The organism is Prosthecobacter sp. (assembly GCF_044226605.1).
Taxonomy (GTDB): domain Bacteria; phylum Verrucomicrobiota; class Verrucomicrobiia; order Verrucomicrobiales; family Verrucomicrobiaceae; genus Prosthecobacter.
On sequence record NZ_JBGAGS010000028.1, the window covers coordinates 1 to 100,621 of the forward strand.

Below are 100,621 nucleotides of genomic sequence, written 5' to 3' on the forward strand. Positions count from 1 at the left end.
AAGTGCACACGAGGAAATAACGCGCCAACTAGAGCATTGATTTAACTCATTCATAATGAGTGGCGCACCCGTCAGGATTCGAACCTGAAACCTTCTGATCCGTAGTCAGATGCTCTAATCCGTTGAGCTACGGGTGCGTTAAAGTTTGTTAAAACCGCCGTGTTGGAAACAGCGGGCAGAGAGAGTAGACCAGTGCATGCCTTTGTCAATCACTCCGACACATTTTATTCATTTCTTGCCGCAAACTTCAGCGTGACTGCTCATATGCATGCGCAACGCGAAGCACCGTGGCTTCATCCAATGCTTTGCCCACGATCTGCAGACCCACGGGAAGAGCCTTGCCCTCCACGTCCACATTGCCACAAGGCAGGCTGATTCCAGGGAGGCCGGCAAGATTGACAGGAATGGTGAAGACATCTTCCAAGTAAGCGGCGAGCGGGTTGTCTTTGAGCTCGCCCAGTTTGTGCGCAGGTGTCGGGCTGGTGGGAGAGATGATGACATCCACCTGCTTGAAGGCCTCGGTAAAGTCATTGCGGATCAGCGTGCGCGCCTTTTGCGCGCGGATGTAATAGGCGTCGTAATACCCGGAACTGAGCATGTAGGTGCCCAGCAGGATGCGCCGTTTCACCTCGGGCCCAAAACCTTCGGAGCGGGAGAAGGTGTACTGATCCATCAAATTCCCGGCAGCACTGCTGCGGTGCCCGTAGCGCACGCCATCAAAACGAGCGAGATTGGCCGAGGCCTCTGCGGGAGCGAGAACATAATAGGTGGCCACTCCCAGCTCGGTGTGCGGAAGGCTGATTTCTTCAATGATGGCGCCCAGGGACTCCAACTGGCGGATGGCCGCCTGCACGCTGGCAGAAACACCGGCGTGGATGCCGTCGATGTAATACTCCTTCGGCAGGCCAATGCGCAGCCCCTTGATGTCTCGACCGAGGGACGCGGTGAAGTCCGGAACGTCCACGTTCAGTGAAGTGGAGTCGAGGGCATCATGACCGCAGAGATGGTTCAGCAGGAGGGCTGAATCTTCCACTGTCTTGGTGACAGGACCGATCTGATCGAGCGACGACGCGAAAGCAACCAAGCCAAAGCGTGAGACGCGGCCATAGGTGGGCTTGATGCCGACGCAGCCGCACAGGGCAGCGGGCTGGCGGATCGAACCACCTGTATCGGAACCAAGAGCGGCGACCGCGAGATCCCCTGCCACTGCGGCTGCACTGCCCCCACTGGAGCCGCCGGGAACGCGGGAGAGATCGCGCGGATTGCGGGTGACGCCAAGTGCGGAGTTCTCGGTGCTGGAACCCATGGCAAACTCATCCATGTTGAGCCTGCCAAACGGGATGGCGCCGGCGGCGCGCAACTGACGGATGGCTCCTGCGTCATAGGGGGAGGAGTAGTTCTCCGCGAGGATGCGAGACCCGCAGGTGCAGGGCTGGCCCGTCACGTTCATGTTGTCCTTCACCGCGATTGGAATGCCACCGAGGGGCTTGGTGATATCGGCGCGGTCTGCTTCGGCAAGCGCGGTCTCCACATCCCAGGACAGATAGGCGCCAATCTCAGTGTTGCGGGACTCGATAGACTTTGCGACATCCAAAACGATGTCGCGTGGCGTGATTTCACCTGCAGTGATGCCTTGGCGCAAGGCTGCAATGGTGGAGGAGGCAAGCATAGGAGGGAAAGGCGGAAAAAGAAAAAGGGGGAAGGCGGGCTGTTACTCGATGACCTGCGGAATTTGAATCTGGTCCGCGACGCGTTTGGGAGCATTGGAAAGCGCCTGGTCCTGGGTGAAGCCCGGGCGGGGCACATCCGCGCGCAGCACGTCATACACGGGAATGGCATGGGCGGTGGGCTCCACTCCGTCCAGGTCGTAGCGGGTCAGGGTGTCAATGTAAGTCAGGATGCCGTCAAGCTGGGAGGCATACCGCGTGGCTTCCTCCTCGTTCAGCGAGAGACGGGCCAGCTTGGCCACATGGTTGATATCGATCTGATGAGCGTCAGGCATGGTAAACCGCCCTTTTGGCAGCAGGTGCCATGGAATGCAAACAAAAGGCACAGACTGTTAGCAGTCTGTGCCTCAGAAAAAATGACCTTATGATGTTACCAGCCTTGGGCGGAGGAATAAGGAATTTCGGAACGGAATCCCACTTCTGGCGGGAACTGGGTGTATCCCCACCAGGAGTCCACGTTCTCCTTGTGATGATACGGAGGGCGGTAGGTGCGCTTCCAGCTGGGCACCGGGAAAGTGGCGATCTCATAGAGGCCGTAGCCAGCTCTCACCAAAGTGCGCTTCGTGCCTTCAACGAGCATGTCAGAAGCAGCTGCGATGGAACCGTCGGACTCATTGGTCTTGCGCCACACGGCAGGATATTCGAACCAGCCAAAAAGCACATTGCCCACACCACGGCTAAGCTTACGGCTCCAAGTGAAATGATGCCCTGGAGGGGACTGGATGTCTCCATAGGCAATGCTGGAAACGGCACAGAGAGTGAAAGCGAGGAGTAGAAAACGGTTTTTCATGCGACTTAATGATGATTAACAAAATTTGGCGGTGTTTGGCAACCATTAATTGTGTTTTTTGCCACCCACCGTTCATCGCTGCCGGGGCGGAAACTGGCGGTACAGAAGCTGCCGTGCCTGCTCCAGGGCCGCAGGCGTCACGGGATGGTCCACAGTATTGGTCATTTCTGCCTCGTCGCGGCTGTGGTCATAGAGCTCGCTTGCCACCACGCTGCCACTGTCAAAGTCGCGCCATTCAGTGTAGCGAAGCGTGGGGGTGCGGACGCTCACTCCCATGACTTCCGGCCTGGCACGTGGGGCGCGGTCCGGGTAGGGCGGGCGCGGGTGCTGGGTATAGGCCGCTTCTTTGACTGTGGCATGGGGGTCATCCAAGACTGGAACGAGACTGGCGCCCTCCATCCCGGGGGCACTGGGCACCCCGCACACGGCGGTGACTGTGGGGAACAGGTCCACCATTTCCACCAGGGTGTCCGTGCTGGCTCCGGCGTGTTTTGCCTTGGGCGGCACGATGATAAGCGGCACGCGGGCGTCGAGTTCGAAATTCGAAGTTTTGGCCCAGAGGCCATGCTCCCCGATGTGGTATCCGTGGTCTCCGGAGAAAACGATGAGCGTGGAGTCGAGAAGGCCCTGCTGTTCCAGCGCAGCAATCACCTTCCCCACCTGCGCGTCCATGTAGCTGATGCCGGCAAAATAGCCGTGCCGCATCTCTGCCGCCTGTTCTGCGGTGGGCTGCTTCTGGTTTTCCGCCGGGCCCAGAATTTCAGTGCTCTGGTGAAACGCTATCTCAGGAGCGGCGACCGGTCGCGCAGGATCATACGCAGGGAGTTTTTCCCTCTGGTAGAGGTCCCAGTATTTTTTCGGGGCATTGAACGGAGCATGTGGTTTCCAAAAGCCTACCGCCAGGAAAAAGGACTCGTCCTTAATCTCGCCAAGGACGCGCACAGCTTCAGCCGCCACACGGCCATCATAGTAGGCTTCATCCGGCACCTCCCGGCACTCACACAGCGGCACTTTGCCATATTGGCGCAAATTGCTGGAAAGAGTGGCGAAGTTCGGTGGCATCTCCCCTGAAACCTCAGGGATATCATCCCCATGATTAGCATAGTGCAAGAATTCCGGAGCGCTCCAAGATCGGGGATCTCCATGTTCTTTGGTGTGCCAGTTGTGGAAAATCTTGCCCACGCAACGGGTGGTAAAACCGTGCTGTTTCATCCATTGAGGCAGGGTGAGAACACCCGGCTTCAACTCGCGGAAATGCGTGCCATTCACATATAGCCCCAGGGTGCCGGGACGCAAACCAGTAAGCATGGAGGACCGGGAGGGATTGCAAACCGCCTGCTGACAATAGGCGCGGCGGAAAAGCGTGCCTCGCCTGGCCAAAGCATCCAGATGGGGCGTGATGGCGACGGACCCATAGCAGCCCAGTTCGGGGCGCAGGTCATCCGCCATAATAAAGAGGACTCGGGAGCGCTCCGCTCCGTGAATGCACACAGAAGTCAGCAGAAAAAGCGCACCTAGGGCAGCGGATCGGATGGTCATGGCCGGGGATAAACGCGAGATTCGGCCCGATAATTACCCTCAACGCCGCCAAAAACTCAGGCGGCTGGGCGCTTGAGCTTGTTCCGCATCCTGCGCCATTCAGCACGATGATTCCGTGCCCATTCATTGAGGGCGAACTCAAAGCCGATGTCATGGCCCTCCTGCTCGCTGACAAGCCATTTAAGCCGCTGGATCTCCTCCTGCTCGGCCAGAAATTCTCCATAAGGGGTTCCGGGCTGGGCAGGAAGGTGAGAACTGGTCATGGCCGATGAATGAACGAATTCGAGGCGTGTTTCAAGCCAGAGCTGCCGGGAGGGGGGGAGGTAAAGGCGGGCCAGCGAGGGGACGGAGGGGGGGCGGATTTTTTCGGACTGCAAAAGAAAGCAAATGACAAGGTCTTTCGACCCTTTATATAATCAGCGACTTAAAGTCACACGTCCATGCCGGAGTAGCTCAGTGGTAGAGCATCGCATTCGTAATGCGAGGGTCGCGGGTTCAAATCCCGCCTTCGGCTCCATCCACGCGTGTTTGCCATGACCAACCCGAGCATTGCTGACAATGACCCGCCACGCCGCAGCCGAGCACGGCGCCGAGAGGCCATGATCAATGCGATAGCCACCGTGCTGGGTTGCATGGCGTTGGTCGTGATGATTGCCACGGTGGTTCGAGTCGTTATGGTAAAGCTTTGGGAATCAGCCAAGGTGAATCCTGATTACGTGCAGTCCGTGTATGACAAGGACTTGGAGAGGCGATGGTCTGGGAAAACCAAGGAAAATCCCGCCCTCCTTAACGGGGCTTCAGACGTCCATGTGCCAGAGACCCGTATCCAGGCAGAGACAGTCAGACCTGGTGAAATTACCACAACCCACAAAGGCACCGATCGACTTCCCCTGGGTAATGGTTCGATTGCCGAAACACCTTCGCTGATTCAGGATATCGACAGCAAAAGGCCAAAGATCGAGCATGCCGTCCGAGGCTTTTTTGAAGCCGCGAGCCTTGACCAAAAGCTGCTTTACTCCCGTGATCCCTCCCGGGTGCGGCCGCTGATGGAGAATTATTACGAGAGCCATGCCCAGCAACCGCTCGAATGGAAGAGCCTGGGGTGGGTGCTGCCCGTGGAGGAAGAAGGATACCGGCTTGGCTACGCCCAGGCGATCTTTGCCAATGCGGAACCCGTGAGCCTGATCATCGAGGAGAAAGATGACGGAAGTTTCCGAGTGGACTGGGAAAGCTCCGTCCGCTACAGCGAGGCCAACTGGGAGGAGTTCATCAAGACCCAGCCGACAGCGCCGAAGCTGTTCCGAGTGATCGCCTCCAAGCCCCAAAACAGCCCTCCCGACTCGCCTCCAATGGGCAGCGAAGTCCTCGAAATCAAGCATCCTGACGATAATGACGTCATTTATGCCTACTTTGATCGTAAAGATCCTAAGTTTCAGCCACTTCTCCAGCAACTCCAGACCGGAAACTGGAAAGACGTCCCGTTAACTCTTCGACTCTGTTATCCTGGCCCAACCGGCAATGGCAAAAATGCACGGATTGCAGCAGTCGAAGGCAAAGGATGGCTGATATTGCACGGAACCAGGAGCTAGACTGTGAGCAAACCTAAACGAAATACGAAAAAGGCGGCCCGGGGTAAGGCCATGCCTGCCCCCAAGAAAACCGTGGCCTCCAAGAAAAAGGCCCCTTCCAAGCCAGCCAAGAAAGCGCTGCCGCAAAAGAAAACGGTTTCTACCAAGAAGGCTGCTCCGCAAAAGACCGCTCCAAAGAAGCCAGCCGTCAAAAAGGCCATTGTCAAAAAATCTGCTGCGCCGAAGCCTTCGGTGAAAAAGAAGGCTGTGACGAAGGTTCCGGCTCCAAAAGCCAAGGTCCCAACGCCCAAACCTGCCCCGGCCCCCGCCAAGCCCGCTGCAACCAAACCTGCTGGCAAGGCACAGCCTCCAGCTAAATCAGCGGTCCCTGCCAAGCCGGCAGCAGCTCCTGCAAAGCCAGCCGCCGCTCCTGCAAAACCGGTGGCTGCCGCTGCAAAACCAGCGATTTCAAAGGCGGCTGTTCCTGCCGAGAAACCTGCTGCTACAGCCGCAGCGATTCCCGCCGCCACTCCAAAAACAACTGCGGCACCTGCTGCGGCCACAGCTAAAAAGCCTGCTCCTGCAGCGCCCGTGGAAGTTGTGGTGGAGGCTCCCCCTGCCCCGCCCCCTCCAGTTAAGAGGGTACCCACCCAGCCGCTGCCGCCACCCGGGCCTACGAAGTCGGGCGCTCTCTTTTACGACTCCCACATGCACACACCGCTTTGCAAGCACGCGTGGGGAGAGCCCGAGGAGTATGCCGAACAGGCGGTCAAAGCAGGTTTGAAGGGCATTATCTTCACCTGCCACTGCCCCATGCCGAATGGCTTCTGGCCCTCCGTTCGTATGGCCGAAAGCGAATTCGACACCTACGTGGAGCTCGTTCAGCGCGCCGCCGATGCCTTCAAGGGGAGGCTCGACATCCGCCTTGGAATCGAAAGCGAATTTTTCCCCGGCTGCGAAGAGTACATTTCCAACCTGCACCAGCGCGCCGACTTCCACTACGTGCTGGGCGCCGTGCACTGGCAGGCCAAGGAATACCTCAACAAGTTTGAAACCGGCACCATCGAGAACTTCCGCCGCACCTACTTTGAGCACCTCGCCAAGTCGGCCGAGTCCGGTCTTTACGATGCCCTCGCGCATCCTGACCTGGTGAAGAACTACCACCCGGATTCCTGGTGCTTTGCCATCGTGAAAAACACCGTCGCAGGCGCGCTGGACCGCATTGCCGCCACCGGCGTGGCGATGGAATTGAACACCTCCGGGCTCAACAAGAGCTACTCTGAGATGAACCCGGGGCTCGAAATGCTGCGCATGATGGCGGAACGCAAGATTCCCGTCGTCGTTGGTTCCGACTCGCACCGCTCCGTGCGTGTGGGCGAGCATTTCGTGACCGCCTTGAACAACCTGGCCGAAGCAGGCTACGAGAACGTCAGCTACTTCCTCAACCGCCAGCGCATCGACCTGCCCATTTCCGACGTGCTTGCCAGCTTGAAGAAGGCCGCCGACCACAACGCCTGATCTCCTCATGGTTCGCACCGGCATTGGTTACGACGTCCACCCCTTTGAAGAAGGCCGCCCGCTCGTGCTTGGCGGGGTCACCATTCCGCATTCGCGCGGCCTGAAAGGGCACTCGGACGCAGATGTGCTCAGCCACGCCATCGCGGACGCCGTCCTCGGTGCCCTCGGAGAGCCCGACATCGGCCACTGGTTTCCGCCCAGCGATCCGAGCATCGAGGGCATCTGCAGCCTCAAAATTCTCGAAAAATGCGCCGAGATTGCCGCAGGCAAAGGCATGCGGATTGAAAACGTGGACGCCTCCCTCATTGCCGAAGCGCCGCGGGTGAAACCGCATGCTGCGGCCATGAAAGCGAACATCGCTTCTGCGCTTGGCATTCAGCCGGACCAGGTCGGGGTGAAGGCCACAACGAACGAGCGCCTGGGCTTTGTGGGTCGGGAAGAAGGAATCGCCGCAATGGCGGTGGCCTGTGTCAGCAGGATCTGATTCCGGTTTAATCACAAATCTGTTTTTGTCTTCTTGCCAGCATGCGCGCAAGAGTGGAAAGAATTCATGCTCCGTCCTCGTGTTCACTGCGCATGCGTTGAAGGCTCCCTACGCCCTCATCTGCCACGCTTCATTCTGATTTCGTCACTCCCTTCTCATGTCCGACTCCGCCGCTGCCGCCGCTCTCGTCTCAGGTTATAACAAGCTCAAAGCTGCCCTCGGCAAGCGCATCGTCGGACAGGAGGCCGTCATTGAGCAGGTGTTCATCGCGATCGCCGCGGGTGGACACAGCCTGCTCGAAGGTGTGCCTGGCCTGGCCAAGACCCTCCTGGTCAAGTCCCTGGCGGACGCCATGCACCTGAGCTTCCGTCGTATTCAGTTCACTCCCGACCTCATGCCTGCGGACATCACCGGCACGGAGATCATCCAGGAAGATGCTGAGACAGGACGCCGCAAGCTCGTCTTCCAGTCCGGCCCCATTTTCTCCCAGATCATTCTGGCGGATGAAATCAACCGTACCCCGCCGAAAACCCAGGCCGCACTGCTGGAAGCCATGCAGGAAAAGCACGTCACCGTAGGCCAGGTCACGCATGAACTGCCCAAGCCCTTCTTCGTGCTGGCCACGATGAACCCCATTGAACAGGAAGGAACCTACCCGCTGCCTGAAGCGCAGAAGGACCGCTTCCTCTTCCTTATCAAAGTGGACTACCCCACCCGCAACGACGAGCGCGAAATCATCGCCCGCACCACGGGCGGAGAGACGCAGAATATCGACGCCGTCATCACGGCGGAAGAATTGCACGCCGCCCAGCAGCTTGCGCGGAAAGTTCCCGTTCCGGATCACGTCATCGACTTTGTGCTGGATCTCGTCCGCGCCACCCGGCCTACCGAGCCAGACGCATCTGAATACGTGAAGAGCATGCTGAGCTGGGGCGCGGGCCCGCGTGCCAGCCAGATGCTCGTGCTTGCCGGCAAAGTCCGGGCCCTGCTTCAGGGCCGCACGCATGTGACGACTGATGATATTGAAGCGCTGGCCGCCCCTGCCCTGCGCCACCGCCTTGTCCCCACCTTCCACGCTGAAGCGGAAGGCATCACGGTGGACCAGATTATTGCCGAGCTGGTGAAGAAGACCAAGAAGGGTGAAACGCGGGTGCTGTAAGGCTGAATTCCCGCCAGATCACACGTTCCCAAATCTCCCTCCTCTTCAGTGGCCACGCTTTCTGACATCCTGCAAGCCGAAGACATCACCAGTCTTCAGACGCTGCAGCTGTTTGCGCGCACGGTCGTGGAGGGATTCACCACCGGTCAGCACGCCTCCCCGCACAAAGGTTTCAGCGTCGAGTTCCGCCAGCACCGCCCGTATGTGCAGGGAGACGAAATCCGCCGCCTGGACTGGAAGATCTTTGGCCGCACAGACCGCTTCTACATTCGTGAGTTTGATGAAGAAACCAATCTGCGCGCAACCATCGTGCTGGATGCCAGCGGAAGCATGGGGTATCGCGGCCAGAAGGGCGTCTTAAAATTTGATTACGCACGCAAGCTCGCTGCATCTCTGGCCTACCTGCTCATGAGCCAGCAGGATGCCGTGGGCCTCATTACTTTTGACTCCAAAGTGCGGGACATCATTCCCTGCCGCACCAAGATTTCCCATCTGCACCTGATGCTGGAAACCATGGTCAAGACCACCCCGGGAAAGGACACCAGCCTCGCGCCGGTGCTGGAGTCTCTCGCCCAGCGGCTCAAGCGCCGGGGCCTCGTCATCCTCATCAGCGATTTTTTTGACGATCCCACGGCGCTTCTCCAGTCCATTGGCGTGCTGCGCAAAAAGGGCCACGAGATCATCGCCCTTCAGCTATGGGACCGTGACGAGCTTGACTTCTCGTTTGGAAACTGGGCCCGGTTTGAGAATCTCGAGGACAATGACGACTTCCTGCTTCTGGATCCCGCCACCATCCGCCAGCGCTACATGGAAGTACAGCAGCAGTTTGCCAGCCAGCTCAAGGAAGGCTTCCGCAAGCATCAGGTCGACTACCTGAGCCTGCCGACGGATGAACCGCACACTGCGGCGCTGCGCAGCTACCTTTCCCTGCGCATGCGTTAAAACAATGGGTTTCCTCCACGGCATACTTCTTTTTGGCGCAGCGGCCTTCCTCATCCCGCTGATCATCCATCTGCTCAACAAGCGGAAGGTGGTCACCGTGCGCTGGGGGGCCATGCACCTGCTTCACGAAGTGATCCGCCAGCGGAAGCGCAAGATGAAGATTGAGCAGCTTCTGCTGCTGATGATCCGCATCGCCATTCCCATCGTGCTGGCGCTGTGCCTTGCGCGTCCCGTGCTCACGGCACTGCGGTCCCTGGGCCTTGGCAGTTCCTCCCTCGTCGTGATGCTGGACGACTCCTTCTCCATGCGCGCGCCAGCAGCGCAGACAACGCTGCCAGGCGGGACGGTTTTGGAGCAGGCGCGGCAGGACGTACAAAACATTCTGACCGATCTGCCAAGCGGCTCCAGCGCCCAGGTAATTCTATCCGGTGGCTCGCCACGCAAGCTGATGGACAAGGCCACCACCTCGCTCGATCTGGTGCCGAAACAGCTCAGTGACGTGCCCTCCATGTCTGGCCCTCTCGCCGCGAATGATGCGTTTCAGGCCGCCACCTCCGCCTTGAAAGATGCGCCCAATGCCGCGCGTGAGGTCGTCATCATTTCTGACTTCCAGGAAGCCGACTGGAAGGCCATCGCCGACGGGGCCGCGCTGCCCGCGCTCGAAAATCTTTCCAAGCAGGAACCCAAGCCTCAGATCACCTTTTACCGTGTGGGCAGCGATCTCGCGGAAAACCTGAGCATTGCCAGCGCGGATGTATCCGCCCTCGTTGCCGCAGAATCCCAGCCGATCGGCATGCGGGTGCGCATCAAAAACCATGGCAAACGGCCCTGGCAGGACATCCCGGTGCAACTGGAGGCTGACGGAGCGCGCCTGCGCACTGCGCGAGTCTCCCTGGCGCCGGAAGGCGAGGCCATGCTGTCCTTCACCCATGCCTTTAACAAGGTGGGCGACCACTCCCTCTCCGTCCGCATCGAAGGCGACAGCTTTGCCGATGACAACGCCTTCCACTCCATCGTGCAGGTGCGCAATCAGCTTAATGTTCTGCTGATTGACGGCAAACCGGGCAACGAACCGCTCAGCGGTGCGACCGACTTCCTCGACATCGCCCTTGAGCCGCACACCGTCGCCGCAGCATCGCTCAAGGACCTTATCCGCACCAAGAAAATCGACGTTCGCAAAATTCGCAATGAAGACCTCCGCCAGCAGGAGGTCATCATCATGGCCGATGTGCAGCGCCTTCAAGGGCACACGCAGAACGACATCGACAAATTCGTCAAGGAGGGAGGCGGACTGCTCATATTTGCCGGACCTGAGTGCGATCTCGACTGGTACAACCGTGAGTTCTTCCGCAAGGGAGAGGGGCTGTACCCTGCCGCCATCAAAGGCCAGGCACGCGCCGATGCGGACGAGCCCGCAGCACGAATTTTGATGCAGCGGTTCACTCATCCATCAGCGCTCTATTTCAATGACGCACGCGCAGGCCGCCTGCAGGATGCTGAATTCCGCCACTGGTTTGAATTTGTGCCGCAGGGGGATCAAACCCAGCGAATCTTCAATCTGGACCGCAATGTGCCGCTGATGATCGAGAAGAAATATGGCCGAGGCCGCGTCATCGCATCCGCCACCACGGCCAATGCCGAATGGAGCAACCTGCCGCTGCAGCCCTTCTTTGTGCCCCTGATGCAACGGCTGACCACCTACCTCGCGACAGTGGGGAGCGCACCTGCATGGCAGCTCGTGGGCTCCACGATCCGGCTGCCTCTGGACAAAGCAGAACTCGGCTCCGAATTTACCCTTCGTGATCCCACTGGGCAGACGCAGACGCTGAAGTCGGTCAAAGAGGGAGATTCCGTCTTTGTGCAAAGTCCCGCCATCTCGCAGCCCGGCATCTATCAGCTGCAAAAAACGGGCACGGAAAAGGTCTCCCTGCTGGCATTCAACATCGATGGCACAGAGTCCAATCTCAAGGCTCTGCCCGTGGCAGACATTCAAAAGATCGCCCAACGCCATGACGCCGCGTATGCCGACACCCTGCCCTCCTATCAGGCGCTGGACCGCACCCGCCGCCACGGCAGCGAACTCTGGCAGCCGCTCCTCATCGCGCTGCTGATGCTGCTTTTCGCCGAAGTTCTGCTGCAACAACACATCGCCAGAGGCTGAGCTGTAACGCATGACACCGCAAACTGAAACCACCCTGCGCTTCACAGGCGGCTACCCGCCGCTGCCAGTGGTCGTGCTCGCGCTTGGCCTTTCGGCATTGATGTGGTTTCTCTACAGGCGTGAGCTGAAGTTTGTGGGCAGTCCGGCGGCAAAGGTGCCTGCGGCGCTGCGCTCACTGGCGGTGTTCATTCTCGTGCTCGCGCTTGCGGGCCCGATCCTGCGGCACGTCACCACCATTCGACAGCTGGGCCGCGTGGTCGTCGCCGTGGACAGTTCGGCCAGCATGCAGCTGACGGATGACGCTGCAGACAAATCTGCCGGCGCTTCCAAAGCACGATTTCAACGCGCGGAAGATCTCCTGCTCAAAGGCACAACGCCGCTGCTGAAAAAACTCGCCGAGACTCAGGACGTGGAACTGGTGGCCCTGCGTGGCATGAATACGCAGCGTCTCTGGTGGTACCGTCAGAATGGCAAAGACACCTCCGGCGACATGCCCGCCAGTTTTGAACTTCCCGCCACAGCACCGATCACCAATCTGGATCAAACGCTGCGCGCCGCGCTCGGGCCCGCCGCGGCTGGAACCGCTCTGGTCGTGCTCACAGATGGCCAGCACAACTCCAATGGCTCGCCCGAAGAGTTCAGTTCCGCTCTCAAGAGCAGCGGCACCGCCATCTTCACCGTCGGGTTCGGCACCGAGATTCCGCCGGCGGACCTCGCGCTGCTTGCCGTGACTGCTCCTGAGTCCGTATTCTCCAAGGAAAACTTTCAAGGCCGGCTCGTCATCAATGACAGCATGCCTGGCGGCATTCCCGCCAGCGTGCGCATTGAAAGCCTGGGCAAGGTGCTGTGGAAAAAAGATTTCATCACCGACGGCAAAGGGGAAAAGAACTTCGATTTCATCTTTCCCGTTTCGGAGCTTCCTCCTCCCTCCCCAACCCAGCGGGACAAAACTCTGCGCAATGTGAACATCCAGATCGCCGCCACCGGTGACCGCGCCGCGCTGGAAAAAACACGCTCCAACAATGCACGCGAACTCTCCATCCATCTGCTGGAGAAGAAGCGCAAGGTGCTGATTTTGGACGGACGCCCGCGCTGGGAGTCACGCTATGTCCACAACCACTTCGACCGCGATGAACGCTGGCAGGCCAGGGTGATCTTCGATGACATGTCCGACAATGCTGCAAACAGCAACCTGCAGAAAAACTTTCCCAAAACGCGTGACGAACTGCTGAGCTTTGACCTCATCATCCTCGGCGACATCGCTCTGAATCGTTTCAAAAGCGAGCAACTCGACTGGATCGTCGAATTCGTCGAAAAACGTGGGGGTGGTTTGATCATGGTCGACGGACAGCGCGGCAAACTGCATGAATGGAGCCAGGGAAAAACCGCCCCGCTTATTCCGGTCCGGTTCGCCGCTTCCGGCAGCAAGACTCCACCGTCCAGCATTGAGCTGACCGCCGATGGCCAGCGCTTTGACGCCCTGCGTCTCAGCGACAGCCCCAGCGCCAACGCGACTCTCTGGCCAACTCTGCCAAAGATGAACTGGCACTCGAACGTCGAGCCGCTTGCCGCTGCCATCACGCTGGCAAAAGCGCAGCAGCCGACCATCGTCTTCCGGCAGGTGGGCGCCGGTGCAGTGCTCTACCTCGGCACCGATGAACTGTGGCGCTGGCGTTTCCAGGTGGCGGATTTGTACCATCAGCGTCTCTGGATGCAGCTTGGCTCATGGATCGCAGCGCCACCGTTTCAGATCGATCAGAAAAAGCTCTCTCTCGGCACCGACCATCTGCGGTATTCACCGGGTGAGTCTTCGGAGATCCGTGTGCGAGTTCGAAACGACAACGGGGACATCATCGCGGATGCACAGCCCCGTGCCTACCTTCTCCATGAAGGCGTCGAGGTGGCCACTTTGCAGCTCGAGGCCGACCCCACGCACATCGGCATTTACCGTGCCCTGACGCCGCCGTTGAGGGCCGGCACGTATGAGATCGCAGTGGCCGAGAGCCCCAGTGCGCAACGCAGCGAGGCCCGCCTCTCCCTCCACGTTTCTGACACCGGCAATCCCGAGTGGGCCACGCTTACCATGAATCGCATGCTGCTCGAAACCATGGCCACCAACAGTGGAGGACGCTTCTTGCGCGAAGAACAGGCTGCCAGCCTTTTGCCGAGCCTCCTGCAAAGCATGGACCGCAAACAGGTCATCACGGACGAGACCATCCTGTGGAGCAGCTGGTGGTGGTTTGGCGCTGCCATCCTGCTGCTCACTGCCGAGTGGCTCATGCGCAAGCGACTGAAGCTCGTCTGATTTCATGGCCTCCTCCAAGGATCTCTCCCAGCTGGCAGTACGCGTAACTCCGAACGCGAAGAAGTCCGAATTCGCCGGATGGACGGCTGATGAAAAAGGCCGTCCCGTGTTGCTGGTAAAACTAAAGGCCCCGCCCGTGGATGGCAAGGCCAACACAGAGCTGATCCGTTTTCTTGCCGATGAACTGGGCTGTGCCAAGGGGCTGATCACCTTGCTGCGCGGCACTTCAAGCCGGCAGAAAACCTTGGAGATGCCTGCGGGTGTGTTGGAGAGGCTGCCGAGGTAATGCGGCTCAACCCCGCGCACGCTCCAGCAGGTTCATCATCAAAAACGACAGCAGAAGCGCCAGTTGTTCCCCATCATCCGCCGGCCCTTCCTGCGTCAGACCGAAGCGTCCCTCGAAAAACGCAGACTGCTTCGTCAGCCTCACCACAGGCGCCCCTTGCTCTCCACGGCTCGCGATGTAGACTGGGTGCAGCATGAACCCGGTGAACAATCCCACGACCGGAATCTGGCCCACCAGTCCATCCAGCATCTTCGTCCACGGATTTGCCTCCTGAATCGCGAATGCCGGCGACTGCGCCCCCGGGGCAAACACATCGTAATGCGCCCGCCACAGCGATTTCATCCCCCTCCTGCCCACCGCGCCCAGCACCTGCCCGGTCGGCGATTTGAAAGTATACCGCGCTGACCAGTCAATGATGCGGTCCGCCTCGATCGTCGCCAGCGGCGTCCGCATCGTGTCATCTGTGAACACCTCCACCTTTTCGCGAAAGCGAAACAGCTTCTGTTTCACATAGCAAACCGTGCTGCCATGTGCATCCGTCACGTAGATCTGCGGAGCCAGAGCGAAGAATTTGAAGGTGAAGGTGAGCGGGTAGTTCATGGTACCGCCAGTGTGGACAGACCGCCCTGGGGTGCAATGAGAGAACACGGACTGGTTTGGAATCAACCCTCAGCCCCAAAGATTGTCCGGAAAGGCCAGTCGTTCATGCCGCAAATCCACCACTCATTTGACGAAACATCACGAAAGGCTTTGCAGCAGTGCCTCCGCACACGCCGCCGCAAACTCTGGCGCGTTGATTTCACAATCCATCTCGATGAGCGGAATGCCCGGGCGCAAGTGCTGCTTGATCGCACCAAACAGCGCCGCATCCGCCGCTGCATCATGAAACGGCTTCCCTTCAGCACTGATGATGCTGATGGCCTTCAGCGGCAGCAGCACCGTCACCGGACCACGATACGTATTCGCTTTCTCCGCCAGGATGCGCCCGAGTTCCGCACATTCAGCCGCATTCGTCCGCATCAGGGTTACCTGCGGATTGTGAATGTAGAAAGTGCGGCCTTCGAACTTTGCGGGCACGCTGGCTCGCTCGCCAAAGTTCACCATGTCGAGACAGCCCGGCGTGATGATGGCGGGGATGCCCGCCTTCGCAGCGGCATCCAGGCGGGTGGGCCCGGCACCGAGGATGCCGCCCGCCAGTTCATCAGCCCACTCCGTGGTCGTGATGTCCAGCACACCGGCAAACATGCCGCTTTCAATGAGCGACTCCATGATCTTGCCGCCGGTCCCGGTGGCGTGAAATACCAGCACCTCATACCCGGCCTCTTCCAGCCGCTTCTTCGCCATGTTCACGCACTCCGTCGTGTTGCCAAACATCGAGGCGGCGATCAACGGCTTGTCCTCTCCCTCGGGCACCACTGTCTCCACCATTCCGCATATCGCGCCCGCCGCACGTGCCAGCAGCACCCGTGAAATGCGGTTGACGCCGCTCACATCGACAATGCTGGGAAACATCACGATGTCTTTTGTCCCCACGTAAGGCGCCACATTGCCCGCAGCCAGTGTGGACACCATCAACTTCGGAAAACCAACAGGAAGCGTGCGCATGGCAGCGGTGCCGATGGCCGTGCCGCCACCACCCCCGAGCGAGATCACACCCTGCACCTTCCCACTCGCGACCAGCGCCGTTAAAAACGCTCCCGCCGCACCCGCCATCGCTGTCACAGCCTCCCCCCGATCCTTCCGCTCCATGATGCTGGCGAGATCCACCTTTCCTGCCGCCGCCACCTGCTCCCGCGTCACGTCCGGCTGCACTTGAGGCGCATCCCCGCTGCCCGTGTCAATCAGCAGCGTCTGATGCCCGCGCGCGCGGATGACTTCCGCCACGTAGGCGTGTTCATGACCTTTGGTATCAAGCGTGCCGAGGACTGCGATGGTTGCCATAGTGGCATCATAAAAGCGGGCGCGGGAAGAACAGCAACCGTTTCACACCTGATCCTATCCGGGCTGCACCAAGATTGATTGAGCCCCCCCGAAAATCCCCCGTGCCTTTGCACCTGCTCATGACATAGTGACGCCTATGCTGGCGGCATCTCCAGTTTCATCAGCACCAGTGAGACCAAAAGTGGCTCGTTTCTCGATAACTTGAGGAAGAATTGGCAGCCGACGATTTGACCGAAACTGCCGAGGGAAAAGCAGCAGTCATCGAGATCCTTGATCAACGCTGGCAAAACTATCAGGCAGCCCCCGCCTCGGCCACAACGTGGAGCACCGTTCGTGAACGCATGCATGCCTGCCGTGCGGAGCAGGCATGAGCCACGAGGTCGACGTCCTCGCCGGTACTGATTGGCCACAATCCGTTCATTGGCTCGGCTCACTCACATCCCCCCTTTTCGAAAGTGGCTGTTGCTGGCTTGGGACATGGCCGTTTTCTATCGCCCAGTTGGCAACCAGTGCTTCGTGCATGGTGTTCTCAGCCTCCGGCAGGACCCTAAAATGGTGCTGACGCTGCTCGGGGCTAGAAATCAGCCCTGACACATCGCTCCATTTTCCCTCCTCCGGCATTGAACCCGGCGGATTTCTCGCCAAGTCAGGGGGTCCCACCCATGTCCCAAGCCGTTTTCCGCTCCATCCCCCTCCGCGAACTCAACGCCGACCAGCTTCTCGACCTCTCCAAGCGCATGAAGCTCTCGCTCTCACGCGCCGACATGCTGGCCGTGCAGAAGATCTATCAGGATGAAGGCCGCGAGCCCACGGATGTGGAGATGGAAGTCATCGCCCAGACTTGGAGCGAGCACTGCAAGCACCGCATCTTCGGCGCGAAGATCACCCACGTGCTGGACGGCAAGGAGGAGATCGTGGACGGCCTGTTCAAGACCTACATCCGCAAAGTCACCGAGGAGATCTGCAAGGATAAGCCCGACTTCGTGCTCGGCGCCTTTGAGGACAACGCAGGCTTCGTCCGCCTCGATGCCGACAAGGCCGTCTGCCTCAAAGTGGAAACGCACAATCACCCCAGCGCCATCGAGCCCTACGCCGGTGCGAATACCGGCCTCGGCGGTGTGATCCGCGACATTCTCGGCGCAGGCAAAGGTGCCAAACCAGTGGCCTCCATCGACGTCTTCTGCTTCGGCCCGCCCGACATCGAGCAGGAGGACATCAAGGCCAAGGACGTCATCCACCCCCTCGGCGTCATGCGCGGCGTCGTCCGCGGCGTGCGCGACTACGGCAACCGCATGGGCATCCCCACGGTGAACGGCGCGATCCAGTTCGACGACACCTTCATCTACAATCCCCTCGTCTTCTGCGGTACCGCCGGCATCATCCCCATCAAGGACATCGCCAAGGAAGTGAAGCCCGGCCACCTGCTCATCGCTGCGGGCGGCCGCACCGGCAAGGACGGCCTCAAGGGCGCCACCTTCTCCTCCGCCTCCCTCACCACGGATTCCCACGAAGAAGACCAGACCGCCGTGCAGATCGGCAATCCCATCGAGGAAAAGAAGGCCGCTGACTTCGTGCTCGCCGCCCGTGAGAAGGGCCTCATCCAGTTCGTCACCGACTGCGGTGCTGGCGGCTTCAGCTCCGCCGCAGGCGAAATGCTGCGCGAGACCGGCGGCGAAGTCTGGCTGGAAAACGCCCCGCTCAAGGCCCCCGACCTCGAAAGCTGGCAGGTCTTCATCAGCGAATCCCAGGAGCGCATGGTCATCGCCATTGAGGAAAAAGACCTCGCCGCCATGCACGAGCTCGCCGCCATTTATCAGACGGAACTCTGCGTGCTCGCCAAGGCCGATGGCTCCCAGCGACTCAAGGTCTTCCACCACGGCACCATCGTCTGCGATCTCCACGTCTCTGCCCTGCACGAGGCGCCGCGCCGCGAGATGAAGGCCAAATGGCGCACTCCGCCTGCGGTGAAGCCCGCCGTCCCCGTCCGTCCCGAGTCCTGGACCCACACCCTCAAGACCCTTCTTGCCGACTTCGCCATCGTTTCCCGCGAGCCCATCATCCGCGAATACGACCACGAAGTGCAGGGCAACACCGTCCTCAAGCCTCTCGCAGGTGCCAGTGGCGACGCCCCGCAGGATGGCAGCGTCATCCGTGTGGATGGCAGCAATCAGCTCGTCTCCCTCGCCTGCGCCTTGCTTCCCGAGTGGGGCAAGACCGACCCCCACCTCATGGGCCGAGCCGTGGTGGATGAATGCGTGCGCCAGCTCGTCGCCATGGGTTCCAACCCCGACCGCATCGCCATCCTCGACAACTTCTGCATGGGCAATCCCGACAGCGAGCGCGAGCTCGGCGCCCTCGTGGAATGCACCAAAGGCATGGCCAAGACCGCCATCGCCTACGCGGCTCCCTTCGTCTCCGGCAAGGACAGCTTCTACAACTACTTCGTTACCGATGAAGGTCCCGTCTCCATCCCCGTCACGCTCCTGCTAAGCGGCTTCGGCATCGTGGAAGACGCCAAGCATGTCGTCGGCGCCTCGCTGCGTCGAATCGGCAGCAAAATCGCCATCCTTGGCAAGGCCAGCGCCGGTCTGCGTGGCAGCATTGTCGCCAAATACACCAAAGGCATCGGCATGGACGCCGCGCCTGATTTCTGCGAAGTCGAAAGCCTCGCCGCCTATCGCCGCTACTATGAGCTTGTGAAGCAAGGTGCCATTCTCAGCGCCCACGACATCGGCGAAGGCGGCCTCGCCGTCGCCCTGGCCGAAATGACCTTCAGTGGCAAAGCCGGCCTCCGCATCGCCACTGACAAGATGCCCGCGAACCCCGGCCTCACCACCGCCGAGCTTCTGTTCGGCGAAACTCCCGGCCGCCTCCTCATCGAGATCGCCCCCGAGCACGCTGCCGCCGCCGAAGCCGCCGGACTCACGATCATTGGCGACTCCACCCGCGACCCCTACCTCTACATCGCGCACAACGGTACGACCCTCATCGACTCTCCCGTCGATCAGCTCAAGCCTCTGTGGCGCGATGGACTGGTGAAGTATTATTGACCACCACGAGGTTCCTCCGCAGGCTGCCTATTCGCCACCCGACTGGTCTCCGGCTACTCGCCCTTAAGCCTGCACCACACACACGTCCCGCCCTCAATGCGTGGCTTGATTTCAAAGCCAGCCCCCACGCTCTGCGCGCGGTAACGCATCGTGCGCAGTCCCATCCCCACCCCTTGGGCGGCTTTGTCAGCATTCAGGCCGATGCCGTTGTCTTCCACCCTCATTTCCAGCGCTTCGTCGCGCTGGTTCAATGAGATGACGATTTCACTCGCCTTCCCATGCCGCACCGCATTTGCCACCGCCTCCTGCGCGATCCGGTAAAGGTGCATCGCCACCTTGGGAGTGTCGATCTGGATCTCCCCGTTTTCCTCGATCTTTATCGACACACCCGTCAGCCTGCTCGTCTTCCCCGCAAAGTCCTTCAGGGCCACGGAAAAGCCTGAGTCATCCACATGCACCGGAAAAATCCCCCTCGCCAGATCACGCGCATCTGCGACCGCTTGTCGCACTGACTCCACCACCAGCGCAGCATCCTGCGCCGTCGGCTGTTGCTGCGCCTGCAGATCCTCGGCCAGCGCATGCACCGCACAGCCGATCGCCGCCAGCTGCTGGCACAGGCCGTCGTGCAGATCCTGGCCGATGCGCTGCTGCTCATGCTCGCTCACCCGGATGATGTCCAGCTCAAGCTGCCGCCGCTCCTCCAGCATCCGGATGTGGGCCGCGTCAGCATCCTGCTTGTTGCGCACGGCATTCACGGCAAAAACCAGCACACAGAAGTAGAACTGGCGGTTGAGCATCGCCCAGGAATATCCCATCAGCGTATGATAGGGGCTGGAGTATCTGTTGGCCACCCACCAAACCCCGCCCGAGACAACGGCAGCTGCCATGCCGCCACGCGCGCCAGCCCACCAGACTGCCAGGATGATGGGCAGCGCGTAAAAGATGAACCAGCTGACTTCAAAGCTCGTGATATAGTCCAGCCACCCGATCAACACCGTCAGGACCATGGGTGTGATCAGCGAGATCCACAGTGGACGCGCACGCATTCTGGCAGTGAGAATGGCCGTCCGCGATTTCATGGACCGAGGCATCGGCCAGATTTCCGGGCTGTTGATGGCGATCTCGCTCATGCGTGCTGTTGTGGCGTTTTTAGCATACTTTTACGCAGGTGCTGTCTTAAAAAATTACCAAGAATCATACCCCTCAGTGAACAACCTGAAAGTCTGAATTTCAAAGGACTGGAGGCGAAATCCGGCCCGCATCGATCTCCCGGCCCCGCTGACCATGCCCAAAATGGCGATGACCAAACTAAGGGTTGCCACCCACCTCACCCCGGTTTGCATGGACGTATGCCTCCTGCGCTCGCACTCCAGAAATCGTTCGTTCTTCTGCTCGCACTGCTGATTGTGCCAATGGCTGTTTTCGGACTTTGTTGCACCGTTACCTGGCAGGGCCGGTTGCTTTGCGCTTCCGGTGGTATGGTTGGACTGGGACCCTTGCTGTGGAGTTTAGGGCATGAGCGTGAATCGCAGTGGCAGAATTCGCTCGGAAAGTCGCTGCTGCTGGCTGGCATGGCCGGCTTCGGGCTGGTGGCCTGGCGCTCTCCGGACGGGCGGACGGAGGAAAGCGCCAGGATTCACGCACGCTATTCCGCCCCAGGCGGAAAACACATCTCTCTGTCCGTTGGCAGCCTTTTACCGGAGATTGATCAAATCCATCTGGGCTATGCCGTGGCGGTGGCGTTTGACCCGCTGTTTACGCGGCAGCAGGCGAAGGAACTGTCGGCCATGACAGACCGCATTTACGCGGAAATAAGCTCCGATGCGGATTTCACCGCAGTCGGCTCCGCACTTCCGGCAATCTATCGCGAGATGTGTTTTGAAGAGTTCCGGGATGGCCACTACTTCCATTACATCCCTTCCAAGGTGGACCGCAGCAAACCCACCCCTGCCCTTGTCTTTCTCCACGGCAGCGGCGGGAACTTCAAGGCTTACGTCTGGCTTTTTACCAGGATGGCGGATGAACTGGGAATCACCGTCATTGCGCCGACTTTCGGCTTCGGAAACTGGGAGAAAAAGGGCGGCTACGAGACCATCACACGCGCCATTGAGGACGCGGGCAAACATGCAGCAATCGATCCGGAGCAAATCCATCTGATGGGTCTCTCCAATGGCGGCAAAGGCTTGTGCCTGGCGGAATCAACCGCCGGACCGAAGTATCGTTCGCTGATTTTCCTTTCTGCGGTGCTGCATGACCGTATCCGGCCGAAGGAGCTGGCCGCACGCCTTCAGCAGCGCCGCATCCTCGTCCTTTCTGGTGGCAGCGATGACCGTGTGCCCTGGGACTATGTTTCAGGTTATGCGGACAAGCTGAAAGCCGGCGGGCTGGACGTCACGCAGCGCCGCTTTGACGAAGAAGACCACTTTCTGTTTTTCCGGCAACGCGGGGAGGTCATTGCCGTGGTGACGAACTGGCTGAAATCCTTCCTTCACACAACAGCTCCGCCTTGAAACAAGCGCGGCTCCACGCCGTACTTGATGGCATGCATCGTACGTTGGTTTTATGCGCAGCCAGCATGCTCCTGCTGACAGCCTCCCCGGCTGGCGCGGAGCCCTCATCGGCACAAACCATCGACTCCTTGGTCCTTGCAAAAAACCCGGGCCAGAAAGTGACCCCTGCCGAAGACGCAGAATTCCTGCGACGCGTGTGGCTGGATTTTGAGGGCGGCATTCCCACTCCGGACGAGGCGCGTGCCTTCCTCGCTGACACAACCCCTGACAAGCGCAGCCGTCTCATCGACAAGCTGATCTCATCACCACGCTTCTCCGAGCGAATGGCGGAGGCGTTCAACGTCATGCTGATGGAGAGGCGCGGAGAGAACGACGCGTGGAAGGCCTGGCTGGTGAATGCATTTCAAACCAACCTGCCGTGGGATGCCATGGTGCGCGAAATGCTGGCTCCCGATTTTCTCAGCGAGAAGCAACGAGGCGCAGGTTACTTCATCACCCGTAGACTGGAAAAGGTGGGGCAGCAGGACACGGACTACCCCGGTCTCACTCGTGACGTGGGCCGCATGTTCATGGGCATCGATCTGCAATGCTGCCAGTGCCACCGCCATCTCAGCGTCGGTGACTACAAGCAGATCGACTTCAACGGCCTCTTTGCTGTTTATCAAAATCTCAAGCTGCAAGCCATCGATGACAAGCACAAGACGCCCTGGGTCAGCGAGGGCCTCGTCATGGCCAAATACGAGTTTGCCTCCGTGCTCACCAGCAAGAAGGCGCAGACTGCGCCCCGCGTCCCTTTTGGTGAGGAGGTGATGATTCCAGCGCTGACCGCCGATGAAGCCTGGCTGATCAAACCCGACCGCAAGACCAAGGAGGTCGGTCAGCCAAAATTCAGCCCCCTGCATGAAATAGCGCAACGCCTGCCAGCGCCTGAAAACCCACTGTTCGCCAAAAACATTGCCAACCGAGTTTGGTTCCTGCTCATGGGGAAAGGCATTGTCGAACCGTTGGATCTTCATCACACGGACAACCCTCCGGCGAATCCTGAACTGCTCGACTTCCTCGCGAAAGAGCTGACGGCTCATCAGTATGACTTGCGCTGGCTGATCCGTGAAATCGCACGCACGCAGGCCTACCAGCGCAGCAGCACCGATAATGGCGCGCAACAGCGCCACCTCACCACCGAACAGCAGCTGCGGGCCTTCCTTGTCGCCACGGGCGAACGTGAGCGTGTGGAGAAGAACAAAAAGCCGGACGTGAAGTCGGACGCCGCCAAATACAGCCTGGCCGATTTCCAGAAGGCGTTCGCCGGCGCACTCGCCAATCCTGCCAAGGAACCCGAGCTCGCTGCGAATCCTTCCCTTCGCAGCGCGCTCTTCTTCCGCAACAGTGATCACGTGCTGTGGGCGCTGAAACCTCGCGCAGGCAATCTCATTGATCGGCTTGCCTCACAATCCTCCCCCGCCGAAGACCTCTATCTGAGCATCCTGACTCGCCTGCCGGACGCAGAGGAAAAGGCGCAGCTGCAATCCTGGTTGAACGCGCATGCCTCTGACAAAGCCAGGGCGCTCGGCGATTTTGCCTGGGCCCTGCTCAGCTCAACCGAGTTCTTCGTGAACCACTGAAATGCTCTGCTTATCATGAATCCGCTCTGCACTCCCGGCGACCACCTGCTATCCCGCCGCGCCTTTCTTGGCGGCGGCCTGGGCGCGCTGGGCGGCTTGATCTCACCTGCGGTTGCGGAAGTCATGAAGCAAAAGGACAAACAGGTGCTCTTTGTATGGATGGATGGCGGCATGTCTCAGCTCGAGTCCTGGGATCCGAAACCCAACACTGAGTTTGGCGGCCCCTTCCGCAGCATACCCACCAGCGTGCCGGGCGTGCACTTCTGCGAGCTGATGCCAAAGCTCGCAAAGCAGATGCACAAGCTCTGCGTGGTCCGCAGCATGTGTACGAAGGACAATGCACACTCCTCCGGTGTGGACCGCATTCAGCGCGGAGACCCGAAGAACCGCGGCGTTCCGTATCCGCATTTTGGCGCTGGTGTGGCAAAGCTGCTCGGGCCGGGGGCAAGCGGTCTGCCGCCCTATGTCTGGATCAAACCCGGAAGCGGAGGTTTTCGTGCGGAAGATGCGGGTTTTCTGGGTCCCAAATTCGGCTCGCTGGCTTTCGGGGATGGCAAGCCTCCGGAGAATCTGCTGCGCCATCCGGACGTCGCTGCAGAGCAGGACAGCGCACGCAATGAATTGCGCTCAATGCTGGACCGTCGCTTTGCCGCCAAACACGAAAAGCGTGTGGTTGAGGCAAACGCTTCTGTTTTCGACATGGCGGAAAAGCTCATGTCCCGCGCGGACATTTTCGACACCTCGCGGCTCCCAGAGCGCGACCGCGTGCGCTATGGGCGAAACGATTTCGGCCAGCACATGCTCGTGGCAAGGCAGATGCTGGAAGCCGGAGTTCGCTTCGTCAAAGTCACCAGCTATGGCTGGGACACGCATGGGGACAACTTCAACGCGCATGCGACGATGGTGCCCAAGTTTGACCAGGCCTTCAGCGCGATGCTTGAAGATCTCGAGGCCAGCGGCCTGCTGAAAACCACGCTCGTCATCTGCCTGAGCGAATTTGGCCGCACGCCGCGCATCAACGGCCATGTGGGCCGCGATCACTGGCCCGAAGCCTGGAGCATCGCCATGGCAGGTCATGGTGTGCGGCATGGGACGGTTGTGGGCGAGACGAATGACAAGGGAACCTGGGTGAAATCGCAGCCCTATGACATCGGCTCGATGTTTCACACTTGGTACCGTGCGCTGGGAATCGACCCGCTGAGAACGGAGTTCGACAACGCCGGACAGCCCCTTCCCATCGCGCATGATGAAATGATCCCCATCAAGGAGGCGCTCGCCTGATGAACGCAGCTGCGCCAGTTCTCTTCAGCCTCCTTCTGGCTTCCAGTCTCTTCAGCCACGCCGGCGAGGCCTGCTTCTCCAAAGATGGCAGCCGCGTCTATTTGACGACATCCGAATCCGGCACCGCCAAAATCGAAGAGATCAATGTCGATGACGGCACCCACCGCTTCCACACCTTCGGCCAGCAGCCCGGTCTCGGTGAGATCCGTCAACTCGACTCCCTCGGCGACGGCTCGCTGCTCTTCCTCTGCGATGAATCCATCTGGAAATGGTCCGCTGATCATCAGCACCTCACCAAAATCCACACCGCTGCGCAGGGCATGTCCTTCGACCAGCTCGCTGTATCACACTCGGATGGCGGCCTGGCCGTGTGGGGCTGGGCCAAGGAAGACGACGATGAAGAAGGAGGCGGCGTGCTCTTGTTTGCCAAAACCAAAGACGCCAAACTCGATAGCGTCCGCATGCGCCGTGTCGATCACGTCAATGGCATGTGCTTCCATGCAAAAGGCGAGATGCTCTTTGGCACCGAGGGCGATCTCTGGAAAGGCACCATCGAGCAGGAAGACGAGGACACTCTGAGCCTCACCGCCGAGCGCTTCGCTCCGCTCTCAGATCGCGAGACCTACATTGGCACCCCATCACAAATAGGCGTCAGTCGCGTCGCCGCATCGTCAGGCAGGATCTACTTACACCTCAGCCGCATGGGCGGCAGTGGCTGGGGCAGCGTCATCCGCCTCTCACTGCCCGCCGATTGCAAACCAGCGGCCGATTTGAAGGACATCCGCATGCAGCTCCAGATTTACAGCAAAGCCCTGAACTCGGTCGAAGTGCTCGAAGACAACGGCTCCCTCTCCTTCCTCTGCGCCTCGCACGATGGACGCCGCGTCTTCTTCACCAACCGCGCCGGGCCCGAAGACCGCACCTGCTTCCTCGTGGAAAAAGACGGCGCTGCAGCCCCCATCAAAGTCCTCCCTGCCCAGCCATGAGCCGCGAACCCAGACAGATCGCCGAAGTCAAAAGCGAGCACCAGATCAGTGCCGCGCGTTTCAGCCGCGATGGCAGCGTCCTCGTGACGGTGGGTTATGAGCCGGTCGTGCGGCGCTGGCAGTATGACGGAAAAACCCTGACGCCCCTGCCCTCTCTCGAGGGATTTCACGGTTACTGCACCGCCATCTCCTTTCATCCCCAGCTGCCCCATTTGTATTGTGCCGACTCGTGGGGCCAGCTGCGGTGCTGCGAGGGCGAAAACACTGTCTGGCAGACCGATTCCGCGCATGATGGATGGCTCCGGCAGATCGCCGTGGCTCCGGAGGGCGGCCGCATCGCATCGTGCGGAAAAGACCGGTTTGTGCGAATCTGGGATGCGGCAACGGGCAGGAAGCTGGCGGAGCATCAGGCGGTCGAAGACGTTTACGCACTGACCTTTGATCCTTCCGGCCAAAACATCGTTTTTGGCGACATGCGCGGCCATCTTCAGGCATGGGACCACGATCTGAAAAAGCAGCAGCGCACGTTTGATGCCTCCGCCTTGTACAAATACGATCGCATCCAGGACCTTTGCGGGCTGCGTGTTCTGCTGTTCATTGATGGTGGCAGGACTTTGCTCGCAGCCGGCACCACTCCGCAAAACGGAGCCACACCGCAGAGCATCCCGACGATCCTGCATTTCGAGTTCGCGAGCGGCAAACTTGCCAGGACCTTCTCCCACGGGGCAAACAAGGAGGGATTCATTCATGATTTGGTGCAGCACCCTGAAGGCCATCTCATGGCAGTCACCTCAGGCACGCCTGGAAACGGCATGCTTTTCATGACCGATCCTGCGGATAAAGAGCCTTTCCATGTGAACACAAAGATGGCCAACTGCCACGCACTGGCCCTGCACCCGGACGGCGCTCATTTTGTCGTTACCTCCACCAACCGGGACAGCAATGGCAACGGTCGCAGCCTGGGAAAGAACGGAGAGTACAAGACGAACAGCTCCCCCTTGCATTTGTTTGAGATGTAAGCCCCACGCAGGCAGCCCTGGCATCATCTTCCCACTTTGTTTCGATCGGAAAGTGCGACTTCGGTGACCTCAATAAGTTTCTTGATGTTGGGGTCTTCCGGATGAACACGCGCGACGTGCTGAAAATGGTTAAGAGCCCGGTGCGGCACTCCGGTTTGGTAGTACACCAGCCCCAGAGCCTTGTGGGTCTGGGCGTCATCGGGCAGGGCGCTCAGGATGTTTTTAAAGACATTGATCGCTTCATCGTAGCGGCCCACGCCTGCAAAGCTGAGCCCCAGCGTAAAGGCCACTGGCAGCCTGGAGGTGGCATTTTTGTCCAGATTGATCAGCTGCATCGTCGTGTCGAGAGCCTCTTTGGGACGGTTGAGCTTCAGCAACGAATTGGAAAGATTCAGCAGCCCGTTTTGGAAGCGGGGCTCCACCTTGAGGGCTTCACGGAAACATTGCACCGCCTGCTCGTTTTTCCCCGCATCTGAATACGCGGCGCCCAGATTTCCCCAGGTGCGGTATTTGCCCGGACTTTTGGCCACAGTGTCTTCCCAGAGAGATTCACGCGTCCGCCAGACGTTGTTGCGAATGCAAGTCTTCCAGGAAAGCGCACCCGCACTAAGCACAACGAGGGCCGGAACCCAGGCACGCTGCGCTCCGAGGCGGATGTCACTGGTCCGGAGCCAGTCCAGCATGCACGCCACAAGCACAAAAATGCCAATGGAAGGCAGGTAGGAGCGATGTTCCGCAACGAGGTCCGGCAACGGCACCAAGGCTGATGACACCGCCACGGTAAGCAGGAACCAAAGCACGCACGCGAAACCCAGCACAAAGCGCACATCTCCGCGGAAACGACGGTAAAGCATCCACGTGGAAGCAACCAATCCTCCAAGCACCGCCAGGGACAGCAGCACAGGCCCCTGCCAGAGCGATTCATACTTCGGCCAGTCGGGATCAAGATTCATTCCTTTGGGCCAGAACAACTGCCGCAGGTAGTGCACGATGACGGTCCATTCCGTGACGATATAGTGCCAGTGATTCATCGGCGTATCCCTGGAGTTCACGATGTTCAGTGCCGCGTTAAAATCATACCCTCCGGCCTGGGCCGATGCCGTGAAGAAAACGAGCAGAGGAATGATCGGAAGGCACAGCAGCAGAGGCAGCGCCCTTAGCAAAGCCGAGCGCAACCGCGTACCGATCACCATCCAGTCCAGCAGCAGCGCAAGCAAGGGCACCATGACCGCGTCCTCCTTTGTCTGCATGGCCACCACCACTGCGACGACCGCACCAACCATCAACAACCTCCGCCGCCATTTTGAAACGGTGAAGCACGAGGCAAAAAACAAAACCAGGCTGAGGAGCGAAAACAACACCACGAGAGAGGTGAACCGCTGGATGATATAGGTCACGGATTCCGTGGCCAGCGGGTGCACCACAAACAGCAGGGCCGCAGAGGCAGAGATAAAGAGGACGGAGCCACGCCGCAGCACGCCAGAAACTTTAGAACGACTGAGCAAAATGCTTAGCAGCGCGTATAGCAGAACCGCGTTGAAAGCGTGGATCATCACATTTCCCATGCGAAACCAGCGCGGATTGAAAGCATCCAGAAGGTAGTTCAGGCGGAAGCTCGAATAGGCAACCGGGCGCAGGATGGAATTGACCGCATAGTCGGGATCGGAGCCGATCTTGGCAGGACGATTCGCGAATTCATCGAAGTTTTTGAGGTAGTCGAGATTGCTGCCATTTCGAAAGAAGGGATTGTCCATCAAATACGTGTGGTCATCAAACGCCATGGGAAAATCCGCTGTCCACACGTACAGGCTTGCGCAGACGCCCAGCAGCAAGGCTGCCACCGCTGCATGGATCCATGCCCCCGACGAGATGGCAGCCTGAGATTGCACAGGCTGTGAATCAACGCTCACCCCGGATGCTGCAGGCAGATTCGTGACAGCGCGTGTCACGTTTTTGTTTTTCGTGTGTTTGCTGCGGTGACGCTTGGACATGGCTTCAGAAGATTATTTATGAAGCCATTTTGCCCCGAAACGCCTTGGGCAGGCAAAAGACATGCCCTGTCGCGTCGAACACCACCTCCACTAAAGGGGAACCTCAGACACAGCTCAGGCGCCGTGATCACGCACCCACTGACCGGCACGCAGATACAGCTCTGCTGCACTGCGGAGCTGCAGCTTTTCTTTAATGCGGGCACGATAGGTTTCCACGGTCGACTCGCCGAGATTAAGGGTCTGCGCAATCTCGCGCGTGCTCTTGCCACGTCCCAGCATTTGGAAAACTTCGAGCTCACGGTCAGCCAGCGTCTCCATGCCGGCGAGTTCGGTGTTGTTGCGCTTTTGCGTCATGCGCTCCAGCAGCTTGGCAGTCATCTGCCTGCTGGCGTAGACATCCCCTTTCATGACACAACGAATGGCCTCGATCACCTCCGTTGAAGCCTCGTTTTTCGTGATGTAGCCCTTGGCTCCGGCACGCAGGGCGCGCTCCGCATAAAGCTCCTCGTCGTGCATGGAGAGCACCAGCACATTGATGTCCAGCCCCTGGGCCTTGATGTCCTTCAGCAGCTCCAGTCCGCTGGAGCCGTGGAGGGTGATGTCCACAATGGCAATGTCAGGCTTGGTTTCGAGTATCAGCCGCATGGCATCCCGAATGTTGTCTGCTTCCCCGCAGATGGACATGCCAAGATCACGGTCGATCAGTTGTCCCAGATGCTCGCGAAACATGGGATGGTCTTCCACAAGGAGAACCTTGTAGCTGTTCGCTGTTTTCGTTTCATTTTTTTTCATGGTCGTTGGGTTGGGAGTTTTCATGATTGTTTGAGTTGCAGACGGCAGTTTACCAAAGTGCCGCCCTGTGGCCGCTGCCTCACGGAGAGGCTGGCTTTGAGCGCCTGTGCCCGGTAGTGCATCGTGCGCAGGCCCATGCCTTCATCGTTGGTGCCCTGGATGGCCCGAATGCCCCTGCCGTTGTCTTCCACGCTCAGCTCCAGGTTTTCGCTGGCAAACTTCAAGGTGATGACGATCTCCGTGGCGGCGCTGTGCTTCACGGCGTTGGCCACGGCCTCCTGGGCGATGCGGTAGAGGTGCATGGACACCTCAGGGGAGTCCAGCGGAATGTCCATGCAGTCGTCCACCACAATCGGGATGCCGGTGAGTCGGCTCATCATTTTACCCAGATCGACCAGAGCTGCGGCCAGCCCGCTGCGGTCCACATGCACGGGAAAAATGCCCCGCGCGAGATTGCGCGCCTCCACCACCACCTGCTGGATGGAGCCTTCGATGAGACTGGCGTCATGCGCCGATGAAACACCCTGCGCCTGCAAATCCTCCGCCAGCACCCGCGCCGCACAACCGATGGCGGCCAGCTGCTGGCAGATGCCGTCATGAAGGTCCTGGCCGATGCGCTGCTGCTCATGCTCGCTGACGCTGACGATGTCCCTTTCGAGCTGGCGGCGCTCTTCGAGCATCTTGATCTGGGCCTCGTCTGACTCCTGTTTGTTGCGCAGGGCCGTGACGGCGAAGACCACCACATTGAGATAGACGAGGCGGTTCAGCAGCGCCCAGGCGTATCCCAGGTGCGTCTCATACGGCGTGGTGCTCATGTTTGCCAGCCACCACACCACGCCCGAGAGCACCGCGATGAAAAGGCCCGATTTGTTTCCAGCCCACCAGACGGCAAGAAAAATCGGAATGCCGTAGAATACGAACCAGGTCACCTCAAATCCTGTGATGTGATCCAGCCAGCCGATGACAAGGGTGAAGACCGTCATGATCGCAATGATGATCCACACCGACTGTCGGCGCATGGCGTTGGTCAGTGCCGTCCAGAGGCTCTGCCGCTTTTTGGGGGCATGTGAAGAAAAAGGCGTGCTGATGGTGCTTGCGTTCATGGCATCAGTTGGTTCTTCTTTTTCACTGCGGCTTTGAATGCCGGGTAGTCACGGATGTAGTCATCCGTTTCATAGGGGCGGGAGGCCAGAACCATCAGCACCGAATCTGGGGAATGCAGGTGCTCCAGCGCCCAGACCATGGGTGGCACCAGCACCCCGAACGTGGGCCGGTTTAAGCAGAACTCTTCCTGATTCTCGCCATCGTCCACCATGAGGTGGCACTCGCCATGCACACAAACCAGGAATTGCTCGCAAGAGCGGTGGGCGTGCTCGCCACGCGTGCTCTCGGAAGGAATGGAGTAGGTGAGAAAGATGCGCTGCGGCACAAACGGCAGCTCACGGGTGAACTCCAGCGCAGTGAGATTGCCGCGCAGCGGGTCCAGAACGTGCCGCATTTCGAAGAGGCGCACGCCGCGCACCGAGCATTCTTTAATGGTGGTCTCGTGAATCATTCGGATGTTTTTCTTTCAAAGCGGTCCAGCGAGCGAACGAGGGACTGCGGCTTGCCGGACACGGTCAGAAACGCGCGTCCGAGGTATTCACCGATAAGCCCAAGCATCAGCAGTTGAGCGCCGCTGAACACGGTCAGAGTGCCCATCAGGGAACCCCAGCCAATCTGCCGCTGGCCCACGAAGATGGTTTCCAGCACCACCTCTGCCAGGATCACCACGCCCAGGGCGCAAAGCAGCATGCCCAGCACGCTGGCCAGACGTAGCGGCATGACGCTAAAATCAAACAACAGGCTCATGGCCAGACGGATCAGCTTGCGCGGGGTATACCCACTCCTGCCCCCGCTGCGCTCAGCATGCAGCACCTCCAGCGTGGCAATGCGGTTGGTGGCGCCAAGAATCAGACCATCGACATAGGGATAGGGTCCGCGATAAACCACGATCCGCTCGATCAGCCCGCGACGCATGGCGCGGAAGCTGGACAGGTAAAGGTCCGCTGGCTTGCCGAGCAGAAAAGTGGCGCACACGTTTGCCAGCCAGCTGCCAGCGTTTCGTGCCCAGTGGTGCTTCTTGTCCGCGTAGCGCGAATAAACCACCTCGGCATCGGATTCTCGCAGGTGCCGGAAAAGTTTGAGTGCCTCGCTGAGTGGGTTCTGCAGGTCGTCGTCGAGGTTCACCACGATGGCGCCGCGCGCGTGGCGGCAGCCCTCCAAAACGGCGGCGTGTTCGCCAAAATTCCGCGCAAGCTCCACCAGAGTCACCGGTGCGGGAAAGTCTTGGAGCAGCCGTCGGGCCGCCGCTGCCGTGCCATCTTTGCTGCCATCGTCCACCAGCACAAGTTCCCAGCTTTCCATTACGGGGAGAGCGCGAAAGGCATCCAGCAGCGGACGCAGGCCTTCGCCAGTATTGTAAAGGGGCACGACGAAGCTCAGCTCCGGCGGCGCATCAGTTGCAGGCATGGGCCGTTCCTCCCTTCAGGGTCAGGGTTTTCCGCGCGATGGCAAATACCGACGAGCCGAAAGGAATGTGAAACTCCTGGCAAAGTCCGGCATCCATCCTGCCCATGCCGGCCAGCACGGAGTTCATCCAGGCAGGCGTGAGTTTCAGGTCCGAAACGTTTCCGCGCGCAGGCCCCGCGGCCAGACGGCTCATCTGCCGCCAGAGCAGTAGGGGCAGGAACAGCCAGGCATTCCAGTAATGAACTTTTTCCACGGCGAAACACGAACGCTCGAGCAATGAACGCACCTGGCCTGCGGCATAACGTCTGGCGCCATGCACGGCCACATCATGGGAGCCGCGCAATCCCTCAAAGGCAGGCAGATTCATCACCAGCAGGCCATCCGGACGCAGGACTCGGCGCATCTCCGCGAGGGCCTGTTTTTCATCCACACCTGTGTGATACAGCACATCCAGGCTGAGGACGGCATCGAAGGTGCCTTCCTCAAACGGGAGCGCCTCCACGGCCCCCACTTTGACGGCGGAGAGACCTCGCTGACGGCAGCAGTTCACCGCCTGTTCCGAGAGATCGATGCCTGCCAAAGCGAGCTCCCCGTTCCTGGTCTGCAGATACTCCAGCGTGCCGCCCGTGCCGCAGCCGGCATCCAGCAGCCGGCTTCGAGGAGCCAGCCGCCCGGCCAGCGCATGCTCCACCAGACCGCGCAGCACGACATACCACCAATGGCGGTCTTCAACGGAACGCATCAGATCGTACTCAGGAGCCTGCATGAGCAAACCTTTCTATGGCTTCGCAGACTGCTCCCACTGCATCTTCAGTCAGATAGGGGTGCAGTGGGAGTGAGATGACTTCGGCAGCGGCTCGTTCAGATTCTGGCTGCGCCTCCCGGTTTCCACCGGAAGCAAACGCAGGCTGAAGATGCAGCGGCACGGGATAATGTATGGCAGCCGGTATCTCCTCCCCGTGCAAATGCTGCAACAAGGCGTCCCGCTGTGCGGAACGAACGACATACTGGTGGTACACGTGCTCGCACCCGCCGAGCACCGGGGGGCGGGTCACCACCCCGCTGCTTCCCAGCAGGGCATCATATTCCGCCGCCAGTCTGATCCTTTGCAGATTGCCCTCCCGCAAAGCCCCAAGTTTCACTCGCAGCACTGCGGCCTGCATTTCATCCAGCCGGGAGTTCATGCCGGCACATTCGCTGATGTATCGCTGTCTCCATCCGTATTGACGGATCATTCGGATCCGTTCCGCGAGTTCGGCATCGTTTGTGGCCACCGCTCCGGCATCTCCCAGTGCGGCAAGATTTTTCGTGGGGTAAAAGCTGAAGGCGGCGGCCCGGCCAAGTGTGCCGGTCATCTCTTCATAATACCTCGCGCCGTGCGCCTGCGCGCAGTCCTCCAGCAGTTCAATCCCGTGCTCTTCCGCCACCAGCTGCAGGCTTTCCCAGTCTGCGGGGTGGCCAAACATGTGCACGACCAGCGCAGCCTTGACGCCATGGCCTTCCGGAGATTGAAGCAGTGAGGCCAGGGCATCTGGACACAGGGTGAAGGTGTCCGGCTCCATGTCTGCAAACACCAGCCCCGCTCCGCTGCGCGCCACACCTGCGGCCACCGCGGACGGGGCGAAGGAGGGCACGACCACCTTGCTGCCAGGACCAATGCCAAGCGCCCAGAGAATCACTTCGATGGCATCCGTGCCATTGGCCACGCCGACGACATGTTTCACTCCGAGAAATGCGGCAAGCTCAGATTCAAATGCCTCCACTTCCCTTCCCAGAATGTAGGAGCCGCTGGCACAGACACGCTGCAGCGCCTCAGCCACAGCTTCCTGATGTCTGAGCAGGTCCGCCTTCGGATAAAGCAGAGACCATGGCTGGCGGGGATTTGGCATGCGCGATCCTAGACCACGACAAGCTTGTCGCAAGTAACGCTACACGTGGCGAAAAATGCTACTTGGGTTAAATGTTCGCCTCAGTCGCCGCTGGCAAATGCTTTGGAGCGTTCTGGCACCCACCTCCCCTTGCGAGAGCGCACCGGACGTCCGCAGCCTCCGAATGCCTTCGTGCCGATCGCCTTCGTAACGTTTTTCGCCTCGAAAAACCGGGGCGCATGCTCTCGCAGGCCCGCCTAAAGCAGCCCGCCTGCCTTCACATCGAGATATTTGTTGGCCAGCGCCACCGGCAGCATTTGCGCTGATTCATCCACCGTCAGCACCCGGCGGGCACGCAGGGATTCCATGAGCTGGCGGCGCTCTCCGAAATAATGGGTGAGGGCACCGTATTGCAGGGCGTCCTGCAAATGATCGATGGACGCGGCGGCGCGCTGCTCCAGTTCCTGCTCACGCAGAGTCGCCGTGAGCACCAGATGCCGGCGCTGCATGGCTGCCACCGCAGAAGCCAGCGTGGCACCATCTTCGCTGCGCAGATTCGTCAAAAGAATGACCAGTGCGCGCCGCCGCTGCAGCGTCATCACGCGCTCAGCCGCCTCGATGAAATCGCTCGGCTCATTGCTCGCTTCGTAGTTGTAAAGGTGGTTCAGCAGCTTGGGCATGCTGTGGGCTCCCTTCACGGGAGGCAGCCAGCGCTGGACTCCGCCAAAGCCCACCACACCCACCTCATCTCCCTGCCGCAGGGCGATGAATGCGATGAGCAGCATGGCATTGAGGCAATGGTCAAACTGGCTGAGCCCTCCATCCAGTGCGCGCATGCGGCGGCCGCAGTCCGGCACCAGCAGAATCGTCTGGTTGCGCGTCTCTTCATAGTCACGGCTCACGAGCGTCGAGCGCCGCGAAGTGGCCTTCCAGTCGATGCGGGACAAGACATCGCCATCCTGGTAGTCGCGCAACTGGTGGAAATCGAGGGAAGCCCCCATGCGGCGGCGTTTGACGATGCCCATTTGCTCCACGCGATTGGCCATGGCCAGCATGGCAAAGCGCACCACCGGCTCGTAGTTCGGGTAGGCGCGGGTCTCGCTCTCTCCAGCCACGAAGTGCCGGTTTTTCCACAGCCCAAAGGCGGAGGTGGCAAGCACGTGCGCAGGAGTGAAAACATGCTGCCCGCGGCGCAAAAAGCGGGCCTGGTAGGACAAGGCTGCATACTCGCCCGGAGGAATCGTCACCCGGCAGGGCAGGTCCACGGCCTCTGCCGCGGTGGGGATGCCGTCAAACAGCTCCAGATTCAGCGTGCGGCTGGCGGCATGGGTCACCGTCAGCGTCACGGGTGATTCCACGCCGAGAGCAAAACGCCCCGGCAAAGACCGCTTTCCGGTGATGCGGCCGCGACGCGGCAGAGTGAATGCATCCACAAGCATGGCGAAAAGCAGCGCGCCTCCACCGATCTGCCAGAGCAGAACGAGATTTTCCCAGATACATGCCACCACAGCCAGGACGAGCCAGGCGATGAACAGTCTCAGCAGCAGCAGAGTGGGACGCATGAAACTAAACGCGGGGTGCCTCGATGGTCTTGAGCAGGGAGTTGAGCATGTCGTCCACGCTTTGACCGCTGATCGCAATTTCCGGAGCCAGCTGCACGCGGTGGCGCAGGACGGGCAGCACGGCGCGCTTCACATCCGCGGGGGTGATGTAGCTGCGCCCTTCCAGCAGCGCGTAGGATTTGGCGATGCGCACGAGACTAATGGCTCCGCGCGTGCCGGCACCAAGGGAGATGGCGCTGTGCTGGCGGGTGGCGCGCACGATCTTCACGGCGTAGTCCACCACCTGCTCCACGGCCTGCACCGCAGCGGCTTCCTCCTGCGCGGCTAGAATGTCCTCAGGAGTGCAGACTTGCTGCACCACCGATGCCGAGAGACCGCCGCCTGAGGCACGCGATGACACCGCCTTCACCACCCAGGTCTCGCTGGTCACATCCGGATAGTCGATGAGCACCTTGCACAAGAAACGGTCGAGCTGGGCCTCTGGAAGCGGGTAGGTGCCCTCCTGCTCAATGGGATTCTGCGTGGCAAAGGTCATGAAGGGAGGAGGCAGCGCGTGGCTCTCGCCATCGATCGTCACCTGCGTTTCTTGCATGACTTCCAGCAAAGAAGACTGGGTCTTGGCCGGGGCGCGGTTGATTTCATCCGCCAGCAGCAAATTGGCAAACACGGGCCCGCGGCGCACGCGGAAGGTACCGCTGGCCATGTCAAAGAGCGTGTGGCCGCAGACATCGGAAGGCATGAGGTCTGGCGTGAACTGGATGCGGCGGAAGCTGCCGCCAAAAGTGCGGGAGAGGGCCAGCACGAGGTGCGTCTTTCCCAGTCCCGGCTTGCCTTCCAGCAGCACGTGGCCGCCTGCCAGCAGGGCCGCAAGCACTTGGTTCATCACCTCTTCCTGCCCTACGAACACCTGTCCCACCGCTGCACGAATCTGCTGAAACACCGAAGTGCTTTTGGGCACGGTTGGCGGCGTGTAATAACTGGGCTGCTGAGGATAACCGGCCGGCGGCGGCGGCGTGTAAAGGCTCGAGACGTCGGGTTCGGGAAGGATCGGATTCATGGATGGAAGGGTGGAGATTAGAGGGCGCGCCGGATCGCCTGGAGATCACGCATGAGGTTGACGAAATTGTGGGCGCTTTCTGGAGGGGCCACATCGAATGCGGCAGCCACTCGCTGCACTGGCAGGCCTGTGCGGCGGGAGATCTCTTCTGCGAGCTGGTCGTTCATCTGGCGGCTGCCGTCATCCAGTGAGCGGTGGCGCTCACGCACGCGCTCCCACACAGCATCACGCGCCGAATGCACCAGCACCGGACTGCGGCGCATGCGCCAGAAAAACTCTCCCAGCGCACCGACGTGGCTGGCAAAATGACGGGTGGAGTCCAGCTCCACTTCTGCCATCGGGCCAAAGCGCGGCATCTGCATCCACAGCCAGAAGACCAGGCACAAGACCAGCGCCACCACCGCCTTCCAGCCATGCATCCAGAGCAGACCAAAGAACGTCTCCGAGGAGTGGGAGAGAAACAGCACTTCCTTGGTGCCATATTCTCCCACCAAAGCAGCCAGCCACCGCGCGTGGTCATGCTCTCCGATCCAGTGATTCCGAAACGGCCGCGCGTGCACCAGCAGGGTCACGGCGCCCATGCCATGCTTCAGGTGCAGCGCCAGCGACTCGTTCTTGGACCCGGCTGAGAATTCACCCGGCCTGAGCTTGCGTTTGAGGATCAAGTTTTGGTAGCCGCCCAGACTGAGGTGATACGTCTTGCCATTCCAGGCAACGTCCCGTTCAGAGACCAGCCAGTCTTCGTCGCCTTTGATCCTTTTTTTCCGCTTCTTCTTTGTCTTGAAATCCTTGTCGTCTTCTTCGGAGCCGGCAGCCTTGTCTTTCTCCGTCTTGGAATCCTTGTCGTTCTCGGCTTTGGGATGCTTTTCGTCCGCTTCGTCCTCATCGCTCTTGGCCCGGTCATCCTTGGTATCGTCGTCGGAGAATCGCTTTTGCACTCCCACGCCCAGCTTCTCGAGAAAGGGATCCTTCTCCTCCTCCAGCAGCACGCCGGAAAAGTAGGAGCCAAAAGGAGAGTCAAAGTCATTGTACGGGCGCGTGCCGCTGAGGATGTAAATGATATGCCCGCCACCGTAGGCCCACTGCAGCAGCTGCTTCGCACGGCCTTCCGGCAGATCCCCTTCATTGGAGAGCATGACGACCGCATTCTGCGGCGGCAGTTTCGCCAAAGACTTGGTGGTATGAGCATCGTGGCCCAGAGCATCGAGCAGCCGCTCAGCCGCAAGGAAGGGATTCACACGAGCCTTGCCTTTGTATCCCGTGATTTTATCAACATCCTCCCAATGCCCCTTGCAGCCACACAGCAGCACCGCACCGCAAAGCATCAGCAGGCCGCGCAGAAAGTATTGTTTCATGCCGCGCCTCCTTTCCTCTCCACAAACGGCCATTGGTCGCAGAGCGCTCCCATTTCCTCATTCGACACCGGCATGACCGCGTAGGCCACCTGCACCCAGGCTCCCGTCAGCTGGCGGAAGTAGTCCGCCTCGGTTTTTTCACCCGCCTGCAGCACCTGCAGCAGGCAGTCCTCCTCCGTGTCGCTGTCTGAGATCGGCACCCGGCGGCGGTTCACCAGCCACGACAAGGAGCCACGGTACAGCAGGCTCAGCGCCTCTTTAAAATCTCCCGCAGCCCACGCCGCGCGTGCAGAGGCGACCAGATCGACCGGCAGGCTTTCAGGCGTGATGTTCATTCCCATCAGAACCTTGGGCGCACGCACGGGAGCATTGCTGACTCCACGCGAAATGAAGAGATGGCGGTTATTGACCAGATAAACGATCAGCCACGCCACCAGGCCGGCAATGATGACCCAGAAAATAAAGCCAAAGCCTCCGAAGAAGCCAAAATGAGAGAGAAGCGACCCCAGGGTTCCATCCGTCTCAGTGTCACGCGAGCGTTCCTTTTCCTTCTCTTTCTCTTTTTCCTTTTCGACTTCGTCCGGGTCTAGATCGGGCACCCAGACACGGGAGGGCATCTTGTGAATCTCAAAGTCAGGGTGTTTGAGCACCTTCTCCACGGCCCCGGGAGCATCCGCCTCCTCTGCTGCTTGAGCGTGTGAAGGCATGCAGCCCAGCGCCAGCACAGCGATGATCACTGCCGCAGCGGCGGAGGACAGTCGAGTGGCCATGCGCCGGAACGCCAGCTCCACATCCCAGCCTTCAATGCGCGTACGGCAGTTCAGGTACAGCGCGAAGCCTGCCCCCACGTAAAAAGGCTCCACCAGGCTGACAATGACCATGTGGCAGGCAGCCCCCCACCATAGGAAGCCAGAGGGAATGGTGTTATGAAAATCCAGTGACTCGAAAAGTCCGCCCCAGTCTGGCTGCGCATACTCCGGCAGCAGCCCATAGGTGCCCCACATCAGCCCCAGCCAGGCGACGAGTTCGATTTTGGAAAACGCATACGAGAGCGAGAAACCAGAGCCGCCGCCGTCCATGGCCAGTGTCCTGATGCGCTGATTGACCGCCGAGCCGCGCAGCCCTTCCAGCATCTGCGCTGGCAGCGCAAAGCTGCGGATGAAGGACAGCCGTCTCCAGAAAAGCGCCGGAAGGCAGTTCGAGATCCACAGGCGCGGCCACTGCTTCCACGTTTCCAGAAAGGTGGGCCGCACACCAAACGCCGCGCGGCTGAGGAAAAACAATGGCACCCGGTCATACAGGGGCTTGAGCCACCAGACGGCCAGCGGAATCCACTCAGGAGTTGAACGCAGCAGCACGCAAACCAGCGCCCAGAGCGGCAGCACGGTGCAGGCCCACAGTGCGATGATGCCGCCATAGTCCCGCCGCACCATGGCGCAGCCAAGGTCCACCGCCTCCCACGGCTGGCGCGGGCGCAGCACCACTGTGATGTCCTCAAGCCGCATCCGTCTGCCTCCTTCCGCTGAACATGAGAAACGCCGCCACGGCAATCCAGCACAAGGTGCCAACTCCAAATTTGATCGGAAGCGGGTAGTCCATCGGCGACCAGAACCCCTCCAGCACAGCCGCCAGGCTCGTCAGCACGGCGGCTCCAATCAGCAGGGGCATGGCTTTGCGCCCGGCGAGCACCAGCGCAGCGCGGCGCTCCAGCCTGCCCGGACGCAGCACCGACCACCCCACCCGCATGCCTGCCATGGCGGAGATGACGCATCCGGTCAGCTCCGGCGCTCCATGCGCGATCACCCAGGAGTAAAGCGTCATCGGATTGCCTGAATAATGCACATAGCCAAAGACAGCCCCAAGGTGCAGCGAGTTGTACATCAAAACAAACAGCGCCCCCACACCACCCATGATCCCGCCGGCAAACGTGCGGAAGTCGATGCTGACATTGTTCATGATGTAAAAGCAAAACGCCGCAAATCCCGAGCCAAAGCTCTCCCGCACATAATCCGACGGCTTGCTGGCCTCTCCATACATGCTCTCGATCTGCGCCATGCCGTTGGATCCCAGCATGGCCATGGACCACTCGGGATACGCGGGTGTGATGGCCGCCAGCAGCACCGCCGGCAGATAAAACAGGGCCGTGCACCACCAGAACAGTTTCCATTCCGCCCTCACCGCCTGCGGAAACTCCACAAAAAACAGGCGCATAAACGATTCCCAGCCACCTGCGCTGCGGCGCTCCAGCATGCGGTAGCCGCGGATGGCCAGCGCATTGAGCTGCTGCGTGAGGCGCTGCGGACTCATGCGATGCTGCGCCACGCTCAGATCATGGCACACCTGCCGGAAGGTCGCGGGCAGCTCGTCCAACTCGGGTGTCTGCACGGACTTCTCGGCATCCGTCAGCAGTTTCTCCAGCTTTTTCCAGCGTGGCTCGATGTGTTTTTCAAACTGTGCTGGAGTCATGAGCGATACGTGACTGCTCCTTTCATCGGTGGCGGCGTCCCGCGTTTCTCCTCCGGATCTCGCAGCCACATGGCCATGCCGCACAGCCGGCGCAGGCCCTCCATGCCGACGGCATGCGTCAGCGGCTGCGCCAGCGATGAGAGCTCGATCCGGCGCTCGTCGGCCCACAGCGGTGCGCGTTCAAGAAATTGCAGCAGCGCCGCCTGCTCCTCCCGCGTAAGTACCTGCGAGGGCGCCCGCCGCTCGGCGCGGATCTCCACATTCGGCACCGCGGGCTGTGGCACCTCGGCGTACGTCACCACGGTGTTGGCCACCAGATCGCCCAGCCGCTGAAACCGTTTGGTGAAGAGCATGCACACAATGCCGGTGAGGTAGAAAAACGGCATGAAGTCCACCACCCGCAGAAAATTGCGCATCACCGCCTGTGCCAGCGACACGGGTCCGCCGGTCACGCTCATCACGCGCAGTTTCATCGAGCGCTGGCCGGGCGTCGCGCCTTTGGCTCCGGCTTCAAAAATCACGTTGTAGAACCACTCCATGAAAAAGGCGAACAGCAGGGAGAACCCGCGCGCCATTTCCAGACCGATCACGCTCTGGAGAAACACGAAGATGAGAATGGCCGCCGCAATGTCGATGCCAATTCGGATGAGAATGTCGATCAGGAAAGCCATGCTGCGCACCGCCACCCCCGCCACACGGAGTTGAATCTCCACGCCATCTGCGAGTTCGACTGTTTGCAAGGTATCCGCGCGTGCCGCTGCCATTGACGAACAATCAAGCTGTTCCGTTTGGTTTTGACAACCACCGAATTATTTTCGTAAGTTTTATGAATGCCGGATATTCTGCCGGCCCTGAATCCCCCTTCCTTTCCCACCTACCTACCATGGAAACTCCCGCCAACCCCTACTCCGCCCCTGGCGCCAACCTGTATGGCTCGCCTGGCGGCACATCAGATGCCGTAGCCACAAGCACAATCGCCGCCCTGGCAGGCACCAAGCCCTGGGTGCGGTTCCTTTCAGTGCTGATGTGGATCGGCGTTGTCTTCATGCTGCTGGGCGCTCTGGCCCTGGGGGCGATGTCCATGATGGGACTGGCCAAACAGTCAAGTTCCGCGGCCAATCCCTTGGGCGGCGCACAGTTCATGGTGCTGGCGGTCCTTTATGGAGTGATGTCTTTTGTCTACATCTATCCTGCGCTCAAGCTTTGGAAATACGCCAACCGCATTGGTTCTCTCGTGTCCACACGCACAGTCGCCGACCTTGACTCCGCGTTGAACGAACAGCGCAGCTTTTGGAAGTTTATCGGCATTATGACGATCCTCCTGCTGTCGTTGTACCTCATCATCATCATTGGCGCCGTGGCACTCGGGGCTACTGCAGCCATGAAGGCCAACGGCATCCACTAGTGATCTACCCCATCAGCGCCACGGCAACGGGATCCACCAATGGCTTGCCTGCCCGCGTGAGCCGCACGTGGTGCTCGTCGTAGTTCAGCAGTCCTTGGTCACGCAGTACGTCCAGCATCTTGCGTGACTCGGGGAGGATCAAGTTCAGCGGCAGGCCGCGTGCGGTGCGCAGTTCCAGTCCGAAGCGCTCGGTGCGGCGTTTGTCGGGCGTTATCTCCTCGATCTCTGTGGCCGTGTCTTCACCGGCCAGCGTCATCGCCATGTAGCGCGGCGTGTCTTTCACATTGTGCCAGCGCCTGCCATTCACCGTGGAGAAAGCGCCGGGGCCGATGCCGAGGTAGTCCGCGCCGAGCCAGTAGGCCTCATTGTGAACAGAGCGGTGGCCGGGCCGGGCGTAGTTGGAGATTTCGTAATGCTCGAAGCCGCCGGCTTCCAGCAAGTCGATGGCAAGGCTGAAGAAGTCGGCATCCTGGTTTTCGTCCTGGCGGTACTCCCCAGCCTGTAGCCTGCGAAAAAAATCCGTGTCCTCCTCGTAGTTGAGATTGTAGGCGGAGATGTGGTCGGGCTGCAGCGAGAGCGAGTGCTCCAGGGTGTGCCGCCATGTCTCCACGCTCTGACCGGGAATGGAAAACATCAGGTCCAGGCTGAGGCTGGGAAAGCCGATGGACTTCAGCACCCGCCAGGTTTCTTCGGCCTCTGCGCGCAGGTGGTCGCGCCCCAGCGTTTTCAGCGTGGCATCATCCCAGGCCTGGATGCCGAGGCTCACGCGCGTGACTCCCATCTCGCGCATCATCGCAGCCTTGGAGGCGATGATGTTGCGCGGATTGGCCTCCATGGTGAATTCAGCAACCTGGGACATGTCCACGCGCTGCCGCAGTCCGCTTAGCAGGCGCTCCAGGTGGGTGTCGCTGAGCATCGTCGGAGTGCCGCCACCGAAAAAGATCGTCTGCGGTTTCAGCGGCTGCTTTGCCACCTCTTTAAGGAGCGCATCCACAAACGCCACCATGTCCGTGCCGCCCGGAGTGTGCTTGTGAAAGCTGCAGTAAGGGCAGATGCGGTGGCAGAAGGGAATATGGACGTAGAGGTGATTCACGGGCTGGAGGCTAAATACTTGATGCTAGTTGCTGGATGTTAGCAGAGAAAGCTTGCTCCGGCATCTAGCATCCAGCATCTAGCACCCAGAACCATGTCCGATGAAACCCACCACGAACGCGAACTCGGCGGCCAGTTGCTGGCGTCGGTCTCACGCTCTTTCTATCTTACGCTGAAGGCGCTGCCAAAGGAGCTGCGCGAACCGATTTCCCTGGCTTACCTCCTCGCCCGCACCGCGGACACCATCGCCGATACCGCCAGCGTGAGCGCCGAGGTGCGCCTCGACTGCCTGGAACGCTACCGCGCCCTCGTGCGTGGCACTGGAGACGTGCAGAGCCTGGCCAGCACGTTCATCACCCAGTTCTGCCCGCAGCAGGGCGATGATGCCGAGCGCCGGCTGATGGAAAAATTCGCCGAGGGCATCGCCTGGCTGCGCAGCATGCCGCCTGCACCGCTGGCGGCCATTCAGAGCGTGCTGGAGCACATCATTGACGGCCAGATGCTCGACATCCGCCGCTTTCCTGCGGACGGCAGGCTGCGCCGCCTCGCCAATGCGGAGGAGCTTGACGAATACACCTGGCTCGTCGCCGGGTGTGTGGGCGAATTCTGGACGCAACTCTGCGCCAGCGAGCTGCCTGCGTCTCTCGACCCTGCGGTGACGACCGCGCAAATGATGGAGTGGGGCGCTCGCCTGGGCAAAGGCCTGCAACTCATCAACATCCTTCGCGACATCGGCGAAGACACCCGCGACGGCCGCTGCTACCTCCCCTGCCAGCCCGAGGACATTCAAACGGAATGGAGCCTCTGGCTGCAAACCTGCACCGAGCACCTCGAGTGCGGCCTGAAGTACGTGCAGCACGTCACCCATGGCAAGCTGCGCTACGCCACCGCCCTGCCACTCCTGCTCGGCATTCAAACCGTGGCCAAGATGCGCGCCACGCCCTGGGAAAAAATTCAGCAGGGCGTCAAGATCTCCCGCCTCGATGTGGCCAGCATCCTCGCCCAGGCCGCTATCGCCTGCCGCAGCTCAGCCGCCATGGAAAAGCTGTACCGGAAGCTCGCTGAAAGCTAAGCCGCTGAGCTGCAACGAGTCAGAGCAGGTTCAAGCGGCCGCAAACGGCTCAGCTCTGCCCGCGCTCATATTCGTCTGGCAAACGACCTTTCGTGCCACCAAATTCGAAGTTCCAAGGATCGCACGCATACAACTATGTCAAACGTTCCGTCCCCTCAGAACGGCCACACCGAGGCTGAGACGCTGGCTTTTTTAAACCGGCTGACGCAGTCAGTGCTCGAGCTTTCTTCTCCGGAGGAGATCATCGCGACAGTGCAGCAGATGCTGGGCGAGTACATGCGCGTCTCCCGTGTTCTGGTGGCCGAGGCTTCCGCGGATGGAGAGACCGTCCTGGTACCGCAGACCTGGGAAACAGCGGGCATGCCCCGGCTGCAGGCGACGACCCACCGGCTGGCAGACTATGGCGACCGCCTCCTGGTGGACTACCGCGCCGGGCGCACGCACGTGCGGCGCAATGCCAGCCTGGAATACCCTGCGGGACCAGAGCAGAGCAAGCTCATGGAAATCGGCGCCACGGCCTCTATCGACGTGCCCGTGCTGACCGATGGCCGCTTTGCCATGCTCTTTGTGGTACACCAGTCCACTCCGCGCGAATGGACCGACGGCGAGATTTCACTGGTGCGCCAGGTGGCGGATCGCACCGCCGCGGAGGTGCGGCGCGCGCGCGCTCTGCGCGAGGCACAGAACAGCGAGCTGAGATTTCGCCAGATGGCCGACTCCATGCCGCAGATCGTGTGGGCGGCGCGTGCCGATGGAAAGATCGATTACTACAACCGCAAGTGGTATGAGTACACCGGCTTTTCCGAAGCTCCGGAGACCGCGCAGGAAAGCGATGGTGTTTTCCATGGCGATGACGCGAGGCGCTCTCGCGGAGCCTGGGAGCATGCGGTCGCTTCCGGTGGTGTTTACGAGCAGCAGGTGCGTCTGCGGCGCGGAGCGGACGGCGCTTACCGCTGGTTCATCAACCGCGGCCTGCCGGTACGGAATGACGAGGGTGTGGTGGCCGGATGGTACGGCACGCTCACGGACATCCACGATCAGCGCATGGCGGCGGAGGCAGGCATCCGCAACGAAGAGAGGCTGGGCGCAGCCCTGGCCGTGGCGGACATGGGGACCTTTGACTGGGATGTGCGGACAAATGTGGTGACCATGGATGCCCGTAGCCGCGACTTGTTTGGGTTTGGCGCAGAGCAGTCCGTCACCGACGAAGATCTGTTTCGGCTCATTGTTCCCGCGATGCAGGATGACGTTCGCAGCGCCTTCATCAACTCCCTGCGGAAACGCGAGCGGCTGGAGATCGAATACGACATCCGGCATCCCGGCGGCGAAATACGCACCATCCTGAGCATCAGCAACGTGGCTGAAAGTGCGGATGGAGAACCCGAACGTTTGTACGGCGTCTTTGGCAATGTGACCAATCGCAAGCGGGCCGAGGTGGAACGCGCAGGCTTCATCCGCGCCATCGAGGCCGAGAAGGCCAATCTGGCCGCCGTGGTGGAAAGAGCGCCGGCATTCATCTGTGTGCTGCGCGGTCCCGAGCACGTGTTTGAACTGGCCAATGATGGCTACTACCGCCTGGTGGGCTGGCGAAAGCTCATCGGCCTGACCGTGCGCGAGGCGCTGCCTGAAATCGAAGGCCAGGGTTTCTTTGAAATGCTCGATGGCGTGTACACCACGGGAGAAACTGTGTCCGGAACCGAGGTGCCGGTGATGGTGGTCCAGGCGGGAGGGGAGCAGCTACGCTTCCTCAACTTTGTGTATCAGGCCCTGCGAGATCCTGACGGCAATGTCAGCAGCATTTTCGTGCATGGCGTGGATGTAACCGATGAGGTGAAAGCCCGCGAGGCCATCGTGACCAGCGAGAGGCGGCGCAAGGCGGCGCTGGATGCCGCCGGACTGGGCGCCTTCAACATGGACCTGAGCACCCGCGTGCTGGAGACGGACGCGCGCTTCCGCGCCATCTTCGGCGTCTCTGCCGACACGCTGACCTATGACGAAGCCTTTGCCATCGTGCATCCGGACGATCGTGAAATGGTCAGGGCCAAAGTGAATGCCACCATCAATCCGCTGGATCCGCAGCCCTACTTTTCCGAGCACCGCGTGGTGCATCCGGACGGCTCCATCCATTGGGTCTCCGCGCGCGGCAGGTCCGCCTTCGAAGGCAGTGATACCGACCGGCAGCTCACCAGTTTTGACGGCACGGTGCTGGACATCACGGCAAAAAAGAACGCTGAGGATGAGCTGGCGTTTCAGCGGCATCTGCTGGAGCTCATTTTCCGCGAGTCCCCCGCCGCCATGGCGCTTTGGCGTGGTGAAGACCTCGTTTTCGAACGGGTCAATCCCGTCTATCAAACCTTGTTCGGCAAAAGAACGCTGGTGGGCAAAGCTCTGATGGATGCGGTGCCCGAACTGGAAGGCCAGGGATTTGAAGACCTGCTGAGAAAAGTGCTGAACACGGGCGAGCCCTTCACGGGGACGGAGACGCTGGCGCGGTTTGCGCCTGAAGCGGGTGCGCCGTCGTTGGACCGTTATTTTGACTTCAGTTATCTCCAGGTGTGCACTCCTGACGGACGCCCCTACGGTGTGTATGACCATGCGGTGGATGTCACCAGCCGGGTGCTGGCGCGCCAGGCCCTGGAGGAAAGCCAGAAGCTGCTGGAGCAGGCGCTTTCGGAACGGCAGTCCCTGCTGGATGCGGAACGCGCGGCGCGCGTGGAGGTGGAGCAGGCCAGCCGCATGAAGGATGAGTTTCTCGCCACGCTGTCCCATGAGCTGCGCACGCCGCTCAATGCCATCGTGGGCTGGACGCAGCTGCTGGAGACGACCCCAAATCTCACACAGGAACTGACCGAAGGGCTGGAAATCATCTCCCGCAATGCCAGGGCGCAGACGCAAATCATTGAGGACATTCTGGACATGAGCCGCATCATCAGCGGCAAGCTACGCCTGAACATTCAGCCCATCGACCTCACTGCGATCATTCGTGCCGCCATCGAAACCCTGCAGCCCGCCGCCAAGGGCAAAGGCGTGCAGCTCGAAGTGCTGGCAGCGCCTCTGACAGAGCGCCTGCATGGAGATCCAAACCGTCTGCAGCAGGTGCTGTGGAATCTGATCTCCAATGCGGTGAAATTCAGCCCGAAGGGCGGCAAGGTGCAGGTGGGCATTCAGCGTGCCGCAGGCCAGGTGGAGGTTCACGTGACGGACACCGGCGTGGGCATCGCGCCGGAATTTCTGCCCTATGTGTTTGACCGCTTCCGCCAGGCGGACTCCAGCACCACACGGATTCACGGCGGCCTGGGCCTGGGGCTTTCTATCGTGAAACAAATCACAGAAATGCACGGCGGCACCGTGCGTGTGCTCAGCCCGGGCAAGGACCTTGGAGCCACGTTCATTGTGAGCCTGCCGCTGGCTCAACTCTCTCCTGATGAGGATGTTTTCACGACCTCTCCACGTCCGACCTCCCGCATCAAGGACGCAGCAGCGGGCCACGCAGCGAAGGATCATCCGCTGGACGGCATCTCTGTCGTGGCGGTGGATGACGAACCGGACGCCGTGGCCTTCGTGCAGCGGCTTCTCACCGCCAACGGCGCCACCGTCCGCACCGCCAGCTCTGCGGCTGAAGCCCTGGCACTCATCAAGGCCGAGCCGCCGGACGTGCTGGTGAGCGACATCGGCATGCCGCTTGAAGATGGTCACTTCTTGATCCGCAAAGTGCGTGCCTTGCCCCCCACCGAAGGCGGACGCACCGCCGCCGTGGCACTCACCGCCTATGCCCGCACCGTGGACCGTGTGAAGGCACTGGAAGCCGGCTTTCAAATGCACATCTCCAAGCCTGTGGAACCCGCGGAGCTGATTGCGTCCGTGGCGGCGCTGGCGAGGACGTGAATGGGACGAGAGGGTTCGAAGAGAGCCAGTTGCGGCGCAACTGGACTAGGACTTCACTCGAAGCAGTTGCCTTACTTTGCAATCCAGCAAAAACATCACCAAAGAAACCAGGTGGATCCATGCCAGAAGCAGACTCTCGGTATCATGCCATAGGGCCAAAGTGATGACATAGTGAACGACCGCACCGGGAAAAGCCCAGATGGCCAATTCATCAGCCCACGTCTGCATACGGTTCATCACTCCACTGAGCAGAAACCATGAATCCCACGACTCCGTTACCCTTGAAAACACCAAACGCACCAAGATAGACGCCACGGTGAACACCACCAAGAAGACCATGATCCCGATCAGCCACCACAGAACGGAATTCCATGAGATGTCCTTGAACAATCTCATGTCAATCCACCTGACGTCCACGATCAGCCCAAACAGCAGCCCGAAGTCTTTCATCGGGGTGATGCTGCTAAATCTTTGAGCCATGGATGGAGAATAGTCCGCTCCATTAAAAAAGGGCAAGAAAAGGTTCAGCCCATTCTGCGGCCCAACTGCAAATAAAAGGACTCCTGTTGCGGCGGAAGTGGACTACTTGGCTTCGCGGCTGAACCATCCCTTCACCTTCGTGAAGAAGCCTTTCTTCTCCGTCGTGACGCTGCGCGCTTCCGGATCAGGCACACTCGCTGGCACGGTCACCGGCAGGCTCTGATCCCAGCCACCACCAAGTGCCTTGATCAAACTCACGCTCGCGATCAAACGCTGCCCTGCCAGCGTGGCGCAGGCGCGCTCCGTCAGCAGCAACGAGCGATTGGCTTCGATCACATTCAGATACGGACTGGTGCCCGCTTCATAGCGCGCGTGGGCGATCTTCGCAGCCTCCTGAGCGCTGGCGCGGGCGCGGTGCTGGGCCTCGGTCTGCGTGGTGAGATTGCGCATCGCCGCCAGCGCGTTTTCCACATCGTTGAATGAGGCGAGAATGGCCTGGCGGTAGTTGGCCAAAGCTTCGTCGTGCGCGGCGCGGGCGCGCTCCATGTAGGCGCGGTTTTTGCCGCCGGCAAAGAGCGGCACGCTGATGCTTGGGCCGATGTTCCAGTTCATGCTGCCCATTTCAAAAAGCTTCTCCACATCGCCGCTCAAATAACCAGCGCGGCCTGTGAGACGGATGCTGGGAAAGAAGTTCGCCTTCGTCACACCGATCTGGGCGGTGGTGGAGGCCAGCGTGCGCTCAGCGGCGGCAACGTCCGGTCGGCGTTCCAGCAGGTCTGTCGGCACGCCGGTGGGAATGGCAGGCGGGCTGGAAAGCATGCCGGCATTGCTGCCGAGTTTAAACGCGGCGGGATTGGCTCCCGTAAGAAGGGCGATGGCGTTTTCAAGCTGGTCGCGCTGATTTTGCAGCGCGCTCACCTCTGCCTCGGCACTGGCCACTTCGGTCTCCGCCTGGGCCTGCTCCAACTCGCTGCCGGCACCGGCCTTCACACGGGCACGCGCGATGTCCAGCGCCTGCCTGCGCCAGCCCACGGCGGCGCGCACGGTGGCCAGTTCGCCATCGAGGGCACGGATGCGGAAGTAGCTGGTGGCCACGTCCCCATGCACGCCGAGGAGCACGTTTTGCATGAGGTTCGCAGCGGCGGCGGCATCGGCACGGGCGCTTTCGTTCTGGCGGCGGATCTTGCCCCAAAGGTCCAGCTCCCAGCTAAAGTCCAACGGCACCGTGTAGCTCGGCCCCACATAATGCAGGCCGTTCAGCGGAAAGGCGCTGGGCATGTTCGGAGACGTGCGCTGCGTGGTGAAGGCAGAATTGATGTCCGCCGTGGGAAAGAAGGCCGCACGCGCCAGCCCGGTGCCTGCGCGGGCTTGGTCAAACCGCGCGATGGAGGCCTTCAGCGTCTGATTGTTCGCCGTGGCCAGCTCCATGAGGGCGTTCAGCCTGGCATCGCCAAACACACGCCACCAAGCCCCTTTGGGCAGGGTGTCCAGCGGGCGCGCCTCACGCCAGTTCACAGCGCCTTTGTAATCCGCAGGCGCGACCGTTTCCGGCCGTTCGTAGTTCGGCCCGATCTGAGCGATGGCGCTGGTAGCAAGAAGGAAGGGTAGGAGGAATCGCATGGCAGGAATCAATGAGGGACAGGAAGGGCGCCGGCGGGAATCTCGGCGCATGTGGCAGATGCAGCCTTCTTTTTGTGGCCGAGCATCACGAGCACATAAAACACCGGCGTGAAGAACAGGCCGAGAAAGGTCACGCCGATCATGCCGGCAAACACGGCGGTGCCCATGGCGCGTCGCATTTCAGCCCCGGCACCGGTGGAAACCACCAGCGGATACACCCCGGCGATGAAGGCGATGGAAGTCATCAAAATGGGGCGGAGGCGCAGGCGGCAGGACTCGATGGCAGCCTCGAAGGGCGTCAGGCCATGGTCGTATTTTTCCTTGGCAAACTCCACGATGAGGATGGCATTTTTACAGGCCAGGCCGATGAGCACGATGAAGCCGATCTGCGTGAAGATGTTGTTGTCACCATGGGTGATCATCACCCCCGCAAGTGCGAACAGCAGGCACAGCGGCACGATGAGGATGATGGCCAGCGGCAGGCGCAGGCTCTCATACTGCGCGGCCAGCACCATGAAGACGAGCAGGATGCAGAGCGGGTAGATGAAGATGGCGGTGTTTCCCGCGATGATTTTCTGATAGGTAAGATCCGTCCACTCAAACTCAAATCCGGCTGGCAGGCCGTCCTTGGCCAGCTTGGAAATCAGCTCCTCGGCCTGCCCCGAACTCAGCGGCGGCAGCGGCGCACCATTGAGGTCGGCGGCCAGGTAGCCGTTGTAATGTGTGACGCGGTCCGGACCGAAGCCCTCCTTCACCTTCACGAGAGATCCCACCGGCACCATTTCTCCGGCAGCGTTGCGTGTTTTCAGCCGCGTGATGTCGCTGGCCTCATCACGGAACTGCTCCTCCGCCTGGGCGACGACTTGGTAGGTGCGGCCAAAGCGGTTGAAGTCATTCACATACAGGCTGCCGAGATTGACCTGCAAAGTCTCGAAAAGATTCGCCAGCGGCACGCCCTGGATCTTGGCCTTCTCACGGTCCACGTCCGCCTCGAGCTGCGGCACATTGACCGTGTAGCCCGTGTACACCTGCGTGAGCTTCTGGCTGCCCCACCCGGCACCCTCCAGTTTTTTCACCGCCTGATACAGCGCCTCATAGCCCTGGTTGCCACGGTCCTCCACCATGAGCTTGAATCCACCTGTAGTCCCGATGCCATTGACGGGCGGCGGCGGGAACATCATCACCATCGCGTCCTGGATCGCCATGAACTTTCCATTGAGCGCATTGGCGATGGCTCCGCCGCTGAGCTCAGGCGTTGTGCGGTCCTCGAAATTGTCGAGCCCCACGAACACGATGCCCGCATTGGGACTGATGGTGAAGCCCTGAATCGAAAGGCCGGGGAACGCGATGGCATCCTTCACTCCAGGATGATCCCTGGCGATCTGCGACATGCGGCGCATGACATCATCGGTGCGGTCCAGCGAGGCACCATCCGGAAGCTGCGCAAAGCCGACGAGGTATTGCTTGTCCTGGCTGGGTACAAAGCCCTCAGGCACGGTTTCAAAGCCTTTCCAAGTAGCCCAGACAAGGCCGCCGTAAATGATGACGGCGATGAAGCTGAAGCGGATGATGCGCTTCACCAGGCCCACATACACGTTGGACGACCATTCAAAGAAGCGGTTGAAGGGGCGGAAGAACCAGCCAAACAGGCCGTCGATCAGACGGGTGAGGATGTCTCGCTTGTCGCCATGGCCTTTCAGCAGCACCGCGGAAAGCGCCGGGGAGAGCGTGAGAGAATTGATGGCGGAAATGACCGTGGATATGGCGATGGTGACGGCGAACTGCTTGTAAAACTGGCCGCTGAGCCCGCTGATGAACGCGGTGGGAATGAACACCGCGCAGAGCACCAGCGCCGTGGCGACGATGGGGCCGGTCACTTCCGTCATGGCCTGCTGGGTGGCAGCGAGAGGCTTGAGACCATTCTGAATGTTACGCTCCACATTTTCGACGACCACGATGGCGTCATCCACCACGATGCCGATGGCCAGCACGAGGCCGAAGAGGGAGAGGTTGTTGATCGAGAATCCGAGCGCGTGCATCACCGCAAAGGTGCCGACCAGCGACACCGGCACGGCTGCCAGCGGGATGATGGAAGCACGCCAGGTCTGCAGGAAAAGCACCACCACCAGCACCACCAGCACCAGGGCCTCCAGCAAGGTGTGGATGACCGCGTCGATGGATTTTTCCACGAACACGGTGGGGTCGTAGGCAATGGCGTAGTCCACTCCCTCCGGCATTTTCTTCTTCAGTTCCGTCATGCGATGGCGCACGGACTCGGAGACGGCCAGAGCATTGGCGCCGGGGAGCTGAAACACGCCCATGCCAACGGCGCGCTTGTTGTTCAGCAGCGCACGCAGCGAGTAGTCTCCCGAACCCATTTCAGCACGGGCCACATCGCGCAGGCGCAGCTTTTCACCATGCGGCCCGGTCTTGACGATGATCTGGTCAAATTCTTCCTCGCTGATGAGACGGCCTTTCGCATTCACCGTCAGCTCAAAGGCGGAATCTTTCGTCGGCTGCTGGCCGATGGTGCCTGCGGCCACCTGGATGTTCTGCTCGCGGATGGCGTTCACGATGTCTCCGGAGGTGAGGCCGCGGGCGGCGGCCTTGTCGGGATCAATCCAAATGCGCATGGCGTAGTCGCCCCCGCCAAAGATGTTCACCTGTCCCACGCCAGGAAGCCGCGTCAGTTCATCCTTCACATTCAATGTGGCATAGTTGCGCAGGTAGATCTCATCGTAGCGCTCGTTGGGAGAAAGCAGATGCACCACCAGCGTCATGTTTGGCGAAGACTTCACCGTGGTCACTCCGAAGCGCCGCACTTCCTCCGGAAGCTTTGGCAGGACCTGGGCCACACGGTTCTGCACCTGCATCTGCGCCAGATCGAGCTCCGTGCCGATCTTGAACGTGACGGTGAGCGTCATCACCCCATTCGCCGTGCTCATTGAAGACATGTAGAGCATGTTTTCGATGCCGTTGATCGTCTGCTCCAGCGGCGAGGCCACCGTTTCCGCAATGGTCTTCGGGTTCGCGCCGGGATAGGTGGCTGTGACGATGACAGTGGGCGGCACGACTTCCGGGTACTCGGAGATCGGCAGCTGGAAGAGCGAGATCGTGCCGAGAATAAAAATCAGCAGCGACAGCACGCCCGCAAAAATGGGGCGGGTGATGAAAAATCGGGAAATGTTCATGTCAGCAAGAGGCGGTTTTTTTGACGCGGTGGGGTTACTTGGCCGCAGTCTCCTTGGCCGCAGGCGCTTTCTCAGCCGGAGCCTCCGCCGCCTGCACTGGCATGCCGGGCATGGGCAGACGCGCCTGCCCGTTCACGATGATCTTGTCTCCGGCCACGAGCCCGCTGCGGATGATGCGCCGTCCATCGATGCTGGGTCCGATCACGATGGGTTTGTAAACGGAGAGGGCAGGCTGCTTCGTCTCATCCACTCCGAGCACATACTTGTTGGCCTGATCGGTGAGGATGCTTTTTTCATCCACGAGCAGGGCCTGGTACTTGCCGGTCATCGGGATGCGGATGCGGGCAAACAGGCCGGGAGTGAGGATATTGTCAGCGTTTGAAAATTCAGCGCGCAGCACCATGCTGCCCGTGCTGGCGTCGAGGCGGTTGTCAAAGGACTCGATGTGGCCGTGGTGCGGGAAGCCTTTCTCGTTTGAGAGCTGCAGCTCCACCGGCACGCGGCCGTCCCCATTGGTGAAGGACTTCTTGTCCCGCTGCAGCGCCTGCAGTTTCAGCAGGCTGTTTTCGTCGATGTCCGCGTACACATACACGGGATCCACGGTGACAATGGTGGTTAGCAGCGTGGTGCCCGCGGTGACGTAATTTCCCGTGGTGGTGATGGCGCGGCTGATGCGACCGCTGATGGGCGCCTTCACCGTGCTGTGCTCAAACTCGATCTCCGCGCTGTGCTGCGCCGCGCGTGCCGCCTCCAGACCCGCGATGGCCTGCAGGTTCATGGACTCACGTGCCTCCGCCTGCTCTGGCGCGATGGCCTTGGCGGCGAGCAGGGTCTGCACGCGGTCAAACTCCCGTTTCATCGCCATGGCGTTCGCCTCGGCACGTGCCACCTCGGCGCCAGTGGCGCGGAGCCGGGTCTGAAAGGGGCGCTGATCGATGGTGAAAAGAACATCCCCCTTTTTCACCAGCGCACCGGCCTGAAAATGCACCTCCGTGATGTACCCGGAGACGCGGGGCTTCAGCTCCACCGTTTCTTCCGCTTCGACCCGCCCCGTGAACTCCTCCCATTCGACGAGTTCTTTCTGCTCCACCGCAGCAATCGTCACAGGAGCCGGGGGCATGCCTCCACCCCCGGCTCCGTGGCCACCCTCGGGCGGTTTGCCACAGGCGGCGAGGAAGAGGGCAAGGGGGAGGAGAGTGGGGAGTTTCATGGGAGCGCGCGTGGTTTTGGGGAGGGAAAGTTGACCAGTTGGTTAATTTGAAATCAGAAAAAGGCGGCAAAGTGCAGCCGTCGGCACAGGCTCAGGTGTCAGTCCCTGACGCCGAGAATGATCTTGGCCCCGGACTCAAACTCGTCCAGACGGCCCAGATCATTCCACATGCGGGCGTGGAGCAGCAGCCCCTCGCTGTACGCAAACACGATCCGTGCCAGGGCCATGGCATCATGGGTGACAATGCTGCCCTGCGCCTGCGCATCGCGGATGGCGCTTTCATAGTAGCGGATGAACTGGCTCAAAATCTCCTGCAGCTTGTCCCGCAGGCGCTCGTCCACCGTGCTGACCTCCGCCCCCAGGGAGTGGATGGGGCAGCCCAGCACCCGGCCATGCTTTTCAAACAGCTCCTGCTGCTCCTGACGGAAGGAGCGGAAGCAGTTCATGATGCGGTCCACCGGCGCCACCACGGGAGAAAAAAGCTGGTCCAGTTCCTTGCGGTGCTCCGCCCACCCGTGATCAATGGCCGCGAGCGCCAGATCCGTCTTGGACTCAAAGAAGTGGTAGAAGCTCCCCTTCTTGACCCCCGCCTTCTCACAGATGTGATCCACCGAAGTGCTGCCATAATTACCCGCCCAGATCAGTTCGATCATGGCGTCAATGAGGCGGTCTTTCGCTGTGGAGGTGCGGCCCATGTGAGTTCGGGTAAAGTGAGTGAGGCTTAAAACCGACTAGACGGTCAGTCAAGAATAATTGTGCAAGGGGTAGGCTCATAACTACCCCATTCCCTCGCGCTTTAAGCCCATTGACGTAATAACATTCGTAACTACACTGGATCATGACCCTCGAACTTAAACTGCGCAAGGTGGGCAATTCCGTTGGCCTCGTTCTCCCCAAGGAAGCACTGGCGCATCTCAAAGTAGAAGAGGGCGACACCGTGACCCTGACAGAAGCACAGGACGGACTGCGGCTGACAGCAAGCAATCCAGAATTTACCAAGACGATGGAGGTGTTTGAAAGTCTGAACCGGCGGTATCGCAACACCCTGCGCGAACTGGCGAAATGAAAGCACCCTACTGGCTGACGCGGGATGAATGCCTGGCGCTGCACGACATGATGCTTTCCTATTATGGAGGCATCGCTGGCGTTCGTGATGAGCACCTGCTGGAGTCCGCTTTGGCGCGTCCTCAGCAGCTCTTTCATTATGGACAACCTTCGATGGCTGAGATGGCTGCAGCGTATGCGGCAGGCATCGTGAAAAACCATCCTTTCCTGGATGGCAACAAGCGCACGGGGTTCATGCTCGCCGCCGGTTTTCTGGAGCGCAACGGCTGTGAGTTCTATGCTACGGAACCCGATGCCGTTGTCAGCACCCTAGCCCTGGCTGCCGGAGCCATAACGGAGGCAGCTTACGCAGAATGGCTGCAGGCGAACTCGCGGCGCCCGTAATCGGACCATTCCTGGCCCGTCTGCCCGCGCGCGCCCTCGCCTTCCTCTGGCGATTGACTTAGTGTCCACACAGAATTCGTCATTCTGCATTCGACATTCGTCATTCCTCCTTATTTGTGCCATTCTTTCACAGATGACCGACCAAGCCACAGTCCTGATCGTCGATGACGAAAAGCACACGCGCGATGGGCTGCGCCTGTCGCTGGAGGATGATTTTGACTGCTATGTGGCCTCCAACGCCGCCGAGGCGATGGAATATCTCAACAACGACCGCATCGATGTGATGCTCACGGACCTGCGCTTGGGCGAGGACGATGGCATGAAGCTGCTGGATGCCGCGCTGGCGCTGCCCAATCCGCCGGTTTGCATCATGATGACGGCCTACGGCAGCGTGGACACCGCCGTGGAGGCCATGCGCCGGGGCGCGTACCACTTCGTGACCAAGCCTCTCAACCTCGATGAGGTGGAGCTGCTCATCAAACGCGCGCTGCGCAGCCGCACGCTGGAGCATGAAAACGTGGCGCTGAAGCAGCAGGTGGAGCGCAAGTTCTCCATCGAAGGCATTCTCGGTCAGGCGGAGGTGATGAAGCCCATCCTCGACACCATCCAGCAGGTGGCCCCTTCCCGCGCCACGGTGCTGATCGAAGGCGAAAGCGGCACCGGCAAGGAACTGGTGGCCCGCGCCATTCACAATCTCAGCGGCCGGCCCAAGGCCGGCATCGTCTCCGTGCACTGCGCGGCACTCTCGCCGCAGATTCTGGAAAGCGAACTCTTCGGCCACGAGAAGGGCGCCTTCACCGGCGCGCAGGAGCGCCGCATCGGCCGCTTTGAGCAGGCCAATGGCGGCACGCTGTTCCTCGATGAAATCGGCGAAATCGACGCCAGCACGCAGGTGAAGCTGCTGCGCGCCCTGGGCGAGCAGACGATCGAGCGCGTGGGCAGCAGCAAGCCGATTTCCATCAATGTCCGCGTCATCGCCGCGACAAACCGCGATCTGGCCAAGATGGTGGAGGAAGGCAAATTCCGCGAAGACTTGTACTGGCGCCTGCGCGTGGTGACCCTCAAGCTGCCGCCGCTGCGCTCCCGCAAGAGCGACATCTCCATCCTGGCCGACCACTTCCTGCGCGAGCTGGCCAAGGCCAACGGCAAGAGCTACAAGCCCCTGGGAGAGGACGCCCTGCCCGCGATGATGAACTACGACTGGCCCGGCAACATCCGCGAACTGCGAGCCGCCATCGAACACGGCGTGGTGATGAGCAACAGCAACCGCGTGATGCTGAAGCACCTGCCCTCGTATTTGCTGAATCCCCACGGCCTGGGGATCGGCCTCCGGGCCCCTTCCCTGCTCGCCGCCAAGGACGGAACGACCGCCGCTACTGCGCCCGGAGCTGGCACCGCCTCAGGCGTGGAAAGTGGCGCGAAGCCGAAGAGCGATCTCGACATCACCGAGGCCGAGCACCAGCTCATCCTCACCGCCCTGCAGCGCAGTGGCAACAACCGCACCGTGGCCGCCGAGATGCTCGGCATGAGCCGCCGCACGCTCCAGCGCAAGCTCAAGGACCTGAATATGGTGCGCACCCACCGCAGGCGGGTGGGGACGGCGGATCAGCCCTCCGACTCATAAACCGTGGGGTCCGGCAGACCGGCCAGCACAAAGGCCTCGATGCGCTCCACGCAGGTGCCGCATTTGCCGCAGTGAAGATCTCCGCCTTTGTAGCAGGACCAGGTCCTGCCGTAGTCCACGCCAAGGGTGCCGCCAAGTTTGGCGATGCCCGCTTTGTCCAGATGAATAAAAGGGCGCAGCAGCTCGATGCGGGCATAGGTGCCCTCGCGCATGGCGGCCGCCATTCCCTGCATGAAGGGCTCCCGGCAGTCCGGGTAGATGATGTGGTCCCCCGCGTGCGCGGCGATGACCAGCGCCTCAGCACCACAGCTCTCCGCCAGACCGCAGGCGATGGCGAGCATGATGCCATTGCGAAACGGCACCACGGTCTTCTTCATGTTTTCATCGGCGTAATGCCCCTCAGGAATCGTGCCGCCTGATTTAAGCAAATCGGAGGCGAAGTGCTGGTTCATGAAGCCGAGGTCGATGATGTCGTGCTTCAGACCCGTGTGCAGACAGTGCCAGGCAGCCAGCGGGATCTCCCGGTGGTTGTGCTTGGCACCGTAGTCAAAGCTGACCGCTCCCACGACTTCATTCTCCCGCTGCGCCCAGTAGAGAGCCGTCACGGAGTCCATCCCGCCGGAGAGCAGCACGAGCGTTTTCATTCGCTGTCCGGCAGGCGCAGGGTTTCTTCAAGATCTGGGAAGCGGGCCTCGCACGTGAGCTGGATGCCGCCCCGTGCGCCGAATTTCCCACGCACGACGACCTGCTTGGGCGCGCAGGCTTTCACGATGTCGTCCAGCACGCGGTTCACGATGGCTTCATTGAAGGAGGCGTGATTGCGATAGGATGCCAGATAGAACTTCAGCGACTTCGTCTCCACGCACTTTTCATCCGGGATGTAATAAATCTCCAGGTGCGCCGAATCCGGCTGACCAGTCACGGGGCAGATGGAGCTGAACTCCGGCGCGCTGAGGTGAATGCGGTAGTTCCTCCCAGGCGTGCGATTGGGAAAGGTCTCCAGCACCGCCACGTCCGGCGAGGCGGGGAGGCGGTTTTCAGAGCGTCCGAGCAATGTAAGGTCTTTTTCCTGACTCATGTCCGCGCAGAATGCGGGAGCGGGCCGAGAATGCAAATGCCTATCACAGCACCACCCTGAGATTCCCGATAGTTTTCCAAATGTGGGAGCGTTTCTAAATCCAGAATGCTCCAAGAAGCCGCCATCCCCCTCGCCGAAGACACGCTCGCCCCAGGCACCGAGCGCACTCTTGCCATCCTCGAACTCCTCGGCCGCCACCGCGCTGGCCTCAGCCTCACCGAGATCGCACGCGAGCTGGACCTGCCGGTGAACTCCGTCTTTCGCATCACCGGAACGCTGCACAGCCGCGGCTACCTGCAGCGTCGTGAGGATGACAAGCGCTTCGTGCTCACCAACAAGCTTTTCGATCTCTCCCGCCCGCAGGTGCGCGAGAAAAGCCTCGTCGTCTGCGCGCTGGAATCCCTCAAATGGCTGCGCGATGAAACCGGCGAGACCACGCAGATTCTCGCCAGCGTGAATCACAAGATGACCGTGCTGGAGCAGTGCATCTCCTCCCAGCCCATCAAGGTGAGCAGCACCGTGGGCCTTCAGGTGCCAATGTATTCCTGCGCGCCGGGCAAGGCGGTGCTGGCGCACCTGCCGCCGCAGGAGCTGGATCAGTTCTTTGCGGCCGTGCAGCTCAAGCAGTATACGCCCACCACGCTGGCCACCCCTGCCCTCCTGGGCGCGGATCTGGCGAAAACGCGCAAGAGAGGGTTTGCCTCTGACATCGCCGAGGGTCTGGAAGGCATCCATTGTGTAGCTGCCGCTATTTTGGATGAATACCGCTACCCCGTGGCCGCCATCACCGTCATGTCCCCCTCCTTCCGCCTGAAGCGCGACCAGTTTGATAAAGCCGGCAAACTTTGCCTCGAAGCCGCAGAAGCCATCACCCGCAGACTCCTGGCATGAAAAAATATTTCCTCATCTCTGCCTTCCTTGCCTCTCTGCCCCTCTGCGGCAAAGCCGCACCACCCCCGGCTCCGGCGCAGATCGAATTCTTCGAGTCAAAGATCCGCCCCATCCTCGCGCAGGAATGCTACGAGTGCCACAGCACCGGCACCAAAAAGAAAGGCGGCCTCGTCCTCGACTCCCGTCCCGGCTGGCAGGCCGGCGGTGAATCCGGCGATGTCATCAAGCCGGGCGACCCGGAGGGCTCACTGCTGCTGCAGACCATCAAGCACGAGCACGACGACATCAAGATGCCGAAGGCCGGAGCGAAACTGGATGACAAGGTGGTGGCCGATTTTGAGCAGTGGATCCGCGATGGCGCCGCCGACCCGCGTGATACACCCCCGTCCAAGGCAGAGATCGCCAAAGAAACGGACTGGAGAAGCATCCTGGACCGACGCAAGCAGTGGTGGGCCTTTCAAGCCATCTCCGCGCAGCCAGCGAACAAAAGCATTGATGATTACATCGATGCCGAACTCACCAAACAAGGCATCCCCGCCGCGCCACCAGCGGATACGCAGACGCTGCGCCGCCGCATGAGCTACATCCTCACCGGCCTGCCGCCGGCTGGTTACAAGAGCATTGATGAACTCCTCGGAAGCCCGGCGTACGGCGAGAAGTGGGCGCGCCATTTCATGGACTGGGTGCGCTACGCTGAAACCTACGGCTCCGAAGGCGACCCCGCCATCCCCTACGCACATCAGTACCGCGACTACCTCATCCGTGCCTTCAATGATGACGTGCCGTATCCGCAGCTCGTGAAGGAAGCCATCGCCGGAGATCTGCTGCCGAAGCCCCGCCTCAAGAACGGCATCAATGAAAGCGCCATCGGCATCGCGCAGCTTCGCATGGTGCTGCATGGTTTCTCCCCCGTGGATTCGCTGGATGAAATGGTGACCTTCACGGACAACCAGATCGACACAGTAACAAAAGCATTCCAGGCGCTGACCGTGAGTTGCGCGCGCTGCCACAATCACAAGTTTGACGCCATCTCCCAGGCGGACTTCTATTCCCTGTACGGCATCTTTACCAGCACCCACCCTGCGGTCATTGACGTGAATGCGCCCGGCACTGGCAAGGAGGAGCGCGAAGAACTGGCAAAGATCAAAGCGCAGATCAAAGACGCTGTGGCCGCGCACTGGCTGAAGGTGGCACCAAAGAGCGTCTCTTATGACAACTCCGACTCCGCACATCCCGGCCTCGACAAATACCAGTGGTTCACCAATGGCGTCAGCCTGACCAAAGCAGGCGAATTTGCCCTGGCTCTGGAGGGCGACAACGTCGTGTCGCAGATTTATCCCGGCGGCTACTTCAGCAATCTCCTCACCACCAAGGATCGCGCCGTGCTGTTTTCCAACCGCTTCAAATGCGAAGGCGGCACGCTCTGGTTCCGCGTCGCGGGCAATGGCGGCGTGAAGGCCAAGTATGTGGTGCAGAATTATCCGCGCACCGGCACGATTCACAAAGCGGTGCTGCTCAGTGAACCCCGCGATGAAAAACTCGGCTGGCGCTCGCTCGATCTCGACTTCTGGAAGGGCGACGAGATCTTCCTTCAGATTGTCACCGCCGCGGACATGCCCGCTGAGTTTAACAAGGATGCCCGCTCCTGGTTTGGCCTCACGGATGTGGTGATCACCAAGGACAAAACTCCGCCTGCTGCGGAAGTGCGCATGCCGTTCTCCGCACCGGAGGTCATCCAGGCCTGGCAGAAGGGCACTCTGACCAACAGCCAGGCCGAGGCGCTGAACCGCATGGTGCAGGCCGGGCTGCTGCCGAACCAGCTGAAGGACATCCCGGAAGCCGCGAAGCTGGTGAAGCAGTACCGCGAGGTGGAGGCCCGGCTGCCCGCCCCCACTCGCGTGCCCGGTGTCATCGAGGCGGATGCCAAGGATGCGCCGCTGTTCGTGCGGGGAGATCACAAGCAACCCACCGATGTGGTGCCGCGTCATTTCCTGGATGCACTCGCCCCCCTGCCCTTCAACGCCACCGGCAGCGGCCGCCTGCAGCTGGCCGAACACATGGCGGACATGAAAAAGAACCCGCTCACCGCGCGTGTCATCGTCAACCGCCTGTGGCACCATGTGTTTGGTCGTGGTATCGTGGCCAGCGTGGACAACTTCGGCAAACTCGGGGACCTGCCCACGCATCCCGAGCTGCTGGACTTCCTGGCGCAGCGCTTCATCGACAGTGGCGGCGACATCAAGGCCATGCTCAAGCTCATGATCAGCTCCAAAGCCTTCCAGCGCAGCGCGCAGGCTTCCGAAGTGGCGATGCAGAAGGACCCGGAAAACAAATGGCTCAGTCATTGGAGCATCCACCGGCTGGAGGCCGAGGCCATCCGCGACTCCATACTCACGCTGACCGGCAAGCTGGAGCCGGAGCTCTATGGCGAGCCCGCAGGCAGCGGCCAGCCGCGCCGCAGCATCTATGTGCGTGTCGTGCGCAATGCGCTCGATCCCTTCCTCACCACCTTTGATTCGCCCGTGCCCTTTGCCACCCGTGGCAAGCGCGACACCACCAACGTGCCCGCGCAGTCTCTGACCCTGCTCAATGACAACAACGTCATCCGCTGGTCCCGCGAATGGGCGCTGCGCTCCAGCAAAGTCCCGGATGAGGAACGTGTGAAGCTGATGTTCCGCGAGGCCTTTGCACGTGAAACCACGGCGGACGAACTGAAGCAGAGCCTGGCCTACCTCGCATCCTTGCAGCAGGAGAACAATGAGCACGTCAAGGAACTGGCTTTTCAGGAGCAGCAGGCGGCCGAGGTGAACAAGCAGATGGCCGCCATCCTCGACCCCGCGCGCCAGAAACTGCAGGCCGAGCGCAAGCTGCCTGCCGCGCCGGTCAATACTCCCGAGCCTCTCGCCGAGTGGACCTTCGACAAAGATGGCAAGGACACCAAGGGCCGCATGAACCTCGAACTCACCGGCACGGCCCGCATCGAAAAAGGCGCGCTTATTCTCGATGGCAAGTCGATGGCAAAGACCGGGTCCCTGCCGAAACCCGTGAAGACGAAAACCCTCGAAGCCTGGGTCATGCTGGACAATCTCGCCCAGCGCGGTGGCGGTGTGATCACGCTGCAGCACAAGGACGGCGGCCAGTTTGACTCCATCGTCTTCGCGGAGAAAACGCCGCAGCACTGGGTGGCGGGCAGCAACTTCTTTGACCGCAGCGAACTCTTTGAAGGCAGCGCCGAAACCGAGGCCACCACCCGCCCCGTGCATGTGGCCGTGGTGTACCAGCCCGATGGCACCATCTCCGGCTACCGCGATGGCAAGCCCTACGGCCGCACTTACCGCAAAGCGCCCGCCGCCATCTTTGAAGCCGACGCTTCTCAAATCCTCCTCGGCTGCCGCCACGGCTCCCCTGCTGGCAACAAAGGCCTCACCGGCCGCATCTTCCGCGCCCGCCTCTACGACCGCGCCCTGACGCCGGAAGAGATCTCACAAACTGCCCGCATCGAGGGCAGCAACATCACCGAGGCCGACATCATCGCCACCCTCACCGCCGAGCAGCGCGTGCAGCTCTCCAAGCTCAACCTCAAACGCAAGGATCTCACCCCCAAGATCGAATCCCTCCGCGCGAGCACCGGAGATGATGTGAACCTTCAAGCCTGGACCAGCTTCGCACAATCTCTCATCAACCTGAAAGAGTTTATTTATCTGCAGTAACGCATGGGCTTCCTCACGGACATTCTTTCGCGAACATTGTTTCGCTCAACTTTCAGGGGCATTGATTGCCTGCTGGAAGATGTCCGTGCTGGAAACCCGATTCCAAAGACCGAGCCTGATCCAAAATCAGGTGCTTTAAGCATCAATGGCTCAACCCTGGTCTATGCCTCACCAGACTACGGCAGTTGGCAGATTCTCATCAGCGAGATCGCGGCATTTGGTGAATACACCACAGAAAATGGCCCGATGATTGATGACTGGTTCATGGTGTTTGTGACCAATGACTTCAATTGGGTCGAAGCATCCAACTACTGCTCAGGGTGTGACGGAGTGAGGGATCAGTTGGCCAAGCACTGGGGTGCAGAAGGCCTGTGTGGATCTCTGGCATTGAGCACCAATTTCAGCAGCCGCGCCATCTGGCCTGTCACCATCGCCGGGAAGCCACTCTTTACGTTCATCGAACGACATCAATCCACCTGGGATAAAGTAGGATCTTTCGGAGTCGGTTTAATCGACAAAGACCTCACCCCCGAAGTCCGCCAAAGCCTTCAGCCAATCGAAGCCAAATGAACATGCCATTTTCCCGCCGCGCACTTCTCTCCCGCGCCTCCACCGGCTTCGGCATGGCGGCACTTGCCGGACTCATGCAAGAAGAGGCGCTTGCAGCAGAGCCCCTCGTCCACCGCGCCAAGCGCTTCGCTCCCAAAGCCCGCAGCGTCATCTTCCTCTACATGAGCGGCGGAGCCTCGCACGTGGACTCGTTTGATCACAAGCCGCTGCTGACGAAGTACGCAGGCCAGCCGATGCCGGGGGCGGTGAAAAAAACGCAGTTCAACAACAACGGCACCGTGCAGCCTTCGCACTGGGAGTTCAAACCACGCGGACAATCAGGCTTGGAAATCAGCGAGCTGTTTCCGCAAATCGGCAGCGTGGCAGATGAGCTGTGCATGATCCGTGGCATGACGGCGAAGTTCAGCGAGCACGCGCAGGGAAATTTCTTCATGCACACCGGCTTCCCATTTCTCGGCTATCCGAGCGCAGGCGCGTGGACGAGCTACGGCCTCGGCACGGAGTCGCGGGATCTTCCCGGCTACATCGTGCTGCAGAGCGGCGGCGCCGCCACGCCGCATGGCGGTGTGGGCCTCTTCAGCAACGGCTTCCTGCCCGCGCAGCATCAGGCCAGCATCGTGAAAGCGGATGAAGCTGAGTCGGTGGCGAACATCCGACCGCGCCAGCCACAGGGCATGCAGCGCAAGCAGCTCGATTTCATCGGAGCGATGGACCGCCGCTTCGTCAGCACCACGCAGCACGACATGCACATCGAGGCCGCCATTTCAAACTACGAGATGGCCTGGCGCATGCAGTCCGCCGTGCCGGATCTCTGCGACATCAGCGGCGAGACCGAAGTGACCAAAAAGCTCTACGGCCTCGACGATCCCGAGCCGAAGAAAGCCGCGTATGCACGCCAGTGCCTCCTCGCGCGGCGTCTGGTGGAGCGCGGCGTGCGCTTCATCGAGCTCAGCACGCTGGCCTACAACGTCGGCGGCGGGAACGGGGCCAACCCCTGGGACCACCACAGCGCCATCGTGGAAGGCCACGGCAAGATGGGGAACCAGATTGACCAGCCCATCGCCGCCCTGCTCAAGGACCTGCGCGCACGCGGCCTGCTGGACAGCACGCTCGTCGTGTGGGCCGGAGAATTTGGCCGCACGCCCTTCGCGCAGGGCAGCAATGGCCGCGACCACAACCCCTACGGCTTCACCGTCTGGATGGCCGGCGGCGGCGTCAAAGGCGGCCACGTCCACGGTGCCACGGACGACTTCGGCTACAACGCCGTCGAAGGCATCTCGACCGTGTATGACCTCTGGGCCACTGTGCTGCACCTCATGGGCATCGATCACGAGCAGCTTACTTATCGTTTCAGCGGTCGCGATCTGCGCCTCACAGACGTACATGGTAATGTATTGAAAGACATTTTTGCCTGATGAACCTCCCTCTTTCACGCCGCCAGCTTCTCGCCAATGCCTCCACGGGTTTTGGCATGGCCGCGCTTGCGTCGCTGTTGCAGGCGGAGTCTCCGGTGCACCGGGCGAAGCGGTTTGCGCCGAAGGCGCGCAGCGTGATCTTTTGCTACATGAGCGGCGGGGTTTCGCACCTGGACTCGTTTGATCCGAAGCCACTGCTGGAGAAATACGCCGGACAGGCCATGCCCGTGGCGGTGCAGAAGACGCAGTTTAACAACAACGGCACAGTGCAGCCGGCGCACTGGGAATTCAAACAGCGTGGAGAGAGCGGCATGCCGGTGAGCGAGCTTTTCCCGCACATGGCCACCGTGGCGGATGAGATCTGCGTGATCCGCAGCATGACGGCGAAATTCAGCGAGCATGCGCAGGGGAACTTTTTCATGCATAGCGGATTCCCTTTCCTCGGTTATCCGAGCGCGGGGGCGTGGGCCAGCTACGGCCTGGGCACGGAGTCGCGGGATCTGCCGGGCTACATCGTGCTGCAAAGCGGCGGCGCCACGGTGCCGCATGGCGGCGTGGGCGTCTTCAGCAATGGTTTCCTGCCCGCACAGCATCAGGCCAGCATTGTGCAGGCGGATGCAGAGGAAGCGGTGCGAAACATCCGCGCACATCAGCCAAAAAACATGCAGCGCCGGCAGCTCGATTTCATCGGCTCCATGGACCACCGCTTTGCCAGCATGGCGCAGCACGATGTGCATGTGGATGCCGCCATTGCGAACTATGAGATGGCCTGGCGCATGCAGGCCGCCGTGCCCGAGCTGTGCGACATCCGCGGCGAGACCGAGGCGACCAAGAAACTCTACGGCATGGACGGTCCGGACGACACGCGCACCGCGTATGCGCGCCAGTGCCTGCTGGCGCGGCGGCTGGTGGAGCGCGGTGTGCGCTTTGTGGAGCTGAGCTGCCTGCCGCAAAAACTTGGCGGCAATCAGGCGGCGAATCCATGGGATCAGCATGGGCAGATCAAGAAAGGCCACGGGAACATGGCGTATCAGGTGGATCAGCCGATTGCCGCACTGGTGAAGGACCTAAAATCACGCGGCCTGCTGGACAGCACCCTGGTGATCTGGGCCGGTGAGTTTGGCCGCACGCCCTTTGCGCAGGGCACGGACGGGCGGGACCACAACCCCTATGGTTTCAGCCTGTGGATGGCGGGCGGTGGGATCAAGCCGGGGCACATCTATGGTGCGACGGATGATTTCGGCTACCATGCCACCGAGAATGCCTGCACCGTGTATGACCTGTGGGCCACGGTGCTGCATCAGATGGGGATCGACCATGAGCAGCTCACGTACCGCTTCAGCGGAAGAGATCTGCGCCTGACCGACGTCCACGGCAACGTACTCCGCGATGTGATCGCGTAGGCGCTGCTCCAATAGGAATTCAGGAGACGTTCGGCGGAGGCTGGAGGATCAGCCTCCCTACCAGTACTCGGTACGCGAGAGCCCAGCGCAAGGTAGGGCGGGCTGTCCAGGCTGTGTGAAAACTATTTCACCGGTTTGACCGGGGGCGTTCATGCGCAACAAGATGGGCATGAGCCACCTTCGAGGAACTGATCGCAGCGAACTGCAGATGCTGCCGCCATGCCTGGATGATTACGTCGCAGCGGAAGCCGCCGTGCGTTTCATCGATGCGTATGCCGAGTCGCTCGACTTCAAGGCCCTGGGCTTTGAGCGCTGCACAGCCAAGGGCACCGGGCGTCCGCCTTACCATCCGGCCGACCTGCTCAAGCTCTACCTCTACGGCTACCTCAACCGCATCCGCTCCAGCCGCCGCCTGGAGGCGGAGGCTGCGCGCAACCTCGAAGTCATCTGGATGCTGCGCACCCTGCGCCCGGACTTCAAGACCATCGCCGACTTCCGCCGTGACAACCGCAAGGCGTTCAAAGGCGTGCTGCGCGAGTTCAACCTGCTGTGCCGCAAACTCGAGCTCTTTGGCGCGGAGCTCGTGGCCATCGACGGCAGCAAGTTCAAGGCCAGCAACGGCAGGCGCCGCCACTTCAACGCCGAGCAGCTGCGCGAGGTGATCAAACACATCGACCAGCGCATTGATGACTACCTGCGCGAGCTCGACACGCATGATGCAGAGCAGGGGCCGCCACCGCCGCCTTCCTCTTCGCCACCCGCCGGCGGCAGGAAGCCTGAGACCATGGCCGAAAAGATCGCCGGACTGCGCGCCAGCCGCCAGGAGCATGCCGCGCTGCTTGCAGAGATGCAGAAGAGCGCCCGGACCGAAGTCTCGCTCACCGACGCCGATGCACGCAAGATGTGCGACACGCAGCGCGGCGGGTTCTTCATCGGCTACAACGTGCAGGTCGCCGTGGATGCAAAGCATGACCTCATCGTCGCCGAAGAGGTGGTGCAGTCGGCCTGTGATCGAGGCCAGCTCGGCGCCATCGCCCAGGCCGCGAAGACTGAACTCAAGGTGCCGAGCCTCGAAGTGGTCGCCGACAAAGGCTACCATTCGGCCGACGAGCTCGAAGCCTGTGAAGCCGCAGACATCATCACCTATGTGCCTGCGCAGGGCAGCACCAGCGGACGCAGCAGCAGGGACGGCAGCAGAGTGTTTGGCAAGGAGCGCTTCACCTACGACGCGGTGGCAGACGAGTATCAATGCCCCGGAGACAAGCGTCTCAGGCTGCGGGGCAAATGCCGCAGCCACGGCAAGACCGTCCTGCACTATGCCAATGCAGCGGCCTGCCGCAGCTGCCCTCTTAAGGCCCGGTGCACCGGCGGCAGCTACAGGAAGATCCACCGTCTGCGCAATGAAGCCGTGCTGGAGCGGGCAGCGGCACGCATGGCCGGAAAATCAGCGATCAGCGCCCGCAGGCGCGAAGTGGTCGAGCATGTGTTTGGCACGCTCAAGCAATGGGGGCACGGCGACTTTTTGACCCGCGGACTGGAGCGTGTGAAAGCTGAGTTCAGCCTCAGCGCGCTGGCCTACAACCTCAGGCGCGTGCTCAATCTCAAACCGATGAGCGAACTGCTCAGAGCGCTGCCCAAGGCGGCATGACGGGAGTCAACGGGCCTCAAATGCCCTGCACCCTCCCTCTGATAAGCGCATTACAAGCGCTCAGGAAAGCAGCACAGCACTGAAGGCAAAATCGCTTGGCAGAATGCCAGAATTTAACCGGCATTCCGGGCAGGCCTCTCTAAAAAGAGTGTTTTCACACAGCCTGTGTCCTCAGCCCGCCGTCGTCGGAGTCCAGCATGCTCGCTTCTCAAAGAGCTGCGAGATGTGATCGCGCAAGAGGACGTAGGATGGGTGTGGCGACAGCCCGCCCGTCCATCAGCGCACCGCAAACGCCATAGCGTGCGAAATTCCTCGCAGTCGGGCGGTGCGTCGAAAGCACCGCAATGCCTTCGACGCCAAACACACCCAACCTTCAGCCGGAGCGCAACTATACCTCCAGCTTCCAAGGCCCGCGATACTCACGGCTGAGCAGCTTCGCCGCATCCGCATCGCCCAAGATCTCCTCCTTCACGGGGTCCCACTTGATGGCGCGATTGGTGAGGAAGGAGATGAGGGCGAGATGGCCGGGGCTGGCGCTGCGATGCGCGGTTTCCACCGGGGTGACGGTGGGCTGGCGGCTCTTGACGCAGTCCAGGAAATTGCGGTGGTGGCCCTTCGTCTCGTAGAGGCGCGTCTTGATGACGTCGTCGCCGAGTTTCGGAGCCTTGGCCACTTCGATGATCTCGCTCTTCGGGTCCTTCTCGTCCTTGCGCTTCTTCACGATCTGCTTGAACGCCGGATTGGAGCAGTCATACGCGCCGCCGCGGTTCACATATACCCAGCCGTCGGTGCCGATCCACTTGGTGCCCATCTTGATGTCGTCGTGGCCGCCGGCGATGGTCATCAAAATATCACCCGCATATTTGGCCTCGGCGCGGTACTTGGTGGCGGTGTTCCAGATGTCGGTGCGCGGTGGCATGTCCACCTGGATGGGGCTCACTTCGTTCGGGCCGCTGCTGTCCATGTTCATGCCCCAGTGGGCGATGTCGCAGTGGTGGCCGATCCAGTCGAGAAGCTGGCCGCCGCCAATGTTGTAGTCCCAGCGCCAGTTTTTGTGAATGCGGCACTCGATGTAGTCCTGCATCGCCGCCGGGCCGATCCACATTTCGTAATCGAGCTCGGCCGGGGGAGGCGTGACGCTGCGCTTGTCCTTGGTACCGGCAAAGTCATTGTGCCCGCTCGGCAGGCCCACGTGCACTTCCTTGAGCTTTCCAATCAGGCCGTTCCGCACAATCTCCGCGCCGATGCGGAAGTTGTCCTCGCTGCGCTGCCAGGAGCCCGTCTGCCAGATGCGCCCATGCTTCTGCACCGCCTTCACAATCGCCTGCTGTTCGGCGATGGTGCGCGCCAGCGGCTTCTCGCCGTAGATGTCCTTGCCGTTCTTCGCGGCCTCCACGGCCGTCAGCGCATGCCAGTTATCCGGCAGCGCCAGCATCACCGTGTCGATGTCCTTGCGCGCCATCACCTCGCGGTAGTCATGGTAGGGCTTGCAGTCCTTGTTCTTGTAGGAGCCGTTGATCGTGTCCAGGGCCTTCTGCAGATTGCGTTTGTCGATGTCGCAGGCGGCGACGATCTGGCAGTCCTGCTCCTGGAGAAATTTGGCCGTGTTGCCCGGCCCCATCATGCCCCAGCCAAACACGGCCATGGTGATCTTGTTGGAGGGAGCATTCTGTCCCAGCACGCTGGCAGGGATGATGGTGGGGAAGCCAATGGCTGCGGCAGACTTGGCAAGGAACTGACGGCGGGAGGAAACAGGAATGCGTTTCATGGGAGTGATTGGGGCTGACAGGAGAGTTTTAAACGAGAGTGCCGTGGCAAGTCCAGCCGCAAAATGCGACTCGTTACGAGTGCGCTTTGCGTTCTGGAACCGGAGCGCAGCAGGCAGAAGACCGCCGGAGGCAAATAGACAGCCGCAGGCTGCCCGGAGGGCGAGGAAAGCGAGTCAATGCCCCAGCGCTCTGGAGCCTTGCGAATACCCCTTGGACGTTCGGAAAGCGCCGGAGGTCCGGCGCACTCCAAAACGCGAGGCGCACGCGTTAGCCTCAACAGCTCGTGGGCACGCGCTGGGCCAGCTTCACGGTATGGGGGATGGCTCCGATGACGAAGCCGAGGCAGTCCACGGCACCCTGCGGTTTTCCTGGCAGTGCGATGACGAGACTTCGATCAACCACTGCGGCGAGGCAGCGGGAGAGAATGGCGTTCGGGGTCAGTTCAAGCGACCGCATGCGCATGAGCTCGCCGAAGCCGGGAATCTCCACACGCATGATGCCGCGAATCGCCTCAGGGGTGACGTCACGCTCGGCTATGCCAGTGCCGCCGGTGGTGAGAATGAGAGCACACCCCTGGGCAGAGAACGAGCGGATGGCCTCCTGAAGACGGGGGAGGTCATCCGGGACGATCGCCTCGGCAGCGACATTCCAGCCGTACCCGGCTGCTGCATTTTTCAGGGCGGGACCGCCTAGATCCTCGTACACACCTTCACTGGCCCGGTCGGAAACGGTGATGATTCCGACCTGCATGGGAAGTGCAGCGCCCGTTTGATGTGAATGAGGATCAGGCAAGCGAGGCAAAGAATTTACTGTGCCTGCGGCTTGGTGGTGTCCTGAGCCTTATCTCCGGACTTGGCCGCCGTGGTAGGCTTGTGGTCAAGTTCCAGGAGGTCACGCAGGATGTGGATGGTTTCCAGTTTCACCGGCTCGATGCCGTAGGGGAACTTGGCGCCGTCATTGCTGCTGTCGTCATCTTTGGAGGCGGTGCGCATGCCAGAGTTCATTTCCTTGGTGAAGGCGGACTCAGGCACCAGTTCAGACTTGTCCACATTGTCGAGGGTGAGGTGGTAAACCTTGAAGCCAGCGTCTTTGATGCGCTCGGCCACTTCCTTGGCACGCTGTGCACGCTCCTCGTTCTGCTTGTCGCGACGGGCTTCGGTGTCGAGGCGCTCTTTCTCGCGCTCCTGCAGGTTCAGGGTGACGGTGTTGCGGTCGATTTTTTCCTTCAGGCGCTTGGATTCTTCCACCACGTTTTGGAACTCAGGATTGGTGGCAAGGCGGCTCTTCACACGGGCATTGATCTCATCGATCGGGAATGGATCCTTGCGGAAAAGAGGATACTTGCGCGGCGGGATGGTGTCATAAGGCAGCGGGTTTTCAGCAGAGGACTCGCCGATGTCGAGCACGTCGCGGATAGAAGGCAGCGGCACGTCGGCCTCCACGCCTTTGAGCTGGGTGGAACCACCGGCGATGCGGTAGAACTTCTGGATCGTCACCTTGAGGTCGCCAGCACCTTTCTTGTCGCTGAAGAAGGGCATGTAGCGCTCCACGGGGAGGATGGTCTGCACGGTGCCTTTGCCGAAGGAGGACTTGTCACCCACGATCAGAGCACGGCGGTAGTCCTGCAGGGCGGCGGCAAGAATTTCCGAAGCGGAAGCGGAGGCCTTGTTGGTGAGGACGATCATTGGGCCGTCATAAACGGGCTTCTCGTTTTCGCAGTCGCGCCAGGTGATGCTGCCGCGCCAGTCCTTGGCCTGCACCACGGGGCCGGCAGGAATGAAGAGACCAGTGAGCTTGATGGCTTCATCGAGGGAGCCACCGCCGTTGTCACGGAGGTCGAGCACGAGGCCGTCGATCTTTTCCTTCATCAGGCGGCGGAGGAGGCGCTCCACGTCAGCACTGGTGCTCACGGTGCCGTTGTCCATGTCGGCGTAGAAGTTGGAGAGGTTGATCCAGCCGACCTTGAGGGTCTTGCCAAGATCTGGAGGTGTGACGAGCAGTTCGGCGTTGGCGAGCTTCTCTTTGAGCGGGACCTTGTCGCGCACGATGGAGATGATCTTGTTGCCGGAGGGGTCGTCGGCAGGGACGATCTTGATGCGCACGGTGGATTTCTCCTCGCCGCGGATCATGTCCACGATCTTCTGCAGCTTGAGATACTTAACATCGACGAACTCGTCATCGCCCTGCGCGACGGCGATGATGCGGTCGTTGAGCTTGAGTTCGCCCTGCTTGTCTGCGGGGCCGCCCACGACGATGCCCTGGATTTCAGCGCCGTCGTCCTTCTGGCCAAGCAGCGCACCGATGCCCACGAGCTGATGCTGCATGTGGATCTTGAAATTGTCTGCCTCATCGGTGCTCATGTACTCCGTGTGGGGGTCATAAGCGGTGGCGAGGCTGGAAAGGAAGAAGTTCACGACGTCCTTGGTGTCGTTTTCCTCGATGCTCTCCAAGAGGCGGGTGTAGTCCTTGAGGACACGCTCCTTCGGCGTCAGGTCTTTGTCGTCCTTGCCTTTCTTCGAGTCGGTCTTGGCGGCGACTTTGGGCGCGTCAGCCGCAGGCTTTTGTGGAGGCTCCACCTTTCCACTCTCAGGAGTAGCGGGGGCATCCGTCTTGGCATCCGCAGAGGCGGCTTTCTTGGCGGCGGCTTTTTCAGCCTTCTTCTTCTCTTCACGCGCACGAGTTTCATCGGCGATGCGTTCCGCGAGCAGATTGTCCTCAATGATGTCCAGCCAGAGCTTGTCCTGGGCGGCTTTGTCTTTGGGCCAGGGGGCCTTGTCGCGCTTGATCTCGATGGTGCGTTTCGAGTCAAAGGTAAACTTGTTGGAATCGAGGGCCTTCTTGAGGAACTCCACGCGCTCCTTCACGCGTTCCTTGTAAATGTCGTAGATCTCGATGGCGGGGCTGATGTTGCGCATGAGCACATGGTCATCCAGCGTGGTCTCATACTTGTCCTTAAAGCCGGCCACATCCTGCTCAGTGAAGAAGATGTGCTTGAAGTCCAGCATGTTCAGATAGTTGTGCAGCATCTCGCCGGACACCTTGTCGTCAAAATCCTGTTTCGAGTAGTGATGATTCTGCAGCATGTAGGCCACATGCATGGCCACCTGGCCAAAGTTGGTCTCCGCTTGCGCCGAGGGAATGAGGAGCGCGAGGGCGGTGGCCGCTGCCGCGACGGGGGTGAGTAAAAAGCGAGTCATGGTGGGGGTCGTCCAAATCTATAACGAACCTCGCGGTGCGTTTTGCGTTCAGATTTTGCCTTTTCTGGGTTGAAATGTCCAACTCTTTCCCGTCTTTCGCCCATCCCCATGCCTGAAATCTCCACTTATACCGGCGGCATCGCCGCCACCAATGGTCACCTGATCTCCCTACCAGGGGGCAACCTGCTGGTAGACGCACCCGATGGAATAGGCGCATGGCTTAAGCAGCAGAAAATCAAAGTGGACGCCCTCTTCCTCACGCACCAGCACTTTGACCACGTGCTGGACGCTGCGGCAGTGAGGGCCGACCACGGCTGCCAGGTTTACTCCTTTGCGCCTTACTCCCGCGAGCTGACTCTGGAGATCCTCTATGGCGCCGTGACGGGCAGCCCCTTCTCCGTGCCGCCCTTTGAAGTCGATGAAGTGCTGGAGGGAAAGAGCGAACTCGAACTCCTCGGAGAATCATGCAAGCTCTACCACGTTCCAGGCCACTCCCCTGACAGCCTCTGCCTCCATCTCCCTTCGCAAAACCTGCTCTTCGGCGGTGACGTGCTCTTCCTGGACAGCGTCGGGCGCACCGACTTCCCAGGTGGCTCCGGAGCACTGCTGCTCAGCGGCATCATCAAAAAACTCTTTGTGCTGCCGGACGACACCCGCGTCTTTCCTGGCCATGGCGACGACACCACGATCGGCCGGGAAAAGCGCGAGAACCCCTACCTCACTTGATGCCACGATCCTTCCATGACCTGACCTTCGATCAGCTCCGCGAGCAGATCGTGGCCGCAGGTTTGCGCCCCGCCCATGCGGGCACGCTTTGGAACACCCTGCACTTCAGGGCCATGGCCGACCCGCTGGCCCGGGAGGACCTGCCGCCGCCCCTGCGCAAATGGCTCACGCAGGTGCTCAGCGACGGCTCCTGGATGCTCGATGTCCCGCCGGTTTCCGTGGATACTCCCAGCAGCGACGGCCTCACGCACAAGTTCCTCCTGCGCATGGCCGATGCCCAGGAGATCGAGACCGTGATCATGGGCTACACGGGACGCCACACCGCCTGCATCAGCACCCAGGCCGGCTGCGCCATGGGCTGCGTCTTCTGCGCCACGGGGCAGATGGGCTTTGTGCGCCACCTGCGCCCGGGAGAAATCGTGGCCCAGGTGCTGCACGCGCAGCGCTGCGTGCGTGCCAAGGGGGAAAAGGGCCTGCGCAATCTGGTTTTCATGGGCATGGGCGAGCCGCTGCACAACTACGACTCCGTGATGACCGCGCTGGACATCATCTGCGACACACGCGGGCTGAACATCGGCCCCAGCAAAATCAGCGTCTCCACTGTGGGCGTGGTGCCCGGCATCCTGCGCATGGCGGCGGAAAACCGGCCCTACAACCTTGCCGTGAGCCTGCACGCCGCCACCGAGGAGGAACGGGCGAAACTGATCCCCGCCAACCAGCGCTGGCCGCTGGCCGAGCTGATGGCCGCCTGCCGCAGCTACAACGATCAAACCGGCCGCCGCATCTTTTTTGCGTGGACCTTGATCGATGGCGTGAATGACACGCCGGAGCATGCCAGACGCATCGCTGAACTGCTTCAGGGACTGGACGCGCACATCAATCTGATTCCGCTCAATCGAACGGACGGGTATGCAGGAGAGGAAAGCAGCGGGACGGCAGCAGATGAGTTTCATCGGATCCTGCAGGACGCAGGATTTCCGTGCACGATCCGGCAGCGGCGGGGCATCGATGTCGCGGCGGGGTGTGGTCAGCTCAAGGCGGCGAAGCGGGAGCGGCGGAAGGTAGGGGTGTGAGGTGGGGAGGAGGCGAGGGTGTTTTGAAACCGAAGCGGCGAATCAATGCGCAGTCCTATGGAGCTTTGCGCGGGCTGATGGACGTTCGAAAGCGGCGGTAAACCGCACGCACTCCGGGGACGCTGTCGCGCACGCCATACGCTGGGAGTGAACTCCCCGTGAACCCGGCGTGAAATCATCTCCATAAATGGAGCCGCACTTGCTGTTGTCAGGGAAGGAGTATCCTTGGGTCCGTCATGTCCGCTCGCATTTTCCTTCTGAATCTGTTCGCCTGCCTGTGGTGCAGCATCATGCTCGGCCTGCGCTTTCACCTCGCGGGGCATCACGGCTACTCCTTCATGATGTGGAATCTTTTTCTGGCGGCCATCCCGCTGGGGCTGAGCCTGGGCCTGCGGCGAATTAAGAGCCTCACGCTTGCGCTGCCGCTGCTGGCGGTCTGGCTGCTGTTCTTTCCCAATGCACCTTACGTGCTCACGGATCTGCTGCATTTGAACGAGACGAAGACTCCGGTGCCCAAGTGGCTGGATCTGCTGATGCTGCTGTCTTTTGCCGCCGTGTCGCTGTGGTTTGGTTTTCAGTCCCTGCACATCGTGCAGCATTGGTTTGCGCGGAAGTTTTCTCACGCGACGGCCTGGTGCGTCACGATCGGCACTTTGGGACTGAGCGGCTTTGGTGTTTACCTCGGCCGCTTTGACCGCTGGAACAGCTGGGACCTCGTGCACCGCCCCTTTTCACTGCTGGGCCGCATTGCCGGCTACATCATGCATCCGCTGGCAAACACCCGCACCTGGGGTTTTACGCTGGGCTTTGGCACCTTGCTCGTTTTCGCGTACTTGTTTTGGTTTTCGGCCACGCATGATCACCGCCGGGAGGATTGAGCGACGCTATCTGCCGGATGGGTTTAGGAGGCCGCAATGCTCCAGATCCCCTTCCGCTTCTTCTTTGCTGACCTGGCTGAGCTTGCGGCCATCGAAGAGGACATAGCAGGTTTGATTGGGAGGGACTTGGAGGGTCAGCCCTTTTCTCTTATGCCCCATCAGGTGATCCATTCCCACACCGATCAGACCGCTTGTCAGCGCGATGCCGGCTGTTTCTGCCGGGCTTGAATAATGATCGTGCCAGGCAAACTCGACGAGAAGCGGGCCGGGCATGGCATCATAGGAATAGAAACCGCCGCGGGCGAGGCGCTGGGCAAATTTGACATCGTTCACCCAGACAAAGGGCTTGGACGCCTTGCCCGCGAGGCCTGAGGTGCGGTAAACAATCACCCTCCCCTTGCCTGTGCTGGGAGAAAGAGTCCCGGAGCTTTTAAGCTCGGCATAGGGCGCGCCGCCGCCCGCACAGCTGGCAAATGAGACAGCACAAAGGAGCGTGAGAATGAAAGAGGTGACGGGAGCGTTCATCGGACGGAACCTGAGACGAACGAAAAAAAGAAGCGAGCTAAAAATCAGCCGGCGCTGGCGTCTCACTGCCTATCTTTTTCGTTTCTTTGACAGAGTCTCCGCCCTACTTCCCCGCATGCCCCACTACGATCCCAGCCACGATCACCTGCTGCTCTTTGATGGCGTCTGCCATCTCTGCGACAACAGCGTGAAGTTCATTCTGCGGCGCGATCCGGCGGGTAAGATCAAATTCGCCCCCATTCAAAGCCCGCTGGGCAGCAAGCTCTACACGCAACATGGACTCGATCCCGCCGCACCGAATGCGATGCTGTTTCTCACCCCCCGGGGCGCATTCAAAGCCAGCGATGCCCCCCTCGAAATCGCCCGCACACTCGGCGGAATGTGGAAGCTCGCGCTCATCTTCAAACTGCTGCCGCGCGTCCTACGGGATGCCGCGTACTACGTCATCGCCCGCAATCGCTACCGGTGGTTTGGCAGGGATGATGCGTGCATGATGCCGACGAAAGAGCTCAAGGCACGCATGCTGGAGTAGCACGACAGACACTCCTGTCTGTCGATCAGCGCTCCCTCGGACACACACCAGCTTCAGCACGCCGCATGGCGAACGAACGCATGAACATCGACTCGACGAAACGGCACCGAGTGGCCGCTCGTACACCGGGGGTGGTCTTCCCACGCTGATCGAAGGGCAGAAGTGCCCATCGTACTTCTCCCTCGCAAACCCTGCACACCCCGTGCTAGGATTGCCAATGCCGCAAGCATCCCCTACCCCGACCGCCACCCGTGAACGACTTGGCTTTGTGCGTGTTGCCGCCGTGTCCTCCGAACTGGTGCTGGGAGATGTGTCGAAGAATGTGGCGATCATTGATCGGGAAGCGCGTACACTGGCGCAGCGGGGCTGCCGGCTGGCGGTGTTCCCGGAACTGTGCCTCACGGGTTACTCCTGCGCGGACCTGTTTCATACCACGGCGCTGCTGGACGCCGCAGTGAAGGGACTGGCAGATCTGGTGCAAGCCACCAAGGACCTGCCCTGCGTGCTGGTGGTGGGTCTGCCGCTGAGAGTGCAGGACCGGCTTTACAACGTGGCCGCGGTGCTGGCCAAAGGCCGCCTGCTCGGACTGGTGCCGAAGACTTACCTGCCGAACTCAGCCGAGTTTTATGAGCGGCGCTGGTTCTCGCCTGCGCACACGCTGAACCTTTCCACCCTGCGCCTGAACGAGCAGGATGTCGCCATCGGCACAGACCTGGTTTTTGAAGTGCTGGATGTGCCGGGCTTTGTGCTCGGTGTGGAGATTTGCGAGGATCTGTGGACGGTGATCCCACCCTCAAGCCATCTCGCTCTCGCGGGAGCCATGCTGCTGGCCAATCCATCTGCCAGCACGGAAGTGCTGGGCAAGGCCCCGTATCGCCGCCACCTCGTGGCGCAGCAGGCCGCGCGCTGCCTGGCGGCTTATATTTATGCGGGAGCTGGCGCCGGTGAATCGACCACGGACGTGGTCTATTCCGGCCACGGACTGGTGGCAGAGAACGGCAATCTCCTCGGTGAAACGGAGCGCTTTTCTTTCGAGACTCGCAGCGTCGTCGCGGACGTGGATCTGCAGCTGCTGGCGCATGAGCGGCTGAAGAGCACCTCCTTCCGCGATGAGGCAGGCAGCATCGGCTTCCGCCGTGTGGCCTTCAGCCTTGGAGCAGCGCTCGGAGGAGATGACCGGCTGCAGCGCCCGCTCTCGGCACATCCGTTTGTGCCTTCGGCCAAAGCGGACCGTGCCGCGGTGTGCGAGGAGATTTTTGCCATTCAGGCCACGGGCCTCGCGCGCCGCTTAAAGCAGGCACGCGCCAGGACGGCGGTGCTGGGACTCTCCGGCGGTCTGGACTCCACGCTGGCGCTGCTGGTGATGCTAGAGGCCATCAAGCGCGCAGGCATGCCGGCGAGCGCGGCGCTGACGATCACGATGCCGGGCTTTGGCACCACCTCGCGCACGAAGGGGAATGCCGAGAACCTCGCCGAAGCGCTGAATGTGGAGCTGCGCACCATCTCGATCCATGACGCGGTGCGGCAGCACTTTGCGGACATCGGTCATTCAGAGCACCAGCACGACACCACCTATGAGAACTCGCAGGCACGTGAGCGCACGCAGATCCTCATGGACGTGGCCAACAAGACCGGCGGCATCCTCGTGGGCACCGGAGACCTCTCCGAGTCGGCGCTGGGCTGGTGCACCTTCAATGGCGACCACATGTCCATGTATCACGTGAACGTGGGTGTGCCGAAGACGCTGGTGCGCTATCTCATTGAATGGTGCGCGGAAGGTCCGTTTGCGGACAAGGCGGGGGCCATCCTGCGCGACATCGCCGACACGCCGATCTCTCCGGAACTGCTGCCGCTGGCGGCAGATGAGTCACTGCAGCAGAAAACCGAGGACGCCGTGGGGCCGTATGAGCTGCATGACTTCTTCCTGTTCCACTTTGTGCGCCATGGCAGCAGCGCTGAAAAAATCCGCTGGCTGGCCGCACAGGCCTTTGCCGGCAGGTACGACGATGACACGATTGCGAAGTGGCTTGCCCTGTTCTTCAGGCGCTTCGCGCAAAACCAGTTCAAGCGCTCCAGCGTGCCGGACGGCCCCAAAGTCGGCTCCGTTGCCCTGTCTCCGCGTGGCGACTGGCGCATGCCGAGCGATTATGCCGGCGATTTAAACTCCTGAAAAACCATGCTTCGCCATCTCGCACTCACACTGCTCCTCACGCTTTGCGGCTGCTCCCGCAGCAACAAGCTCATCATCGGCACGGACGCCACGTATCCGCCCTTCGAATTCGTTGATGCCAAGGGGGAGATCCAGGGCGTGGACATCGAGGTCGGGCGTGAAATCGCCAAAGCGCTGGGGCGGGAAGTGGAGTTTCGAAACATCAACTTCGACGGTCTCATCACCGCGCTGCGCACCGGATCCATCGACCTGGTGCTTTCGTCCATGACGGCGACGCCGGAGCGGCGCAAATCCATCGACTTCTCAGAGCCGTATGTGAAGACCGGGCTGGCGGTGCTCACTCCCAAAAACTCGCCGATCCAGAAAGCCGAGGATATGAAAGCGCCCGGCCGCAAGATCGTCGTACGCCTCGGCACCACGGGCGAAAGCTGGGCACGGGAAAACCTCAAGGATGCCAAAATCATCGCCCTGGACGCGGATGTTTCCTGCGTGATGGAAGTGGTGAACGGGAGCGTGGATGCGTGGATCTACGATCAGCTCTCGATCATGAATTATCATCTCAAGTATGAAGCGAAGACGCGCGCGCTGCTCGCCCCGTTGCGCGAGGAGGTCTGGGCCGTCGCCTTGAAGCAGGGCAATGAGGAGCTGAAGTCAAAGGTCAACGAAGTGCTGGCCCGCATGCGCGGAGACGGCAGCTTTGGCAGGCTGGCCGACAAGTTCATGGCGACCGAGAAGAAGATGATGGCAGACCAGAGGCTGCCGTTTGTGTTTGAACTGAAGTGACGGGGAGCTTCAACCCGCTGCGGAAAACCGCGAGGTTTTCAGAGCGGGCCAAAGCTCTCCACAGCCTTACTTCGCCAGTTCAAAGCCCTCGGGCCTGAGGCCTTTTTGGAAGCCACCGAAGCCGTACATGGTGGGCTTGTATTCGCCGACGATGCGCACATCTGCCTTCTCCGGCACTTCCATGCCGAGGCCCCAGAAGACGCCGTTCACCACCAGGCGGCGCAGGCCTTCGTTTTCGAGATCGGTGGCGGCGCCCATGGTGGAGGCGAGGACTTTGTTTGTGGTGCCTGCGTCGTTCTTCACCACGCGCAGCCAGGCCACGGGCATCATCGGAGTGTTCACTTCCTGCTCCACCTTGCCGGCGGTGGCCTTTTTGTAGCTGGCCGGCGGGGTGTCTGCGGTCATGCCCTGCAGGATCTGCCCGCGCACGAGGATGGTGGCGTCCGCAGGCGGCGCGGCTTCATACACGTCGGTGTTGGCAAAGAGATCGCTCACACCGCGCAGCACAGGGAGGCTGGCATTCGCGGCCTCGATGATGCCCTTGGTGGCCTCCACCTTGTGCCTGCCCCAATGACTGACCCACGTCTCACCGAGAACTTTACGGCCCCAGCCTCCGTCGTTGTTGAAGTTCCATTTCGCAAACGGGCTGTCCTTGGCGTAGCCGCTGAAGGCATGGGTGCTGGTGCGCAGGGCGACAATGGGCACTCCGCGGTTCACCGCAGCCTCAAACTTTTTGCTCGTGGCTTCATCCCAGTGGCGGAAGCGCAGCAGCATGACGATGGCATCGGCGGAATCCAGCGCCTCCGGATGGCTGAGGCTGCCACCGGCGGTGGGATCGATGACGCCATCGGCACCCACGCTGAAAAGCACGGTGCATTTGAAGCCGTGGCGCTGGCTGAGCAGCTTGCCGAGCATGGGCATGGCCTCCTCGCTGCGGTACTCTTCATCGCCGGAGAGCAGCACGATGTGCTTTCCCTTGGGGGCGCCCGCGGGTTCATAGACGACGTGGTCGGCGGCGCAGAGGCTGGTGGCTGCGAGCAGAGAAAGTACAAATTGTTTCATGATGGTGGGTAGGGTCTGGCGGAGAATGAGACATACGCAAAATATCGCCCGCCATTTCCTTTGCCGTGTGGCAGGCGTAATTTGAGCCCGAAATCCCCATCACGCTGCCTCATGATCCCTAAATTCCCTGTTATCCTCACGCTGCTTTGCGGCGGCCTGTTTGCCTGGCTTTGGGCCACAGATCACGTGTTCCGCGCGGCGAGTGTCATGTTCCTCATCCCGCTCTGGCTCCTGATCCTCGGCCTGTGGTGGGCACTGCACAAAGGCGGGGTGCGCCTGAAGCGCCTGGGCTTGTTCGTGCTGGGAGTCGCCGCCATCGCGGGGGCATTCCGGATGCTGGTGCGCTACGAAGGCTCTGCCGACGGTTCTGCCATGCCCAGCCTGGCCTGGCGCTGGCAGAAGCAGGCCGTGCTGCCCTCCCTCAAAGACACCGCTGCAGCCGCCAACGCTCCGTCTGCCACGCCAGCCGGAGTGGCGGACATGCCGCGCTTTCTCGGCGCCAAAGGAGACGGCATACTGCCAGAGCCCGACTGGCAGACGGACTGGAAAGCCCACCCGCCGCGTGAAGTGTGGCGCATCAAAGTGGGAGACGGCTGGGCTGGTTTTGCGGTCGCCGGCAGCCGTGCCATCACCCAGGAGCAGCGGGGCACGGAGGAATACGTGACCTGCTACGACATCGCCACCGGCAAGCTTCTATGGTCCCACGCAGACGTGACGCGCTTTGACGAGGCGATGGGCGGCATCGGTCCCCGCTCCACTCCGACGGTGGATGCAGCCGAGAATGCACTCTACACCCTCGGGGCCAATGGTTTGCTCAACTGTCTGGAACTGGGCACGGGAAAAGTCCGCTGGAGCCATGAGGTGCTGAAGGACAGCGGCACCACGAAAAATCCGGAGTGGGGCAAGAGCGCCGCGCCCTTGATCGTGGGGGACCATGTGATCTGCAGCGGGGGAGACAACGGGCCTTCCCTCATCGCCTACCGGCGCAAAGACGGGCAGCTGGCGTGGAAGGCGGGAGAGGATGGCGGCAGCTACAGCTCCCCGGTGCTTCTCACGCTGGCAGGGCGCGAGCAGATCGTGAATTTAAACAGCAACTCCGTCACCGGCCATGCCCCTGCCAGCGGCGAAGTGCTGTGGAACTTTGCGTGGCCGGGCATGTTTCCCAAAGTCGGGCAGCCCGTGCAGGTGACGCCGGAGCGCATCTTCATCACCAGCAGCTACGGACTTAAAAGCCATCTGCTCGAGATCAAGGCGGATGGCGCAGGCAAGCTGAGCGCGGCTTCCGTATGGGAAAGCAAGGCACCGCGCACGAAATTCAGCAGCGCCAGTGTTTTCGGCACGCACGCCTATGCCCTGGATGAAGGCACCTTCTGCTGCGTGGATCTGGCCACCGGTGAGCGCGGCTGGCGCGAAGGGCGCTATGGCTTTGGCCAGCAGGTCCGGGTGGGAGACCAGTGGATGATCGTGCAGGCGGAGAAAGGATTCGCAGCCCTGGTCAAAGCCAATCCCGAACGCCTGGAAGAAGTGTCCCGCCTGGAAGCCCTGAACTCCAAGACATGGAACCCGCCAACGCTGGCAGGCCGCTGGCTGCTGCTGCGGAATGACCGCGAGGCCGTGTGCTATGAACTGCCGGCGAAGTGATACCACGCTCACTTGAAAACAGGTCTGCAGGGATGGCGTCGTGAGCACCGGCGCAGCCGCGAGCGCGGAGCGTTTTGATGTGCGCCGGGCCTCCGGCGCTTTCGGAAGTCTCGTGGTCCGCGCAAAGCTCAAGAGGAAGCCCTTCCATCCATCACCGTCAGACTATGACCTCAAGCCTGCGAGCGTTCTGGTGGCCTTCAGCACAAGACGAGCGCTCGCGCATTCCGAACCTAGGGGCTCCTACCAAATGTGGTGGAACCAGCGGCTCACAAAGCCGCGCGCAGCATCAGGCTTGATGTAGCGGACACCGTCTCCATTCGCCATGCTTGGCAGCTGCATCGGGCCCTTTTGATTGATCACTTTCATGGACTTGATCTCAATGCGTGCCACGGGGCAGTCATTGGCGTCCACCGGCATGATGGAAATGCGTTTCAGGGTTTCCAGGCCGGACACCACCTGGCCGAAGACGGAGTATTTGCCGTCCAGGGCGCCGTAGTTGCCCAGGCAGACGTAGAACTGCGAGCCATTGGAGCGGCGCTCCGGATTGACCTTGTCCGAGCGGCGGGCCATGGCCACAGACCCCACGCGGTGCCGCAGCTTGAGCTCGGCAGGAATCGTTTTCTCCTCGCCACCGGTGCCCCACTTGGTGCGTGCGGATTCATCCGAAGTCAGCGGATCTCCGGTCTGCACCAGAAATCCTTCGATGGCGCGGTGAAAGGCCAGGCCGTTGTAAAAGCCGCTGTCGCAATGGTCGATGAAATTGTTCACCGTCTGCGGAGCGTCATTGGGAAACAGCTCGATCATGACCGTTTCACGTGCGCCGCCAAAGGCCACCTCCATGATGGCGATCTTGTGCACCGAGTCTTTCGCCCAGAGGGAGGGGTCCTCCGCACGTTGCGCGGGCAGGCGCAGGGGCGTGTTGGGATTGTGGTTCGCCCCCTTCGTGGACCCGCCGGATGACTTGTCCACCGACTGGAACAAGGCCTTCTGCGCTTCCTCAGCCAGCTTGTCGATCTCCGCCGTGGAGGGAGGAGGAGTGGTGGTGGTCGACGGAGCCAGGCCGGGCCGGAGGGTGTCCGGCGCCTTCAGCTGCTGAGCGTTTGATGCGACGTGGAAGCCAAGGGCCAGCAGGCAGGTCAGAAGAGGGGTCTTCACTAGGCGAGCGTGTGGTTTGTATGCGGGAAAAGAAGAGCCGGGACTCTGCTAGCGCAGGTTCGGCGGAATGGTGGCGCTGCCGGCAGGCGCGGGCCTGGAAGCCGGGGCCGGGGCTGGAGACGCCGCAGGTGCGGGAGGGTTCAGGCTCATGGGAGCGGCCTGCTCCGCCTGCTCGGCACGGGCGTTGTATTTGTAGTGCATCCTCGGATTGCCACGAGCTTTACGGGGAGGCAGCCCCCAGGCAACATCATAGGCATCCTGCTGCGCGACGGTGGGCATTTTAGAGTCATAGTGCTCAAAAGAGCCGCATGAAGTCAGGCATGCCGAGGCGAGCAGGGCAGCAAAGAGATAGCGCAGTGGAGTCATTTGTTTGGCAGAATAGAATGCTTGTCTGGCCATGATAGTAGCGGGGTGCCTCTAGCTGGCAAGATAGAACTCTTGGACCTCTGCCTATGGTTTTTGTTCACTCTCCCGCACCAGACTCACGGCCACATGCTGCGTGTCTGGCAGGATGTGCTTGCGGAGTTCTATGGAAACTCCGGCGGCTTTGAACTCCCCCAGCACGCACGCGGCCATCTCCGCCGCCAGCGTTTCGATCAGCCTTCGGGGCCGCTCCGCCGCCAGTGCCTGCAGGCGGGCGGCCACCGCAGCGTAATCAATCGTGGCGGCAATGTCATCGTTCATCGCTTCAAACCGGCTGGCGACGCGCAGCACCACATCCGCCACGAGCACCTGGCTGCCGGCCCGCTCATCGTCCGGCACACCAATGTGGGTGGTCAGGCGCAGCGCGGTAAGGTGGATTTCATCGAGGGGAGTCATCGGCAGATCAGGACACAAGGTTTCTCCGCAGGCATTCGTCCAGCAGAATACGCGTGGGGATGTTCAGGTCGGCACGCAGCGCCGCCTCCAGCGGCAGCCACTGAAAGGCCTGCGCCTCTTCATTCAGCACCACCTGCGGCTGCGCATCCGCACAGCGGGCAATGTAGTTGAGCAGCAGAAAATGCGCCGAGCGCTGAAACTCGACCGGCTCGATGCAGTCCTGCACCATCACCCATTCGATGTCCTGCAGCGTAAGCGCGGTTTCCTCCATGATCTCACGCACGAGCGCCTCCTGACAGGTCTCGCCGCGCTTGATCTTGCCGCCCGGGATGCCCCAGCGATGGCTCCATTTATGCGTGCGGATGAGCAGCATCTCGCCCTTCGAATTCAAAATGAGAGCGCCGACTGTCGGCACCGGATACGCGCTGTCTTTTCCGCTCAGTCCTCCCAGCAGCACGGGCAGGCGGGAGAGATCCCGCACCATCAGATCAGGCTCCGCCGTGAGCAGGGTCTCGGCGGTTTCATACCCGGTGCAGGTGGCGATGCTCAGCACGCCGGCCGCCTTGCCCGCGTCAATATCATGCCGCATGTCGCCAATGAAGGCGGTCTCCTCGGCAGCCATGTCCAGCTCCGCCAGCAGGGTGTGAATCTCCGAGCGTTTGTCGATGACCCCGCAGCGCAGGATTTCAAAGGCATCCCGCAGCCCGAGCGCCTTCGCCTGGGCCTCCACGTGTGGCAGCGGCGCACTGCTCAGCACCACCATGCGCCGGCCCGTGGCGGCGGCGTATTGGATGAACTCCGCCGCATGCGGCAGCAGCGTCACGCCTTCATGCACATGGGGAAAATGCTCCAGGTAGAGCTGCTGCAGGCGCTCCAGCGACACACCGGGCAGCACTTCTGCAAAAAACTCCGTGTAGGGCAGGCGAAAGCGCGCCCTGAACTCCTCACGCGTCAGCGCCGCAGCTCCGGCGGAGCGCAGCATGCCGTTCACGGCCTTCAGCACATTGGGCAGATCGTCCGCCAGCGTGCCGGACCAGTCGAACAGGAGATTCCGAATCATGTGCGGACCGCATTAGACGCTCGCACGCCCCTTTGCAAACCTTCTCCCCTTCCCTTCTTTTCCATCTGATGGTCTGCCGTCACTCCATCACCCAATGACACCCTCTGATTGTCTCCCCATCTGATTGTCTCCCCATCTGCCCGTCTGATTGTCTCTCCGTCTCCATTTCCCACTTCACCATCGAGACGGTGCCACTACGCCCGCCGCCGACGCAGCAGCAGCAGGCCCGCCAGTCCCAGCAGCAGGGCGCTTCCGGGTTCGGGCACTGGGACGGGAGAGGTCACGAAATCGATGGTGTAGTTCACCTGATCGCTTCCCTCCTGAATCCAGAATGTGTAATTTCCGGAAGGCAGCGGGCCATCGAAACCGATGCCGCCAAACTCCGGCCCCGCATCCAGGAGAGCGAGGAGGTCTGTGTAGGTATTGCCAAAGCCGTCCGTGCCATAGCCCCACAGCGCGTTGCTCAGGTGCAGGGAAGGATCGGAGGTCTCGATGGAACTGCCAGTGGCGATGGCCATGAACGAGTCATTGCTGAGGCTGCCGCTGGTGGTGGAGTAGCCGGTGAGATTGATCCCCGTGAGCGACATGCCTGCATCGATGGTGAAATTCCAGATGTCCGCATCCAGCGGCCCGGTGCCGCCGAGCGAGCCCATGGTGCCGGTGAAGATGTTGTGGCCCAGCGTCAGAGTGCCCACCAGCGTGGGTGCGGCCCCGTCATCCGAAAGATCGCCATTGAAGGTTTCATTCCAGTCCAAAGCCTGCGCCGCCCCACAAAGAAGGGCCGAGGCTGCAAGGACAGAGAGGAAACGCGGAAAGGGCATTCTATTGTAATTATATTAAATATGGCTAATATTGTCAACAAGTGTGACCCATTTCCTTCTGCGAAGTTTTCGGCCCCCACCATTTCCCACTCGCATCGCCCGGCCCCGCTCGGCATTCTCGCAGGCATGCGCTCCGTGACCGCCCTTCTGGCCCTGCTGTTTCTCCCCTCCTGCGTGCACGTTTTTACCACCCGTGTGGAGTACCAGGCCACGGCCCCGGCCCCGAAGGTGGGAGAGGCGGCCTTCCGCGCCGAGTTCATCCCCAAAGGCACGGAATCCGGCATCGCCCTCAGCGCCATGGTGGTGGGCGGGGCCCTGGTGGCGGAGGTGGGCCCCTACCAGATGCGGCTGCATGCCTTTGGCCAGCCCGGGGACCAGCAGTGGTTTGAGATCAAGAGCCTGCGCCTGACCGGTGGCGAAAAACTGGACGCGCCGATGGAACCCCGTGGCTTTGCGGGCCGCGCCGAATTCAAACCCACAAAAACCGCCGCGCAAACACGCGCCAGCCTCCTGCTTGGCCCCTACATCAAGGTGGATGCCCGAACGCAGCGCGACATCACGCTGACCGCCGAAGTGCTGGTGATGCGCCGCAGCGGACCCGCACGCGGCACCCTCAGCATCCCGATGAAGCTCAGCAAAACCCGCCGCCGCGAAAGCACCAACGTCGTCACGGAAATAGCGCGCGACATCCGCGACCGCGACAAGCCCCTCATCCCCGACGCACTTCCACCGCCGCCGGAGCAGCCGTAGAGGAGAGGGATTCCCCTTCTCCCACACGCGCCCAGCCCCACACGCCGCTCCGCTTCAGCCAATCTTCCTCCTCTTCCTCCTCTTCCTCCTACTCCTCCTCCCGGGAGCGTTACCCAGCTCGTCCCAATCCCAGAACCGGGAGGAAGAGTAGGAGTAGGAGCAGGAGGAAGAGAAAGCTGCCTCACCTGCGCACACTTTGCCGCTGGACAGCCCGCGCCCGCTCGTCTCCAATGCCGCGCCTCCGGCTTTTCTACAGAGCCCGGGGTGATTTCTTCAAAACGCAAACGTTCAACCACACTCAATCCAATGGGCAAAATCCAATTCGGCTCCGAGGTCTACACCTGGTTCATGCAGGGGACCGGCAAAGGCTACGACAACAAGCTCGACCACATGATCAAGGTCGCCGCAGAAGCAGGCTTCACCGGCATCGAGCCGATGGTGCTGGAGATCTCCCAGAGCGCTCTCGGCTGCTCCAAGTACTGGCTCGGCCCCCAGATCGATCCCATCAAGATGAAGGACACCCTTCAGCAGTACAACATGAAGCTCTGCGGCCTGGCCCTCGTCTGCGCCTGGGACGGCGACACCGAAGCCCCCAATGAAAAGGAAGCCGCCGACTTCACCATCGACTACTTGAAGCACTTCCCCGGCGCCATGCTCGGCACCGTCACCCTGCCCTCCGGCCGCACCAAGGACCTGCAGAAGCGCCGCCTCAACGTCGCCAAAAACGTCAACGCCGTCTCCCAGCGCGCGCACGATGCCGGCCTCGTCTGCTCCTACCACCCGAACTCCCCGCCCGCATCCCTCGTCCGCACTCAGGAAGACTATGACGTCGTCCTCAGCAGCCTCGACCCCAAGGTCACCGGCTGGACCCCGGACGTCGGCCACATCATCCGTGGCGGCATGGACGTCATCGCCACGCTCAGCAAGTGGCAGCATCTCATCAACCACATCCATTACAAGGACTACTCCGGCAACGGCGCCGAGCCCTGGGCCCAGATGGGCACCGGCAAGCTCGACTTCCACAAGATCACCGAGTTCCTCGTCGCCCGCAACTACTCCGGCTGGATCATCTGCGAAGACGAAGCCCACTGCGCCGTTGACGATCCCGATGGCGTCACCAAGCAAAACGGCCAGTGGTGCAAAGACAACCTGCACCCGATCGCCGGGCTGTAAGATGATGTGATGCGCGAAAGCGCATCACGCTCAACGCACTCGCAAACACCTGGATTCAACGAAACGCCTTCTCCGCGATGGGGAAGGCGTTTTTGTTTATTCCCCAGCAGAGGTAAATGTATGAAGCTCTCTCATAGCCAACTTGAAGACCTTATGTCATACACACGCCCTAATTTAGAACGGATTCGCAAGCTGCCTTCACTGGACGACATTTTTCAAATCAGTGATCCAAAGCTCCGTTTTTGGGGCTTTAGAGATTTCTTCTGGTGCAAAAACTTCGAACTGGAAATCCCTCTTACGTCAGCCGAAAAAAAGTTGGACGATACCTTTGCGATGTTCAGCACCATTCCGGCTGAGGGGTGGTCATCAGCATACGAAGACCAACTGAATTACCCATCTGCACTCGGTGTGATAGACCTGTTTCGTTTCTGTGGATGCAACGAAGTAGGGGACGCTGCGGCTGAAGCGTTGGAACTCTTTTACAACGGGCGCACGGACCTTTATAGCAACGAACAACGACGAGATGCAGGCATACGTGGCTTCAGACACCCCACCGAACGCCGTAAATTTTATGCTCTTGGCGACATCGTGGAGAAATTCGGACAGAGCGAGACATTCTATGAACTTTTGAAATGGCCGGAGGCCCATCGGGCAGAGTTTGAAGACTTCCCGAGGCCGTGAAGTTCTTTTGGCAAAAAAACTGCCAGCTTTTTATACCATGCGAATGCTCATCCTTATACCATGCATTGTAGGGGCAATCACATCTGCAACATGGCTTTCTGTTCACGTGGCAACCTCATTGGATTCCCATCCTGTGCCTCTTGCGTATCTCTGGGTATTCCTATTCATCGCCACACTTACATCCTTGTTCGTGCTCTTGAGCGAGTCGTGGATCGAGGACATGGTAAAGTCAGGGATAATGATCATTCTCTCCTTTCTTCTGTTCCGCTTGCGCCTGCCTGCATTGATTCCGTGTGCCACGATTGCTGCCTCAATCGTGGCGACCGCCTTCAATCAGTTCTTAAAAAGATAAAAAACTGAAAGCATTTCGTCGCTCTCTCATTCACACGTGTCCATGAATACGACTCCGTCATTTCGCTCCGCGATGCCCTGCTCTATGCTGCAAAGTGAAGGATGCCAAACGCGAAAAAAGACGCCGAAAATTTCACTTCAAGAAGCAATGAACATACGACACGCCCGCAATGCATCACTCGTCTCTTTCCTCGTATTCTTCAGCGGTGCGGTGACCGACGGGTGGAGAACCTTTCCCGATCCGGTCCCACTGTGGGGCAGGATTTTGCTCGTCTTGATCTTTATCACTGACATGATTTGCCTGCCTATCGGCGTCGTCGCAGTCCACAAGGAGCAGCGGTTCGGAAAGCGTGTTATAGCGCTTTCTATTATTCCGCTTCTCGCAATCACTTTCATCTACTGGGTCGGAATAGCCTAAACAAAGCGGGCCCGCTAAACTTCCGGGGCGCCCTTTTTCAAATAGGCATTGATTGCATCATGCACGGCTTCCTCCAGCGCGATGCAATTTCTCGGACTGTATTCCGACCACCAGTACGCGACTCTCGCAGCCAGATATTCGATGTAAACGGCCCCAAGGGCATGATACTCCCTGTACTCGTCTTGATTCAGCTGGATGATAACACTGAACCCCACAGCCGACATATTGCAGTTCACGTCCAGATAGTATGCCCCTTCGTCCTCAAGGAAGAACCATGTGTGGGGTGCGTGTGAGACAACATGCATAAGGCGGAGAGGCAAACTCAGCACGCTCCATGAGCGTGATCAAGCACGCAAAAAGCAGCGGTTAAAAAGGGGAAACAAAATCCACCATCGACGGCAAATCCTTAACTCCAATCGCGCACCAGCCCTTTGGAGTGCGGTCGCGCAGATGCAAGGCGCAGGCCTGCATCGGAGCTACCGCTTTCGCGGGGTATCAGACGATCTTCGGCCACAGCCTCCCCGTCCGGCATGCGGGAAGACGCTTTCGGGCAGCCTCTTGATTCACGCACGCCGTCCAGCCCGCGAAAATCGGTAGCTGCGCTCGTTCCCCGCTCCGCGACCGCATTGATTCGCTGTTACCGGTTCCAAATCGCTCCCCGCGCCCTCAAAAACATCAGAACCCCTTGACTCTGCCGAAAACGACCCAAGGCATGTAGCCATCCCCGGACGATTCGCCGTGCAGAACGCGTCCCGTCCGGGAGGGACAGCGGAGAAGGCAGTGAAGAACTCTGACCTCGCAACCAGCAGGAGACCCCGGAAGCCACGCCCGGCGGTCTTGTTCAACCACAGATCAAACGAACCACCACCGCCGCCGCGACGCCTCCCGCCGGCAGCTCCTGCGCCCGCATGCGGCCCGCCGCCGCGCCTCACCGCGCCCCTGCGCACTCGCATGCCGTCAGATTCATCCAAATACCACTTATTACCACGCAATACCATGAACACGACTGACACGACTCCATGCGACGCCGAAAACGACGAACTCTTCTCCACGAACGAACCCTACGCCAGCAAGGCCGGCAGCCCCGGCAGCACGCCACCGGCCAGGACCCGGAACGGCAGGGCTGCCATGACCTACCCTCCGAGCCCGGTGCCGGGCATCTCCCTCGCAGCAGGCCCCGATCTCCTTCTCAGCCCATCCTTGACGGTAAGCCGTCGTCGCTGTCATTGCCTGCGCCATGCCTCACGCCTCCATGAAAACCATCGCCCATCGCGGAGGCATGGACCGCAGCATGCAGAATGCGCCTGCTGGCGTTCGACTGGCGGTGCAGCAGCAGATGGACGGCGTGGAGCTGGATGTGGTGCGCAGTGTGGGCGGCGGATTCCACTGCGCGCATTTTGGGTGGAGTCCGAAGTCCGACCTGAACGACTGCCTGGCAGCGCTGGCGCCGGGCATGGGCCTGGTGGCGCATTTGAAGGGAGACTACACCGAGGCGGATCTCTCCCGCGTCATGGAGGCGATCGCGCAGCAGGTGCCCCTGGCGCAGGTCATCTTCGCCTCCCACCGCACCGCTGTTTTACGCAGACTTCGACAACTCATGCCCGACGCAAGGCTGGCGCGCTTTGGCCTCATTCCTGCCCTTTCGGCGCTGTGGCGGAGACAGCCCTGGGACTGCTGCATGATCAATCATCTCGTGCTGCCCCGTCGGCTGGTGCAGGCGCTGCAACGTCGCGGCTACGAGGTGGTGGCCAGCTGCGTTTGGGAGCTGAGATCGAGGCAGAGCGTGCGGGCACTCGGCGTGGATGGAGCGTTTGTGAATTTGTGAGCGGAACTGCTGGCGCGCATGCGTCCCAGTGCCCACCGTTTGTCAGCCCCGACCATGAAAACACGCACCTTCACCTTCCTCCTGCTCTTCCTCTCGCTCGGCGCACTGGCCCTGCCCCGCGCCATGGCTGCCGAGCCCACCTCGGTCTCTCTCATTCAGCTCATCGCCAATCCCAAGGCCTATGATGGAGCCCGTGTGCGGGTGATCGGCTTTCTCAACGTGCAGTTCGAGGGCAACGCCATTTACCTTCATGAGGACGACTTCAAGCACGGCATCCACAAAAACGGCCTCTGGGTGGACGCCAGCAGCATCCACCCGGGACTCAAACAAAAGTATGTGCTCATCGAGGGAACGTTTGACGCAAAGATGACCGGACACATGGGCCTGTGGAGCGGGAGCATTCAGCAGATCACCCGATCTGAGGCTTGGAGATGAAAAAGGGCCTGCGCGCCCGGAGACCATCATGCACTTGCGCGAGCCTCAGCCGTGAACGACGTACCTACATGAGCGAAGTGCTGATGGGCGGAAACGAGAAGCGGAAAATCGTCATCGTGGATTATGATCCGGACTGGCCTGCCAAATTTGAGCGTCATGCCGCCATCCTCGCGCAGGCGCTGGGGCCGAAGGCGCTCATCATCGAGCACGTGGGCTCCACCTCCGTTCCGGGACTGGCGGCGAAACCCATCATCGACATCGATGTCATCGTCGCAGACTCCGCGGATGAACCGGCCTACCTCGAGGCCTTTGTCGCGGCCGGTTACGTCCTCCGTGTGCGTGAGCCGGACTGGCATGAGCACCGGATGTTTCGCACGCAGGAGCTGGACGTGCACATCCACGTCTTCTCTCCGGGCTGCGAGGAACACACCCGGCATGTGACGTTCCGAAACTGGCTGCGCACTCATCCCGAAGACCGTCTGCTCTACGAGTCCGTGAAACGCCGCCTGGCCCAGCAGGACTGGCCTGACATGAACGCCTACGCCAACGCGAAGACCGGGGTGGTGGAGGAAATATTGGCCAGGGCGTGTCGCGACGCCGGTGTGCCCTAGCCTCGCGCATGGGTTTCAGGATGTTCTAAAGTGGACGCGGCAAAGTGGCGGCTCCCCATTTTTTTTAGATTCAGCGGGCAGCATGCCGGGCTTTATTTCCTGAGAGGCTGGTGTATGCATCCGCAGCCAGCAGGCCCAAGGATAAATCCACACGAAGTGCCATGATCTATCTTTTCTGCGTTATCCTGCTGCTGTTCGCGCTCTCTCTTTTTCGCGGGAGGAAACCTCCGAAGTCTCAAGTCTCGAGCCTGGGAGCAGAACTGGCCGAGCCTTTTCACGCCGAGGTGCTGCTGGATGGGCAGCCGGTGGCCACGCTCTCCAAGCGGGTGATGACCGACATGTTCTGGCGCAGCTACACGATAACGCCGCTCAGTCCGAAACAGGAGGACGTCTTGAAGAACGACGACCTGTGGGACGCCTGCCGCTTCACCTTTCGCGATCCCGCCAGCGGGCAGGTGTGCCTCACGGGCTTTTGCGGTGGAAACCGCCCGTATGTGCGCGATGGGATCGTCAGTCTGCGCGGTCTGTATTTCTCCACGGCACCTGAATCCCATGAATCACTACCAGCCACCGCTCTCCACTGACCCGTGCGACTCAGAGCCGCTGTATTTCAACCCAAGCAGCCCGCGAAGCTTTGCCTTTTTCAGAGCCTTGGTGCTTCTGCTCACCGCCTATTCCCTGGTCTTCTGGTATCTGACCGAAGACGTGTTTGACTGGGGCGCACGCATAGCCTCATGGCGTCGTGAATACTTTGACGATAACGGCATTCCCAGAGGCAGCATGAAGTTCAGGGGGCCGGACGCAAGGCTGATCTACGGCCTTACCATTCCCTGGTCGTTGCTGGTTTATCCTGCGGCACTGCTCGCGGGCATGCTGCAGCTCAGGCTCAGCATCAAGGAGCCGAAGCCCGCGCAAAAAATCTTCTCCCTCCTGTGCGCGATCGCGATGGCAGCCATTCTGGCAAGATTCGTTTACCTGGGCGTGTTTGAGTGCGTCACAAGCGGCTTCTGAACAAGCCGAGGACCTTGCAGCAGCCCTTCTCCAGGCTTGCGCAGAGCATCGGCCACAGAGAAGATGGAGCATGCCACGCCTGCGTTTCACCGGCTTTGAATACGGCATCCTCATTCTTGGGCTTTGCCTGGTGCTCACCGGCACGGCGATGATTCTCCGTCCCACCGAGGTGGATGTCGGGCGTCCCGGCTCCAGCAGGGGCGGCCTGCCTCCCACCTTTGAGCATGTTTCCCAAAAGGGTGTGGTGGTGGCCGGTGGTTTTACCGCGCTGTGCGGCCTCGGCTTTCTCGCGGCGATGTTTCACGGGCGGAGGAACGAAAGCAGGCTGCCCAAAACTGGAAAAACCACGTCGGGTCCATGCTAAAATACACTCCACTCCCACCGCAGAGAACAGCCAGCTTCATCATCCCATGATCATCCCATTCACGCTCTTTGCGGCATCGACCAAACCGCCTCCGCCCGTGTGGTTTGCCCTGGGCTTTCCCTGTTTCTTCGTTGGCATGTGGCTGCTGGTCACATTCATCATCTCGCGCTCGGGCTGGGCCCGCTTTGGCGAGGCCTATCCCTGCCCTGAACGCCCCTCCGGCACCTCCTACGCAGCGCCATTTGCCCGTTTTGGGACTGCCGGCGCACGTTACAACAATGTCGTCCGCGCCGTGGCCACGGAAGGCGGGCTGTATCTCCGTCCGGTCATCTTCTTCAGAGCCTTTCATACGCCTTTTCTTCTGCCCTGGAGCAGCATCAAGCAAATCGACCACATCGACCGCTGGTTCGTCAAAGGCTACCATCTGCAGATCCAGGATCCGGTGGGAAGTTTTCAGATTCGCTTCAAGTCGTCGATTGAAGGCGAGCTCCGTCGCTATGTGCCCAAGCTTTTGAATACGCCTGCGCCATCCACGTTTCCTTTCATCAAGTAGGGAACGCATGAGCGCTGACTCTGCGATAACCATGACCATCACCTATCAGCCTCGATGGAAAGAAATGTTCGACGGGTTTGTCGGGAGCAATCGCTTTACCGTGGAGATGACGATGGGCAGCCTGCACGTCTATTTCCCCACCGAAAGCACCTGGCAGCGCTGCGCCGCCGTCTGGGCTGAAGGCCTGTGGCAGCAGGCGAGAGATGGCGCTGAAGCGTGGTGCCTTTCAAACTCAGTCCCCTTCACCATCGATGAACAAGCGTGGGTGGAATTTGCTCCGGCCACAGTCATACGCCTGTAGCCTCCTGAACGGGGTATCATCAAAGGCAGGCTGCGGGCATGGTGGCAGAAGAGTGCGGCCGCAGCCACCACAACACCCGATTGAAGGGAGTAGGGATGCAGCATCCCTGCCATGCTGAACCCACTCCCCTGCCCCGTGAATGCCGACCCCAAAGACGCTCTCAGCAAGGTGCCTGAAGTCACCCTGGGCTTCTGGATCATCAAGATCCTCGCCACCACTCTGGGTGAAACAGGTGGCGATGCCGTTTCCATGTCGCTGAATCTCGGCTATCTGGTCAGCACCGGCATCTTTGCCGCTTTGTTTTTGGCGGCGGTTTTCGCGCAGGTGCGCTCCAGCCAGTTTCACCCGCTGCTGTACTGGGCCACGATCATCGCCACGACCACCGTGGGCACCACGCTGGCGGATTTTTCCACCCGTTCTCTCGGCATCGGTTATGCAGGCGGCAGTGTGATCCTGCTCGCGCTGCTGCTGGCTTCTCTCTTCGTCTGGAATCGCACCATGGGATCGGTGGCGGTGGACACCGTTAGATCTCCGAAGGCGGAGGCATTCTACTGGGTGACGATCATGTTCTCCCAAACCCTCGGCACCGCCTTGGGTGACTGGACGGCGGACACCGCCGACCTGGGCTACTCGGGCGCCGCGCTGGTCTTTGGCGGCCTGCTGGCCTTGGTCGCTGCCGCCTACTTTTGGACGAGCCTCTCGCGCACGGCGTTGTTCTGGGCCGCCTTCATCCTCACGCGTCCGCTGGGTGCCGTCGTCGGCGATTTCCTCGACAAGCCTCGCGATCACGGTGGCCTGGCCCTGAGCCGTTTCTCTGCTTCCGCAGTCCTGCTGGGAATGGCCGTGCTTTTGATCCTCTCGCTGCCCCAGCGGCCTGCCCGGCATGCGCACTGAGGACACGCCGATGGTGTGAGCCCACGCAGCCATCCCAGCCGCCGTCACCGCAAGACGCGGTTTAGAACAACCAGCAGCAGGAGAACAAGCAGGCTCATCGTCGCTCCGGCTTGGGCCATGCCGGTTCCGCTCTTGCGCGATGCCTCGTCGTATTTGTAAAAGACACCGTGAGGCGTCTTCTCCTTGCTGATCGCGATGCCGATGCCGAGGATGATGCCAATGCCGCTGCCCACCAGGGCGAGTATCCACCCCAGGCGCAGCAGCATCTTCGGCGCAGGCTTGCCCTCTCTCACTGCATCCACATGCTCCACTTTTTTCTGCTCGAGATCGCCTGCAGAGAGCTGCCGTTCACTCGCGATCCTGCGTGCGTGAGCGAGGTCAAAAAAACTCCATTCCTCCGGAGCCGCGATGATCTCCAAAATCTCGTCATCGGAGGCATCGTGCAGGAAGTGTCCCTCGGGCAGCGGAAGGCCGCCATAGGACTCTTCCATGAGCGCGGAGGCCTTGGAAAGCGCTTCGCGTGGCACCAGGATCAGCTTGTCTGAAGGGCCTCCGGCACGCCCGACTTCCATGATGTCAAAACCCGCCTTGGTGCCAGCCAGCCGGTGCGGGATGCCCGCAGTCTTCAGCAGTTCAGCGGCCGCCTTCAGTTCCTCCAGACTTGTGGTCCGCAGCAGCTCGCAGGCTTCCTGAGGGTCTTCCAGTGTGTCTTCCATGGTGCAGCAGAAAACTCGAAAACGCTGGGCGTGACAATACCTTTTCTCTCCTAAACAAAGTCATGCTCTCACGCTTCGACATCGATCAGCTCCGGTTCGATCTGTTTCCACAAGCCAGGCTTGAGAGCACGCCGGGACACCAGATCCACTTTCCTTCCCACAACGGTCTCCAGCCGCTCGGCCAACGTCACAAATCTCAGCCCGATAGACGGGTCCACATCGACCTAGATATACACATCGCTGTCAGGGCGAGCATCACCCCGCGCCACCGAGCCAAAGAGCGCCATGCGCCCCAGCGGGAAATCCCGCCGCAGCTCAGGCAGCACCGAGCGGAGTCGGTTCAGCGCAGGGACTGGATGAGCCGCAGGCATGAGCGATGACAAGTTTCGCCGCCCAAGCCTGCAAGAGGGCTTTTCGCTCACCTCGAGATCCCCGGCCTCACACCACGGGCCCTGCCACGTCTTTCCACTTGGCGTGCCATTCCTTGAACACGATCGGGGAGATCTCGCTGGGCTTGATCTCGCTGCGGCCGCCCCAGAAGACGTTCGTGTATTCCAGCGGGATGCCTGCCTCGGCGAGGTGTTTGTCGATGGCGGCTTTGTGGGCCAGCACCATTTCTTTGTCGGTGCCGTGAATGACGCCCATGATGTTCACATTGGCAAAGCGTTCGCCGCCTTCACGCCAGTAGGCGTGGGTCATGATGGTGTGACGGCCCACTTCGCCGCCGGCGCGTTCTTCCATGCCCTTCGGCACCTTCCAGTGGAAGAGGGCATTGAAACGCGTGACGCGCACACCCGTGGCGCTGGGTTTCACATGCTCCAGGAAAGTGGAGAAGCGGCCGATCACGCCTTTCTGGTCCAGGCGCTTCGCCACTTCGCAGAATTTCTCAAACGAAACTCCTGCGGCCTTGGCGCGGCCTTCCCAGGGAGCTGGACCCACTTCATCGACGCTCAAATCTCCCTTGAGGTGCAGGAGCACATTCCACTCCTCCTCGTCCAGTTCGGCGATGTTGGTGGTCATCATCTTGGCCGGTTCATCGGCGCGTTCGCCGGGCTCCAGCGTCTTGCGGCGCACATGGCCCACGCCCAGGGCAAAGATGCCGTGCGCCTCCATGGTGTAGTAGCTCTCCGCGCCGATGAGGCGCGCCAGCACATCGCAGTGCTGGTTGATGTCGTAGCCCTGCGGCACTTTCAGCGTGGTCCAGAGACGGTAGTCGCTGCCGCTGACCTCACGGTCCGTGGAGCGCAGCACCACGTGCCCGCTGAAGGGATCCTGCTTGAAGAGGAACTCGAAGGCTGCGTCGAGCTTTTCCGTGGGCACCTTCCAGGCCACCAGCGCGCCCTCGGCCAGCTTGTTGGCCAGCAGGGTCTGCCGCACGCGGCGGATCACCCCGGCCTTCAGCATCGCCTGGATGCGCTCCACCACTGTCTCCAGCGGCAGTCCGGCCTGGGCGGCGATGTCCTGAAACGGCGTGGGGGTGAAGCCTTTGATGCGGTCCTCGCTCACGGCGAGAATCTGCGCATTGACGGGGTCGGTATGGTCGGTGGGGATGGCGGCTGCTACGGACATGGTTGGAAAGTCGGGGGGGAACGGCACTTTTAGCGGTGGCCAGGAAGAATGCGAGATTTGAAATTTGCGATTTAGCACCCGCCAATTGCCGTCTACCATGCCCCCATGGACAACCGCAAGCCCACCGCCGCCATGCGCAGGCGCCACAATCTCATCGCCGCATGGCGCGGCGTGGAGGACGGGCCGCTGATGGACCTGCCCACGCTGCGGGTGGGGGACCTGGCCACCCAGATCATGGCGAAGGCCGGCCTGGCCAATCGCGTGAAGCTGGAGGACATCCTCGCCGCCTGGCAGGAGATCGTGGGGGCCTTTCTCTTCAAGCTCACGCGTCCAGACACCTTTGAGCGCGGCGTGCTGACCGTCCGCCTGCTCCAGCCCACCGCCCACCATGCGCTGATGCAGGAAAAGGTCAAAATCGTCAAACGCCTCCAGGAGAAGCTGCCAGATGCCAAGATCAAGGATGTGCGGTTCCGGCATGGGTGAGCCAGCGCCCGGCAACGAATTGTTTCCTATCTGACGGCGTCTGGCGTAGAGAGAGCTGCACCAGCCCGTTTTTCCTGCACTGCCACCGCATACCGACTCTGCCAATCTACAGTTCTCAGTTCTCAATTCTCAGTTTTCAATTCTCAGTTTTCAATTCTCAGTTTTCAATTCTCAGTTTTTCGCCCCCGCATCACCCTGCATGCACGCTTTGATCGAGGACGAGTTCGAGTAGGAGGACGAGGACGAACCAGCCACCACACGCCGCTCCCCGCCTCCAAATCATCAATCATCAATCCCCTCCGCCTTTGACCTCCCACAAACACGCCGCTCTCATCATCGTCGGTCATGGTTCCACCACAAACCCGGACTCCAGCGCACCGACGCACCTGCACGCCGAATCCATCCGCCGCCGAGGGATCTTTCGCGAGGTGGTCTGCTGCTTCTGGAAGGAAGAGCCGAACATGCGTGAGGTGTACGAGATGGTGGACAGCGAGGTCGTCTACATCGTGCCGAATTTTATCAGTGAAGGGTATTTCTGCCAGCAGGTGCTTCCCCGCGAGCTGCGGCTGGACGGCCCCACCACGCAGCGCGATGGCAAAACCATCCGCTACTGCGATCCCGTGGGCGTGCACCCCAACATGACGCGCCTCCTCATCCAGCGTGCCAGTGAAGTTGCACCGGATGTGCCGCGGGAGCAGACCAGCCTCGTCATTGTGGGGCACGGCACCAGCCTCAATGAAAACTCCACCAAGGCCATTCAGGACCAGGTGGCCCTCATTCGCAGCGGCAACTATGGCTTTGCCGAAGTCCTCGACGCCTACATGGAGGAGGCCCCCTTTGTGAAGGACTGGGCCACGCTCACCACCGCGCCCAATGTCGTCGTCGTGCCCTTCTTCATTGCGGACGGCCTGCACAGCTTTCAGGACATCCCCGTCCTCCTCGGCATGCGCGAAGAAGTCGGCGAGGCGCTCAGCGAGAGCGGCGTCTTCCACCAGAACCCGCACCATCTCCAGGGCCGCAGCATTTACTACAGCGGCGCCATCGGCACCGAGCCCCTGATGGCCGAGGTGATCCTCGACCAGGTTCACGACTTTGATGCCCGGCACTCGGTGAATGACAAACACAGCATGCCAAATGACGAGGTGAAATCGTCGCTGGCCTACTGGCTGAATTCGGGACTGGATGAATTGGGCGAAATCGCCATCACGACCAATGCAGATGCGTCCTATTCGCTCTGCCACAGAGCGGATCGCGGCACGGAGGGTCTGGAAATTTTCCGCGCGGCCACGGATGCCCTGCTCATCGCACGCAATGACGCCAGCGGCGCTTTCCGGCCGCTGCACACCGCGCCCACCCTGAAGCGCGGCTGGCGGCTTGACCTGCCCAGCCTCGAAGAGCTGCGCCTCGCGCTCGATTTTTTCTACCCCGCCGCCATCGGCATGGCGCGTGCGCTTGAGCAGGAAAAGCTCAGCGCCGTTCCGCTGCGCGATCTCCTCGGCCGCCAGACCGGCATGTACCGCTTCGTCAACACCATCACCGATGACCAGGCCCACGCGCTCATCGGCAGGACCTGCGCAAACACCAAGTGCCTCCGCCGCATCCTCTGGCCGCTGAATGACACCCAGCCCATGACCGGCCCCGCCGCATCCAAGACCCAGCCCAATCACGCCCCCAACGCCATGCCCCTGCTCTGCATCGAAGCCTGCACGCACGTGGTGTCCGCCGCCCGCAAGGTCGCGCGGGAGAACCATGAGGCGAAGGAGAAGGCGCAGACTGAGGTGGGATGATGGAGGATCAGGGCGACTGCGATCGAAGCAGAAAGCAGAGTATGCAGCATCCCCCCTCAGCCGAGGGTTTTATTGCCGTGACCTCTGAGCTATCAGCCTGTCAAATTGAGACAACTTAGAGCGTTTTAAATAATACTATAGCCACAAGAGGCAAACCAGCCCGCGGCGTCTTTTTCTGTGATTTTTGAGAATGCCTGACTGATCGCCGCATCGAGCTCGGGTGGCGTGCGCGCCTCCGCAGTGCGCAGCAGCGCT

The 100,621-nt window shown here is 60.7% G+C and carries 90 protein-coding genes and 2 tRNA genes; 49 read left to right on the forward strand and 43 right to left on the reverse strand.

Features of this window, described 5'->3' with window-relative positions; all coding sequences use genetic code 11:
• Positions 1-60: 60 nt before the first annotated feature.
• From ACILSO_RS27980 to ACILSO_RS28005, 6 genes are all read right to left on the reverse strand, one after another.
• Positions 61-137 (reverse strand) — tRNA-Arg (locus ACILSO_RS27980).
• Positions 138-247: 110 nt separating this feature from the next.
• Positions 248-1,669, reverse strand: a complete 1,422-nt coding sequence (gene gatA, locus ACILSO_RS27985) for an Asp-tRNA(Asn)/Glu-tRNA(Gln) amidotransferase subunit GatA (protein ID WP_395740789.1) — start codon at positions 1,667-1,669, stop codon at positions 248-250.
• A 42-nt stretch (positions 1,670-1,711) separates the two neighbouring features.
• On the reverse strand, positions 1,712-2,002 hold the full coding sequence (gene gatC / locus ACILSO_RS27990; RefSeq protein WP_395740790.1) for an Asp-tRNA(Asn)/Glu-tRNA(Gln) amidotransferase subunit GatC: 291 nt from the start codon (positions 2,000-2,002) through the stop codon (positions 1,712-1,714).
• Between the two features lie 95 nt (positions 2,003-2,097).
• Positions 2,098-2,517: an exosortase system-associated protein, TIGR04073 family gene (locus tag ACILSO_RS27995; RefSeq protein WP_395740791.1), complete on the reverse strand. Its 420-nt coding sequence runs from the start codon at positions 2,515-2,517 to the stop codon at positions 2,098-2,100.
• A 72-nt stretch (positions 2,518-2,589) separates the two neighbouring features.
• Entirely contained in the window at positions 2,590-4,056 is a 1,467-nt protein-coding gene (locus tag ACILSO_RS28000) for a sulfatase (RefSeq protein ID WP_395740792.1), read from the reverse strand.
• A 56-nt stretch (positions 4,057-4,112) separates the two neighbouring features.
• Complete coding sequence (locus tag ACILSO_RS28005; RefSeq protein ID WP_395740793.1) at positions 4,113-4,319, reverse strand: hypothetical protein; 207 nt, start codon at positions 4,317-4,319, stop codon at positions 4,113-4,115.
• Between the two features lie 179 nt (positions 4,320-4,498).
• Here ACILSO_RS28005 and ACILSO_RS28010 point away from each other — a divergent pair.
• From ACILSO_RS28010 to ACILSO_RS28050, 9 genes are all read left to right on the forward strand, one after another.
• Positions 4,499-4,573: transfer RNA gene (locus tag ACILSO_RS28010), tRNA-Thr, on the forward strand.
• Between the two features lie 16 nt (positions 4,574-4,589).
• Positions 4,590-5,645: a hypothetical protein gene (locus tag ACILSO_RS28015; protein ID WP_395740794.1), complete on the forward strand. Its 1,056-nt coding sequence runs from the start codon at positions 4,590-4,592 to the stop codon at positions 5,643-5,645.
• A gap of 51 nt (positions 5,646-5,696) precedes the next feature.
• Positions 5,697-7,142 carry a histidinol-phosphatase HisJ family protein gene (locus ACILSO_RS28020; RefSeq protein ID WP_395740795.1) on the forward strand — a complete coding sequence of 482 codons (1,446 nt, stop codon included), beginning with the start codon at positions 5,697-5,699 and terminating at the stop codon, positions 7,140-7,142.
• Positions 7,143-7,149: 7 nt separating this feature from the next.
• On the forward strand, positions 7,150-7,626 hold the full coding sequence (gene ispF / locus ACILSO_RS28025) for a 2-C-methyl-D-erythritol 2,4-cyclodiphosphate synthase (RefSeq protein WP_395740796.1): 477 nt from the start codon (positions 7,150-7,152) through the stop codon (positions 7,624-7,626).
• A gap of 157 nt (positions 7,627-7,783) precedes the next feature.
• Positions 7,784-8,785 (forward strand): AAA family ATPase, encoded by a 1,002-nt coding sequence (locus ACILSO_RS28030; protein WP_395740797.1) that lies wholly within the window; start codon positions 7,784-7,786, stop codon positions 8,783-8,785.
• A gap of 48 nt (positions 8,786-8,833) precedes the next feature.
• Entirely contained in the window at positions 8,834-9,727 is an 894-nt protein-coding gene (locus ACILSO_RS28035; RefSeq protein WP_395740798.1) for a DUF58 domain-containing protein, read from the forward strand.
• Between the two features lie 4 nt (positions 9,728-9,731).
• Positions 9,732-11,888, forward strand: a complete 2,157-nt coding sequence (locus ACILSO_RS28040) for a BatA domain-containing protein (RefSeq protein ID WP_395740799.1) — start codon at positions 9,732-9,734, stop codon at positions 11,886-11,888.
• Positions 11,889-11,898: 10 nt separating this feature from the next.
• Entirely contained in the window at positions 11,899-14,193 is a 2,295-nt protein-coding gene (locus ACILSO_RS28045) for a VWA domain-containing protein (RefSeq protein ID WP_395740800.1), read from the forward strand.
• 4 nt (positions 14,194-14,197) lie between these two features.
• Positions 14,198-14,479 carry a DUF167 domain-containing protein gene (locus ACILSO_RS28050; RefSeq protein ID WP_395740801.1) on the forward strand — a complete coding sequence of 94 codons (282 nt, stop codon included), beginning with the start codon at positions 14,198-14,200 and terminating at the stop codon, positions 14,477-14,479.
• A 6-nt stretch (positions 14,480-14,485) separates the two neighbouring features.
• Here ACILSO_RS28050 and ACILSO_RS28055 read toward each other — a convergent pair whose 3' ends face one another.
• Both ACILSO_RS28055 and ACILSO_RS28060 read right to left on the reverse strand, forming a co-directional pair.
• Positions 14,486-15,079, reverse strand: coding sequence for a hypothetical protein (locus ACILSO_RS28055; protein ID WP_395740802.1), 594 nt, complete (start codon positions 15,077-15,079; stop codon positions 14,486-14,488).
• 138 nt (positions 15,080-15,217) lie between these two features.
• On the reverse strand, positions 15,218-16,420 hold the full coding sequence (locus ACILSO_RS28060) for a Tm-1-like ATP-binding domain-containing protein (RefSeq protein WP_395740803.1): 1,203 nt from the start codon (positions 16,418-16,420) through the stop codon (positions 15,218-15,220).
• Positions 16,421-17,082: 662 nt separating this feature from the next.
• Between ACILSO_RS28060 and purL the strand changes: the two genes are divergently transcribed.
• Positions 17,083-19,470 carry a phosphoribosylformylglycinamidine synthase subunit PurL gene (purL, locus tag ACILSO_RS28065; RefSeq protein ID WP_395740804.1) on the forward strand — a complete coding sequence of 796 codons (2,388 nt, stop codon included), beginning with the start codon at positions 17,083-17,085 and terminating at the stop codon, positions 19,468-19,470.
• A gap of 53 nt (positions 19,471-19,523) precedes the next feature.
• Here the strand turns inward: purL and ACILSO_RS28070 are convergent, their stop codons facing one another.
• On the reverse strand, positions 19,524-20,600 hold the full coding sequence (locus ACILSO_RS28070) for a sensor histidine kinase (RefSeq protein ID WP_395740805.1): 1,077 nt from the start codon (positions 20,598-20,600) through the stop codon (positions 19,524-19,526).
• 366 nt (positions 20,601-20,966) lie between these two features.
• Between ACILSO_RS28070 and ACILSO_RS28075 the strand changes: the two genes are divergently transcribed.
• The 5 genes from ACILSO_RS28075 to ACILSO_RS28095 all read left to right on the forward strand — a co-directional run bounded on the left by ACILSO_RS28075 (position 20,967) and on the right by ACILSO_RS28095 (position 26,888).
• The gene (locus ACILSO_RS28075) at positions 20,967-21,980 is read left to right on the forward strand and encodes an alpha/beta hydrolase (protein WP_395740806.1); all 1,014 of its coding nucleotides are present in this window, start codon (positions 20,967-20,969) and stop codon (positions 21,978-21,980) included.
• 65 nt (positions 21,981-22,045) lie between these two features.
• The gene (locus ACILSO_RS28080) at positions 22,046-23,602 is read left to right on the forward strand and encodes a DUF1549 domain-containing protein (protein WP_395740807.1); all 1,557 of its coding nucleotides are present in this window, start codon (positions 22,046-22,048) and stop codon (positions 23,600-23,602) included.
• 15 nt (positions 23,603-23,617) lie between these two features.
• A complete protein-coding gene (locus ACILSO_RS28085; RefSeq protein WP_395740808.1) occupies positions 23,618-24,883 on the forward strand; it encodes a DUF1501 domain-containing protein in 1,266 nt (421 codons plus the stop codon).
• Positions 24,883-25,869 (forward strand): hypothetical protein, encoded by a 987-nt coding sequence (locus tag ACILSO_RS28090; RefSeq protein WP_395740809.1) that lies wholly within the window; start codon positions 24,883-24,885, stop codon positions 25,867-25,869. Before ACILSO_RS28085 ends, ACILSO_RS28090 begins: the two co-directional genes overlap by 1 nt.
• On the forward strand, positions 25,866-26,888 hold the full coding sequence (locus tag ACILSO_RS28095) for a WD40 repeat domain-containing protein (protein ID WP_395740810.1): 1,023 nt from the start codon (positions 25,866-25,868) through the stop codon (positions 26,886-26,888). The genes ACILSO_RS28090 and ACILSO_RS28095 overlap by 4 nt, the downstream gene beginning before the upstream one ends.
• 23 nt (positions 26,889-26,911) lie before the next feature.
• Here ACILSO_RS28095 and ACILSO_RS28100 read toward each other — a convergent pair whose 3' ends face one another.
• The 13 genes from ACILSO_RS28100 to ACILSO_RS28160 all read right to left on the reverse strand — a co-directional run bounded on the left by ACILSO_RS28100 (position 26,912) and on the right by ACILSO_RS28160 (position 41,254).
• On the reverse strand, positions 26,912-28,879 hold the full coding sequence (locus tag ACILSO_RS28100; protein WP_395740811.1) for a tetratricopeptide repeat protein: 1,968 nt from the start codon (positions 28,877-28,879) through the stop codon (positions 26,912-26,914).
• A 114-nt stretch (positions 28,880-28,993) separates the two neighbouring features.
• Positions 28,994-29,671: a response regulator gene (locus ACILSO_RS28105; RefSeq protein ID WP_395740812.1), complete on the reverse strand. Its 678-nt coding sequence runs from the start codon at positions 29,669-29,671 to the stop codon at positions 28,994-28,996.
• Positions 29,672-29,691: 20 nt separating this feature from the next.
• Complete coding sequence (locus ACILSO_RS28110; protein WP_395740813.1) at positions 29,692-30,774, reverse strand: sensor histidine kinase; 1,083 nt, start codon at positions 30,772-30,774, stop codon at positions 29,692-29,694.
• The gene (locus ACILSO_RS28115; protein WP_395740814.1) at positions 30,771-31,226 is read right to left on the reverse strand and encodes a sugar 3,4-ketoisomerase; all 456 of its coding nucleotides are present in this window, start codon (positions 31,224-31,226) and stop codon (positions 30,771-30,773) included. Before ACILSO_RS28115 ends, ACILSO_RS28110 begins: the two co-directional genes overlap by 4 nt.
• Positions 31,223-32,182 carry a glycosyltransferase family 2 protein gene (locus ACILSO_RS28120; RefSeq protein ID WP_395740815.1) on the reverse strand — a complete coding sequence of 320 codons (960 nt, stop codon included), beginning with the start codon at positions 32,180-32,182 and terminating at the stop codon, positions 31,223-31,225. Before ACILSO_RS28120 ends, ACILSO_RS28115 begins: the two co-directional genes overlap by 4 nt.
• Positions 32,169-32,924 carry a class I SAM-dependent methyltransferase gene (locus tag ACILSO_RS28125; protein WP_395740816.1) on the reverse strand — a complete coding sequence of 252 codons (756 nt, stop codon included), beginning with the start codon at positions 32,922-32,924 and terminating at the stop codon, positions 32,169-32,171. Before ACILSO_RS28125 ends, ACILSO_RS28120 begins: the two co-directional genes overlap by 14 nt.
• A gap of 10 nt (positions 32,925-32,934) precedes the next feature.
• Entirely contained in the window at positions 32,935-34,071 is a 1,137-nt protein-coding gene (locus ACILSO_RS28130) for a DegT/DnrJ/EryC1/StrS family aminotransferase (RefSeq protein WP_395740817.1), read from the reverse strand.
• 236 nt (positions 34,072-34,307) lie between these two features.
• Positions 34,308-35,612 (reverse strand): DUF58 domain-containing protein, encoded by a 1,305-nt coding sequence (locus ACILSO_RS28135; protein WP_395740818.1) that lies wholly within the window; start codon positions 35,610-35,612, stop codon positions 34,308-34,310.
• Between the two features lie 4 nt (positions 35,613-35,616).
• Positions 35,617-36,669 carry an AAA family ATPase gene (locus ACILSO_RS28140; protein WP_395740819.1) on the reverse strand — a complete coding sequence of 351 codons (1,053 nt, stop codon included), beginning with the start codon at positions 36,667-36,669 and terminating at the stop codon, positions 35,617-35,619.
• A gap of 17 nt (positions 36,670-36,686) precedes the next feature.
• Positions 36,687-38,024, reverse strand: coding sequence for a DUF4350 domain-containing protein (locus tag ACILSO_RS28145; RefSeq protein WP_395740820.1), 1,338 nt, complete (start codon positions 38,022-38,024; stop codon positions 36,687-36,689).
• On the reverse strand, positions 38,021-39,529 hold the full coding sequence (locus tag ACILSO_RS28150) for a DUF4129 domain-containing protein (protein WP_395740821.1): 1,509 nt from the start codon (positions 39,527-39,529) through the stop codon (positions 38,021-38,023). Before ACILSO_RS28150 ends, ACILSO_RS28145 begins: the two co-directional genes overlap by 4 nt.
• Positions 39,519-40,490, reverse strand: a complete 972-nt coding sequence (locus ACILSO_RS28155) for a stage II sporulation protein M (protein WP_395740822.1) — start codon at positions 40,488-40,490, stop codon at positions 39,519-39,521. Before ACILSO_RS28155 ends, ACILSO_RS28150 begins: the two co-directional genes overlap by 11 nt.
• Positions 40,487-41,254 carry an RDD family protein gene (locus ACILSO_RS28160; RefSeq protein WP_395740823.1) on the reverse strand — a complete coding sequence of 256 codons (768 nt, stop codon included), beginning with the start codon at positions 41,252-41,254 and terminating at the stop codon, positions 40,487-40,489. Before ACILSO_RS28160 ends, ACILSO_RS28155 begins: the two co-directional genes overlap by 4 nt.
• 119 nt (positions 41,255-41,373) lie before the next feature.
• Between ACILSO_RS28160 and ACILSO_RS28165 the strand changes: the two genes are divergently transcribed.
• Positions 41,374-41,895, forward strand: a complete 522-nt coding sequence (locus tag ACILSO_RS28165) for a DUF5362 family protein (protein ID WP_395740824.1) — start codon at positions 41,374-41,376, stop codon at positions 41,893-41,895.
• A gap of 4 nt (positions 41,896-41,899) precedes the next feature.
• On the opposite strand, the gene hemW is transcribed toward ACILSO_RS28165, so the two are convergent.
• Positions 41,900-42,988 (reverse strand): radical SAM family heme chaperone HemW, encoded by a 1,089-nt coding sequence (hemW, locus tag ACILSO_RS28170; protein ID WP_395740825.1) that lies wholly within the window; start codon positions 42,986-42,988, stop codon positions 41,900-41,902.
• A 93-nt stretch (positions 42,989-43,081) separates the two neighbouring features.
• Between hemW and ACILSO_RS28175 the strand changes: the two genes are divergently transcribed.
• Entirely contained in the window at positions 43,082-44,059 is a 978-nt protein-coding gene (locus ACILSO_RS28175; protein WP_395740826.1) for a phytoene/squalene synthase family protein, read from the forward strand.
• 135 nt (positions 44,060-44,194) lie between these two features.
• Positions 44,195-47,944, forward strand: a complete 3,750-nt coding sequence (locus tag ACILSO_RS28180) for a PAS domain S-box protein (protein ID WP_395740827.1) — start codon at positions 44,195-44,197, stop codon at positions 47,942-47,944.
• A 45-nt stretch (positions 47,945-47,989) separates the two neighbouring features.
• Here ACILSO_RS28180 and ACILSO_RS28185 read toward each other — a convergent pair whose 3' ends face one another.
• The 5 genes from ACILSO_RS28185 to ACILSO_RS28205 form a co-directional block, all read right to left on the reverse strand.
• Positions 47,990-48,424: a hypothetical protein gene (locus ACILSO_RS28185; protein WP_395740828.1), complete on the reverse strand. Its 435-nt coding sequence runs from the start codon at positions 48,422-48,424 to the stop codon at positions 47,990-47,992.
• A 102-nt stretch (positions 48,425-48,526) separates the two neighbouring features.
• The gene (locus ACILSO_RS28190; protein ID WP_395740829.1) at positions 48,527-50,044 is read right to left on the reverse strand and encodes an efflux transporter outer membrane subunit; all 1,518 of its coding nucleotides are present in this window, start codon (positions 50,042-50,044) and stop codon (positions 48,527-48,529) included.
• A gap of 8 nt (positions 50,045-50,052) precedes the next feature.
• On the reverse strand, positions 50,053-53,235 hold the full coding sequence (locus tag ACILSO_RS28195; RefSeq protein ID WP_395740830.1) for an efflux RND transporter permease subunit: 3,183 nt from the start codon (positions 53,233-53,235) through the stop codon (positions 50,053-50,055).
• Positions 53,236-53,269: 34 nt separating this feature from the next.
• Positions 53,270-54,445, reverse strand: coding sequence for an efflux RND transporter periplasmic adaptor subunit (locus ACILSO_RS28200; RefSeq protein WP_395740831.1), 1,176 nt, complete (start codon positions 54,443-54,445; stop codon positions 53,270-53,272).
• Positions 54,446-54,543: 98 nt separating this feature from the next.
• Positions 54,544-55,140, reverse strand: a complete 597-nt coding sequence (locus tag ACILSO_RS28205) for a TetR/AcrR family transcriptional regulator (RefSeq protein WP_395740832.1) — start codon at positions 55,138-55,140, stop codon at positions 54,544-54,546.
• Positions 55,141-55,283: 143 nt separating this feature from the next.
• Between ACILSO_RS28205 and ACILSO_RS28210 the strand changes: the two genes are divergently transcribed.
• From ACILSO_RS28210 to ACILSO_RS28220, 3 genes are all read left to right on the forward strand, one after another.
• Positions 55,284-55,511, forward strand: a complete 228-nt coding sequence (locus tag ACILSO_RS28210) for an AbrB/MazE/SpoVT family DNA-binding domain-containing protein (protein ID WP_395740833.1) — start codon at positions 55,284-55,286, stop codon at positions 55,509-55,511.
• On the forward strand, positions 55,508-55,894 hold the full coding sequence (locus ACILSO_RS28215) for a type II toxin-antitoxin system death-on-curing family toxin (protein ID WP_395740834.1): 387 nt from the start codon (positions 55,508-55,510) through the stop codon (positions 55,892-55,894). Before ACILSO_RS28210 ends, ACILSO_RS28215 begins: the two co-directional genes overlap by 4 nt.
• Before the next feature lie 133 nt (positions 55,895-56,027).
• Positions 56,028-57,518, forward strand: a complete 1,491-nt coding sequence (locus tag ACILSO_RS28220; RefSeq protein ID WP_395740835.1) for a sigma-54-dependent transcriptional regulator — start codon at positions 56,028-56,030, stop codon at positions 57,516-57,518.
• On the opposite strand, the gene queC is transcribed toward ACILSO_RS28220, so the two are convergent.
• Both queC and queF read right to left on the reverse strand, forming a co-directional pair.
• Positions 57,500-58,162, reverse strand: a complete 663-nt coding sequence (gene queC / locus ACILSO_RS28225; RefSeq protein ID WP_395740836.1) for a 7-cyano-7-deazaguanine synthase QueC — start codon at positions 58,160-58,162, stop codon at positions 57,500-57,502. The two genes, ACILSO_RS28220 and queC, sit on opposite strands and share 19 nt — an antisense overlap.
• Positions 58,159-58,596: a preQ(1) synthase gene (gene queF / locus ACILSO_RS28230; RefSeq protein WP_395740837.1), complete on the reverse strand. Its 438-nt coding sequence runs from the start codon at positions 58,594-58,596 to the stop codon at positions 58,159-58,161. Before queF ends, queC begins: the two co-directional genes overlap by 4 nt.
• 105 nt (positions 58,597-58,701) lie before the next feature.
• Here queF and ACILSO_RS28235 point away from each other — a divergent pair, with 105 nt between their 5' ends.
• The 6 genes from ACILSO_RS28235 (at position 58,702) to ACILSO_RS28260 (ending at position 68,233) form a co-directional block, all read left to right on the forward strand.
• A complete protein-coding gene (locus ACILSO_RS28235) occupies positions 58,702-59,487 on the forward strand; it encodes an IclR family transcriptional regulator (RefSeq protein ID WP_395740838.1) in 786 nt (261 codons plus the stop codon).
• Positions 59,484-63,197: a DUF1553 domain-containing protein gene (locus ACILSO_RS28240; RefSeq protein WP_395740839.1), complete on the forward strand. Its 3,714-nt coding sequence runs from the start codon at positions 59,484-59,486 to the stop codon at positions 63,195-63,197. Before ACILSO_RS28235 ends, ACILSO_RS28240 begins: the two co-directional genes overlap by 4 nt.
• 3 nt (positions 63,198-63,200) lie before the next feature.
• Positions 63,201-63,767 (forward strand): hypothetical protein, encoded by a 567-nt coding sequence (locus ACILSO_RS28245; RefSeq protein WP_395740840.1) that lies wholly within the window; start codon positions 63,201-63,203, stop codon positions 63,765-63,767.
• A complete protein-coding gene (locus ACILSO_RS28250; RefSeq protein ID WP_395740841.1) occupies positions 63,764-65,182 on the forward strand; it encodes a DUF1501 domain-containing protein in 1,419 nt (472 codons plus the stop codon). Before ACILSO_RS28245 ends, ACILSO_RS28250 begins: the two co-directional genes overlap by 4 nt.
• On the forward strand, positions 65,182-66,585 hold the full coding sequence (locus tag ACILSO_RS28255; protein ID WP_395740842.1) for a DUF1501 domain-containing protein: 1,404 nt from the start codon (positions 65,182-65,184) through the stop codon (positions 66,583-66,585). The genes ACILSO_RS28250 and ACILSO_RS28255 overlap by 1 nt, the downstream gene beginning before the upstream one ends.
• A 169-nt stretch (positions 66,586-66,754) precedes the next feature.
• A complete protein-coding gene (locus tag ACILSO_RS28260; protein ID WP_395738144.1) occupies positions 66,755-68,233 on the forward strand; it encodes an IS1182 family transposase in 1,479 nt (492 codons plus the stop codon).
• A 388-nt stretch (positions 68,234-68,621) separates the two neighbouring features.
• Here the strand turns inward: ACILSO_RS28260 and ACILSO_RS28265 are convergent, their stop codons facing one another.
• From ACILSO_RS28265 to ACILSO_RS28275, 3 genes are all read right to left on the reverse strand, one after another.
• Positions 68,622-70,001 carry a Gfo/Idh/MocA family protein gene (locus ACILSO_RS28265; protein WP_395740843.1) on the reverse strand — a complete coding sequence of 460 codons (1,380 nt, stop codon included), beginning with the start codon at positions 69,999-70,001 and terminating at the stop codon, positions 68,622-68,624.
• A 274-nt stretch (positions 70,002-70,275) separates the two neighbouring features.
• Entirely contained in the window at positions 70,276-70,752 is a 477-nt protein-coding gene (locus tag ACILSO_RS28270; RefSeq protein ID WP_395740844.1) for a molybdenum cofactor biosynthesis protein B, read from the reverse strand.
• A gap of 56 nt (positions 70,753-70,808) precedes the next feature.
• Complete coding sequence (locus ACILSO_RS28275; RefSeq protein WP_395740845.1) at positions 70,809-73,199, reverse strand: carboxy terminal-processing peptidase; 2,391 nt, start codon at positions 73,197-73,199, stop codon at positions 70,809-70,811.
• Between the two features lie 108 nt (positions 73,200-73,307).
• Between ACILSO_RS28275 and ACILSO_RS28280 the strand changes: the two genes are divergently transcribed.
• The 3 genes from ACILSO_RS28280 to ACILSO_RS28290 all read left to right on the forward strand — a co-directional run bounded on the left by ACILSO_RS28280 (position 73,308) and on the right by ACILSO_RS28290 (position 75,876).
• Positions 73,308-73,925 carry an MBL fold metallo-hydrolase gene (locus tag ACILSO_RS28280; protein ID WP_395740846.1) on the forward strand — a complete coding sequence of 206 codons (618 nt, stop codon included), beginning with the start codon at positions 73,308-73,310 and terminating at the stop codon, positions 73,923-73,925.
• Positions 73,925-74,998 (forward strand): 23S rRNA (adenine(2503)-C(2))-methyltransferase RlmN, encoded by a 1,074-nt coding sequence (rlmN, locus tag ACILSO_RS28285; RefSeq protein WP_395740847.1) that lies wholly within the window; start codon positions 73,925-73,927, stop codon positions 74,996-74,998. The genes ACILSO_RS28280 and rlmN overlap by 1 nt, the downstream gene beginning before the upstream one ends.
• A gap of 236 nt (positions 74,999-75,234) precedes the next feature.
• Positions 75,235-75,876 carry a DUF1361 domain-containing protein gene (locus ACILSO_RS28290; protein ID WP_395740848.1) on the forward strand — a complete coding sequence of 214 codons (642 nt, stop codon included), beginning with the start codon at positions 75,235-75,237 and terminating at the stop codon, positions 75,874-75,876.
• A gap of 6 nt (positions 75,877-75,882) precedes the next feature.
• Here ACILSO_RS28290 and ACILSO_RS28295 read toward each other — a convergent pair whose 3' ends face one another.
• Entirely contained in the window at positions 75,883-76,401 is a 519-nt protein-coding gene (locus ACILSO_RS28295; RefSeq protein ID WP_395740849.1) for a hypothetical protein, read from the reverse strand.
• A gap of 115 nt (positions 76,402-76,516) precedes the next feature.
• Between ACILSO_RS28295 and ACILSO_RS28300 the strand changes: the two genes are divergently transcribed.
• The 3 genes from ACILSO_RS28300 to ACILSO_RS28310 all read left to right on the forward strand — a co-directional run bounded on the left by ACILSO_RS28300 (position 76,517) and on the right by ACILSO_RS28310 (position 79,886).
• Positions 76,517-76,933 (forward strand): thiol-disulfide oxidoreductase DCC family protein, encoded by a 417-nt coding sequence (locus ACILSO_RS28300; RefSeq protein ID WP_395740850.1) that lies wholly within the window; start codon positions 76,517-76,519, stop codon positions 76,931-76,933.
• 217 nt (positions 76,934-77,150) lie between these two features.
• Positions 77,151-79,103 carry an NAD(+) synthase gene (locus tag ACILSO_RS28305; RefSeq protein ID WP_395740851.1) on the forward strand — a complete coding sequence of 651 codons (1,953 nt, stop codon included), beginning with the start codon at positions 77,151-77,153 and terminating at the stop codon, positions 79,101-79,103.
• A gap of 6 nt (positions 79,104-79,109) precedes the next feature.
• On the forward strand, positions 79,110-79,886 hold the full coding sequence (locus ACILSO_RS28310; RefSeq protein WP_395740852.1) for a transporter substrate-binding domain-containing protein: 777 nt from the start codon (positions 79,110-79,112) through the stop codon (positions 79,884-79,886).
• Between the two features lie 66 nt (positions 79,887-79,952).
• Here the strand turns inward: ACILSO_RS28310 and ACILSO_RS28315 are convergent, their stop codons facing one another.
• Complete coding sequence (locus tag ACILSO_RS28315) at positions 79,953-80,948, reverse strand: hypothetical protein (RefSeq protein ID WP_395740853.1); 996 nt, start codon at positions 80,946-80,948, stop codon at positions 79,953-79,955.
• Positions 80,949-81,059: 111 nt separating this feature from the next.
• Here ACILSO_RS28315 and ACILSO_RS28320 point away from each other — a divergent pair, with 111 nt between their 5' ends.
• Positions 81,060-82,589 (forward strand): PQQ-binding-like beta-propeller repeat protein, encoded by a 1,530-nt coding sequence (locus ACILSO_RS28320; protein WP_395740854.1) that lies wholly within the window; start codon positions 81,060-81,062, stop codon positions 82,587-82,589.
• Between the two features lie 240 nt (positions 82,590-82,829).
• Here ACILSO_RS28320 and ACILSO_RS28325 read toward each other — a convergent pair whose 3' ends face one another.
• The 5 genes from ACILSO_RS28325 to ACILSO_RS28345 all read right to left on the reverse strand — a co-directional run bounded on the left by ACILSO_RS28325 (position 82,830) and on the right by ACILSO_RS28345 (position 86,444).
• Positions 82,830-83,744 carry a peptidylprolyl isomerase gene (locus tag ACILSO_RS28325; RefSeq protein ID WP_395740855.1) on the reverse strand — a complete coding sequence of 305 codons (915 nt, stop codon included), beginning with the start codon at positions 83,742-83,744 and terminating at the stop codon, positions 82,830-82,832.
• Positions 83,745-83,792: 48 nt separating this feature from the next.
• A complete protein-coding gene (locus ACILSO_RS28330) occupies positions 83,793-84,110 on the reverse strand; it encodes a hypothetical protein (RefSeq protein WP_395740856.1) in 318 nt (105 codons plus the stop codon).
• 84 nt (positions 84,111-84,194) lie between these two features.
• Positions 84,195-84,563, reverse strand: coding sequence for a dihydroneopterin aldolase (locus ACILSO_RS28335; RefSeq protein WP_395740857.1), 369 nt, complete (start codon positions 84,561-84,563; stop codon positions 84,195-84,197).
• A gap of 7 nt (positions 84,564-84,570) precedes the next feature.
• Positions 84,571-85,623 (reverse strand): NUDIX domain-containing protein, encoded by a 1,053-nt coding sequence (locus tag ACILSO_RS28340; RefSeq protein ID WP_395740858.1) that lies wholly within the window; start codon positions 85,621-85,623, stop codon positions 84,571-84,573.
• 194 nt (positions 85,624-85,817) lie between these two features.
• The gene (locus ACILSO_RS28345; protein WP_395740859.1) at positions 85,818-86,444 is read right to left on the reverse strand and encodes a PEP-CTERM sorting domain-containing protein; all 627 of its coding nucleotides are present in this window, start codon (positions 86,442-86,444) and stop codon (positions 85,818-85,820) included.
• 126 nt (positions 86,445-86,570) lie between these two features.
• On the opposite strand from ACILSO_RS28345, the gene ACILSO_RS28350 reads away from it, so the two are divergent.
• From ACILSO_RS28350 to ACILSO_RS28410, 13 genes are all read left to right on the forward strand, one after another.
• On the forward strand, positions 86,571-87,194 hold the full coding sequence (locus ACILSO_RS28350; protein WP_395740860.1) for a hypothetical protein: 624 nt from the start codon (positions 86,571-86,573) through the stop codon (positions 87,192-87,194).
• A gap of 306 nt (positions 87,195-87,500) precedes the next feature.
• Positions 87,501-88,367 carry a sugar phosphate isomerase/epimerase family protein gene (locus ACILSO_RS28355; protein WP_395740861.1) on the forward strand — a complete coding sequence of 289 codons (867 nt, stop codon included), beginning with the start codon at positions 87,501-87,503 and terminating at the stop codon, positions 88,365-88,367.
• 120 nt (positions 88,368-88,487) lie between these two features.
• Positions 88,488-89,048, forward strand: coding sequence for a hypothetical protein (locus ACILSO_RS28360; RefSeq protein ID WP_395740862.1), 561 nt, complete (start codon positions 88,488-88,490; stop codon positions 89,046-89,048).
• Between the two features lie 394 nt (positions 89,049-89,442).
• Complete coding sequence (locus tag ACILSO_RS28365; protein WP_395740863.1) at positions 89,443-89,817, forward strand: hypothetical protein; 375 nt, start codon at positions 89,443-89,445, stop codon at positions 89,815-89,817.
• 1,252 nt (positions 89,818-91,069) lie between these two features.
• Positions 91,070-91,642, forward strand: coding sequence for a glycerophosphodiester phosphodiesterase (locus ACILSO_RS28370; RefSeq protein ID WP_395740864.1), 573 nt, complete (start codon positions 91,070-91,072; stop codon positions 91,640-91,642).
• Between the two features lie 54 nt (positions 91,643-91,696).
• Entirely contained in the window at positions 91,697-92,077 is a 381-nt protein-coding gene (locus ACILSO_RS28375) for a hypothetical protein (RefSeq protein ID WP_395740865.1), read from the forward strand.
• A 68-nt stretch (positions 92,078-92,145) separates the two neighbouring features.
• Positions 92,146-92,688, forward strand: a complete 543-nt coding sequence (locus ACILSO_RS28380) for a GrpB family protein (protein ID WP_395740866.1) — start codon at positions 92,146-92,148, stop codon at positions 92,686-92,688.
• 161 nt (positions 92,689-92,849) lie between these two features.
• Entirely contained in the window at positions 92,850-93,272 is a 423-nt protein-coding gene (locus ACILSO_RS28385; protein ID WP_395740867.1) for a hypothetical protein, read from the forward strand.
• Positions 93,241-93,699, forward strand: a complete 459-nt coding sequence (locus tag ACILSO_RS28390) for a hypothetical protein (RefSeq protein WP_395740868.1) — start codon at positions 93,241-93,243, stop codon at positions 93,697-93,699. The genes ACILSO_RS28385 and ACILSO_RS28390 overlap by 32 nt, the downstream gene beginning before the upstream one ends.
• Positions 93,700-93,769: 70 nt before the next feature.
• Positions 93,770-94,063: a hypothetical protein gene (locus ACILSO_RS28395; protein ID WP_395740869.1), complete on the forward strand. Its 294-nt coding sequence runs from the start codon at positions 93,770-93,772 to the stop codon at positions 94,061-94,063.
• Between the two features lie 46 nt (positions 94,064-94,109).
• A complete protein-coding gene (locus ACILSO_RS28400; protein ID WP_395740870.1) occupies positions 94,110-94,616 on the forward strand; it encodes a hypothetical protein in 507 nt (168 codons plus the stop codon).
• Between the two features lie 7 nt (positions 94,617-94,623).
• A complete protein-coding gene (locus tag ACILSO_RS28405) occupies positions 94,624-94,917 on the forward strand; it encodes a hypothetical protein (RefSeq protein ID WP_395740871.1) in 294 nt (97 codons plus the stop codon).
• A gap of 111 nt (positions 94,918-95,028) precedes the next feature.
• A complete protein-coding gene (locus tag ACILSO_RS28410; protein WP_395740872.1) occupies positions 95,029-95,811 on the forward strand; it encodes a hypothetical protein in 783 nt (260 codons plus the stop codon).
• Between the two features lie 44 nt (positions 95,812-95,855).
• Here the strand turns inward: ACILSO_RS28410 and ACILSO_RS28415 are convergent, their stop codons facing one another.
• The 3 genes from ACILSO_RS28415 to ACILSO_RS28425 all read right to left on the reverse strand — a co-directional run bounded on the left by ACILSO_RS28415 (position 95,856) and on the right by ACILSO_RS28425 (position 98,096).
• Entirely contained in the window at positions 95,856-96,527 is a 672-nt protein-coding gene (locus ACILSO_RS28415; RefSeq protein ID WP_395740873.1) for a hypothetical protein, read from the reverse strand.
• Positions 96,528-96,751: 224 nt separating this feature from the next.
• Positions 96,752-96,898: a nucleotidyltransferase family protein gene (locus tag ACILSO_RS28420; RefSeq protein ID WP_395740874.1), complete on the reverse strand. Its 147-nt coding sequence runs from the start codon at positions 96,896-96,898 to the stop codon at positions 96,752-96,754.
• Between the two features lie 67 nt (positions 96,899-96,965).
• Positions 96,966-98,096, reverse strand: a complete 1,131-nt coding sequence (locus ACILSO_RS28425; RefSeq protein WP_395740875.1) for an Lrp/AsnC family transcriptional regulator — start codon at positions 98,094-98,096, stop codon at positions 96,966-96,968.
• Between the two features lie 105 nt (positions 98,097-98,201).
• Here ACILSO_RS28425 and ACILSO_RS28430 point away from each other — a divergent pair, with 105 nt between their 5' ends.
• Both ACILSO_RS28430 and ACILSO_RS28435 read left to right on the forward strand, forming a co-directional pair.
• The gene (locus tag ACILSO_RS28430) at positions 98,202-98,579 is read left to right on the forward strand and encodes a DUF721 domain-containing protein (protein ID WP_395740876.1); all 378 of its coding nucleotides are present in this window, start codon (positions 98,202-98,204) and stop codon (positions 98,577-98,579) included.
• Between the two features lie 305 nt (positions 98,580-98,884).
• Complete coding sequence (locus tag ACILSO_RS28435; RefSeq protein ID WP_395740877.1) at positions 98,885-100,366, forward strand: CbiX/SirB N-terminal domain-containing protein; 1,482 nt, start codon at positions 98,885-98,887, stop codon at positions 100,364-100,366.
• Positions 100,367-100,621 lie beyond the last annotated feature (255 nt).

Excerpts from the sequence above, each read along its gene's own strand:
- ACILSO_RS28215 (WP_395740834.1), top strand. The coding sequence starts at position 55,508 with ATGAAAGCACCCTACTGGCTGACGCGGGATGAATGCCTGGCGCTGCAC.
- ACILSO_RS28105 (WP_395740812.1), bottom strand. The coding sequence starts at position 29,671 with ATGAAAAAAAATGAAACGAAAACAGCGAACAGCTACAAGGTTCTCCTT.
- ACILSO_RS28305 (WP_395740851.1), top strand. The coding sequence starts at position 77,151 with ATGCCGCAAGCATCCCCTACCCCGACCGCCACCCGTGAACGACTTGGC.
- ACILSO_RS28360 (WP_395740862.1), top strand. The coding sequence starts at position 88,488 with ATGAAGCTCTCTCATAGCCAACTTGAAGACCTTATGTCATACACACGC.
- ACILSO_RS28030 (WP_395740797.1), top strand. The coding sequence starts at position 7,784 with ATGTCCGACTCCGCCGCTGCCGCCGCTCTCGTCTCAGGTTATAACAAG.
- ACILSO_RS28120 (WP_395740815.1), bottom strand. The coding sequence starts at position 32,182 with ATGCCTGCAACTGATGCGCCGCCGGAGCTGAGCTTCGTCGTGCCCCTT.
- ACILSO_RS28410 (WP_395740872.1), top strand. The coding sequence starts at position 95,029 with ATGCTGAACCCACTCCCCTGCCCCGTGAATGCCGACCCCAAAGACGCT.
- ACILSO_RS28255 (WP_395740842.1), top strand. The coding sequence starts at position 65,182 with ATGAACCTCCCTCTTTCACGCCGCCAGCTTCTCGCCAATGCCTCCACG.
- ACILSO_RS28270 (WP_395740844.1), bottom strand. The coding sequence starts at position 70,752 with ATGCAGGTCGGAATCATCACCGTTTCCGACCGGGCCAGTGAAGGTGTG.
- queF (WP_395740837.1), bottom strand. The coding sequence starts at position 58,596 with ATGAGTCAGGAAAAAGACCTTACATTGCTCGGACGCTCTGAAAACCGC.
- ACILSO_RS28280 (WP_395740846.1), top strand. The coding sequence starts at position 73,308 with ATGCCTGAAATCTCCACTTATACCGGCGGCATCGCCGCCACCAATGGT.
- purL (WP_395740804.1), top strand. The coding sequence starts at position 17,083 with ATGTCCCAAGCCGTTTTCCGCTCCATCCCCCTCCGCGAACTCAACGCC.
- ACILSO_RS28400 (WP_395740870.1), top strand. The coding sequence starts at position 94,110 with ATGATCATCCCATTCACGCTCTTTGCGGCATCGACCAAACCGCCTCCG.
- ACILSO_RS28315 (WP_395740853.1), bottom strand. The coding sequence starts at position 80,948 with ATGAAACAATTTGTACTTTCTCTGCTCGCAGCCACCAGCCTCTGCGCC.
- ACILSO_RS28055 (WP_395740802.1), bottom strand. The coding sequence starts at position 15,079 with ATGAACTACCCGCTCACCTTCACCTTCAAATTCTTCGCTCTGGCTCCG.
- ACILSO_RS28335 (WP_395740857.1), bottom strand. The coding sequence starts at position 84,563 with ATGACTCCCCTCGATGAAATCCACCTTACCGCGCTGCGCCTGACCACC.
- ACILSO_RS28250 (WP_395740841.1), top strand. The coding sequence starts at position 63,764 with ATGAACATGCCATTTTCCCGCCGCGCACTTCTCTCCCGCGCCTCCACC.
- ACILSO_RS28180 (WP_395740827.1), top strand. The coding sequence starts at position 44,195 with ATGTCAAACGTTCCGTCCCCTCAGAACGGCCACACCGAGGCTGAGACG.
- ispF (WP_395740796.1), top strand. The coding sequence starts at position 7,150 with ATGGTTCGCACCGGCATTGGTTACGACGTCCACCCCTTTGAAGAAGGC.
- ACILSO_RS28375 (WP_395740865.1), top strand. The coding sequence starts at position 91,697 with ATGAAAACACGCACCTTCACCTTCCTCCTGCTCTTCCTCTCGCTCGGC.
- ACILSO_RS28350 (WP_395740860.1), top strand. The coding sequence starts at position 86,571 with ATGCGCTCCGTGACCGCCCTTCTGGCCCTGCTGTTTCTCCCCTCCTGC.
- ACILSO_RS28130 (WP_395740817.1), bottom strand. The coding sequence starts at position 34,071 with ATGCCAAATCCCCGCCAGCCATGGTCTCTGCTTTATCCGAAGGCGGAC.
- ACILSO_RS28140 (WP_395740819.1), bottom strand. The coding sequence starts at position 36,669 with ATGAATCCGATCCTTCCCGAACCCGACGTCTCGAGCCTTTACACGCCG.
- ACILSO_RS28190 (WP_395740829.1), bottom strand. The coding sequence starts at position 50,044 with ATGCGATTCCTCCTACCCTTCCTTCTTGCTACCAGCGCCATCGCTCAG.
- ACILSO_RS28235 (WP_395740838.1), top strand. The coding sequence starts at position 58,702 with ATGCTCCAAGAAGCCGCCATCCCCCTCGCCGAAGACACGCTCGCCCCA.
- ACILSO_RS28340 (WP_395740858.1), bottom strand. The coding sequence starts at position 85,623 with ATGATTCGGAATCTCCTGTTCGACTGGTCCGGCACGCTGGCGGACGAT.
- ACILSO_RS28420 (WP_395740874.1), bottom strand. The coding sequence starts at position 96,898 with ATGCCTGCGGCTCATCCAGTCCCTGCGCTGAACCGACTCCGCTCGGTG.
- ACILSO_RS28015 (WP_395740794.1), top strand. The coding sequence starts at position 4,590 with ATGACCAACCCGAGCATTGCTGACAATGACCCGCCACGCCGCAGCCGA.
- ACILSO_RS28195 (WP_395740830.1), bottom strand. The coding sequence starts at position 53,235 with ATGAACATTTCCCGATTTTTCATCACCCGCCCCATTTTTGCGGGCGTG.
- ACILSO_RS28200 (WP_395740831.1), bottom strand. The coding sequence starts at position 54,445 with ATGAAACTCCCCACTCTCCTCCCCCTTGCCCTCTTCCTCGCCGCCTGT.
- ACILSO_RS28125 (WP_395740816.1), bottom strand. The coding sequence starts at position 32,924 with ATGCGTTCCGTTGAAGACCGCCATTGGTGGTATGTCGTGCTGCGCGGT.
- ACILSO_RS28265 (WP_395740843.1), bottom strand. The coding sequence starts at position 70,001 with ATGAAACGCATTCCTGTTTCCTCCCGCCGTCAGTTCCTTGCCAAGTCT.
- gatC (WP_395740790.1), bottom strand. The coding sequence starts at position 2,002 with ATGCCTGACGCTCATCAGATCGATATCAACCATGTGGCCAAGCTGGCC.
- ACILSO_RS28020 (WP_395740795.1), top strand. The coding sequence starts at position 5,697 with ATGCCTGCCCCCAAGAAAACCGTGGCCTCCAAGAAAAAGGCCCCTTCC.
- ACILSO_RS28070 (WP_395740805.1), bottom strand. The coding sequence starts at position 20,600 with ATGAGCGAGATCGCCATCAACAGCCCGGAAATCTGGCCGATGCCTCGG.
- ACILSO_RS28095 (WP_395740810.1), top strand. The coding sequence starts at position 25,866 with ATGAGCCGCGAACCCAGACAGATCGCCGAAGTCAAAAGCGAGCACCAG.
- ACILSO_RS28110 (WP_395740813.1), bottom strand. The coding sequence starts at position 30,774 with ATGAACGCAAGCACCATCAGCACGCCTTTTTCTTCACATGCCCCCAAA.
- ACILSO_RS28100 (WP_395740811.1), bottom strand. The coding sequence starts at position 28,879 with ATGTCCAAGCGTCACCGCAGCAAACACACGAAAAACAAAAACGTGACA.
- ACILSO_RS28150 (WP_395740821.1), bottom strand. The coding sequence starts at position 39,529 with ATGCGGCTTGAGGACATCACAGTGGTGCTGCGCCCGCGCCAGCCGTGG.
- ACILSO_RS28390 (WP_395740868.1), top strand. The coding sequence starts at position 93,241 with ATGAATCACTACCAGCCACCGCTCTCCACTGACCCGTGCGACTCAGAG.
- ACILSO_RS28260 (WP_395738144.1), top strand. The coding sequence starts at position 66,755 with ATGAGCCACCTTCGAGGAACTGATCGCAGCGAACTGCAGATGCTGCCG.
- ACILSO_RS28185 (WP_395740828.1), bottom strand. The coding sequence starts at position 48,424 with ATGGCTCAAAGATTTAGCAGCATCACCCCGATGAAAGACTTCGGGCTG.
- ACILSO_RS28135 (WP_395740818.1), bottom strand. The coding sequence starts at position 35,612 with ATGCGTCCCACTCTGCTGCTGCTGAGACTGTTCATCGCCTGGCTCGTC.
- rlmN (WP_395740847.1), top strand. The coding sequence starts at position 73,925 with ATGCCACGATCCTTCCATGACCTGACCTTCGATCAGCTCCGCGAGCAG.
- ACILSO_RS28220 (WP_395740835.1), top strand. The coding sequence starts at position 56,028 with ATGACCGACCAAGCCACAGTCCTGATCGTCGATGACGAAAAGCACACG.
- ACILSO_RS28040 (WP_395740799.1), top strand. The coding sequence starts at position 9,732 with ATGGGTTTCCTCCACGGCATACTTCTTTTTGGCGCAGCGGCCTTCCTC.
- ACILSO_RS28115 (WP_395740814.1), bottom strand. The coding sequence starts at position 31,226 with ATGATTCACGAGACCACCATTAAAGAATGCTCGGTGCGCGGCGTGCGC.
- ACILSO_RS28310 (WP_395740852.1), top strand. The coding sequence starts at position 79,110 with ATGCTTCGCCATCTCGCACTCACACTGCTCCTCACGCTTTGCGGCTGC.
- ACILSO_RS28090 (WP_395740809.1), top strand. The coding sequence starts at position 24,883 with ATGAACGCAGCTGCGCCAGTTCTCTTCAGCCTCCTTCTGGCTTCCAGT.
- ACILSO_RS28425 (WP_395740875.1), bottom strand. The coding sequence starts at position 98,096 with ATGTCCGTAGCAGCCGCCATCCCCACCGACCATACCGACCCCGTCAAT.
- ACILSO_RS28080 (WP_395740807.1), top strand. The coding sequence starts at position 22,046 with ATGCTCCTGCTGACAGCCTCCCCGGCTGGCGCGGAGCCCTCATCGGCA.
- ACILSO_RS28205 (WP_395740832.1), bottom strand. The coding sequence starts at position 55,140 with ATGGGCCGCACCTCCACAGCGAAAGACCGCCTCATTGACGCCATGATC.
- ACILSO_RS28295 (WP_395740849.1), bottom strand. The coding sequence starts at position 76,401 with ATGAACGCTCCCGTCACCTCTTTCATTCTCACGCTCCTTTGTGCTGTC.
- ACILSO_RS28165 (WP_395740824.1), top strand. The coding sequence starts at position 41,374 with ATGGAAACTCCCGCCAACCCCTACTCCGCCCCTGGCGCCAACCTGTAT.
- ACILSO_RS28385 (WP_395740867.1), top strand. The coding sequence starts at position 92,850 with ATGATCTATCTTTTCTGCGTTATCCTGCTGCTGTTCGCGCTCTCTCTT.
- ACILSO_RS28245 (WP_395740840.1), top strand. The coding sequence starts at position 63,201 with ATGGGCTTCCTCACGGACATTCTTTCGCGAACATTGTTTCGCTCAACT.
- ACILSO_RS28145 (WP_395740820.1), bottom strand. The coding sequence starts at position 38,024 with ATGAAACAATACTTTCTGCGCGGCCTGCTGATGCTTTGCGGTGCGGTG.
- ACILSO_RS28345 (WP_395740859.1), bottom strand. The coding sequence starts at position 86,444 with ATGCCCTTTCCGCGTTTCCTCTCTGTCCTTGCAGCCTCGGCCCTTCTT.
- ACILSO_RS28000 (WP_395740792.1), bottom strand. The coding sequence starts at position 4,056 with ATGACCATCCGATCCGCTGCCCTAGGTGCGCTTTTTCTGCTGACTTCT.
- ACILSO_RS28330 (WP_395740856.1), bottom strand. The coding sequence starts at position 84,110 with ATGACTCCACTGCGCTATCTCTTTGCTGCCCTGCTCGCCTCGGCATGC.
- ACILSO_RS28175 (WP_395740826.1), top strand. The coding sequence starts at position 43,082 with ATGTCCGATGAAACCCACCACGAACGCGAACTCGGCGGCCAGTTGCTG.
- ACILSO_RS28045 (WP_395740800.1), top strand. The coding sequence starts at position 11,899 with ATGACACCGCAAACTGAAACCACCCTGCGCTTCACAGGCGGCTACCCG.
- ACILSO_RS28365 (WP_395740863.1), top strand. The coding sequence starts at position 89,443 with ATGAATACGACTCCGTCATTTCGCTCCGCGATGCCCTGCTCTATGCTG.
- ACILSO_RS28415 (WP_395740873.1), bottom strand. The coding sequence starts at position 96,527 with ATGGAAGACACACTGGAAGACCCTCAGGAAGCCTGCGAGCTGCTGCGG.
- ACILSO_RS28160 (WP_395740823.1), bottom strand. The coding sequence starts at position 41,254 with ATGGCAGCGGCACGCGCGGATACCTTGCAAACAGTCGAACTCGCAGAT.
- ACILSO_RS28210 (WP_395740833.1), top strand. The coding sequence starts at position 55,284 with ATGACCCTCGAACTTAAACTGCGCAAGGTGGGCAATTCCGTTGGCCTC.
- ACILSO_RS28355 (WP_395740861.1), top strand. The coding sequence starts at position 87,501 with ATGGGCAAAATCCAATTCGGCTCCGAGGTCTACACCTGGTTCATGCAG.
- ACILSO_RS28370 (WP_395740864.1), top strand. The coding sequence starts at position 91,070 with ATGAAAACCATCGCCCATCGCGGAGGCATGGACCGCAGCATGCAGAAT.
- ACILSO_RS28060 (WP_395740803.1), bottom strand. The coding sequence starts at position 16,420 with ATGGCAACCATCGCAGTCCTCGGCACGCTTGATACCAAAGGTCATGAA.
- ACILSO_RS28085 (WP_395740808.1), top strand. The coding sequence starts at position 23,618 with ATGAATCCGCTCTGCACTCCCGGCGACCACCTGCTATCCCGCCGCGCC.
- queC (WP_395740836.1), bottom strand. The coding sequence starts at position 58,162 with ATGAAAACGCTCGTGCTGCTCTCCGGCGGGATGGACTCCGTGACGGCT.
- ACILSO_RS28275 (WP_395740845.1), bottom strand. The coding sequence starts at position 73,199 with ATGACTCGCTTTTTACTCACCCCCGTCGCGGCAGCGGCCACCGCCCTC.
- ACILSO_RS28380 (WP_395740866.1), top strand. The coding sequence starts at position 92,146 with ATGAGCGAAGTGCTGATGGGCGGAAACGAGAAGCGGAAAATCGTCATC.
- gatA (WP_395740789.1), bottom strand. The coding sequence starts at position 1,669 with ATGCTTGCCTCCTCCACCATTGCAGCCTTGCGCCAAGGCATCACTGCA.
- ACILSO_RS28300 (WP_395740850.1), top strand. The coding sequence starts at position 76,517 with ATGCCCCACTACGATCCCAGCCACGATCACCTGCTGCTCTTTGATGGC.
- ACILSO_RS28320 (WP_395740854.1), top strand. The coding sequence starts at position 81,060 with ATGATCCCTAAATTCCCTGTTATCCTCACGCTGCTTTGCGGCGGCCTG.
- ACILSO_RS28240 (WP_395740839.1), top strand. The coding sequence starts at position 59,484 with ATGAAAAAATATTTCCTCATCTCTGCCTTCCTTGCCTCTCTGCCCCTC.
- ACILSO_RS28155 (WP_395740822.1), bottom strand. The coding sequence starts at position 40,490 with ATGACTCCAGCACAGTTTGAAAAACACATCGAGCCACGCTGGAAAAAG.
- ACILSO_RS28395 (WP_395740869.1), top strand. The coding sequence starts at position 93,770 with ATGCCACGCCTGCGTTTCACCGGCTTTGAATACGGCATCCTCATTCTT.
- ACILSO_RS28405 (WP_395740871.1), top strand. The coding sequence starts at position 94,624 with ATGAGCGCTGACTCTGCGATAACCATGACCATCACCTATCAGCCTCGA.
- ACILSO_RS28290 (WP_395740848.1), top strand. The coding sequence starts at position 75,235 with ATGTCCGCTCGCATTTTCCTTCTGAATCTGTTCGCCTGCCTGTGGTGC.
- ACILSO_RS28050 (WP_395740801.1), top strand. The coding sequence starts at position 14,198 with ATGGCCTCCTCCAAGGATCTCTCCCAGCTGGCAGTACGCGTAACTCCG.
- ACILSO_RS27995 (WP_395740791.1), bottom strand. The coding sequence starts at position 2,517 with ATGAAAAACCGTTTTCTACTCCTCGCTTTCACTCTCTGTGCCGTTTCC.
- ACILSO_RS28005 (WP_395740793.1), bottom strand. The coding sequence starts at position 4,319 with ATGACCAGTTCTCACCTTCCTGCCCAGCCCGGAACCCCTTATGGAGAA.
- ACILSO_RS28430 (WP_395740876.1), top strand. The coding sequence starts at position 98,202 with ATGGACAACCGCAAGCCCACCGCCGCCATGCGCAGGCGCCACAATCTC.